This window comes from Natronosalvus halobius (assembly GCF_024138145.1).
Classification (GTDB): Archaea; Halobacteriota; Halobacteria; order Halobacteriales; family Natrialbaceae; genus Natronosalvus; species Natronosalvus halobius.
This window is the reverse complement of record NZ_CP099997.1, coordinates 1-111,090: the sequence shown is the minus strand read 5'-3', so window position 1 is coordinate 111,090 and position 111,090 is coordinate 1. Positions and strand designations below refer to the sequence as shown.

Here is a 111,090-nt window from a genome sequence, read left to right as displayed (position 1 = left end):
GGGTGCCGGCGCACCGATGGTCGACGACGACTCCTCGCTCGGGCAGTTCGAGAGCGAGTCGCCGGAAGTCGCGGCGTCGGAGTACATCGCCGAGAACTTCACTGTCGAAGGCGCCGAGAACACGACGACTGTCCAGGTGATCGTGCGTGGCAACGGCGAGAACGTCCTCTCCCGGGAGTCGCTGATCGACTCGCTTCGCTTCCAGCAGGCGCTTCGCGAGAACGAGTCGATCAACGCGACTCTTGCCGACGAAAACGCCATCACCGGCGTCGAGAACATCGCTGCGATCACTCACATTCGAAGCCAGGAGGCCGCCGAACTCGCCGAACGCGGCGCCGAACTCGAGAATCGAAGCCAGCAGCTCAACGAGACGACCGAACGTCTCAACGAGTCGCTGGTGACCGTCGTTGGCCTCGAGCGCGAGTACGCCGCCCTCAACGCCTCCTACGAAAACGGCGAGATCGACGAGGGAACGTACGAGGAGGAATCGGCCGCAATCGAAACCCAACTCGAGGAAACCACCGACGAAGCGACTGCGGACCTCGAGTCCGAGCAGGCAGCGACCTTCGAGGCAACGGTCAAGGACCTCCGTGCTGTCGTCAACCAGGAGGCCCAGCTCGAACGCCAGTACGAGGCTGACGAGATGGGCGACGAAGCCTACGAGACCCAGTCCGCCGAACTCGCCGAGCAACGCGAGGGACTGTTCGAGCAGGGCACTGCCGGCGTGCTCGCCGACGAGTGGGCGCAACTCGAGGAGGATAGCGAGGCGCTCCAGGCGGACCAGGAGGCCCTCCAGACCGCCGACCAGCCATCGCTCGAAGAACAGATCGAGGCCCTCGAGGGACTCGACGACGACGAGTACGAGGAGTTGATCGCGGACGTCCTGTCCGACGACGGCGAGGACACCACCGCGCTCGCGTTCATGCCCGCGGAGTACGAACCGGGCGACACGTTCGCCGAGGCGCGAATGCTATTCGTCACCCAGAAGTCCGAGGGTGGCGGCATGGCCGAGATGGGCGGTGGCGGCGGACCCGCGCTCGACGCCCAGCTCGACATGCAGACGCTCGCGAGCGAGCACGACGGGGGAGAGGAGTACCTCATCTTCGGTGCGGGCGTCATCACGGACGAGATCGATCGATCGATGGGCGACAGCCTGGCTATCGTCGGGCCGCTGGCGCTGCTGTTCGTCGTCGCGGCGCTGGCTATCGCCTATCGCGACCTGATCGACATCGCGCTGGGCGTCCTCGGCATACTGCTGGTACTGGTCTGGACGTTCGGCTTCATGGGCTGGGCCGATATCGCGTTCAACCAGATGTTCGTCGCCGTGCCCGTGTTGCTGATCGGGCTCTCGATCGACTACGCCATCCACGTCTTCATGCGCCACCGCGAGCAACGCGAAGAAGCGGGAACGACCGACGACGTCCGCGGGTCGATGCACATCGCGCTCGCCGGCGTCGGCGTCGCCCTCGTCTGGGTAACCGCGACGACGGTCATCGGGTTCCTCTCGAACCTCATCAGTCCCATCGCGCCCATCCGCGAGTTCGGCATCGTCAGTTCGTTCGGCATCGTCGCGGCGCTGGCCATCTTCGGCGTGCTCGTCCCCGCCGCGAAGGTCGAACTCGACGCTCTGCTCGAATCCCGCGGATTCGACCGGCGGAAACGGGCGTTCGGAACGGGGAGCGGTTGGTCCAGCGAGGCGCTCACCTTCGGCGCCACGGCCGCACGCAAGGCACCGCTCGTGATCCTCGTCGTAGCGCTCCTGTTGACCGCAGGTGGGGTATACGGCGCGAGCCAGGTCGACACCTCCTTCAGCGAGGAGGACTTCCTCGCGGAGAGTCCGCCCGCCTGGACCGAGAACCTGGGGCCGTTGAGTCCCGGCGAGTACACCGCCAAGTCCAACCTGGATTACGTTAACGACCACTTCCAGCGCCAGGACGTCCGCGCCCAGGTTCTCGTCGAGGGCGACGTGACCGACCCGGAGACGCTCGAGCGCCTGGACGCGGCCGAATCCGCTGCCGCCGCGAACGAGGACGTCGTCTACGTCCTGCCAAACGACGAGGCCGACGTCTCCGGTCCGCTGTCGACCATGCGCAAGGTGGCCGCCGAGAACGAGTCGTTCAACGAGACGTTTACCGCCGCCGGCGGGGGGCCCGACTCGGTGCCGACCGAGAACCTCGAAGGCGTCTACGACCACCTGCTCGAGGTCGAACCGTCGGCCGCCCAGTACGTCTACCGGACCGACGGTGGCGAGTACGAGGCAGTCCAGTTGTCTATCGCAGTCCGGGGGAACGCCGACCTCGCGGACGTCACCGCGGAAATGCGCGCCATCGCCAACGACATCGACGACGGCGGCACCGACTCTCGCTGGACGGCGACTGCCACCGGCGACCCGATCGTCAACTACGTCGTCGAGAACGACCTGATGCAGACCGTCCTGGAGAGCCTGCTGATCACGCTCGTCGCGGTCGTCGTCTTCCTCTCGGTCGCGTACTGGCTGACGGGGAAGGGTGCGACGCTGGGCGTCGTGACGCTGCTGCCGGTCGCGCTCGCGGTCAGCTGGATCCTCGGCTCGATGTACCTGCTGGGAATGTCGTTCAACGTCCTCACGGGGATGATCACCAGCCTCACGATCGGGTTGGGCATCGCCTACAGCATCCACGTCAGCTCCCGGTACATGCTCGAACTCGAGCGCCACGGGAACGTCTGGACGGCCATGGAAACCACCGTCACTGGCACCGGCGGCGCCCTGCTGGGCAGCGCCGCGACGACCGTCGGCGGCTTCGGCGTCCTCGCGTTCGCCATCCTGCCGGTCCTGCGCCAGTTCGGGATCATCACTGGGCTGACGATCATCTACGCGTTCCTCGCGAGCGTCATCGTCCTCCCGACGCTCCTGGTGCTCTGGACGCGCTACCTCGGTCCCGACCTGTCGAGCGCCGACTGGTCGACCGATCGGCCGACGCCGGCCAGCGATGGGGGCCACGAGGCCAGCGACGGCGGCCACGAGGCCAGCGACGCGACCGCCGGAGGTGACGACGAATGAGCGCGCCGACCGAGAACGACGCCATCGAGTCCTTCGAACGACTCGGACTGACGAGCTACGAAGCCCGGGTGTTCATCGCGCTCCAGCAACTCGGCTCGGGTACCGCTCGAGACGTCGCGAGCGTCGCCGACGTCCCTCGATCGCAGGTCTACAGCGTGGCCGAGAGCCTCGCGGACCGAGGTCTCCTCGAGATGCAACAATCCAGTCCCATCCGGTACCGACCGGTGAACCTCGAGGAGGCACGCTCGATCCTTCGCTCGCGCTTCGAGTCAGAACAGGAACGGGCCTTCGACTACGTCGAGCGTGTCCAGGAGGAACCCGGGGGCGGGGAAGAACAAGAGGACATCTGGACGGTTCGCGGCCGAGCGCGCATCGACGACCGCGTGGTCGACCTCTGCTCACGCGCCGAAGCGCGCATCATCTTCGGTGCTCGACTCCCACCCCTCGTCACCGACGAGATCGAGCAACTGCTCGAGAACGGTGCTGCCGACGGGCTCGAAGTGACGGCCGTGAGCGCCGCACCCGAAGTCCGGTCGCGGTTCGAACGACTCGAGGGCATCTCGGTGTTCGAGTCCCCGGAACATCGCCAGGCCGACGATCGGTCGGGACGGATCCTGATCGTCGACGACCAGACGATTCTACTCAGCGTCGTCGATGACGACGGGGGCGAAACCGCCATCTGGAGTGCCGACTCGCTGTTCGCCTCGGTGTTGATCCAGTTGATCGAGGCCAACAGCGAAGCGCGCGGACGGGCGGAGTAGACGATCGATCGCGATCGGTCGCCCAGTCCCGATCAGTCGATTGACCTCGATCAGGTCACTCGCTTCCCGAAACGACAGTCCGAAACACAATCCGTTTTACTATTCGAATCGAGCCTGTGATCGAATGGTCAGCATCGAAGCGCGGGTCGACGCCGGTTCGAAGCCGAACGAGGACCTCGCCTGGCACGGGGAGAACACGGTCGCAATCCTCGACGGGGCGACCGGGCTGGGTAACCAATCGGTCACCGACCGGGAGTCGGATGGTCGGTGGTACGTCGAGCGCCTCGCCGAGGAGTTGTCGAGTCAATTCGAACGGGATCGGGACCTCGAGACGGTCGCCGCCGAGGCGGTGGCGTCCGTTTCGGACGACTTCGAGAAACTGCGCAGAGCCGAGACCGTCGCGCAACACGAGCGCCCCTCAGCGGCCGGTGTCTGCTGTCGGTGGACCGAAGATAAACTCGAGTACTTCGTTCTCGGCGACTGTACGCTCATCGTCCGGAGTGAAGACGGCGTAGACGTCATCCGCGGAGAAGGGCCTCGCGAACTCGATCGACGCGTCATCGACACGATGGTCGACATCCGTAACGAGGCCGGTTCGATCCCGCACGACGCGCTCCTCGAGCGCGTTCGGCCCATGCTCGTCGAGCACCGGGCGCGACAGAATGAACCCGACGGCTACTGGACGTTCGGGCTTGACCCCGCTGCTACGTCGCGGGGTCGATCGGGAACGTACGACCTGGCGACGCTCCGCGACGCCCTCCTGTTCACCGACGGCTTCGAACCGCTCTGTGAACTGTACGACGCCTTCGAGGGCTGGAAACAGGTGCTCCGATACGTCGACGACAACGGACTCGAGAGGGCGATTCGGCTCCTCCGAGCGTTCGAGAACGCCGATCCGGGCTGTGAGGCGTTTCCTCGGCTCAAACCCTCGGACGACGTAGGCGTCGTCGCACTCTCGTTCTGATTAGTGGTCCCCGGCCGCGAGCACGACGTCTTTGATCAACTCGGCGGCGATCGGTATCGCCACTGCCTGAACGAGCGCGAACGAGAGGTCGTCGATCGTGCCGGTAGCCCAGAGGTACAGTCCGAGGAGGGGAACGACGGCGAGTCCGTAGATCCAGTTTCGGCCGATTAGGCCGGCCAGTCCGGGACGGTGGGCGTTCTCCCAGGCTCGATCGAAGTATCGCGACAGCAACCGGTAGACCGTCGTCTGGTCGCGTCCCCGGAGCAGAATCGAGGAAACGCCGCGTTCTCGCCCGAGTTCGCGGACGAACACGCGATATGTGCACTCCTGATCGTTTCGCGAGTGGACGAGCAACCCGAAGAAGTGGGCGTCCTCGCGTTCGCGTATCAACCGATAGGTGAGCGTTCCCGCGGACTCGGCGTGTTCGCGCTCCAGCCGTTCGATCGATCGAATGCCGGCTTCGATCTCCTCGCCGACCCGAGGTCTCTCGAGTTCTACACCGAGATCGGGATGCAACAGGGTGATTCGTACGTCGACGCCGTTCTCGAGGGCCTCGCTCAGCGATTCTTCGAGAAAACCCGGAATCGTCTCGAGGGAGAACGCGGCGAGACACAGTTCGGTAACGCCGGTGTACGCTTCCCAGTCCAGATCCCGCTTGAACGTCTCGGTTCCCCGCCGCGACGACGCCTGCGAGATGACGTCCGCCCGTCGCTCGACGCGCTCGTCGGCGAGGCGATGCTCGAGGTCGTCGGCGATGGCCTCGAGCGCCATCGCGCGCGCTTCGGTCCCGTTCTCGCGGATCCACTCGATCAACCGATCGACGAACTCGCCGTCCGCGATGGGTTCGAGGAACGGGCCGTCGGTTTCGTCCTCCGGATCGACGTCCGCGAAAAGCCCGCGCTCGACGAGGGAGTGAATCGCCGTCTCGATTTCCGAGGCGTCCGCGGCCAGGTCGTTTCGAAGTGTCTCCGGCAGGAGCGTCGGCCGGGTCCCGGGATACTCGAGAACTATCCATGTCAGGACGTTCGTCTCGAGCGCGGGTAACACCCCCTCGAAAACGTCGGCCAGTTCGCGGCGCAACGCTCGCTCGTCGGGCGCTCTGAGCATTACACGGCCTCCGCGATGGCGCGTTCGAGGTCGTCTCGCTGGGATTCGTCGAACCGACCGCGATGGTCTTCGTACACGGCTCGAACCCCTCGATCGAGGAAGTCGTCGATGCGCTCGAACTTCGCACACTGATCGTCCCACTCGAAGACCGTCTCCTCCTGTGGGCCCGCGGTCGTCGAGACATCGACCGTCGCGTACCGCGCCGATTCGAGCGCCCGGACGGTGATCTCCCAGTCGGCCAGCCACCCGCTGTCGGTCGGCAACGCGTCCGGAACGGCCTCCGCCCTGAAGCCAAAGGCCCCGGGCTGACAGTCGAAGGTCGGATCGAGGTCGGCCGTCGCATCGGGGCCGGCCGCTTCGAACGCACAGAGCGTCTCCAGGCGTTCGAACGGCAGCCTGTCGACCCGGTCTCCGTTCACCTCCATCCAAACCGACCGTGCACGTCGCTGGGGGATCACCACGTCAGCACCCGTCTCCTCGAGGCGATCGAAGATGCGAGCGAGCGCCGACGGCGGATACTGCCCGTCACCGTCAGTGACGAGACAGGGGTCGCCAAGCTCCGCTGCGAGTCGCATCGACGTCCGGCGGGCACGCCCGAAACCGAGTCGTGAGCGAGAGACGAGCGTCGAATCAGCGTACTCGGGGGCGGTCGGATCCTCGGGCGCGTCGAGAACGAGCACGAACCGTGCGTCGAGCACGTCTCCAACTCGTTTCGCCCAGGCCTCGTTCGGGCGCTCGTAGGCCATCGCCGCGACGACGCGTTCGTCAGTCATACTGTGAGACAGGCGCACTCGAGGTCATGAACGTTCTGGCCCTGGATGCCGCCGTCCGTGCTGTCAACCGCCTCGAGCTAGCTCGTCAGGCGTACTCGAGCGACGTCATGGATACCCTCCCCCTCCTCCACATCCACATCCACATCCACATCCTTCCTCATCCACATCCTTCCTCATCCGATTGATGGGTACCGCAGGCCACTCATTCGAGGCGATACCGCAACAACGCCGCGATGCCACCGAGGTTCGAGAGCTGTTCGCCCGGCGGGAACTCGCTCGAGAAGACCGTCACGTCGCCGCCTTTCTGCTCGGCCGTCCGGACGACGTCGTCGACGTTTACCGACCAGTCGCCCTCAGGACCACGTTCCTTGCGGAGCTTCTCGTCCAGGACGAGCAGTCGCTCGATGGCGCCGTACTCGGCGGCCTGGGCGACCGCCTCGGGACCGTAGGCTGCTTTCGCTCCCTCGGCAATTCGCTTCGTGAGTTCGTCGATGTAGGCCGCCTCCGACTCGATCCGGGTCTCCTCCTGGACGTCCGCCACGGCGCCGCGTTTGAGCACCTCGTGGACGCCGCGGTCGCCGACGCCCGCAGTGTCGACCATCGTTATTTGTTCGGCAACCTCGGGGTGATTGCGCTCGAGGTGCTTCAGCGCGTCCTGTTTCGTGAAGCCGGGCCCCGCGAGGATGATCGCGTCGACCTCGAGCCGTGAGAGGATGGTCCCGAGTTCGGCGAACAGTTCCGAGCGGTCGCGGGCGTACTCGCCCTTCCCGGTCGGACCGGTGATCGACGCCCGTTCCTCGGTCCCGTACTGGGCGACTGTGTGGACGTGGGCCTCGCCCTCCTCGACGGTCGCGATGGCGACGTCGGGGTTCTCCGTGGCCTCGGCGGCCTCCTCGAGTCGCTCGTTCTGGTCGGGCTTGAACCGCTTGTCGATCGAGAGTTCGTCGCGGGCCTCGACGTTCAGCGTGTGGTGAAAGCCCAGCTGGTCCTCCCGGGAGCAGGCGACGATCTCGCCGCCGACCCGGAGGCGGTTGGCGAACTTGTGGAACTCGACGTCGTCGATGGCGATGGCGACCCACATGTGTTCGCGCTCGCCACCCGTATCGCGCATCTGCTCGTCGTCCCGCTGGATGCGCCGGGTGGTGTCGCCGGCGACGCGGTCGCCCGGCTCGAGGACGTACTGGAGGTGCCAGAGGTCGTCGACGCTCTCGGGGACGACCGTCACCCGCTCGCGCCCGCCCTCGAGGGGCTCGCGACTCTTGATCTGCATACTCCGTGATGAACGCCGATGGGGTAAGTGACCTGCGGTCGGCCGCGGTCCGGTGTCGACGCTGTTCCGAGCGGTTCGAGTACGCGTTCTCGATAGCTGTCAACTGACTATCGAGGGTAGGACGACGATCCGTTCCTGGACGGTGAAAAACAGCGTCGGTGGGCCGCGAAACCGACGAACAGTAGTCGTCGCGATTAGAACGCGTCGCCCTCGAACGATGCGTCGGCGTGGAGACTGTCCTTCAGCGCGTCGTGAACCTTGCAGAGTTCGAACGCGCGGTCGAGAATCTTCTGGCCCGTCTCGTCGTCGACGTCCGCCTCGACGCGGATGTCGAAGGCCGTCGACTCGAGTTTGTCGTCGTCGTTCAGGTCACCGGAGACGTCGATCTCGATTTTCCCCAGTTCCTCGACGCCGCGCTGCTGACCGCCGACGCGCAGGGCGGGGACGTAACAGGAGCCGTAGGCCGCGAGCAGGCTCTCGAGCGTGTCTGGGGCCCCCTCGCCGGTAGCGTCGATGTCGACGCTGAAGTCGCGGACCTCGTTCGTCGCGGCGAATCCCTCCTCGGAGATGGTGGTGACTTCTTTCGTCATTGCACATCGACGAACGTGCTCGCCCGGGGTAAACGTTGTTTTCTCGATCGAGGGTCGGAGTCCGCTTCGAGGTACGATCGGTCGGCTCAGAGGTCGAACGTCTCGTCGCCCTCGAGAGCGACGACCTCCGCACTGCTCCCCGCCGCTTTCACCTCACGAGCGAAGTCGTCGGGGTCCTGCTCGATCGGCGGGAACGTATCGTAGTGCATTGGGAGGGCGTAATCGACATCGAGCCAGTCGGCCGCGATGGCGGCCTGCCACGGCCCCATCGTGAAGTGGTCACCGATGGGCAGCGCCGCAGCGTCGGGCTCGAGGTACGGGCCGATGACCTCCCGCATCTCGGTCATGAGGCCGGTGTCGCCGGCGTGGTAGAACGTCGTCGACTCCTCGTCTTCGACCTGGGTCGGCTTCGTGTCCGAAATGACGAATCCGGTGGGCATCCCGGCGTCGACGTCGTACTCGGTCATGATGCCGTTGGTGTGGTCGGCGCGATGCATCGTGACGAAGGCGTCGCCGCACTCGACGGTGCCGCCGATGTTCATGCCCATGCCGCCGACAGCATCCTCGAAGCCGAACTCGTCCTGGCAGTAGGAGACGAGTTCCGGAGTCGCCACGAGCGTCGCCTCCGAAAAGGCGCCGGCGTCGGCGATGTGATCGGCGTGACCGTGCGTGAGTAACACGTAGTCCGGTGTCTCGAGGTCGTCGGCCTCGATGTCCGTCTTCGGGTTGTCGAAGAACGGGTCGATCAGCAGGTCGGTACTGCCGACAGTGACGTGCCACGTCGAGTGGCCGTGCCAGGTGAGCTCCATTGCGGGTCGACCTACTCGCGTTGTCGGCATAAAGGTGGGCGCGAGCGCTGCCGGCTGGTTCCGCCCATCGACCGCGGATGCGTACGATCACCAATGTTTATGTGGCGATGTGCTCGATAGTCGGTGACCGCACTGCTGACACACCACGCGGTCAAAGCGATCAGGGAGATGGGGACTGCCGGTTCGCGCGAATCGGTATCGAAACACGGCAATACCGTGTCTTTTATCGACGCGACTGATCAGTCGACGGAGGAACGAGCCCGGACGTGGGTCAGACGAGTACCACACCGTCAATCATCAATCTTTACAGCGGTCGCCACGAGGGTACAGCGTATGCTCACCCTCTCGCTCGAGGACTTCATGATCGAACTTAAGGATGGCTCGTTGAAGAACGTCGGCCCGACGAACAAGTCCGCAACCGCGAAACTGTTCGACGTCTCCAGCGCGGAGGCCCGCGAGTTTGGTGACAAGCGTGTCAAACTCGTCTTCCAGGACGACGACGGGAACGAACTCCAGGCCGCGCTCTTCCCCGAGGACGCTCGCGCGATCGCAGACGACCTCGAGGCACTCGAGGCGGAATCGCCGGTCTTCGAGGAGTGATCACGCCCACGGCTATCGATTTCGGCGAGAAATTCGCGCCATCACGACCCGAGTGGATTTCGACAACCGTTTTAGGACGAACCTGCTTGTGAGAAGTAGATGGGTACCTGTATCATCTGTGGCAAACCCGTCGACGACCACGTGTGCGAGTTCCACGAGGAGGACGTCGCCTTCGAATTCGAAGGCACCTCCGCATCGGAACTCGTCACCTCCCGGTACTACCGGGGTTCGGTCGACGGCTACGCTGACTTCGGTCTCTTCGTCGACATCGGAGACCACGTCACGGGTTTGCTCCATCGAAGCGAGCTGGATCGTCGCCTCGAGAGTCTCGATCTCGAGCCCGGCGATCCGGTCTACGTACAAGTATTGGACGTCAGAGACAACGGCAACATCGACCTCGGGTGGTCGATCCGCCAGGACGACCGCGAGTTCCGCGGGAAGGTCATCCAGACCCCCGACGGCAACGTTCTGCCGGACGAGCGAGCCGACGACGGTGGCGAGTCCACTGACGAATCGAACGATACGCGGTCGAGCGGTACTGCCGACGTGTCGGCAGACGTCGCCACCGAGACGACGTCGAGCGCCGACGAGCAATCGACACCGGCATCTATCGCTGCATCGACCTCGACCTCGAACGACGACGCTGGTCACGGCTCGGATTCGACCTCGAGTTCGAGTTCGAGTTCGAGTTCGAATTCGGACTCAAGTTCAGACTCGACTTCGAGTTCGGGATCGAGCGCCAACGCGGCAACCGCAACCGAGGATGCGACGCCCTCGACCCCACTCAACCGGGCCACGATCGACACGATCGAGAACCAAGTCGGGTCCGTCGTCCGTCTCGAGGGCGAGATCACGGGCGTCCGCCAGACCAGCGGCCCGACGGTCTTCGAACTCAGCGACGAGACCGGCACCGTCGAGTGTGCCGCCTTCGAAGAGGCCGGCGTCCGCGCCTACCCCGCCGTCGAGATTGGCGACGTCGTCACTCTCGATGGCGAGGTCGAACGTCACTACGGGGACCTCCAGATCGAAACGGAGACCCTCGAGGTGCTCGAGGACGAGGACCGCGAGACCGTCACCGAGCGACTCGAGGACGCCATCGACCAGCAGGCGCGCCCGACCATCGTCGCCCCGCTCGTCGACGACCCGATCGTCGAGACGGTCGAGGACGAGATCGTCGACGCCGCGACGGCCATCCGCCGTGCGGTCGTCGAGGCACGCCCCATCGTCGTCCGCCACAGCGCGACCGCCGACGGCTACGTCGCCGGCGCCGCCCTCGAGCGTGCCATCCTGCCGCTAATCGAGGAGAAACACACCCGCGACGACGCCGTCTACCACTACGTCGAGCGCCGACCGCTCGACGGCCACGTCTACGACATGGACGCCGCCACGGGCGACGTGACCTCGATGCTCGAGGCTCGCGACCGCCACGGCGAGCAGTTGCCGCTGATGGTGCTCGTCGACGCCGGATCGACGACCGACTCGCTCGACGGCTACGAACTGCTCGACATCTACGGCGCCGACCGACTCGTGATCGACGGCGGTCGCGCGGACGCCGACGTCACCGACTCGGTTTCGGTCGCCGTTTCGCCGTCGCTGGCCGACGGTGACGCCGATGCCGATGCTGACCGCTCGGCGATCACCACGACCACACTCGCCGCGAACGTCGCCGCCCACGTCAACGACGATGTGCGCGCCGACCTGGAACACCTTCCCGCCGTGAGTTTCTGGGACGACGTCCCGAAATCCTACGCCGATCTGGCGGAAAACGCCGGCTACGACGCCGAGGCCTGCACCGAGCGACGGGAGGCCGTCGCCCTCGAGGCGTACTACCAGTCCTACAAGGACAAGCGCGAACTCGTCGCCGACTTGCTGTTCGACGGCGCCGGCGACGGCGATCTCGCGGCTCACGTCGCCGCCCAGTTCCGGGCCAAGCTCGAGACGGAACTCGAAACGGCCCGGGAGAACCTCGAAATTCGCGACGTCGACGGCCGTTCGGTCGCCGTGATCGACACCGCAGCGTTCATCCACCGCTTCGACTTCCCGACGACGACGCTGTTGCTCGACGAACTCCACCGACGGAGCGAGGAATCGGTCACCCTCGGCGTCGGCGAGGACGAACTCTACGTACGCTCGGACGACGACGTCGACGTCCGCGAACTCGGTTCGACACTCGAGACCACCGCCCCCGATGCTGGCATCACCGTCGTCGGCGGGCGCGACGGCTACATCGAGTTCCTCTCTGGCGAACGCGAGACCGTTCGCGAAGCGGCGCTCGAGGCGCTCGGCGAGTCGCTCGCGTAAGTCGGTTTTTCTCGTCTCGTCCGGCTCGAGCGGTACTGAATACGAAAAGGGGGTGTAGATTCTTGACTCGGTGAAATTCAGGTCGGGTTCAGGGCCACGTCTAACGAACGCCAACCCTCTTCCAAAACCGGAATCTGAATCGAGCAATAGCTTCGCTCTGGCCCAGCGACGGGGGAAGACTAGAGTCAAAAACACGTTGATACGAACTGACGATTGGAGATTCAATTAGACGAAGACGTAGCCGTCGAATCGAAAAAACAGTCTACGTGGTGTCCGTATAGAGGGGTGATCTGTCAGAAACGACACCTAGAACAGCAAACTTTTAGGGTCACGGCGATATCCGGAAGCAATGGTTTCGCCTGGACCACCACCGGAACGTACGATAGCGGACGTCCAGGAGTTCTTCAGTCGAACCGATCAGCCATCGACGCCAGTGTTCACCGAGGAAGTCGCCGAGTCGCTCGAGTGGCCCCCTCAAACCGTCCGTCACTGTCTGGAGGCCCTCGCTGAGCGGGGCGAAATTCAGACCAAACAGGGAGGCGACTCGAGTCGGATCTGGTGGAAGGCTGAGGAAAACGCTAACGACCCACACCAGGACGAAGCGCAGTTCAGCGCCCTCGTGAGTGCGGTCAAAGATTACGCGATTTTCATGCTCGATCCCGAGGGGTCGGTCGTCACCTGGAACGAGGGAGCCGAGCAGATCAAGGGGTATTCCGAAGCGGAGATCACTGGCGAACACTTCTCGACGTTCTATACCGAGGACGATATCGCCGACGAGGTTCCCGATCGAAATCTCGAAACTGCAGCGACAGCGGGTCGTGTCGAGGACGAGGGGTGGCGGGTCCGCAAGGACGGCTCGAGGTTCTGGGCAAACGTCACGATCACTGCCATTCGCGACAGCGAGGGCACCCTTCGAGGATTTACCAAGGTCACGCGTGACATGACCGAGCGTCGCGAGTACGAACAGCAGCTAGAAGAGCAAGCTGAACGGCTCGAACAGCAGCGAGACGACTTCAAGCGGGAACTCGACGACGTCTTCGAGCGAATTGACGACGCGTTCTACGCGCTCGACGACGAGTTCCAGTTCGAGTACGTAAACGAGCGCGCCGAGGCGTTTTTCGCTACGTCGGAACGAGAACTTCTCGGGCGAAAACCCTGGGAGGTGCTCGACGTCGACGAATCCGACTCGCTCTTCGAGAAGTTCGAGACGACGATGGTCACCCAGGAACCGATGAGCTTCGAGCGGTACTCCGACCCACTGGGAATCTGGGCGATGGTCCGCGTATACCCCTCTGAGTCCGGTCTCTCCGTGTACTTCCGGGATATCACTGAGCGGAAGGAGCGCGAAAGAGAACTCGAACTGACGCGCGAACTCCTGGAGAAGGCCGAACGCATCGCGGACGTCGGCGGCTGGGAGATCGACACCGACACTCGAGAGGTGTTCTGGACCGACCACCTCTTCGAGATTCTGGCGATACCTGATGGCGACGAACCACCGCTGGACGAAGCCCTCGACGTCTACCACGAGGAGGATCGATCGATAATCGAGCACGCCGTCGAGGAAGCTCTCGACTCCGGCGAGTCGTTCGACGTGGAGGTTCGGTTCAGAACACCCGATGGCGAGGTACGCTGGCTTCACGTCAAGGGCGACCCCGACGTCGATGACGGAGAAGTCGTCTTGCTCCGTGGCGCAGTCCAGGACATCACCGAGCGAAAAGAACGAGAGTGGGAACTCCAGCGCATCCGAGACCGGATGGAGTTCGCTCTCAATGCTACCGATTCGGTCGTCTGGGACTGGGACGTCGATGACGACGAAGCGTCGTTCTATCCCTCCGCAGAATCACTCTATGGGACGACAGTCGAAACGTGGGAGGAGTTCGTCGACGTAATTCACCCGGACGATCGACAACGAGCACAACAGGGTATCGAGAAGGCTCTCGAAACAGGTGAGCCAAAGCACGAGGAGATTCGAATTATTCGAAACGGAAACGTACGGTGGATCGAAGCGCCTGGATACCCCGTACAGGATGATGACGGTTCGACTAGGGTGGTCGGTGTGGCTCGTGACATTACTGAACGAAAGACGTACGATCGCAAACTTCAGGAGTCGAACGAGCGCCTCGAGCAGTTCGCGTACGCGGTTTCTCACGACCTCCAGGAGCCGTTACGGATGGTCTCGAGTTATCTCCAGTTGATCGAGAATCGATATGCCGACGAGCTCGACGAGGACGGTGAGGAATTCATCGAGTTCGCGGTGGATGGTGCTGACCGGATGCGGTCGATGATCCAGGACTTACTGGAGTACTCCCGTATCCAGACGGAGGGCGATGCGTTCGAACCGGTGGAACTGGATGGAATTCTCGAGGACGTGTTGGCCGATCTCCAGTTTCAGATCGAAGAACACGACGCCGACGTCACGATTGCCGATCTCCCGGAGGTCGAGGGTGATGCGAGCCAGCTTCACCAGTTATTCCAGAATTTGCTCGATAACGCTATCGAATACAGCGGTGACGAACCGCCACGCGTTCACGTCTCGGCCACACGAGACGGTGACGAGTGGGTCGTGTCGGTCTGTGACGAGGGGATCGGCATCGATCCGGAAGACCAGGATCGAATTTTCGAGGTATTCCAGCGACTCCACACGCAGGAAGAATACGCCGGTACGGGTATCGGACTCGCACTATGTAAGCGAATCGTCGAACGCCACGGCGGCGACATCTGGGTCGATTCGGCGTTGGGTGAGGGAGCGACATTTTCGTTGTCGATTCCAGTACCGGACACTACTGGTTAGGTGCGAGATAAAGCAGTGTAGGTCCAGCGAGGAGGGGCTAACCAGTAGAGTTCACCGAATCGTACGGACACGAACCCCCATCGAGAGAAACGGCTTTTTACAGCGAGGACGCAGGCGTGTACATGGACGAGGATCTGTGGGGGCGATTTCGAGCGAACGCGACCGGAATCGCGTCGACGCTCGTCACTGGTCTCTGGCTCGGGTTGCTGGTCGGGGATATCGGCGGCGACCTGTGGCTCGCCGTGCTCATCGTCGGGTACGTTGGGATCGTTCCCGCGGTGTCGATGCTGTTCGACGACGATGGGGGCGAAGCAGACGGATTGGACGAAGTGGACGAAGCTGTCGAAGCTGACGATGCGGGCTGGCCGAACGTCCCCGGCGAAACGGACGAAACTGGCACAACTGGCACATCTGGCACATCTGGCACATCTGGCACAACCGCCACACACGAACCCAACCAACGACTACCCGGATCTCGAGCCCCGTCGTCAGAAGACCGGGCCAACGCGCTCGCGATGCTCCGAACCAGGTACGCCGCCGGCGAGTTGACCGACGCGCAGTTCGAACACAAACTCGAGCGCTTGCTCGAGGTCGAGACACTCGAGGACGCCGAGGTCTGGGGGCGCGAACGCGACGAATCGACAGAGGAGGGGTCGGAACCGGGCGAACGGGAGCGATCGCTCGAGCGCGAGTAGTCGTTCGTCCGACGAAAATCAGCACCGAGGTCAGTCCTCGGCCTCGCCAGGCTCGCCCGACCGGTTCGCTCCCGTTTCGTATCGCCTCGAGTCGCCAGAATCGGTTGCTCGTTCGTCACGGGTGCGTTCGGGCGGTCGCTCGAGCGCGTCGGGGTCGGGCCAGGTGACCCCCTCGACGAAGGGAACCCCGATGCGTTCCGCGGCGCGGGCGATCATGTGTGAGCCCGTCGGAATCGTCAGGAACAGAAAGAGGATGCCGACGAGCGCGGTCAGTCCTTCGGCGCCGGGACCGAAGTGGACGAAGCCGGCGAGGAAGATCGAGGCGGTCCCGAGGGTCGTCGGCTTGCTCGTCGCGTGCATCCGGTTGTAGACGTTAGGCAGTCGCAGGAGGCCGATGGTGCCGACGGTCAGGAAGAACGCCCCGACGACGACCAGGCCGATCACGAGGGCCGTTCGGATCACTCGATCACCTCCCCCTCGGTGAGGAACTTCGCGACGGCGACGGTTGCGATGAAGCCGATGATCGCCAGGACGAGGCTCACGGTGATGAACAGCCCGCGGTCGGTCAGCAGAGCCACGAGGACGGCGATGGCCACGACGTTTGTCGCGATGGCGTCGAGTCCGATGACGCGATCCGGTTCCGTCGGGCCACGGATGACGCGATAGCTCGCGAGTACGCACAGGATACCCGCGAGCACCAGTGCCGCACGGACAGTCGTCTCGAGTACGGCCGGCGGAGCGCTCGGTTGTGTGGCCGAGAGTACTTCGAGGAGGGTGGGATCAATCATGGTTCTCGCCTCCATCTTCGTGTTCGTGTTCGTCTTCGCCTTCGTGTTCGATCCTGTCGGCAGCCTCGAGTTCTTCTGCCTTCTCCTCCGCCGGCAGTTGGTTCACCGTCGAGGTCTCGTCGGCGCGCTCGTCGGGCGGAACCGGCGTGCTCGCCCGGGTGCCACCGGAGACGACAATGTCTCGCGTGGGATCCTCGGGACTCGCTCGCTCGTCGAAGATCACGAGTGCGTACTCCTCCCACGTCCTGATCGTTCTGGCGATCGTCTCCGGGTCGCGGCCATCGACCGCGTGAATGTAGAGCGCGTTCGTCTCGCTGTCGTAGTCGAGCGTGACGGTTCCCGGCGTGATCGAGACGCTGTTGGCGATGGTCGTGATCGCGAGGTCGGTCTCGACGCGCAGGGGGAACAGGAACACCTCCGGTTCGATCGGCATCGAGGGCGAGAGGACACGTTTCGTCACGTCGACGTTGGCCAGCATGATCTCCCAGATGAAGATCGCGAGGTACGAGAGGGCAGACGGAATCGCACGAACGCTCCGCGGGACGTCGATCCATTCGCCGTAGAGTCGACGGAAGACGAACGCGACGGGGAACCCGACGGCGAGTCCCAGAAGCAGTTGTCCGAGGACGGCAGACGGCGTCAGGGTGACGCCGCGGACGAACACCCACAGGAGCGCGAAGACGACACCGGCGAGGGGCCAGGTTCTGGTCCGCATCAGTGGTCACCCCCGGATCCCGTCGAGACCTCGTCGGCCGGATCGACGGCCTCGACGTAGGCGTCGGCGTCCAGCGCGGCCTCGGCCCCGGCCTCGGCGAAGGCGTAGACAGGCTCGAAACCGACGCCAACGCCAACGATTGCGAGAGCGAGCGCGAGGAGGACGGCCGCCTGCACGTGATCGGCCACCGCCGTCTCGACCGCCGTGGACTGCGGTCCCCAGAAGCTCCGCGTCCACAGGCGCGTCGCGTACACGAGCGACAGCACCGACCCGGCGACGACCACGACCACGAGCGCGCTCGAGGCCGTTCGCGCGGCGACGTCGAAGACGAGGAACTTCCCGAAGAAGCCCGACAGCGGCGGGATGCCGACGAGCGCGAGCAATCCGACGAAGAACGGTACCGCGAGCGACGGACTGCGCCCGGCGAGGCCGCCCAGTTCGGCGAGGCGACTCGTCCCCGTCGCGGTCCTGACCGCCCCGACCGCGAGAAAGAGCAACCCCTTTGCCAGGGTGTGATTGAGTGCGTAGACGAGCGCGGCGACGATGCCGAATGTTCGGAGCCCCGGGACCACCGCCGCGATGGCGACGGGGAGCGCGATGAACCCAACCTGGCCGATGCTCGAGTACGCCAGCACCGACTCGATGGAGCGGCCGCCGATGGCACCGAGTCCGCCGACGAAGATGCTCGCGATGGCCATAGCAAACAGCGCCGCGCCGACGAAGACGAGCGGCGAGTCGCCGGCCATCTCGAAGCCCGTGAACGGCACCGCGAGGGAGACGTCGACCGGCGCGTCGCCGACGACGGTGAACGATAGCCGGATGATCGCGTAGATACCGACCTTCTTCGTCGCTCCGGCCAGCAGGGCGGCGATCTGTGGCGGCGCGGCCTGGTACGCCGACGGAATCCAGAACTGGAAGGGGACGAGTCCCGCCTTGATGGCGAAGACCGCGAGCAGGAGGCCGAACAGACCGACGACCGGTACGGGGTCGATGCCGTAGGCCGCCGGTTCCGCGAGGCGCCTCGAGAGGTCGGCCATATTGAGCGACCCCGCCGTCGCGTACAGGCCGCCGACGCCGAGCAGGAAGACGGCACTTGCGACGAGGTTGAGGCTGACGTACCAGAACGCGGCCCTGGTCTGGAGCGCGTTGCCGTCGTAAGCGACGAAGAGGTAGCTGGCCATGAGCATCACTTCGAACCAGACGAACAGGTTGAACAGGTCGCCCGTGAGGAAGGCGCCGGTCACGCCCACCATCAGGAAGTGAAAAAGCGGGAAGTAGTACCGGTGGCGGTCGAGATCGGGCAACACGCGAATCGAGGAGAGCAGCGAGGCCATCCCGATCACGGCGACCATCGTCAGCATGAACGCCGAGAGACCGTCGACGACCAGCGTAATTCCGAAAGGGGCGACCCAGCCGCCGACCTGGTAGGTCGCGATCCCTGGTGCGTCGGGCGCGAGCACGATGTACCAGTCGATCGCCGCGACGGCGAGCAGGTACGCGAGCGCGCCGAGAACGCTGACGCCGATCCGGCCGCGGTGCCAGCGCCCAGAGAGCAGGCTGGCGACGGCGGTCACGAGGGCGATCAAGAGCGGAGCGACGACGAGGGTAGAAGCCGCTTCGGCCCCGATCGCCGCCGGTATCTGCGTCCAGGACGCGATCACACTCATCGCCGATCACCTGCCTCGTCCGCTTCGGCCAACTCGGCCAGCGCGAGCGTCCCGTGTTCCTGGTAGACCCGGTACGAGAGGAACAGGGCGAACGCCGTCATCCCGAAGCCGATGACGATGGCCGTCAACACGAGCGCCTGGACCAGCGGGTCGGTGACGCCCGATGGGGGTTCGCCATGGCCCGCCAGGACGGGGACTGCGTCGGGGCCAGCAGGGAGTATATTCCCCATCGCCAGCAGGTAGACGTTCGCCGCCTGGCTGAGCAGCGACAGTCCCCAGACGACGCGCACGAGGTCCTGCTGAAGGAGTAGGTACGTTCCGATGGCACACAGCGCGCCGACGACGGTCGCGACGACGATGGCGGTCATTCGTCTCCCACCACCGAGAGGATCGTCAGGAGGCCCCCGAGTACCACACAGAGAACTCCGAAGTCGAACGCCAGCGCGCTGGCAATCTCGACGTGGTGATAGATCGGGACCCCCTCGAACTCGCGGAACGTCTGGCTGAGGAACGGATAGCCGAGAGCCATGGGGATCAGCGCGCTGAGGACGGCGATCGCTAGCCCGTACTCGAACAGCCGGCGGTAAGCGAGGACGACGCGATCCCGCGAGGGAGGCGCGCCGGATTCGACCTCCCGCCCGAGGACGCCACGCTCGAGGAAGTCCAGGTCGAACGCGAGGTAGATGACGACGAAGGCGGTGGCCGCGAGGACGCCGCCGATGAACCCGCCCCCGGGGAGGTTGTGTCCCTCGACGAACAGCGACGCGGCGACGACGAGGATGATGGGGACGACGACGCGGGCAGTGGTCCGCATGATCACGGTGGTCACCGGTCGTCACCTCTCGAGTTGTCCGTATCCGTATCCGTATCCACATCCGTATCCGTATCCACATCCGTATCCGTATCCGTTCCTGTATCGTCAGTTTCCGTGTCCGTATCTGCGCCCGTCTCTGTGTCGCCAGTTTCCTCGTCTGCGTCCGTATCTCCGTCCATCCCCGTCTCACCAGTCGTCGTGTAGAACCCCTGCGCATCGCCCCCGAGTCCACGCTCGAGTATGTCGACATCGTCCGGATAGTCGTCAGCCTCGAGGCGTGCTCGCTTCGCCCGATCACCCGTACGTTCGGTGTTCGAGCGCATCGTGATCAGCGTCGAAATCGAGATGGCCGCGAGCACGACCACGACGAGTTCGCCGAGGGTGTCGAACCCGCGGAAGTCGACGAGGGTGACGTTGACGATGTTCGTCCCGCCGCCCTCCGGAACGGCCCACGCGACGTACTGTCGGGCGACGTCGGTGGTCCCGTCCGGACGGGCACCGGTCGTCACGAGTACCGTGACGAAGGCGGTGACGCCGACGACCGCCGAGAGGCCGATGTCCCGGATCTCACCCAGCAGCGATCGCCCGGTCTCGACGTACTCGGGAACTTCCTCGATGACGAGCAAGAAGAGCACCAGGATCAACGTCTCGACGACCAGCTGGGTCAGCGCGAGGTCGGGCGCGCTCGCCAGGATGTAGAAAATCGCCAGCATGAACCCGAGGATCGAGAGCGTCAGCACCCCGGAGACGTGGCTGCTGGCGAGGGCAACGGCGACGCTCGCTAGCACTGCAACGAGCAGGATCAGGGCGACCTCGAGGCGGACGTCCGTCCCGAGTTCGAACGGCGTGATCGCGCCGGTCGCGACGAAGCCGCCCAGGACGAGCGCGCAGATGCCGAGGAGCGTCCAGGTCGCGTACGTCCGGAGGAGACCGTTGTGAACGGTCGCGTCGAGCCGATGGGCTAGGACCTCGAGACCGTCGACGGTGCTGTCGTACCACCGCGACGGGTTGACAGCGCGCGTTCGAGCGATGAGTTCGATTGCTCCGCGGTGGAGTCGGTCGACGAACGGGAACAGGCCGACACCGAGGGCGATCGTCACCGCGCTCATGCCGACGGGAAGGCTGAGGGACGTGGGAAGTCCGACGTGCATCTCGTGGGGATCGGTCGCCGTCGCGTCGAAGCCCGCCTGGACGATCGCCTGGACCGCGAGGTCGGGGTCGACGCTGACGACGACGGCGAGCAGCGTCAGAACGGCCGGCGATGCGAGCAGCGGGATCGCCGGTCGGCCCGCGTGCTCGGGTGTGGAGAGGCTATCACCGAAGAAAATCGACAGGAACCGCAGCGAGTAGAGGACGGTGATCACGCTCCCGAAGACGGCGACCGCCGGGTAGACCCACTCCAGGACGCCGACGTCGTGGTGGGTGCCGACCTCGAGGACCGCCTCGAAGAGTAGTTCTTTCGAGTAGAAGCCGTTGAACGGCGGGATGCCGGCCATCGAGAGGGCGACGATGGTCGTCATCCCGGCCGTGATCGGCAGATGCTGACGGAGCCCTCCGAGTTCCGAGAGGTGCCTGGTCCCCATCTGGTGGGCGACGATGCCGGCGATGAGGAAGAGGGCGGCCTTGAACAGCGCGTGGTTGAGCAGGTGGAAGACACCCGTCTCGGCGCCCAGGTACGACGGGACGCCGAAGCCGGCGATCATCAGGCCGAGGTGGCTGGCCGTCGAGTACGCGAGCAGTTCCTTGATGTCCGTCGACGCCAGCGCCAGGACCGCACAGACGACCATGGTCGTCAGGCCGAGGGTCACGAACAGAAGGAGCCACTCGGAGCCGACGAAGATCGGTCGAACCCGACCGACGAAGTAGACGCCCACCTTGACCATCGTCGCGGAGTGCAAGAACGCGGAGACGGGCGTCGGCGCGGCCATGGCGTTCGGTAGCCAGAAGTGCAGCGGGACCTGCGCGGACTTCGTGGCCGCGCCGACGGCGATCAGGCCAAGAGCCGGGAGGAACAGCCCCCGTTCGCGGAGGCCCGCCTCCATCGCGTCGGGGTTCTCGAGCATCGCCGCGAGGTCGAACGCGGCAGTCGAGCCGATGACGTCACCGGCGACCAGCGAGAGGAGGAGGAGGCCGACCAGCAAGAACAGGCCGCCGCCGGCGGTGACGATCATGGCCATGCGGGCGGCCCGCGTCGAGCCCGGGTCCGACGTGTAGTAGCCGATCAGGAGGAACGACCAGACGCTCGTGAGTTCCCAGAAGACGAATATCGCGATCAGGTCGGCCGCCAGGGCAACGCCGATAATCGAGCCCATGAACGCGAGCAACGCCCCGTAGTACCGGCCCAGCCCGTCCGATCCGTGCACGTACGCCGACGAGTACGAGAAGACGAGCACGCCGATGCCGCTCGCGAGGAGGGCGAACAGCAACCCCCAGCCGTCGACGGTGAATCGGAGTGCGATATCGAGGGTGGGTATCCAGGATAGTTCGACCGTTCCTGGATCGGTCGTCGCCGTCTCGTACTGGGTGGCGAGCAGACCGAACGAACAGAGGGCGACGAGCGCGCCGACGTAGCCAGTCCGCACGCCAAGGAAACGAACCAGTATCGGGGCGAAGCCAGCTGCCAGAAAGGGAAGAAAAACCGCCGCAAGAACGACCGGCAGGTCGGGTGACATCTGATACGCCGACGATAGGACGAGGTCGTCCTTAAACGATTACCTTTCGTGTGTTTGGCGCGTATGTTCGGCACGTGTGTTCGGCGCGTAGTTTCCGGATTTTCGGACTCGAGGTCGAGAGCGCCGATTCGGACCCGGTTCGCCGTTCTCGGGAGTCCGACACGCTTATTCACGAACGGGCACCAGTACCTACCAGTGAGTACCGAGACGCCCGACCCGACCGACACCGACGCGTTCGAGCGCGCCTGTGAGGCGCTCGTCGAGCGCCTGCTCGAGGGCGACATCGAACGCGAGGAGGTCGAGAAGGCCAAATTAGAGGTCTGTTCGGACCACTCCTCACCGAAGGTGCCGAAGAACTCCGAACTCCTCGACTTCGCCCCGAGCGAACGCCGCGAGGACCTCGAGGGCCTCCTCCAGCGCAAGCCCGTCCGCACCGCCTCGGGCGTCTCCCCCGTCGCGATCATGACCAGTCCCGAACGCTGCCCGCACGGGAAGTGCCTCTACTGTCCCGGCGGGCCGGACTCGGAGTTCTCGAGTTCCCAGAGTTACACCGGCCAGGAACCCGCCGCCGCCCGCGGCGTCCAGAACGACTACGACCCCTACGGCCAGGTGACCCTGCGCCTCGAGCAGTTGCGCGAGATCGGTCACCCCGTCGACAAGGTCGAACTCATCCTGATGGGCGGGACGATGACCGCCCGCAGCCACGACTACCAGGAGTGGTTCGTCAAGCGCGCCCTCGAAGCGATGAACGACTACGACGTCGAGAAGGATCCCGAACCTGCCGAGGACGAGAGCTTTGCACAGAACAGCGAGGACTACGAGTTCCGCTACCTCGAAGACGTGATCGCCGAGAACGAGACCAACGACGTCCGCAACATCGGGACGACCTTCGAGACCAAGCCCGACTGGTGTGACCCCGAACAGATCGACCGGATGCTCGATCTAGGCGGGACGAAGGTCGAGGTCGGTGTCCAGACTACTTTCGAGCGCATCAACCGCGAGATGCACCGCGGCCACGGCACAAAGGATTCCATCGACGCCAACCAACGGCTCCGGGACTCCGCGTTCAAGGTCGGCTTTCACATGATGCCGGGCCAGCCAGGGATGAGCAAAGAGATGTGCCTCGAGGACTTCCGCGAGCTGTTCGAGTCGACCCAGTGGCGCCCGGACTACCTCAAGATCTACCCGACGCTCGTGGTGCGCGGGACGGCGACCTACGACTGGTGGCACAACGACGAGTACGAACCGCTGACGAACGAGGAGGCCGCCGACCTGGTCGCGGAAATCAAGGACATGATCCCCCGGTACACCCGCCTCCAGCGCGTCCAGCGCGACATTCCGGCGGACTTCATCGACGCCGGGGTCTGGAAATCGAACCTCCGTCAACTCGCCCGCCAGCGGATGGACGAGCACGGCTGGACCTGCGACTGCATCCGCTGTCGCGAAGTCGGCATGAACGAGGCCGAACCCGAGAAGATCGACCTCGACGTCATGACCTACGAGGTCTGTGGCGGCACCGAGCACTTCATCTCGGTCGAAGACTTCGAACAGGACCTGCTGATCGGCTTTTGCCGGCTCCGGTTTCCGAACTCGCCCGTGAGGCCGGAACTCGAGAACGCGGCTCTCGTGCGCGAACTGCACGTCTACGGCAGCGAAGTGTCGGTGGGCGACGCGAGCGAGGGCGACCAGCACCAACACCAGGGGTACGGCCGCCGGTTGATGACCCGCGCCGAGGAACTGGCGGTCGACGCGGGCTACGACAAGATCAGCGTCATCTCGGGCATCGGCGCGCGGGAGTACTACCGGAACAAGCTGGGGTACCACCAGGACGGGCCGTACGTGAGCAAGCGGTTCTAGCTGGTCGATTGTACAGCGTTCAGCGCCCAGCGTTCACCGTTCAGTGTTCAGCGCCCAGCGTTCAGCGCTCGAACCTGAACTCGAGCGCGTGCCGCCCGATTCTCGCTCTCGGGCGCGTGCCGTACTGACATTTATTAGCGCTCGCCGTCGAATCCACGTATGGCAATTCTCGTCGCCTACGACGGCTCGGACCCCGCCCAGGAGGCGGTCGAACACGCAGTTCGCAAACACGCCGACGAGGAGATTATCCTCTTGCGTATCGTCGAACTCGCCGACGGCTTCACGGGCGCCGGCTACAACCTCCTCAAAGAACAGTTCGAAGCGGACGAGGAGGCGCCGGAGGTTTCCGAAGAACTCCGACTGTTGCTCGACGAGGAAGACGTCGAGTTCCGGATCGAGACCGCCGTCGGCGACCCCGCTCGAGAGATTGTCGAGTTCGCCGAAGGCAACGCCGTCGATCACATCGTCGTCGGCAGCCACGGTCGGCAGGGTGTCTCGCGTGTGCTGCTCGGGAGCGTGGCCGAGAAGGTTGTTCGTCGAGCCCCGATGCCGGTCACCGTCGTTCGGTAAGTCGGTGAATCGACGAAAATTGGGGCAGCAAGTAGATTGTACTGGTACTATTAATTCTATACCATTGTTCTGTCAGTCGGTAATCCGCCACAGAGGCGAATCGATCGTTCTGACGGGTTCGACGCACGACCATCCACCGTCCAGGGTGCAGTCAACGGGACTCCACACCAGTAAGTTACTGTTCGGTCTCCGACTCGAGCCAGCCTATGACTTCTTCAGCAGGAACGAACCCGTCCGCACGGCGGGCGACGGGGTCGCCGTCGGCGAAGAGGACTAACAGGGGTACGCTCCGAACGTCGAATCGCTCGATCAGCGGCGGGTCGTCCCGCGGATTGATCGTGGCGATGGCGACGTCGGTCGCTCGAGCGACGCCCCCGAGGACGGGGACCATCGCGTCGCACATCGAACACCCCGCCGTGTAGAACTCGACCAGCGCCCGGTCGTGGTCCGCGACGAACGCCTCCAGGTCGGCCTCGTTCTTGAGAGCGACAGGGCGCGCCGAGCGTTCAGCAGCCTGGTCGCTCGTCTCGGCCGTCTCGCCTACGTCGGCCGTCGTCGGGTCAGTCATACCCGGAATTAGGCTCGAGGCTACGTCTGTCTTGTGCCGTGAGCATCGGGCGTTCGTCGGTCGGCGCCGACTCGAGTCCGACCGTCTCGTCGCGGCGACTTTCAGGCACTTTAATAGGGGTCGCTGAGTCCCAACGCTGTATGGAACGCGTTGACGTTGCGATCGTCGGCGGTGGGCCCGCGGGAGCGTCGGCGGCCGAACGGGCCGCCGCTCACGGCGCCGAGACGGTCCTGTTCGAACAGGGCGTCCCTCGAGAGGATCGAGAGGGCCTCGGCCCGGACTCGACCGACGCCGCGGGGATGCTCGACTACTGGATCGACATCATGGACTTCGACTACGAGGAGATTCCCGACGAGGTGATCCTCCGGGAACTCGAGGGCACGGAGTTCGTCGGCCCCACGACGAAAATCCGCCTCGAGACGACGGGCATGGAGGCCCGATACCCCAAGTTCGGCTACACCTTCCACCGCGCGCGGATGGACGACTGGCTCCACGAACGTGCCGCTGACGCGGGGGCCGACATGCGCGTCGGGACGGGCGTCAAGAACCTCGAGAGCGACCTCTCGGGGGAGCCCGTTCACACCCTGACGCTCTCGAACGGCGACGAACTCGAGGCGAGCCACGTCGTCCTCGCCGACGGGCCACAGCGCCGGATCACGCTGAACGCGCTGGATCAATTTCTGGTGGGCAAGAGCGTCTCCGACCACCTCTCGCCCCCGACGGCGAACCACATCGCCTACCAGCAGTACCGCGAATTCCCCGAGGAGCTGTTCGCCGAGTTCGAAGACACCCTCAAGTTCTGGTGGGGCTACATGCCCGGCGAGACCGCCTACCCGTGGATCTTCCCCAACGACGGCACCGTCGCCCGCGTCGGCCTGACGATGCCCATCGGGATGGACCTCGAGGACGTCGCCCACCCCGAATCGTACAAGCTTCTGAAACCGAGCGACGACGGGATTCCGAACGGCGCGGAGTACATCCGCCGTCTGCTCGAGCAAGAGTACGGTGACGAGTACGATATCGAGGAAGACATCCCGATCGTCGAGGATCGCGGGAAGTCGAAGGGAACCGAAACGTATCCAATTTCGTCGACGCGGCCGATCGAGTCCCCCGTAGGTGCGAACATCGCCGTCGCGGGCGGCGCGATGGGGACGACCTCGGCCTTCCACGAAGGCGGCTACCACGTCGCTGTTCGCACGGGCAAGATCGCCGGGCGACTGGCGGCGACGGACGGCCTCGCACACTACAACGAGGTCTGGAAGCGAGCGATCGGCGACGAAATCCTCCGGAACGTCGCGTTCGCGGACATCGTCAGAGACTACGAACCGGACGACTGGGACTGGGCGTTCGACGTCATCAGCGGGATGCAGGGCTCGAGCAGCGGCGACGGCTCCATCCTGGACAAGAAGTTCACGGCTGGCGTCGGCGGTGCGAAGATCCTGATGGCCTACAGGAGACGAAAGCTCAAGTACCGTAACGGGAAGTACGTCCAGTTGCGCGAGGACGAGTACGTCTACTGATTTCGGGGACCGACGAGATCGGGGCCTCGAATACACGTGCAGACGGTGACAGCCGGCCGCGAACGTCGTGAGCCGAACGAGAGACACCACGCTTTTTCACCTCCGGGACCGTTGCCTCGACCAGTATGACCGTCGAACACGACGTGTTACCGTTCGTCGACAACCTGGTGTACGAGCCCGAACAGGTCCACGACCACGGCGTCGACCTCACGGTGGCCGCCGTCTACGAGGTCGCCGGACCCGGCCGCCTGGACTTCGGCGGCGACGAGCTCGAGGACGCCGACCTCGAGCCGATCGGTACGGAGCCGCGAAACCCGGACGACGAGTACGAGTGGTGGACCCTCGAGGGCGGCCAGTACGTCATCCAGTACAACGAGTTCCTGACGGGTGCCGAGGACGACGGACCGCTGGTCCTCCAGCCCCGCCACGAGCTGCTGGCTCGAGGGGGGTCCCACCCGACCGTCCACGTGTTCTCCCACCTCCCGTTGCTCCCACTCTCGGTCCCGGCGGGCGGCATCCGGATCAAGGAAAACGCACGGGTCTCGACGCTGTTGGCACCCGGTTCGGACGAGGATTCGCGGGCCGGTAGGACCGACGCTTCCGAACCGGTCGACGCTCGAGGGGACGTGGATCGCTAAAGAGCGAGCGTTACGATTCCGCCGTTCGAGCCGCCTCCACCAACGCCTCCACTCGCTCCCGTGAAACGGGATTCGTCGTCTCCCCACCTTCTTTCAGCGCTGTCCCGACGATCGCCCCGTCCGCGCCCACCGCAAAGGCGTCGTCGATCGACTTGGGTGTGACGCCGCTGCCGACGAACACCGGTATCGGTACGTCCCGGTCGACCGTCGACAGCGCCTCGGCCACCCGCTCGAGGTCCTCGAGCGACGTCGTCTGTCCGGTTCCAGCCCCAGAGATGATTAGCCCGTCAGCCCGTCCACGGACCGCCGTCTCGAGGGCGGTCTGTGCCAGCCCCGCCTCCCCGAGAGGCGTCGCGTGTTTGACGTCCACGTCCGCGAGGATGGCCACGTCGGCCTCGAGCCGGTCTCGGAGCCGAACCGTCTCGTGTGCTCGTCCCTCGACGATCCCCTGATCCGTCGTCGCGGCGCCGACGTGGACGTTGACCCGGACGAACGACGCCCCCGCCGCGGCGGCGACCGAGAGAGCGGCCTCGGCGTCGTTTCGCAGGATGTTGACGCCGACCGGGACGTCGACCGCGCTCGTGATCGTCGTCGCCAGCGCACTCATCTCGGCGACGGTGTGGTTCGGCACCTCGTCGGGGTAGAACGGCGAGTCGCCGAAGTTCTCGACGACGATGCCGTCGACGCCGCCGGCCTCGAGCGTGGCGGCGTCCTCGAGCGCGCGAGTGCGAATCGCCTCGCGGCTTCCCTCGTAGCCCGGCGATCCAGGGAGCGCCGGAAGGTGGATCATCCCGCAGATTGGACGTTCCGTTCCGAAGGCGTCGTGATGATTCCAGTCCATACGCGTGGTGCTCGGGCGAACCGTATTACTGTTGGGAGGCTCGGTTCGCGTCTCGCGTTCCACGCGCTCGCGAATCCTCGATTGCGGCAAGGACGTCGCCCGTCGGGTCGGTTTTCCGCCTCGAGTCCGTCTTGTCGCTCGATGACGAACCTGTTCTCGCCACTGCGGCTTCGCGACCTCGAGATTCCCAACCGCATCGCCGTCTCCCCGATGTGCCAGTACTCCTCGCCGAACGACGGCCTGGCGCGGGAGTGGCATCGCGTCCACCTCGGCAGTCGGGCCGTCGGCGGGGCGGGGCTGGTGATGGCCGAGGCGACAGCCGTCGAGGAACGTGGGCGCATCTCGACGCACGACCTGGGCATCTGGAGCGACGCCCACGCGGAGGCGCTCGAGCCAGTCACCGCGTTCCTGAAATCGCAGGGCTCGGTTCCCGCGATCCAGCTCGCCCACGCCGGCCACAAGGCCAGCAAGAATCAGCCCTGGGAGGGGAACGTCCCCGTCCCGCTCGCAGACGGCGGCTGGGAAGTCCTGTCGCCCTCGCCCGAGGCGTACCCGTTCGAAAACGAGCCCGAAGAAATGCGCCGGGCCACCACGGAGGACGTCGAGGCCGTGATCGACGCCTTCCGCGAGAGTGCGAAACGATCGCTCGCGGCCGGTTTCGAGGTCGTGGAGGTCCACGCCGCCCACGGTTACTTGCTCCACCAGTTCCTCTCGCCGGTGACGAACCGCCGCGAGGACGACTATGGCGGCAGTTTCGAGAACCGGACCCGGATCGTCCGGGAGGCGACCGCCGCGGTACGAGAGGTGTGGCCCGACGACCGTCCCGTACTCGTCCGCATCTCTGGCACCGACTGGCTCCCCGACCGGGACTCGTGGGACCTCGAGCAGTCGAAGCGCCTCGCCCGGGACCTGGTGGATCTCGGCGTCGACCTGATAGACGTCAGTTCCGGCGGAATCCATCCCGACCAGCAGGGCCCGTCAGGGCCGAACTACCAGGTTCCGCTCGCGGAGGGCATCGACAAGGCAGTCGGCGACGACGTCGCGGTGGGTACAGTCGGCGGCATCACGCAGGCCGAGCAGGCCGACGCCCTCGTACGAAACGAGCGCGCCGATCTGGTGCTCGTCGCTCGGGAGTTCCTGCGCGATCCGTACTTCCCGCTCCGATGGGCCGACGACCTGGGGCTCGAGGGACCTGAGTGGCCGGTTCAGTACCGGCGGGCCGTCGGCAAGTGAGGTCACCCTCTCCACCCCTCAATCGGTCGGCTGACCGACCTCGAGTCCCTCCCGTGAGCCCTCGGTGATCGGGAACCCGTCGTCGCCTCGCGGGGCGTGAACCCGCTGGGGGAAGGGAATCTCGATTCCCTCCCGTTCGAATCGTTCCGTCACCGCCTGGATGGCCGCCGTCTGGGCATCGAGCTGGCGACGCCTCGTCGGATCACCGATCCAGAGCTGGAGTTCGAGCACGATCGCCGAATCGCCGAACCGTCTGGCGACGACCTGCGGATCCGGGCTCGTTCGGATCTCCTCGAGGTCTTCGATGGCGTCGACGACGACCGCTCGCGCCCGCTCGAGGTCGGTATCGTAGTCGACACCGATCTCGACGTCGACGCGAAGCTGGTCGTTCTCGGAGTAGTTGATCAACTGGCTGTCAGTGATCTCGTCGTTCGGCACCAGGACGTGTTTCTCGGTGAACGTCTGTATTTTCGTGGTGAAGATGGTCACGTCGGTGACGATCCCAGTCGTGTCGTTGACCTCGATCCAGTCGCCGACGCGAAACGGTCGCGAGAAGAGCAGGATGAATCCGGCGAGCATCGCGGCGAGCGTTTGACGGGCGGTGAGCGCGACGATCGCGGTGACCGCGCCGGCCCCGATGAAGATGTTGGTGAGGTCCACGCCCCAGATGGTGAGGATGATCGAGGCGGTCCCGAGAACGATCGCGACGTCGGTAACGTGGTAGGCGACTTCGCGCTGGTGGGTCGTGATCGCGCCGGTCTCGCTGAGTTTGTCGATCGAACGGTTGACGAACCGGATCGCCAGGTACGCGACGGCCACTAGCGCCACGGTAACGAGTTGGTGGGCGGCCGTGAATCGATCGACCTGAATCGTCTCGAGCGTGTACGCCAGGACGTAGGTGACGTGCCAGACGACGCTGAGCGCGTAGACGGAGGCGGCGACGAGTACACCCATTGCCGCAACGGTCGTCGCTTCGGCGACCTGGACGCCGTAGCGGCGTCGAAGGGAAGGGTAGCCCAGTCGGGCGAGCCAGAACCCGAGAACGACCCCGAGTACGATGCCGACGGTCGCCAGCACCTGCGCCTCGAGCGTCGAGAGGTACGTCTCCTGGATGGAGGGAAGCGGCGCCGGGCGAAGTGCCTGGAGCGGGCGGACAGCGGCGACCACGACCATATGGACGGCGCCTATGGTTTCGACGGCATAAGGAGCGCGGCCGGCAGTCTCAACGTCGGCGGCGACAGTGATGGGACGACGGTCCGAGACCCGATCAGTCGTCGGTCCACTTGATCGAACAGCCTCGAGCGGGTTGCCACTCGAGGTCGACGGACTCGCCGGCGATGACGGACTCGATCGCCTCCCGGATGTAGAATCGACTGGGGTCGTCGTCGGGGTTCGGCGCGTCGTCGAGACGACCCTGGTAGACCAGCCTGAACTCGCCGTCGTCACGCTCGAAGAGGAACGGATCGGGCGTGCAGACCGCGCCGTAGGCGCCCGCGACGGCCTGGGTCCGATCCCGGAGGTAGGCGTCGTAGGCGATCGTTCCGTCCTCGACGAGTTCTTGCATTCGGTCGAAGGAGTCCTCGGGGTACTCCTCGGCGTCGTTTGGGTTGATCCCGACGACCGCCACGTCGTCGTACTCGGCGGCGAGGTCGTTGAGCAGGCCGATCTTCGCCTTCGCGTACGGGCAGTGGTTGCAGGTGAAGACGACCAGCAGAGCCTCTGCATCGGCGAAGGACTCGAGCGTGTACGTCTCGCCGTCGACGCCCTCGAGTTCGAACGTCGGCGCGGGGTCGCCGGCCTCGAGTTCGCTCTCGGATTCTTTCATGACCATAGGGGAGTGTGCAACCGTATCCTCCTTAAGCGCCCCGTTCCCGAGTTCAGATGTCGAAGAAGATAAGCAGACCAAACAGCGTCACGGCGATGCCTATCGCGCGAGTGACCGCGACCTTCCAGTCGGCCGGCTCTACGCTGGACCAGGAGCGTTTGCTCCCGATGGAGTCCATCTGCTCTTCGAACCGCGCGAGTTTGTAGGGCCAGAGTGCTCCGGCGAGCCCGATTGCGATGACGAGCGTTCCCAGTATCGGGTTGACCATACCCGACCGTTCAGGTTTGCCGTCATATATTTTCTGATAGCTGTAGAGTGAGAGGATCGAAACTGGGCTCGAGGGCCAATTCCGCGGCCTCGCGGCCGTAACGGTAGGCTCGAGGCCGATGATCTTGCAAGGGAGATGCATTTGCGCGTCCTGCTCGCAGTAACAGTGTACGGAGGCACCCATGGTACGCCAGATCACCGCCGACCGACTCGCCGACATGATCGACGGGGACGAGTCGTTCACGCTCATCGACACGCGCCCGGAGGACAGTTTCGAAGGGTGGCACATTCGGGGGGCGAAGAACGTCCCCTTTGGGCCGAACGACGACCTCACGGAGCAACAACGAAACCGCATCGGTAACAGCGACGACGCAGGATCCATCGTCGCGATCTGCGGGAAAGGGCTCACCTCGACGTCGTTCAGTTTCGAACTCGAGACCATCGGGTACGACGACGTCAGCGTCGTGAAAGGTGGGATGGAAGACTGGTCCACGGTCTACGAGGTCGTCCCCATCGACACCGAGAGCGAGCAACTCGTAATCGTCCAGCTACAGCGGCGGGCGAAGGGCTGTCTCGGATACGTCGTCGGCTCGAGTGCGTCGAGGAGCGCCGCCGTCGTCGATCCCACCCGCCAGACGGACCGGTTCAAGGTCGTCGCCGAGGAGGCCGGCCTCACGATCGAGCGCGTCCTGGACACGCACGTCCACGCCGACCACGTCTCGGGTGGTCGAACGCTCGCCGACGAACTCGGCGTCTCCTACCACCTCGGGGAACGCGCGAGCGAGCGGGACGTCGAGTACGACTACGAACCGCTCGCCGATGGGGAGACGATCGACGTGGGCGGCGTGGAAATCGAAGTGCTCCACACGCCGGGGCACACGACGGAGATGCTGAACTACCTCGTCGACGGTGAGGCTGTCCTGACGGGGGACACGCTATTCGTCGAATCCGTGGGGCGGACGGAACTCCAGTTCGGCGACGAGGACGCCGCCGACGGCGCCGAGTTGCTCTACGACTCCCTCCAGGAGACGCTCCTCGAACTCCCCGAGGACACGCGCGTCCTGCCCGGCCACGTCTCGGTCTCGGCTGACGGCGTCTACGAGGTGGGCTCGCCGGGGGACCTGATCGAGGCCCGACTCGGTACGCTTCGGGACGAACTGGAGCTCTTGGGCCTCGAGAAGGAGGAGTTCGTGAGCCGTCTCGTCGACAACACGCCCGAGAAGCCGGCGAACTACGAGCGCGTCATCGAGATCAACACCGGCCAGTCGACGCTCGAGGACGAGCACGAGGCGACCGAACTCGAAATGGGGCCGAACAACTGCGCGGCCTGAATGTCGGTTCGCGACCCCGCAGCGGGTCGAACGACTGCGACGACCGAACCGATCGTGTGAACGGAGTCGGCAGTAGGCGATTTACGGTCGTGCTCGTCGAACGACGACTACGATGAGCGTACTCACGGAACTCACGATCCCTGCCGACGAGTTCGTCCTCGCGGATACGTTGATGGCGTCGCCGGACATGCACATCGAGATCAAGCGCGTCGTGGGCGGGAAATCCACCGTTACGCCCTACCTCTGGGCCTCCGGCGAGGGGTTCGACGCCTTCGAGAGAGACCTCCGGGACGACGACATGGTCCGGGAGGTCCTCATGCTCGAAGAGCAAGACGAACGGTCGAACGAGGACGGCACGGAGGAACGATTTTATCGAGTGACCTGGGAGATGGACGTTCCAAATCTCATCACGGCCGTCTCGGACGCGAAAGCGACCGTGCTCGAGGCGGTGAGCAACGAAGCACACCGATGGGAGGTGAAGATCCTCTTTCCCGGCGAGCAATCCCTCTCTGACTTTCACGACTATTGCGTCGAACACGGCTTTTCGTTCGAACCGCAACGCGTGTACCGCCCCGAAAACCCGGAAGAACAGGCGGAGTACGGCGTCACGGCCGAACAGCAGGAAGCGCTCGAGGCAGCCTATCACGCCGGATACTTCGACGTCCCCCGCGATCAGACGCTGGCGGAACTCGCGACCGACCTCGACATCTCGCGAAACGCGCTGTCCGCCCGCCTCCGACGAGGCCAACGAAACCTCCTCGCCAACACGCTCGTGCGCGGGAAGTGAACGACCGCTCACGACTCCAGTCCAGGCGGCGAGATGGGACCCAATATAAACACCGTGCGTACTACCACAACAGACCTTTCCACTCGCTTCTCCAAGAACGAGTCGGCGAAGGGAGTGGTATCATGGACACTATCGAACGATCCACAGCACCCGCCGCGGGGTGCACGGGGGGCGGTGCGGGGAACAGTCTTGCAACTATCGTTGAAATCAGGAGCGCGTGTCTACGAGAATGACAATTGACCACCACCAGAATTCATCAGCTGTCAGCCATCGTGTCGTGAACGCGGTCGCCAGGAAGGAGGGGATCGATCCGATCGATCTGGAACCGCTGTACCACGCGATCGATCCGGAAAGCCTCGACAGGCTGTTCTCGGTCGAGGCAGCGGCCGACGACCGGGCAGCCGACGAACTCACGTTTACGTTCGCCGGCTATCGGGTAACCGTCTCCGCCGACGGATCGGTCGACGTGGCTACGATCAGCGAAGATGGCGGGCAACCGAGTTCGATCGACCGCTCGGCCACACCGTCAGGCGAACCGAACACCCCCGATTGAGCGAGCATCGGCTCGACTGCCGGTATGACGAGATCGATCGGATGTCCTGGACGCTATCGAATTTCCCGATGGACCGCGCATTCCGACGGGTGCTATTTGGCACCAGTCCCGACTCGTCGAGATGTCGCTCTCGAGGCGACAAACGTGAAGAGATCTGCCTGGGCGAGCCGACTACTGAGTGATCGACTATCCTTCGGCGGGAGCCGTCGCTTCGACCTGCTCGTACTTGTCCTCGAACTCCTGGATGAGCTGGCCCATCTTCGCGTACCAGTCGTTGAGCAGGCGCTGCATGTCGCCGGCGATCTTCGACGGGTCGGTCGGCGAGTAGACGTGATAGTAGCCGCCCTGGTCGTAGTTGACCTGTTCTTTCTGGATGAAGCCCGTCTGGAGCAAGCGCTGGACGGCCCGGTAGGCCGTCGATCGCTCGCGGTCGACTGTCGCCGCGATCTCGTCGACGGTCAGCGGTTCCTCGGCTTCCACCAGCGCCTCGAAACACGCCCTGTCGAGTTGTTTGAGGCCGTGAAAGCACTCGAGGAGGCCCTCACAGACCATGTCTTGCTGGAGTTGTTCGGCCATCGAGTCAGGCATCAGTATCGTGAATACGTAGCGGCCGAGCCGTTAAAAGATTTGTGCATAGATCGCACAATTCCGTATCGAACGCCTGGAGACTGCCAGTTTGCGTGAGCCGTTCCACCGAAAACGCCATCGATCGTCAGCACAGTGGCGTCCGGCACAGCCGCCAGGGGACGCCCTTCAGGTGGAAGCCGAGGGTGCCCTCGGTACCGATGACCGCCATCAGTAGTCCCCGAACGACGCCACAGTCACTCGTCGTCCGCCTCCGCCCACGTTGCCGGCAGTCGTGCGTAGACCAGCGCATTGCCGACGAGCGTCTCGAGCGCCGTGTACTCGTCGACGGCGTGGACGGTGTCGGTTCCGAGCGCGAACTCGACCGTCGGAATGCCGGCGTTTCGGAGTCGCTTGGCGTCTCCGCCGCCGGTCGCGCTTCGTCGATACACGCGATCGCCGGTGACGGTTTCGGCCGTCGACGCCACCGCCTCGACGAGCGGGCTCTCGAGCGGTTCGGCCGTGCCGACGCTCCAGGAGACGTCCGTAATCGCGATTCCGTTACATTCGGCGACGCACGCTCGGATTGCAGCGAGTACATCGGGCGTGTGGACGCCAGCGATCAACCGAACGTCGATGTCCGCCCGGGCCGACTGGGGAACGCTGTTTATCGCATCGCCGCCCTCGATCGTTCCGAGATTAATCGACGGGTACGCGAAGAGGTCGCGGGCTGTCTCGGGACCCATGGTCGGCCCGTAGTACGCAACCGATTCCTCGATAATCGGTTCCATCGTATCGTCGATATCCAGTTCGGACGTGCCGAAGCGCTCCCGCAGGGTCGTGATCGCCCCGTAGAGTCGGTCGACCGCGTTCACGCCGAGGGGCGGACGCGACCCGTGGGCCGCTCGGCCGGTCGCTTCGAGTGTCAGCCAGATGCTGCCGCGGTCGGCGACCGTCACCGAGTGACGCCCCTTCTCGCACGTCGGTTCGCCGATGACGCAGGCGTCGGCCTCGAGAAAACCGCCTTCGAGCAGGGCGGGAAGCCCGGCGTCGCCGCCGACCTCTTCGTCGCTGACGAAGGCGAAGACGAGATCGATCGGCGGCTCGGTGTCCGTCTCGAGCAGCGCCCGGAGCGCGAACGCCATCGCGGCGACGGCCCCCTTCATGTCGGTCGCCCCGCGGCCGTAGATGCGGTCGCCGACGCGCTCCCCGAGAGGGTCGTGCATCCACTCGTCGGCGTTGTAGGGCACCGTGTCGAGGTGCCCGTTGAACAGCAGCGTTCGCGTCGAATCCACACCCGGAACCCGCACCAGAAGGTTGGGTTTCGCCGGATCGACGGCGACCCGCTCGAGATCGAGCGGGAGCGACGACAGCGACGTCTCGAGCACATCGACGATCTCGCGCGTGTCGCCCGGTGGATTCGACGTGTCGATCGCGAGCAACTCGAGCGCGATGTCGACCAGTTCGTCACGGTGGTCGCGGACGTACGTCTCGGGCGTGAGCGAGGGCATCACTCGAGTTTCCCGCCGAGGACTTTCGCTGCGGTGAGGATCGGATCCCAGACTGGACTGAACGGCGGGGCGTACGCCAGGTCTGCGTTCTGGAGGTCGGTAACGGTCATCCCCGCCTCGAGCGCCGTCGCCACGGTGTCGATGCGCTTTGCGCCCTCGCGACCGACGACGCTGCCGCCGAGCAACGTTCCATCTTCGCGGTCAGCGACCAGCGTGACCGTGAGATCCGCACCGCCGGGGTAGTAGTGGGCGCGCGTCGCCGCCGTGATGGTGACCGAGACGGGATCGAAGCCGGCCTCGCAGGCTCGCTCCTCGTCCAGGAGTCCCGTCCTGGCTGCCCCGAGGTCGAAGGCTTTCACGATGGCAGTCCCTGCGATTCCGCCGACGGGCGTCGGCGAACCAGTGACGGTCTCGCCGATCGCTCGGCCGGCGCGGTTGGCCGTCAGTGCGAGGGGTACGTGATCCGGCTCGCCCGTGACGACGTGGCGCGCTTCGGCGCAGTCGCCCGCCGCGTAGACGTTCTCGACGTTCGTTCGGCCGTACTCGTCGACCGCGATGGCGCCCGTTTCACCGACCTCGACGCCGGCGTCGGCCGCGAGTTCGACGTTTGGGGCCACTCCGACGCCAACGATGGCGACGTCGGCCGGTTCGTCGGCGTCCTCGAGGTGGACGCGCTCGACGCGGTCGTCACCCGAAAAGCCCGAGACGGCGGTATCGAGGTTGAGGGTGACGCTCTGCTCACGGAGGTGGTCTCCGACGACGTCGGCGACCGCCTCGCCGAAGGGCTGGAGGACGTGGGGGAGCATTTCGTAGAGGTCGACGGCGAGGCCGTGGGCCGAGAGTGCCTCGGCCATCTCGATCCCGACGTAGCCCCCGCCGACGATGGCGGCCGTCTCGAGGTCGTGCTCGCGCACGTAGCGTTCGATCGCGTCGGCCTCGTCCATGTCGTGGATCGTGAACACGCCCTCGAGGCCGAGCCTGTCGAAGGGCGGTTCGATCGCCCGCGCACCGACTGCGACCAGGAGGTGACCGTAAGGTTGCTCGAACGTGTCTCCGTCGGCCTCGACCACGACGACCTCGCGCTCGGGGTCGATCTCGACCACCTCGTGACCCGTCCGGAGGTCGATGTCCCGTTCATCGCGGAACGTCTCGGCGGTCATTGCGACGAGGTCCTCGAGATCCTCGACGTCGCCTTTGACGTAGTAGGGCATCCCGCAGGCGGCGTACGAGACCCACTCGCCCTTCTCGAAGACGATCACGTCCCGCTCGGAATCCTCGCGTTTCGCCTTGCTGGCGGCGCTCATTCCGGCCGCGTCTCCACCGATCACGACGAAGGGATCGCTCATACGAAACACTTCGGGCGGAGTCGACTAAAGTATTTCTCGAATTATGCAATACTGTTTTACCTCCCGCGTCTTTGCCGTCAACAGGTGCGACAGCCGCGTCGACGCTGCACGTAGAGCAATCCCGCGAAGAGCGCGACGCTCACGGCGCCCAGCAGCGGTCGCAGCGGATCGACGTACGTCATCAACGCGGAGGAGCCAAAGAGCGCCAGGAGGACCACGTTACAGGTCGGACAGCCGAAGGCGAGGAATCCGCCGACGACCCCGCCGAACGCGGTTCGGTCGTTCGTCGAACCCCCGAGGGTCGCCCGCTGGTAGACGAACGCGCCGGCGAACACCGACGTCGCAACGAGAAACAGGTAGTCGAGGGGCGTCCGAGGGACCATTCGAACGTAGAGTGGGTTCGGGACGAGTCCAGTCACCGTACCGAACAGCAAAAAGACGCCGACGGCGACGCCGACGCTCGTGAGTGCGCGTTTTCGAGTGCTCGAGGAGGCAGTCGTGTCGGCTGTCGTGTCGTCGGGTCGAATGGAGTCCTGCATGTGTGAATCGATGTGCTATACGTCCTATTATTGTGCGTAAATCCCACTAAAGCACCACGATGATGCACCCGTCTCGCGAAAGGCTCGAGGCCCAACAGGAACGACGAACGTCGGACGAACCGCCCGGCAGGGACTCACGACCCCGCTAACCTCGACATCGAACACGTCCGCGGATCGCCTGTTCGGCCGAGGACGAACACCAGCAGGCTGATTCCGGCGAGTCGAAGGAGGTTGCCGTCGAACGGCAGGAGCGCCATCGCTCCGGCGAAGCCCAGGACGCCGAGGACGCCGGCTCCGCAGCTCGCACAGCCCGCGGCGAGCAGCCCCGGTGCGATCCCCACGACCGTTGACGCACTTCGGCGACGAGCGCGACGAACGAGAGCGACCCCGTTCGTCACCGCAACACCCGTCAAGAGGGCGTACAGCGTTAGCAGTCCGAGACCGAGCCAGCCAGAGCTGGCGTACGTCTCCTGTGTGAGCGTCGCGACGGCGAAGAACAGGTCGGCAGGTTCGCTGGTCAACACCTGAATCGAGAACTGCGGAAACGTGCTCAGTACCAGGACGACGTACGTGAACAGCGTCGTCGCGGTGGCGACGGCGAGGCGACCGTCCGAGGTCAGCGGGAACGATAGCGCCTCGCCCAGGTCGTCCAGCCACTCGCGCGTCCGTACCCGTATCCGACGATTCGTCATGCATTTCGAACCTGCTCGATTGCGTCCGCGAAGTTGTCGTACGGCTGCGCCCCGACGATTCTCCCGGCTGCGTCCGTCTCGCGATTGTAGACGACGAAGCCGGGCGTACCCTGAATGCCGGCCGACTGCCCCAGGTCGAGGTCGTCCTGGATCGGGCCTCGAACGGCCTCGGACCGTTCCTCGCGGCAGGCCTCGACGTCGGCCAACGGAACGTCCGCGGTCTCATCAGTGATCGTCGCGAACGCGTCCGCTGTCGCCCAGTCGGAACCCGATTCGGCATCCGACTGTCTCTCGAAGACGCGGTGGTGCCAGTTCCAGTAGGCTGCAGGCGTCTCGTCGGCGACTACGTCCCAGACGCACAGGCTCCACACCATCGCTTCCATGGAGTAGCTCCCGATGGTGGGGTACGGAAGGAGGACGAACCGCGCCGTGCCGGCGTCGATGTACTCCCGACCGAGCTTCGGCAGTGTCTCCGCCTCGAACCGCGCACAGAACGGACAGAGGTAGTCGGTCCAGTAGTAGACGTCGATGGGGGCGTTCAGGTCGCCGGCGATCGGTCGCCCTGCAAGCTCGGCGCCGAAGCCGGTCGTCTCGTCGCTCCGATTGGACATCTCAGGGACGTACGTCTCGTCGCTCGGGTTCGAGTCCGGGCGCGAGGCCAGGTACGTGACCCCGCCGCCGAACGCGAGCGTACCGCCGCCGGCGAGTAGCGCCCGCCGTCGCGTGATGTCCGTGTCGAGGGCCATCGAGTACGTCCTGGATTGGGTGGATCGATGGAAGGGCGTTTTGGTGAATTGCCGACTCAGAGAAACGGGCGTTCCAGGACGGTGCAAGACTCACCCCGGATAGAGCCAGATGCAGGAAGGGCGAAATCGTCGTTCGAAACCGCTCGTATTCTCGAGCTATCGCCACGCTACGCCTCGATTTGACCGCAGAACACGGGCACCGGCCGAGAGACGTCACAGCAGGCTGTCGAAAGAACTTTTCTCGCTGGCCCCACTACTTCACACGAATGACGCTCCCTATCGACCCTGCCGAGATCGACCCCGACGACATCGGCGCGAAACAGACCACCCTCGAGATGGACCACGAGGACGCCATCGAGCACGTGCGCGAGGTGTTCACCGACGCCGGCTTCGGCGTCCCCGTCGAGTTCTCCCCCTCGGAGTTGCTCAACGAGAAGGTCGACGCCGACCGGGATCCCTACTACGTCCTCGGAGCCTGCAACCCGGCCGTCGCGGACGAGGCGCTCGAGGTTTCGAACAACAAAATCGGCGCAATCTTCCCGTGTAACGTCGTCATCTGGGAGGAGTCGCCCGGCACCCAGCGCGTCTACCACGTGAGCATCATGCGCATCGCTCGACTCGTCGGGATGGCTCCGGACGACGACGCGATGGCCGACATCGTGGCCACAACTGGCGAACTGGTGGACGACGCCTTCGCGAACCTCTAATCCCATGGGACACCACACCTTCGACGCTTCGCGAGCGGACAAACTCGAGCGCGCCGAGCGCCGCTACCGATTCTGCTCGAGGGAGGAGTTGTGCTGGGCGGTTGACCCCGAAGAAACCGACACCGTGGCCGACCTCGGGAGCGGGACGGGCTTTTTCACCGACGACGTGGCCCCGCACGTCGAGACGGTGTACGCCGTCGACCTCCAGGAGGCGATGCACGATTACTACCGCGAGAAGGGCGTCCCCGAGAACGTCGACCTCGTGACGGCGAACGTGAGCGACCTCCCGTTCGAGGACGGGGACGTCGACGCCGCGTTCTCGACGATGACCTACCACGAGTTCGCGAGCGAGGCAGCCCTCCAGGAGATCCGACGCGTCCTGGCGCCGGGCGGGCGACTCGCCATCGTCGACTGGGGCGCGAGCGGCACCGGCCAGGACGGCCCGCCGACCGACGAGCGCTACAGCGCCAACGAGGCGACCGAGGCACTCGAGACGGCAGGTTTCGCCATCGAGCACGTGGGGGTCCGTCCGGAGACGTTCTTGCTGGTCGCGACGCTCGAGTAGCGTTCGTCCGAATCGTCTCACTCGAGTAGCGCTCATCCGTATCGCACGTTCGAGCGACGGTCAAACCCGTTTTCGCATCCGTCCCCGGACGAACGGACGCACCGGCGTCACACCGAGGTTCACCCGCTCGAGTTCGAGCACGTCGAAGGCACGGTCGGCCGCGAACAGCGACGCCGTCTGTCGGGTCAGGTGACAGCCACCGGCGGCCCGCTTCCATAGCGGTTCGACCAGCGACTGGACCTGCCCGCGCCAGCCGTCGTCTCGAACGTGCTCGAGAAATCGGAACTCGCCGCCAGGACGGAGGACGCGTTCGACTTCCTCGAGGGCGGCCTCGGCGCCCGGAATCGTACAGAAGACCAGCGAGGCGACGACGACGTCGAAGGACTCGTCCGGGTAGGGAAGCGCCTCGGCCCGAGCGTCGCGCAGGTCGACTGCGAGACCCAGATCGGCGGCCGTCGACGCGGCCTGGCGGCGCATGTGTGGGTCGGGTTCGATGGCGTGGAACGCCGCGTCTCCGTCGGGTACCCGGACGAGGTACGGAAAGAGAGCGCCCGTTCCCGCGCCGACGTCGAGCACCCGGCCCTCGAGGCCGTCGACCAGGTACTCGCGGTGGGGACGAAGCAGGGTTCGTTCGGCGAGTGCAGTCGCCGGATCGTAAATCGCCGCGAGCAGCGGGTGCGAGGAATCGTCCGTCGTCATAGGGTCCGGGTACGTGCCGAAGGGCTATCCGTGTTGGTGGTCCCGTCGCGGACACGACGGGCGACTAACCCAAAAATCACTACCTCCTCCGATTCGTTGAGCATCGTATGAACGTCTCCATCGTCGGCAGCGGCTACGTCGGCACGACGATCGCGGCCTGTCTCGCGGACCTCGGCCACGACGTCACGAACGTCGAGATCGACCAGGACACGGTCGACGCGATCAACGCCGGCGAGGCTCCCATCCACGAATCTGGTCTCGCGGAACGCATCGCCGAGCACGCGGGCGAGCGGCTGCGGGCAACCACCGACTACGGTGCCGTTCGCGACACCGACCTCACCTTTCTCTGCCTGCCGACGCCCCAGCACGACGACGGCAGCCTCGACCTGACGGCCATGCGCGCGGCCTCGGAGTCGCTCGGGGCCGCCCTCGCCGAGAAGGACGGCGACCACATCGTCGTCGTCAAGAGCACCGTCTTGCCGGGGACGACCGAGGACGTCGTCGGCCCGATCGTCAGCGAGGCGAGCGGGCGGGCCGTCGGCGAAGGCCTCGAGCTGGCGATGAACCCCGAGTTTCTTCGAATGGGCACCGCCGTCCAGGACTTCCTCGAGCCCGAGAAAGTCGTCGTCGGGGCGACCGACCCGGCGGCCGCCGACACCCTGTGGGAACTCTACGCTCCCATGCGCGAACGCGGGGCGGACTTCGTCGAAACCGGCGTCCGCGAGGCCGAGTTGATCAAGTACGCCAACAACGCCTTCCTCGCCTCGAAGGTCTCGCTGGTGAACGAACTCGGGAACGTCGCCAAGGCCTACGGCGTCGACGCCTACGAGGTGCTCGACGCCGTCGGACTCGACGACCGCATCTCCGAGCGGTTCATGCGCTCGGGGCTCGGCTGGGGCGGTTCGTGTTTCCCCAAAGACGTCAACGCCCTCCGAGCGGGCGCACGAGAGCAAGGCTACGATCCCGAACTCCTGGACGCCGTCGTCCGCGTTAACGACGGCCAGCCCCGCCGACTCGTCGACCTGCTCTCGAACCACGTCGACCTCGAGGGCGCCCGGATCGCCGTCCTCGGGCTGTCGTTCAAACCCGGGACCGACGACGTCCGGAAGTCCCGCGCGCTCGAGGTCATCGACGCCCTCCTGGAGCGCGGCGCGACCGTCGTCGGGTACGATCCAGTCGCCACCGAAAATCTGCGGTCTACCTACCCCGAGTACGCCGACCGCGACGGCCTCGAGTACGCCGCGAGCGCCGCGGAGGCCCTCGAGGGCGCCGACGGGGCGGTCGTCGCGACCGACTGGCCCGAGTTCGACGACCTCGCGGGGGCGCTCGAAGGGATGTCCAGGCGAGTACTCGTCGACGGGCGTCGAATCGACGTCTCCGAAGCGAAAGCGGATCTCGAGGTCTACGAGGGCCTCACCTGGTGAGTGGCGAGTCGTCAGGGAGGCCGTACTCCGTTCGAGAAGCCGAACACTCACCGAATACACCAGTACGTTTTTCCAATCCGGGCGTCGAGTGCATGCCAATGGACGAGCACGCAGGGATCGAATCCGCCGCTTCCGACGGCGACGCATCACCCGCAGACGAGAATGCTGACGCGGATGGCGACGCGAACGCGGCCCGGGACGACGCCAATGAGGAGTCTGACTCGCCGACCATCGACCACCCACTGCCGCCCGAACAGGTCTGTATTCTGCTCCCCACGCTCGAGGAGGCCGCGACGATCGGAGAGATCGTCGACCGCTTTCGCGAGCGTGGCTACGAGAACGTCCTCGTCGTCGACGGTGACTCGAACGACGGTACGCGTGACATTGCCCGAGAGCGCGGCGCCCGCGTACTGACCCAGTCGGGCTCCGGGAAGGGACAGGCCGTCCGCGAAGCCGTCGAGTACATCGACGCGCGCTACGTCCTCATGCTCGACGGCGACGGCACATACGATCCGGCCGACGCCGAGACGATGCTCGAGCCCCTGGCCCAGGGGTACGAACACGTGATCGGCAATCGGTTCGCCGACATGGACGACGACGCGATGAAGCGCCTCAACGGGTTCGGCAACCGGATGATCAACGGCGCGTTCGGGTTCATCCACGGGGCGCACTACGAGGACATCCTCTCGGGCTATCGCGCGTTCACCCGGGACTCGTTCGAGCGACTCCTGCTCGATTCCGACGGGTTCACCATCGAGACGGAACTCGCCGTCGAGTGCGTCCGCCACGGCGTCGAGACGGCCGTCGTCCCGGTGAGTTACCGGGCGCGACCCGACGAATCGGAGACGAACCTTCACCCCGTCTGGGACGGCGGGACGATCATCCTGACGCTGTACTCGCTGGCGAAGACGAACAACCCGCTGTTTTACTTCGGGAGCGTCGGCGCCGCGTCTGTCATTTCGGGAATCGCCCTCGCGGGCTACGTGCTCTGGCGCTGGATCCAGTTCAACACCGGCCACGAGATCCTCGCGCTCGTCTCCGCGGCCGCGATCTTGCTCGGCGTCCAGTTGCTCATGTTCGGGGTCCTCTCGGACATGATCGTCACCCTCCACCGCGAACAGCGTCGACGCCTCGAGCAGGTTCGCCTCGAGAGCCGCCGGGATCGAGACGATCGATAGAACTGATATCGGCAGCTCTCGAGGCGAGTGGAGACCTGACCAGGGACGTCGAACCGACACGAGCAGAAGGAGCGTCGAACGCACACGATCAGAAGGAGCATCAAGCCGACACGATCAGGACGACAGTCGAACCGAATCGATCAGAACGGGAGCAGCGTCCGGAACTGCCTGAGAAAGCCGCCCGAGTGATTCTTGCGATACTCCTCGAAGACGGGGTGTAAGGCGTTGAGCAACTCCTGTCGGCTCTCGAATCGCTCCCGGTCGACGTGCTCGAGCGCCGTCTCGAGTCCGACCGTATTCCCGTGAACGTCGTAGGGGATGTTGGCATCGCCGAGTGCGGCCGAGACGTCCGTTCTCGAGGCGGGAAACGAGAGATCGGCTCGTTTGAGGCGGGCGTCGACGGCGGCGATGCCGAATTCGATGCTCGTCGGCTCGTCGTCGGGGCCGTTCGTTGGTGGCCGGACTCCCATGAGGTGCCATAACACCTCAGGACCGAAAATGGCTACGCTCTCGAGACGGGTCGAGCACTCACGGACGGTCGTCTGCAGTGGGAATCTTTACGCCGATCCGTCACCCAGTTTCGACACGAGATGACCGAATACACGACGGTCTCGATCCCGAAGGATCTCGCGGCACGCGTCGAGGAGACCATCGAGGGCACGAGCTTTCAGAGTACGAGCGATCTCACCCGGTTTCTCCTGCGGAGCATCGTGATCCAGCACCAGAAGTCCGGTCAACTCACGGAGGCCGAGTTCGAGGAGATCGCCGAACAGCTCCGGGGGCTGGGCTACCTAGAGTGATCGAGCGCATCGCACTTCTCGTCGCGAATAATCCATTGCCCCAAACAGCTCACCTCGAGTGATCGAACACACCGAATCGCCTGAATGACCGATTGCACCGAACTGCCGGCTCCAGGTCGTCGCTCGAGGAATCCACAAAATGTGAGAAACAGCCGGACATCCTCGAGCTATCCGAATTTCCCGGTGATATAGTCCTCGACGCGCTGGCTCTCCGGGTTCTCGAAGAGTTTCGTCGTGTCGTCGAACTCCACGAGTTCCCCGCCGGTGAGGAACACGGCGGTCTTGTCCGAAATCCGGGCGGCCTGTTGCATATTGTGGGTGACGATCACGACGGTGTAGTCGTTCGCCAGTTCCTCGATCAGGTCTTCGATCTTCGAGGTCGCAACGGGGTCGAGCGCGCTCGCTGGCTCGTCCATCAGGATGACCTCCGGGTCGGTCGCGATGGCCCGGGCGATACAGAGGCGCTGTTGCTGGCCACCCGAGAGATCGAGTCCGCTCGAGTCTAGCTGATCCTCGACCTCCTCGAGCAGGGCCGCTCGCTCGAGGGCGGTCCGGACCTGCTCCTCGAGGTCGTCGTCCTTGTCCTGGACCCGGAGTCCGTAGGCGACGTTGTCGAAGATACTCTTCGGGAAGGGATTCGGTTGCTGGAAGATCATCCCGATCTTGCGGCGGAGCGCGACGGGGTCGACGTCGTCGTCGTAGACGTTCTTGCCGTGAAAGAACAGTTCGCCCTCGACGCGGGCGACGTCGATGAGGTCGTTCATGCGGTTGATCGACCGCAGGAATGTCGACTTGCCACAGCCCGAGGGTCCGATGAGCGCCGTCACCCGTCGTTCGGGGATGTCCATCGTGATGCCGTCGAGCGCCTGAGTGTCGCCGTAGAAGACGTCGAGGTCCCGGGACTGGATTACGGGCGACTCGACTCCGGGTGACCCCCGGGGGCTGGCGATTTCGGTCATCGAGGTCACGCCGGAGTCGCCTGTTGCGCCCCTGGAGAGTTCCCCGGATTCGGGTCGATTGGCGGTCATGCGCGGTAAGTCGCTAGTCACCCCTCGAACAGTTACCTGTTGTGGATGCGTAACGCACACTATCGAGAGCAGGGATCGCTCGAGACGGGAGAACACTCGAGACGGGAGAACGCTCGAGACGGGAGAACGCTCGAAACGGGAAACCCGGACGCGATCGTCGGCTGTGGCGAGCGAAGAGTCACTCTCGAGGTTGCCCAGTCGATCCCCGAAGACGTCAGGTCGTTCGTCCGGAAGTCGCCGCTACGATACTTGAGACGGCGTCTCTCGAACTCGTTCCTGCCCGGATTCGAAAATTTCCGCGTACCACTCCGCGGCCAGCGACTCGAGGTCGGCGCTCGCCGCCGTTGCAGAGTGTGACTCCCCCATCCCGCGCCAGGTGACCGACACCCGCGAGATCGGAACCAGCGCCAGGCCGCCCACGGTGACCGGCCCCTCGTTCGTCCGGACGATCCACTCCGTTCGCATCCAGGACGCCGACCGGGTGACCGACTCGACGCTCCCACCGGCGGCGACCCACTCCTCGACGAGCGATTCGGTCACGTGACGGACGCGGCGCTGGCCGAGCCAGTGAGCGGCGATACCGGTGGCGACCAGCAGGCCGAACGCGACGAGGGCAAACTCGAGGCCGCCCGCGGTGAGGTTTGCGGAGGCCGCGAGGCCGGAGGCTACGAGGACGAGGGCGACGACTCGCAGGTCGAAGGCGTTGGGGACGGTGCCGTCCCAGTCGGTTCCGTCTAAATCGGTGCGCGCAGCGGACTCGAGTGACATCTGACGGTCGCTTGTGAGCGAGTTTGGGTAGGTTCGGGGGTGGCCAGATGCACGCGTTAAGTGGGTTCGACGTCGAGTTAGGCCCCGGTCGCGAGGACGATCGAGGTGGTTCACAATCGAAGCCCCGCGTGACCGCGTCGTCCCGGCGAGGGCCTGCCCTCCCCCGGGTCACGGCGCCTCGCTTCGTACGCCGCGCTCGAGCGCCGTTCCCGGCCGTGTGTGGCGTGGCCGTGGCGATGCCGTGCCTGGCGGTGGCGGCCTCTCGAGCAGTAGCGACGATGAGCGACGGCGTACTCGAGCCGCGATTTGGCCCCGGGTGACATCGACGTTAGCGGAAATGTATGTACGCTCGGAACCTAGAGGTGGTATGAGCGACGACTTCGAAATCACCGCCGACCGACCCGACAGCCCGATTCAGACCACCGGGACCGACCACATCACGCTAATCGGCTCGAACACCGAGGACACCATTGCCTACTACCGAGACGTGCTGGGGATGCCCCTCGTCCTGAAACAGCCGAACCTGGACGACCCGACATCGACGCACCTCTTCTTCGACACCGGGGACGGCCGGGTCATCACGTTCTTCGTGAGCGACGACCGCCAGTCGAACCCGTCTCCCCTTCGCCATCAGATCGGTTCGGTCCACCACCTCGCGTTCAGCATCGACCCCGAGCGATTCGTCGACACCCGGGAGGCCCTCGAGGAGGCCGGCTACGGCTACAACGAGTTCGATCGGGGCATCTTCCACTCCCTCTATACCAGGGACAACAACGGCCTGACCATCGAACTCGCCACGGACAAGTTCTCGATTCCCGACGACCGCCGTGCCGAGGTGCTCGCGACGACCCAGCGGATCCGCGAGGAGGACGGCTCGGACTTCGCCGAGGAGCAACACATGGAGGCCGCCCTCGAGGAACTGGGAATCGATGTCGACAAACAGGAACTGCCGGACGCGCCGACGGGAGCGGGCGTCGATAACTGACGCTGGACTATCGACGGCCGCGATCAGGCATCAAGAGGGGGTTCCCTCGACCGAAAACATCGTGAATTCCTCACTCGAGATCAGTCGGTCCACGTAGGGTTCGCGCTCGATTCCCTCGAGAGCCGCCTCGGAGTGGTGGAGTTCGTCGTAGACCTCGAGTTCCCGCGCTTTATCGTAGGCGCTCACGGTGAAGTAGTAATCCGCACCGTGGTAGGCCTCCCGGTAGTTGCCGTCCTCGAACTCCTCGACCAGGACCGCCCCGCCGGCGCCGCCGTCGTAGTTGATCTCGCTCCCGGCCTCGGTGCCGTAGTGAGCGTCGCCGTAGCGGTTGATCCCGTAGCCGAAGCCGGCGTACAGGCGCTCGTCGGCCCGGGTCTCGAGGGCGGTGTCGTAGCCGAACTGCTGCTGTTCGGTGACGTGCTGGGTCGGCTGGTAGATCAGCGGTGACGTGAACAGCGTCACGAGCGTCAGGACGAGACAGGCCGCGACGAAGACGGCGGCGAGTGCGTTCGCACCCGGGGTCGTCAGCGGCCCGGCCAACCAACCGAAGAGGTGTGCGAGGGCGATTCCCGAGAGGATCGTCAGGACGACGTAGATGAAGCCAACCTGTCGGAACGCCATCGTCGGCGTCCCGAGAAAGTAGACCACGAACATGCCGCCGAGGGGCACCAGCGCGAGCGCGAAGTAGGTGACGTACGAGCGACCGTCGGGGTCCAGACTCGTTCGCCCGAGCCACGTCGCGAGGATGAACAGCGCTGCGATAGCCCCGAGCACGGCGGCGACCAGGAACATGATCGCGAACAGTTCGAGCAGGCTACCGCCCAGTTCCGTCAGCGACCCGCTTCGCTGACCGACGGTCGAGCCGGTCCCGATGTCACGGCTGAACAAACCGTAGACGAGCCCCGAGAAGGCACGTCGGAACCGCGCGTTCGCGGCTGCCCAGACCACGAACAGGACGCCGAGCATGACTGCCGGCGCGAACAGCGACGGGTGGTGCACCATCGGATGATCGTCATACCGGCGCTTCGCGAGGAACTGCACCCCGGCGAGCGCCCCGAGGAAGACGACCACGTTGATCATCTGCTGAGGGTGAACTAGCAGGAGTCCGATCCCGGCCAGGAACAGGCAGACGGTGAACGGCGAGATGCCGAGCGGGAGGCGTTCGAGGTCCGACCGACGGCTCACAAGCGCGACGGTCGCGAAGAGGGCTACGGGGACGACGAACAGCGCGTTGGAGTTCGTGTGCGGCCCCATGTGCGTCGCCACGTTGTTGATGGGGAGCACCATCCAGGAGGCGATGGCGGCGAACCCGGCGGCGGCGCCCGTTCCCGAGATGTCGCGTGCGATGAGGGGAACGAACACGACGAACGGGACGAACAGGAGGACGACGGCGATCAGGAGCGCCCGTTCCATCGAGACACCGCCGCCGAGGTGGAGGGTCGTCGCGACGGCGTGGAGCCCGGGGTAGAACAGTTCGTGTGGCTGCATCGTCCCCTGGACGAAGTCCCGGACCCACCCCAGGTGGGTGAGCGAGTCGCCCATCCCCTGGAAGTGGTAGTTACGGATCACCGGCAGGCTGACGATGCTCGTCACCGCGAGCCCGCCAAGGGCGATCCCGCCGGCCTGATACCACCCGCGGGTCCCAATGGTCACGCCAACCGCGACGGCGAGCGCGAGACCGAAGGCGACCCAGGTGAGCGTCGGCGTACCCGTGTAGATCGACGATTCGTACCCCGAGGGTGGGGACCGATGCGCGACGGCGATCGCGGTCGCCACGGCGAGAAAGCCGACCGTGAGGACGAGATCGAGCAGGGTTCGTCTCTGCGTCATCGACTCACCCGCGCGAGGCGACCGTCGACGATGGCTGGCGTGACAGTTCGCATTGGTGAAATGCCTCGAGAAGGGAGGGGTTTGTTATCCTCCGCCTACCCTATCGAAGCAGTCGCGCCACGGGTCGGCCCGGTGGATGACTGGCCAGCGCCCGCTTGCACCCGGCATCGTCCCTCCCCTCCTGCGCCAGGCGTGAGGCGACGCTCGAGACGATGGTGCACGCTAGTAGAGCGGGGGATGCGGGAGTTCAATTTGGCGGTCGAGACGACGATCGAAGGGGCGTCAGAGGCGGATACGAGCGCCTACCAGTCTCTAGGCGGTGATTTCTACGATGCCCAACGCGTCAACGATTGTGCCTGTTTTTACCGTCCTCGGTGGTGGTCACGAGACGACCGGTCGTCACCCTCGAGCCGAAACCGGTGGCGACCCCACTCTTCGACCATGGCATCGATACACATCGACACCCCGACGACGGATGGACGCACCCTTCGAACGACCGTTCGCCCCTCGAACGACCTCGCCCGGTTCTTCACTGGCGATCCGCTCGAGGTCACCTACGACGTCGACATCGAGTCGGTCCCCGACTCGCTGCTCGTCGTCCCGGCGCTGGCTCAGGTCTGTCCCGTCGCCTGGGCCGCGGGCGCGGACGTGTACGTCGATACCGTCGACGCGACGTTCGTCTCGGCGCTCGAGGACGTCCAGGCGGCCATGCTCGAGATGTACGACTTCCTCGAGGGTGGCGACCTCTACGCTCGCGAGGTCGTCGACACGCGTGTATCCAGCGACGACGGCGACGATGAGAACGCGGAGAGCGGCCTCCTCTTCACCGGCGGCGTCGACTCCACGTGCTCGTACGTCCGTCACCGCGAAGAGGAACCCACGCTGATCAGCATCCGCGGCTGGACGATTACGCCCGACAGTTCGGACGACGAGCAGTGGAACCACCTGGTCGACCGGGTGACCGACTTCGCCACCGACCGCAACCTCGAGACCGCCTTCGTCGAGGCCAACATGCTCTCCTTCCTCGACCACCCGATGTTGCTCGCCCACTACAAACGCTACGTCGACGGCGGCTGGTACAGCTCCGTCGGCCACGGCCTCGGCTTGCTGGGGCTCTGTGCCCCGCTGGCCGCCGCACGCGGGATGACGGACCTCTACATGGCCGCCACCCACTGGGAGGGGATCGACCTCGAGTGGGGCTCTCACCCCGACATCGACGACAACGTCCGCTGGGATGGCACCCGGTGTCACCACGACGCCTACGACCTGACCCGTCAGGAGCGCCTCGACGTGCTCGCCGCCTACGCCGAGAGCGACGCCCCTGACCTCGCCCTTCAGACCTGCAACGACCGGATGGACGGCAACTGCGGAGTCTGCGAGAAGTGCTACCGGACGGCCGTCGGCCTCCGACTGGCCGGCCTCGAACCGACCGAACACGGCTACCCGTTCACTGACGACCGGTACCACGACCTCCGACAGGGGCTCGAGGGCGGCCGCTGGATCCTCGGCCAGGACGAGCGCTACATGTGGGCAGACATCCGCGACCGGGTTCGAAAAACGGAGCCGAAAACGGCGGCCGAACGCGCCTTCTTCGCCTGGCTCGAGTCCGCCAGCCTCTCCGAGATCGTCGACAACTCGGGGTCGCCGCTGCGCCACCGCGTCCTTCGAGCGGGCGCCCGCAACGCGCCCGACCCGGTGTACACGACACTGTACCCCGCCTGGAGCGCGGCGAAGGCGAGCTACCAGCGCCTGCTCACCAGACGGTGACCGTGTCCAGGACGCATCCTGCGGATCGGATAATCGGGTGGGACCGGCCCACCGCGGCGCGTGCTGTCGAGCAGCCCGGGCGTAGCGAGGGTCGGTCATCCACGTCGCGCGAGGGGTGAAGAGCGCAGCGAAGCGAGCACCGCATTCGGCTGGAGAGGGCGAGGCTACTCGAGGGACTCTACCCTGGCATTCGGTGAAACCCCTGCTTCAGAAGCAGTGTGCGGGGAATACACTCTCACTGGTGCGACTCACTGTGTGCGAATTGAGTTCCGACGTGAGCATCGATAGAGCCCCCAACTTCATCCGGTGATCGTCGAGTTGTGCTGAATTCGGGGTGTGTCTCGATCACTCTGGTTGATACGGGTTCGTTGCGACGTCGAGTCGGTAGACGTCCTCTGCAGCGTCGAAATCGTCGTCGAACGCGTAGAGGTACCCGAGTCCCTCCGCTTGCATGTACGCGACGATCGCGGCATCAACGAACGAGAAGCACTCGTACTGCCGGAAGAGGGCTTTTGCCGCGGCAAATTCGTCCGCCGTCAGAGAATCGATGTGGAATTGCGTGTTCTCTTCCACCCGATCGAGGAAATCGACAGCGGCGTCGTGACCCGCGTGCGTCGTCAACCCGTTTAGCGTCTCCGCGAGGACGTAGTCGAGAATCACTGCCTCCGGGAGAGCAGCGGTGTCGATTTGCCTGAGGATAGGGAGGGCGGCGTCGTGTGCGCTGTCTTGGCGGTACGCCGCCGCAAAGAGAACGGTTGTATCGACGAGTGCACGCGGCATCTATCTCAGCTACTCGAGGTCGACGCCCCACGCGTCGTGTTGGTTCTCGGCTTCCGTTGCCTGATCGCCGTCGTAGCCGTCGAAGTCGCTGAACGTCCCGGTTCGCTGCTGGACGACCTGTACTCGGAGCGTTCCGTCGTCCTCGACGTGCCAGCGGAGTCTGTCGCCGTCGTCGATCTCGAGTTCCCGTCGGATACGAGCGGGGATATTCGCCTGATTCCCCGACACCTTGCTCTCGGAGTCGACACGCTCACTGCTCATGGGCGAGAATACGAGGCCGCTACTCATAAAGCATAGTGTGCTCCCACACTATCCCGGCAGAGTGACGAATACGTCCGTGGACCTCGTTTGGACCCTGAACCACACGCTTCGAGCCCTCGAAAGTACGTTCGACCTTTGGAACGCGGGTTACAGGACAGATTCTCGAGACTGACCGAACCAGGTTCTCCCCGAAAGCGGTCTCTCGAGGACGAACGAAAACGAGAGGTCGGTTATTCGTCGGTTGTCGAATCCGCGTCGACGGCCGCCTCGTCGATATCCGTCTCGTCAGCGACGTCTACGTCGTCAGCCTCCGTCTCGTCAGCATCCACCCCGAGTTCCGCCGGAATCACGTCGACGCTGGCGACCGCGTCGCTCGCCTCGACGTCCATCACCGTTACGCCCATCGTGTTCCGACCGACGGTCGAAATCTCGCTCGCCCGTGTACGCATGATCTGGCCACGCTCGCTCATCAGGACGAGTTCGTTGTCTTCCGTGACCGCCTTCACCGCCGTCACCGGGCCGTTTCGCTCGTTGGTCTTGATGTCGATCAATCCCTTCCCGTACCGCGACTGGGTCCGGTAGGCCGAGAGCAACGTCCGCTTGCCGTAGCCGTTCTCGGTCACCGTCAGTAACGCACGCTCGTCGCCCTCGTCGGTCGAGACCAGGCCGGCCACGGCGTCGCCGTCCTCGAGTTTGATTCCGTTGACCCCACGGGCGTTCCGACCCATGGACCGAACCTCGTCCTCGTCGAAGCGAATCGTCATCCCCTGTTCGGTCCCGATGACGAGATCCTTCGACCCGTCGGTCACGTCCACGTCGACGAGTTCGTCGCTCTCCTCGAGGCTGGCGGCGATGATGCCCGTCGAGAGGATGTTGTCGAACTCCTCGCCTGCCGTCCGTTTTACGTACCCGTGTTTGGTCACCATCGTCACGTACTCCTCCCCGTCGAAGGCGTCAGTGTCGACGATAGCCGTGATGTCCTCGCCCGGATCGAGGTCGAGGATATTGACGGCGGATTTCCCCCGCGCCGTCCGACTCATCTCTGGGATCTCGTATGTCTTGAGCCGGTAGACCTGGCCGTGATTGGTGAAACACAGCAGGTAGTCGTGGGTGTTCGCCCGGAAGACCGTCGTCACGCGGTCCTCGTCCTTGACGTCCGCACCGATGATTCCCTTGCCGCCCCGACCCTGGGCCTCGAAGTTCTCGATCGGCATCCGCTTGACGTAGTCGTCCTCGGTCATGACGACGAAGACGTCCTCCTGGGGGATCAGGTCCTCGTGGGTCACCGCCCCCATGTCCTCGATGATCGAGGTCCGCCGGTCGTCGGCGTACTCGTCTTTGATCTCGAGTAACTCCTCTTTGATGACCTCGTACAGCGCCGACTCGCTCCCGAGGATCGCCTCGAGGCGTTCGATTTCCGCCGTAACCTCCTCGTACTCGTCCTCGATTTCCGCCGACTCCATCGAGGTGAGGCTCCCGAGTTGCATCCGGACGATGTGCTCGGCCTGCGATTCGGAAAAGTCGAAGGTTTCCTCGAGCCCCGTTCGCGCCTCGTCGCGGTCCTCGGAGTCCTGGATGAGGTCGACCACGTCGTCGATGTTCTCGAGCGCCTTCAGACGGCCCTCGAGGATGTGCGCGCGGTCTTCCGCCTCCGCGAGGTCGTACTCGCTGCGCCGTCGGACGACCTCCTTTCGGTGGGAGATGTACTCCTGGAGCGTCTCCCTGAGCGTCAACACCTTCGGCTGGCCGTCGACCAGCGCGAGGTTGATGACGCCGAAGGTTCGCTCGAGGTGGTTCTCGAGCAGTCGGTTCTTGACGACGTCCGTGTTCGCACCACGCTTGAGTTCGATCACGATGCGAACGCCGTCGCGGTCGGACTCGTCGCGCAGGTCCGAGATGCCCTCGAGAGCGCCCTCGGTGACGTCCTCGGCGATGCGCTCGACCAGACGGGCCTTGTTCGCCTGGTAGGGCACTTCGGTGACGACGATGCGCTCGCGATCACGCTTCCACTCCTCGACCTCGAACTCGGCGCGAACGCGGATCCGCCCGCGGCCGGTCTTGTACGCCGAGTAAATTGCGTCACGGCCGACGATGTTGGCCCCCGTCGGGAAGTCCGGACCCTTGACGTGTTCCATCAGATCCTCGACGGTCGCGTCGGGGTTGTCGATGAGTTCGACCGTCGCGTCGATCACCTCTCCTAAATTGTGCGGCGGGATGTTCGTCGACATCCCGACGGCGATTCCCGACGAGCCGTTCACGAGGAGGTTCGGGAACGCCGCCGGGAGCACGTCCGGCTCCTGAAGGCGGTCGTCGTAGTTCGAGGAGAAGTCGACCGTGTCCCTGTCGATGTCCTCGAGCAACTCCTCGGCGATGGCGGCCATGCGGGCCTCCGTGTATCGCTGGGCGGCTGGCGGGTCGCCGTCCATCGAACCGAAGTTCCCCTGGCCGTCTACGAGCGGGTAGCGCATCGAGAAGTCCTGGGCCATCCGGACCAGGGTGTCGTAGATCGCCCGGTCGCCGTGGGGGTGGAAGTCACCCATCGTCTCCCCGACGATCGAGGAGGACTTGCGGTGACTCGAGCGACTCGAGACGCCCATCTCGTGCATCGCGTAGAGGATGCGCCGGTGGACGGGTTTGAGGCCGTCTTCGACCCGGGGGAGGGCGCGTCCGGCGATGACGCTCATCGCGTAGTCGATGTAGCTCTGCTCCATCTCGTCTTCGATGCGGACCGGTTCGACTGAGGCCGCGTCGATGTCGCTGGGGTCTGGCACTTCGGAACTCATCGCTCGAAGGACACCTCTGTTCGTCGTGGCTGGCTCATCGTCGATCGGAATGTGGCTGAATACATTGGTGGCGTTTGCTGACGTCTATATGTCGATCCACTCTGCCTCGGGGGCGTGGTCCTTGATGAACTGCTTTCGCGGCTCGACGGCATCGCCCATCAGTACCGAGAACATGCGATCGGCCGCCGCCGCGTCCTCGACCGCGATTTGCTTGAGGATGCGGTTGTCCGGATTCATCGTCGTACTCCAGAGCTGCTCGGGGTTCATTTCGCCGAGCCCCTTGAAGCGCTGGACCTGCGTCGGGTTGCCGTTGCACTTCTCCTCGACGATCTCGTCGCGCTCGGCGTCGGTCATCGCGTCGTAGGTCTCCCCACGGTACCGGATGCGGTACAGCGGCGGCTGGGTCGCGTAGACGTAGCCACCCTCGAGCAGCGGGCGCATGTGCCGGTAGAAGAACGTCAGCAGCAGGGTCCGGATGTGGGCCCCGTCGACGTCGGCGTCGGTCGCCATGATGATCTTCTTGTACCGGATGTTGTCGATGTCGAACTCTTCGCCGATCCCCGCGCCGATGGCGGTGATCATGTTCCGAATCTCTTCGTTCTCGAGGATGCGATCCAGTCGGTGCTTCTCGACGTTGAGGATCTTCCCCTTGATGGGGAGAACGGCCTGGAACTCCGGATTTCGGGCCTGTTTCGCGCTGCCGCCCGCGGAGTCACCCTCCGCGATGAACAGTTCGGCCTCGTCGGGATCTTTGGTCTGACAGTCCGCGAGTTTGCCGGGGAGAGACGTCGACTCGAGGGCGGATTTTCGTCGCGTGAGCTCCTCTGCCTTCTTCGCGGCCTTGCGGGCTTTCGCGGCCTCGACGGCCTTCATCACGATGGCCTGGGCGGTGTCTGGGTGTTCCTCGAAGTACGTCGACAGCCCGTCGTGCATCGCGCTCTCGACGATACCCCGCACCTCCGAGTTGCCGAGTTTCGTCTTCGTCTGCCCTTCGAACTGCGGATCGGGGTGTTTGATCGAGATGACTGCGGTGAGCCCCTCACGAATGTCGTCGCCGCGGAGGTTCTCCTCGAGGTCCGAGAGCAGGCCGTTTTCGCCCCCATAGTCGTTGACTACGCGGGTGAGGGCGGTCTTGAACCCAGTCAGGTGTGTCCCGCCCTCGCGCGTGTTGATGTTGTTGGCGAAAGCGTGGATCGAGCCCTGGAGCTCCTCGGTGGCCTGCATCGCCACCTCGACCTGGATGTTCTGGGCGTCGTCCTCGAAGTAGATAACGTCGTCGTGGAGGGAGGATCGCGTCTCGTTGAGGTACTCGACGAACTCGCGAATCCCACCTTCGTAGACGTACGTATCCTCGACTGGCTGCCCCTCGTCGTCCGTCTCGCGTTCGTCCCGAAGCGTGATCCGAACGCCGGAGTTCAGAAACGCGAGTTCGCGGAGCCGATTCGAGAGCGTCGAGAAGGAGAACTCGGTCGTCTCGAAGATGTCGCGGTCGGGCCAGAAGGTGATCTGGGTACCCGTCTCTTCGTCGGGTTCGAGGTCGCGAACCCGCTCCATGTCCCCCTGTGGCTCGCCGTTCTCGAACGCGTGGGAGAAGACACCGCCGTCGCGCTTGACGGTCACCTCGAAGCGTCCTGAGAGGGCGTTGACGACGGAGACGCCGACGCCGTGGAGACCCCCGGAGACCTGGTAGGACTTGTTATCGAACTTCCCACCGGCGTGGAGGACGGTGAGAATGACCTCGAGGGCCGGGCGGTCGTACTCCTCGTGGGTGTCGACGGGGATGCCACGGCCGTCGTCGGCGACGCTCACCGCACCGTCCTCGTGGATGGTCACGGTGATGTCGTCGCAGTGGCCGGCCAGCGCCTCGTCGATGGAGTTGTCCACGACCTCGTAGACGAGGTGGTGGAGTCCCCGCGTATCCGTCGAACCGATGTACATCGCCGGTCGCTTTTGGACCGCTTCCAGGCCCTCTAGGACCTGGATTTGTCCGGCGCCGTACTCGCTATCTTGAGACATACAAAACCTGATTGCGGGTAGTGGTCGGGGGGTAATAAAAGTCACGTACGCGCGCGAGCGCGCGGATTTCGGCCGACTGTCACGTATGCGACACACGAGTATTCACCTACGCCTCGAGTCGAGTACGACTCGTCGAACCGCTCGCCCCGGGTGCGCAGAAACAACCGCGAACGGAACGCACGAAGAGACCAGGCACCGGCCGCCTCGAGCCTCGATCACTTTCACTACGGTAACGCACACCTTTTACCCCCGCCGCTACAACAGAACGACGATGACGTCGCTACAGTCGACACTCGGCGACGAGCCGGGGATCGCCGAGGAACTCGCTGACAACCAGCGAGCGATCTCCATCGCCGAGTTCTTCGAAAAGAACAAGCACATGCTGGGCTTCGACAGCGGTGCTCGCGGGCTCGTCACGGCCGTCAAAGAGGCCGTCGACAACGCTCTCGACGCCGCCGAAGAGTCCAGCATTCTCCCCGATATCTACGTCGAGATCCAGGAAGCCGACGACTACTATCGCCTGATCGTCGAGGATAACGGACCGGGAATCACGAAAGAATCGCTCCCGAAGGTCTTCGGAAAACTCCTCTACGGCTCTCGGTTCCACGCTCGCGAACAGGCCCGTGGCCAGCAGGGGATCGGTATCTCCGCGGCAGTGCTCTACTCCCAGCTCACGAGCGGCAAACCCGCGAAGATCACCAGCCGAACCCAGGGGTCGAGCGAGGCCGAGTACTTCGAGTTGATCGTCGACACCGACGAGAACGAACCCGAGATCAGCGTCGCGGAGACGACGTCGTGGGACCGCCCCCACGGCACCCGAATCGAACTCGAGATGGAGGCCAACATGCGCGCTCGCGCCCAGCTCCACGACTACTTCAAGCACACCGCGGTCGTCAATCCCCACGCCCGCCTCGAGTTGCGCGAGCCCACGGCACACTTCAAATTCGAGCGTGCGACCGATCAGCTCCCCGAGGAGACCGAGGAGATCCGTCCCCACCCCCACGGGGTCGAACTGGGAACGGTGATCAAGATGCTCGCCGCAACCGACTCTCACTCCGTCTCGGGGTTCCTCCAGGAGGAGTTCACTCGCGTCGGCAAGAAGACGGCCAATTCGATCATCGACGAGTTCCGCGACCGCCACTACGGCCGCGAGATGGCCTGGAAACCGCCAGCGAGCCACGAGGCGGCGGACGTCGCCGCCGCCGTCGAAAACTCCACGGCAAACAAGGGAGCCAACGCGACGACTGACTTTGCCAACGGAATCGCGGACGCCGTCTCGAGTCGGGATCGAATCTCCCACCACGAACTGTCGACGGTCGTCGAGGAGGTCGCCGACGAGGTCGGTGACGAGTACGGCACGACGTTCGGGTCGACCGTTCGCGAGAAGGCGCTCGAATCGGCGTGGTCCGCGCTCGTCGGGCACGATGAGGTGGACGACCAGGACGGCGACGACGACCAGAACGGCGCAGACGCCACGACCCCGGAAGACGTCTCCCGCATCGTCGCCGACCTCTACGAACTCAGCGACGACGCCACGAGCACCCGGAAGGACGACGAGGTCGTCCACGCCTTCGCCGTCCGTCTGGCCGGCACGTTCGAGGACCTCGAGGACGACCGACACCGACTCACCAGGAAGGCTCTCGAGTCCGCCGTCGACCGAGCCGCGGACCTGACCGAGGAGTACGACGACGTGGCGTTCGGCGACACTGCCCGCGAAAACGTCGTCGAAGCGATATGGGACGTAATGGTGACCGTCCCGGACGACACGCCGCTCGTTCGCGAACTCGCGAGCGACCGGGACGCCGCCAGCGACCTCGTCGAGGGAATGCGCGCGACGAACATCATGGCCCCGCCGACACGGTGTCTCTCGCCGATCACGGCCGACCTGGTCGAAGCCGGATTGAAGAAGGAGTTCGACGCGGACTTCTACGCGGCGGCGACTCGCGACGCGGGCGTCTCCGGCGGCGACCCGTTCATCGTCGAGGCCGGCATCGCCTACGGTGGTGACCTCCCGGCCGAGGGAACCGCCGACGTCCTCCGGTTCGCGAACCGGGTGCCGCTCGTCTACCAGCGCGGTGCCTGTGCTACCACCGACGTCGTCAAGAGCATCGGCTGGCGCAACTACGGCCTCGACCAGCCCGGGGGCTCCGGGATACCGACCGGACCCGCCGTGATCATGGTCCACGTCGCCTCGACGAACGTCCCCTTCACGAGCGAGTCCAAAGACGCCATCGCGAACGTCCCCGAGATCGAAGACGAGATCGAACTCGCCATCCGGGAGGCCGCCCGCGAACTCAAGCGCTACCTCAACAAACGGCGCTCGATGCAAAAGCGCCGGAAGAAACAGAACGTCCTGGGCAAGATTCTCCCGGAGATGGCCGAGAAGGTCGCGGAGGTGACGGGGCGCAACCAGCCCAACATCGACGACGCCGTGGCGCGGATCATGAACAACGTCCTGGTCGAGCGTCACCTGGAGGGTGTTGACGGTGACGACGACGCCGGCGATGGCGACGGCGACGCATCGACGGTCAAACTCGTCGTCGAGAACCACTCGAGCACGAACGAGACCCTCGAGATAACCGACATCGTCTCCGCAGAACCGCGGAACCTCTCCGACGGCGCCTCGGCCGTCGAGATGGACGGCGAGTGGTTCGTCTCCTGGGAGGCGGACGTTCCCGGCGGCGAGGAGGCGACTCTCGAGTACGAAGTCTCGAGCGAGGCGACGTTCGACATCGACGTCAAAGGCGTCGACGCGGAAAAACTGACGATCACATCATGAGCACAGACGAATCACAGGCCAGAGAACAGTTGATCGACCTCGCCGCCCAGTTCTACGACCAGTTCGAACTGGGCGAAATTCCCCACATGGAGGTTCCGACCCGATCGAAGAGCAACATCGAACTCGACGAGGAGGCTAACGTCTGGGTGTACGGCGACCGAACATCGACCCGGAGTGCGAACTCCGTTCGCGGCGCCCGGAAGCTTCTCAAGGCCGTCTTCACCATCGAGTTCCTGGCAAATCAGCTCGAGGAGGATCGCTCCTCGACCCTGCGTGAACTGTACTACCTCTCGGAAAGTTGGGACAACGAGGAGGCCCAGTTCAACGACCAGGACGAGTCCAACGGCCTGGTCGAGGACCTAGAGATCGTCTCCGGGGTCACCCGCGAGGACTTCCACATGCGTCCGGAGGAGTCCGGCGCGAAGGTGATGGGGCCGCTGCACATCCGCGAGCAGACGAAGCGGGGCGACCGCGACATCCACTGCCAGCTCGACGTGGGGCAGGGCGGTTACCAGATCCCGAACAACCCCGACACGATCGAGTTCCTCGACCACGACGCCGAGTTCGTCCTCTGCGTGGAGACCGGTGGTATGCGCGACCGCCTCGTCGAGAACGGCTTCGACGAGGAGTACGACACCATCATCGTCCACCTCGGGGGCCAGCCCGCACGAGCCACGCGCCGACTGACGAAGCGCTTCCACGACGAACTCGGCCTCCCCGTGGTGGTGTTCACCGACGGCGACCCGTGGTCGTACCGCATCTTCGGCTCCGTCGCCTACGGCTCGATCAAGTCCGCCCACCTCTCTGAGTACCTGGCGACGCCCGAAGCGCAGTTCATCGGCATCCAGCCCGCCGACATCGTCGAGTACGACCTCCCGACCGATCCCCTCTCGGACTCGGACATCAACGCTCTCGAGAACGAACTCACCGATCCTCGCTTCCAGACCGACTACTGGAAGGAACAGATCGAACTGCAACTCGAAATCGGGAAGAAGGCCGAGCAGCAGGCCCTCGCCTCGCGCGGCCTGGACTTCGTGACGGACACGTACCTGCCGGAGCGACTCGAGGAGATGGGCGTCCTCTGATTGTCAGTTCGTTTTCACTTCTGCGTTCGACTCCGTTTCTTCGGCCGCCAGACCATTGTCTACGTCCACCTCGAGCGCGTCGCGGATCGAACCGGCGGAGGGATCAGCGTAGGCACAACGGTCGCAGTAGCAGTTCGAGCCCTCGTTCGTCGTGACGATCGGTACGCCGGCGACGATCAGTTCCTGTCGGTAGGTTCGTTCGACGCCATCGACGACCGGCTCGAGACAGCCCGTACAGCGTTTTTCGGGGGCGTGAACACTCCGCTCCTCGATCGACCTCGTCCGACCGTTCGTCGTGATCGGTTTTCGACGCTCGAGACGGCTCCTGGCTGGCGGCGAGACGACGACCCCGGCACCGAGAACGAGCGCGCCGACCAGGAACCCGCCGAGACTCGCGCTCGAGGCGACGATCCAGAGCCCGAGTGCGAGGAGGGAGAGCGATACGAGCGCTGAGAACCACCTCGAGCGTCGTTCCGGTTCGTTTCCCGCTCGGGCGGACGGACTCGCCCGCTCGCGAGTGGGCGAATCCGCCGACGGCGAATCGTCGGCGTGGAGCACTGTCCGCTCGGTTCGGTCGTAGTAACAGATCGCCGCGTAGATCACGTTCGCGAGTCCCATCGTCCACCAGACCGTGATCGCCGCGATCAGCAGGTGGGTTCGCGTGGAACCGAGGCTCCGTCGCACGAGGGTCGCACTGTCGTCCGTTCGGTCCTCGACTCGCCAGCCGTCTTCGACGTGTCGTCGGACGCGGCGGCGGAGTCGTGCTCGCTGGTCGGGGGTCGCAGTTGACCGCGGGACGGACGACCCCCGCGAGCGAACGGCCCACTGCAGCAGTTCGGTCACGGCTCCGCTCGAGGTCGTTCGATCCCGGCTGGAATCGCCGACGTCACCGTCGACGGCCGTCCCGCACTGGCCACAGAAGTTCGCTCGCCTGGAGAGCCGTTCCCCGCAGGATTCACAGAACCGACTCGAGGCTCGAGATCCGTCCATCACCGGTGAATAGGGGCCGCGCGACGTAATTATTGTGGAATATACATGTTGTGCTGACGGTCACGTGGATGGGACGATCACTCGTCCAGGACGACCGGGACGGCTCGTCTCGCCACATCGAGAACGAACGCGTCGGCGTCGGTCTCGAGCGCCTCGAACGTGTCGTAGTGGATCGGGAGGACGAGGTCGGGACGGATCGTCTCGGCGAGGTCGGCGACGTCGTGGCGATCCATCGTGAAACTCCCGCCGATCGGCGGGAGCAAGAGGTCGACGTCCAGTCGCTCGTGAACCGGGAGGACGTCGCTGTCGCCGGGCCAGAACGCACAGATGCCGTCGATCGTCACGCCGAAGCCACAGCCCTCGCCCTCGGGGTGGTAGGGCGTGCCGTCGTCGCGAGTGTAGGGACCGTCCGGCTCGTTGTACGCGGGCGTCGTGAAGAGGTCGAGCGGGCCGAGGACGAACGACTCGTCCTCCCGGACGCGTTCGACCTCGTAGGGGAGGACCTCGGGTTGTTCGTCGACGCGGTCTATTTCGTCGGCGTCGACGGCCTCGTGAACCACGACGATGGCGTCCTCGTGTGCGACACGCCGGATGCCGTCCGGGTCGTAGTGATGGTCGTGGCTGACAAGAACCAGGTCGCCATCTTTCGGTTCGACGTCGTCGAGGACGCCGTATCGGCCGGGATCGAGGTAGACGACGGTGCCGGTCTCGCCCTCGAGGCGAACGGTCGCGTAGCCGAACCAATCGATGCGAAGCGAGTCGAACGTGACGGTCATAGCGGCCTTTCGGCCAGCGGGTCGAAAAGGGTTGTCGCTGCGGTCGATACCGACGACCCGGTTCCGACGATTCGCTACGACCGGGGCAGCACCTGGTTCTCGAGGTCTTCGTACGTACCCGACTCGAGCACCCGCTCGACGTTCCCGGCAACGATGTCCGCCAGGCGGTCGTAGTACTTCGGCGTGTGCCCCGAGTTGTGCGGAGTGATCTGGACGTTTTCGAGCGTCCACAGTGGGTGATCTTCCGGCAGGGGTTCGGGGTCGGTCACGTCTAGCGAGGCCCCGCGGATGCCGTTACGCCGGAGTGCCGAGACGAGCGCGTCGGTCTCGACGACCGGCCCGCGAGCGACGTTGATCACCACTGCGTTCGGCGGGAGGGTGTCGAACGCCGCCGCGTCGACCAGTCCCCGGGTCTCGTCTGTGAGCGGACACGCCAACACGAGGTAGTCGGTTCGAGAGAGGGCCTCGTGGAAGTCGTCCGCGTCGAAGCCGTAGATTTCGTCCGCCGGGCCGCCCTTCTCCGGCGTGTAACGGACGCCCTGGACGTCGACGCCGAACGGTTCGAGTCGCGCACAGACGGATCGACCGATAGCGCCGAGACCGACGACCGTCACCGTCGAACCCTGGAGTTCGTTGGCCTGGTAGTGGCGCCACTCGCGGCGACGCTGCCGGCGGGACGCGACGTGGAACCGGCGGGTGAACCAGAGGATCGCCCCCAGGACGTGCTCGCCGATGTTGGGGCCGTGAACGCCCGACGCATTCGTCACCGTGACGCCCATCTCCTCGAGGGTCTCGAGGGGCAGATGACCGGTACCCGCGTAGGCACAGGCGAACAACTCCAGGTTCTCGGCGTGGCCCAGGAGGGACTCGTCGATCGTCATCCCCGTCGCAATATCGGCCCCTCGAATCGCCTCCCGTTCTTCGGCGGGCGTGCTGGCGACGGTGATCTCGACGTCCGCGTTCGAAACGCGCTCTCGAAGTGCGTTCGCGTACGCCGAGATTGGCGTTCCGTGCGTTCCCTTGCGGAGGACCAGTATCGAGAGGTCCTCGCCGCTCCGACTGCTGTCCGTCTCGGTCATATCGCTACCCTCACGTCGATTCCTCTTGAACCTGTGGTCGGCTCAGGCTGCCTCGATCACTCCCCCCTGAACGTCGGCGACTCCTTCTCCAGGAACCCACGCAAGCCCGCGGCGTAGTCGGCCGTCGACGCCAGGTCGGTAATTCGCTCCTGTTCCTCCGCGAGGTGGGCCTCGAGCCCGTCCGTCGAGGCAGCCGCGAACAGGCGCTTGATCTCCGCGTAGGCCTTCGTCGGACCGCTCGCGAGTTCCGAGGCGATGGCCTCGAGACGGTCGTCGAACCGCTCGGACGTGACGGCTTCGGTCGCCAGTCCCAGTTCGACGGCCTCCCCGGCGTCGATCGGCTCGTCCAGGAACGCGATTCGCTGGGCCGTCCGTCGACCGACGAGTCGCGGCAGGAGCCACGTTGCCCCGCCGTCGCCCGAGAGGCCGATCTTCGGGTAGGCGTACTCGAATCGGGCGTCTTCGGCGGCGAGGACGACGTCGCCCGCGAGGGAGAGTCCGAGTCCGCCACCGGCGACGACCCCGTTGACCCCGGTCACGACCGGCTTCGGCGCCGAGACGAGCATCGAGACGGTCTCGTGGAGGGGCGTCGCGATGGCCTCGAGGCGCTCGGCGTCCGTCTCGTCGCCCTCGAACGTCGAGAGGTCCGCACCCGTGTTGAATACGCCGCCGGTACCAGTGAGCACGAGACACCGGACCGCCTCGTCTTCCGCGGCCTGGGCCACCGTCCTGGCGAGCGTTCGGGCGACCGCCTCGTCCATCGCGTTGTGGCGCTCCGGTCTGTCGACGGTGATCGTCGCGGTTTCGTCGTCGCGCTCGAGACGAATGGCGTCCGTGTTCGTGTCAGTATCTGTCCCGGTCATACGCGTCTCGAGGTTCGAGATCGAGAAAAAGGTGGGTGATTGCCGAGGTGACGTGGACGATTCGCGGATTTCGGCAGTCGACAGCAATCGTCGTCGAGTCGTCACACTATACTATTTGTAGTGTTGTCGATCGAGCGATCACGCGTCGCTCTGCATGCCTGTTCGTCGCAGAAGCATGAGGATGAGATTTGAACCACCCCTGAGAACCTGCTCACTTCGTTCGCAGAACCCCAGTATAATTCAAATTCCAGCGTTCGCGCTTCGCTCCTCGCGTCCACTCGTCGCAGAAGCGGTGAGGATGGGATTTGAACCCATGAGGCTTGCGCCACCTGCTTTCAAGGCAGGCGCGTTGGGCCGCTCTGCCACCTCACCTCGAGTCCCCCTTTTCGACCGAATCAAAAAGCGTTGTCGGTCTCGAGGACCGAAAGCGTCCGTTCCGGCGCGACTCGCCCCGCCAGCCGACGGGCCCGGGCCTCCGCAGCCGTCCCGACGAGCCCCCGACGATCCGTCACCGTCGGCACCCGCGGCGCGAACCCGACCCCCAGGCCGGCGTCGTCCGCTCGAGTCGTCAGCGTCGACACCGCCGGCTCCGCGAAGGCGTCCGTGAAATCGATCGGTTCCGTGAACGCCGCCAGGTACACGTCCCCGCCCTGGGACGGGCCGAGGACGACCTCGTTACGGCGCAGCGACATCGCCACGCCGTCGATTTCCGTCCGTCCGACGAGCGGCGCCGTCGGCTCGAGTACCCCGACGCTCTGGACCTCCTCGCGCTCGAGGAGGTGGGTCACCGTGTTACCGACGCGAGCGGCTCGATTCGAGCCGACCTGGCGCTCGAATCGGACGGCTTCGGCGCCGTCAGCGACTTCGGCGTCTCCGTCGAGCCCCTCGAGGTCCCCAAGAGCCTCGAGCACCATCGCCCGAACGGCCGCCTCGGGGTCCTCGACGGCCACGTCGTCGGGCAGAGTCTCCTCGTCGCGGTAGTTGATCAGCAGATCGCCACCGCTCGAGGCGACGGCGTTCGCGACGTCGGCGACCATCGCCCGATAGTACTCCGGCCAATTCGCGGCTGCGAACGAGTCGTGCTCGAGCAGCGAGTCGGGAGCCAGCGCCTCGTGAGGCGGGTCGACGGGAACGACGACGATCATATACCCAAACGGGGACCGCCGCGGCCTTGAAGCCGTCGAAGCCTAGACCTATATACGGCTCTCGAGCGTCGTGTCGGCCATGCATCGCGTCGTCTCCGGTCTCGGGGTTCCGCTCGCGACCGCCGGTCTGGTCGTGGCCGCGCTCTGGACCGTCGTTGACACCTACGTCGTCAGGTCGTACACCGAGTACCTGCTCCTGACGGCTGGCGCCCTCGTCGTCGCCTTCGCGTTCGTCTTTGTACTGTTCGTCCTGGGCGCGCGGTCTGACCGCTGGCTCAGCAGTCCGTACTGGTAACGGCGAAAAAAGTTCTGCGTGGGGCGACGACTCACGCCACCTTTCGAGTTCGATCGTCCGACGGCGAGCGTTCCGCCATCGAGAGGATACCGAGCTGTTCCAGGGCATCCAGGCTGTCCGACTCCTCCCAGCGCTCGGCGATCATTCCGTCCTCGAGTCGCATGAAGACCATGTTCGATCCCCTGACTCGGTTCCCCGTGGGTTCGAACCCGGCGAACGGTCCCTCGTGAGTTCCCTCGAACGCGAACCGGACCGCGACCATGTCGTCTTCGGCGATCACGTCCTCGATCGTCACCGTCGCGTCGGGAAACGCCTCGTGGGCGGCCTCGACGTGGCGGACGAACCCCTCGAACCCCCTGGCCTCGTCGGGCGTGAGCGTCTCCTCCGATACCGGGTCGTGGTTGACGACGCGCTCCGAAATTAGCTCCTCGAGCAGGTCGGTTCGACCCTCGTTGAAGGCTTCCTCGTAGTACCGGCGGACGATTTCTTTGTTCTCTGCTGCCGTGCTCATAGCTAGCTCACCACATTATATAGGACTCGAGCGCGTATAACGTGCGTCTCAGGGTTTTCTACGGGTCCCGCCGTCGACCGATCAGGACGCTGTCGAGACGATTTTGATCACGTCCCCCTCCTCGAGTTCGTAGCTGTCGCTGATCTCTCTCGAACTGCGAGCGTCGACCGCGTGGAGGTAGCCGTCGCCGATGTCGGAGTGAACGGCGTACGCCAGGTCGACCGGCGTCGACCCATGTGGCAGGAGAAACGCGTCGGGGAGCACGTTCCCACTCCCGTCGGACCACTTCGCGGCGTCCTGGACGGGGTAGGCGGTGAGGTGCTCCAGCAATTCGTAGACCGCATAATCTAGCGCGCCCTGGACGCCGGTGCCGTCCCAGCGGGACATCGTGTCCTGGAGCCCTTCGAGGGCATCGCGCTGGGCGTCGCTGACGTCGCCGGTAATTTCGAAGTCGGCGTCGCCTGGGTCGTAGTCGATCAGCTCACCCTCGGCGGCGTTCCGGAGGGCTCGCTCGCCCTCGGCCGACGTCGGAATCACGGGTTTGTCGAGGTCGAGCAGTCGGTCGACGTTTTCCTCGGGCGCGACGTCGATCTTGTTCGCCGCGACGACGATCGGCTTGGTCCGCTGGCGGATCTCGGTTGCGAGCGCTTCACGGTCGTCGTCGGTCCACTGGATCGGGTCGGCGGGGTACTCGAGTTCGCGCAGAATACGGGCGATTTCGGTGGGCGAGGCACCGAAGCCCGACATCATGTCCCCCAGCACCTCGTCGAGGTCAAAATCGGGCGAGCGGGACTTGCGCTCGACGCTCTCCCAGTTGCGCTCGACGATTCCCGCGAGCCACATATCCATCTCTGTCTCGACGAAGTCGATGTCCTCGAGCGGGTCGTGGCTCCCGATGTCGACGGGTTCGCCCTTCTCGTCGGTCCCGCCGGAGGCGTCGATCACGTTGACGATCACGTCCGCGTTGGTGAGTTCGTCGAGGAACTGATTCCCGAGACCCTTCCCCTCGTGGGCGCCGGGCACGAGTCCCGCGACGTCCAGCAGTTCGATGGGGACGTAGCGCTTGCCGTCGTGGCAGTTCTCGTTCCCGCACCGTTCGTCGCGCTCGAGGCAGGGGCACTCGGTGCGGACGTAGCTGACCCCGCGGTTGGCGTCGATCGTGGTGAACGGGTAGTTCGCGACGTCGACATCGGCCATCGTCGCCGCAGTGTAGAACGTGGACTTGCCGGCGTTGGGCTTCCCGGCAAGCGCGATCGAGAGCATACCGTCCGTTACCGGGATCGGGAAAACTGTCTTTCGGTTCTCCGAGTTCGCTCGAGGCGTCCAGACGAGAGCGGTGCTACAGTTCGAGGGCCATCATTACTTCGTCGACGTACTCGCCCTCGAGCTTGTAGTGATCCTCGCGAATCGCTTCGACCTCCCAGCCGTGGCCCTCGAGGAAGGCAATGGCGTCCTCGTTGCTCGAGGGGACGCTGTTGTAGACTTTCTCGTAGGCATTGCTGCCGGCCCACTCGAGCCCACGCGAGAGGAGGTGTGAGCCGATCCCGTTCCCGCGGTACTCCTCGATGACGCCGACCGTGAGTTCGGCCGTGTGGCTCAGTTTCTCGAGTTCGGGCGCGTGGAGGTGGACCCAGCCGACGACCTCGTCGCCGACGGTCGCGACGAAGAACATCCTGGACTCCAGTTCGTTGTGCCGGAGCAGGGCGTTCTGGTGGTCGACCTCGTCGGCGACGCTCTCGGCGACGATGTAGGTTCGTTCCTCAGCGACCTGCCGAATCGCGCCGACTATTCCCGCGAGGTCGTCCTGGCGGGCCGGGCGGATGTGAAACTCGAGGTCATCGCTCTGGTACTCCTCTTCAGCTCCCGCGTCGATAGCTACCTGCAGGCGACCGTTCCGGTCCTCGAGTCGGCCGTCGCGTTTGAGGATGGCGACGTGATGTCGGAAGCCGCCGGGATCGATCCGGAGGCGCTCCTGGGCGTCGTCGGGGTCGACCGCCCCGTGGCGCTCGACGTACTCGTAGATTCGCTTTCGGTCCTCGTGTCCGAATTCGATCTCGTCAGCGAACTTCATGGCATGCTATAACGCACCAGTATACTTAACCGTTGTTCACGGTTATCGTGCCGCCGGGTTGGCGCCTACTTCAAGTCGCAAACTATCCACCCCGAACGGTTTCTCCCCCGACTCGAATCCTCGAGTGCGTGAGTTGGTCAGACCGACGGATTGATAACCCGTTCGTGAGAGACCGATACGAGCGCAAACGACGAATGAACGGAATCGATCTACTGGTTGCTGGAATCGCCCTCCCGATAACGGTACTGCTCGGCCTGGTCGCCCACGAGTGGGCCCACGCCCTGGTACTTCGACTCGCCGGCATCGACTACGACGTCGTGTACTTCCCCGACCGACGCGACGGCGTCCTCGCCGCCCTGGCGAGCTGTCCCTGGGCGGCCGTTCACCCGCGGCCGACCGGGGACGAACCCCCCTGGCAGCTTCGGACCGCAGCGATGATCCCCTTCGTACTCGCGGTGCCCGCGCTGGTCCTCGCAACCGCGTTCCCGAGTTCGCATCCGGCCGTCGCCGCCGTCCTCGTCGGCTGGCTGGCGTGTTCGATCCCCTCCCCGCAGGACTTCTCCGTGGCCTTCTACGCCCACCGCGTGCTCGAGGAGACGGCTGAGTCGACGACGGTCGTCACGCGATCGTAGTAACGGACAGGGAGCGAACCACTTCTCTGTTAGTTGTACGTTCCTGTCGGTCGTAAACCCGATAGTGGTGCGTGGGTCGACCTCCTGACTCTACTATAGTGATTTCACGGTCGGAATCCACGCCAGAGAACACCAGTTCGACTCGCCAGGTACGCCGTCGCATACACCACACTCGTGGGAGGTGCGACGACGAACAGACCCAGGAACACTGCCGACGTGAGTGCGTTCCCGACGGCAGTCACGAAACTGGAGTGTCCACCCGACCGTGCGAGAATCGGCAAGAGGCCACCGAACGAAACACCGAGAAGTATCCCGCCTGTCGCGAGCACTGGTGAAGCGGGAACGGCGAGAACAGCAGACGAATCGACGGAACTGACCATCGTACCCAGATACGCGAGGAATATGAACAGGACAATTGCAGTGGCGAGTTGAACGATCAGGGACTCACGTGTCGACTCCGTCGACGCACGTATCGCTTCAGGGGAACGACGGGCGAACGAATAGAGTACCATACCGAGAGCCACAGCCAGTGTTCCGAGAACGACTTCGCCAACGCCCCCGAAACGCCAGCCGAGAGCCCCCATACCTGTGCCGAGTACGACCAGGACGATGGTGAATACACGAAATCGCCGTTCAGCCTTCATATTATTCGAATGCGCACGCGAAGTAAACTAAAACACGCCGATTCGGGCGGTGGCACCCTTACCGCTCCGGAACCCGCGTCAACAACTGCGCCGTGTCGAAGACGTTTCGCGTCTCGAGCAACACTTCTGCGGCTTCGCGAACGGTGAACTCGGCCTCGAGTTCGACGCCGTGACAGCGAGCGTATAGCTCGAGCCAGCCGTTCATCGACGTCCGCAGGGCGGTCAACTCCGGTTCCGAAAACGGGACCATTCGACCACCCGTTCGCGCCTCGACGTAGAGCCAGATCGCCTGTCCGGCCCCGTCTCGAAGGTACTGCCGTCCGTCTGCGACCGTGGCAGCCGCCGGATCGAACGCCTCGCGGTCGCGTTCGGCCCGGCGCTCGAGGGCGGCGATCCGGGGACCGTACCGACTCATTTAGCTACCCCTGCCGGAACTCGACGCCCTTCCCGCCGCGGGGGTGTTCCCACTCGGTGTCGGCGACGATGGCACACGTGCCACACTCGACGCAGGGCTGGGTGTCGAGGCTGACGACCGTCTCCTCGCCGCCGTTTGTCTTGACGGTCTCCGAGCGGTAACAGCCGCCGCCGAAGTCCTCGGCGCTGACCGGGCAGGCGTAGACGGCGGCGCCGCTCGCCTCCACTGAGTTGTCGCGCAGTCGGATGTGCGGATTGCCGACGTCCGTGTCGTAGGTCAGGTCGCCGATGCGCTCTTCCAGCGTCGGCGGTTCGACCTCGTTGTCCCAGTGGATCGTCCGCCCCTGCTTTTCCCCGATGATCGACGGCAAGGTGGTGTAGCCCGTCTCCGTGTCGGGGAGCATCCCGACGAGCGTCGGGGAGTTGTAGGCCTTCTCGAGTAGCCGATTCGAGAGTCGATTCCCGACGGCGGCAGAGCCGACCGGCGAACCCAGGACGCCCTCGATTGCCCGCGTAACCAGGCCGTGTTCGCCGACGGGGCTCGTCATCTCGTAGCGCCGCGGGCGGAGTTTGCCCATCGTGCCCGACTGTTCGAGCATCGTCGTGTACCGTCGCCCGGCCGCTTCGGCGTCGGCGTTTCCGCGGGTGACCGCGTGGGCGTCGGCCGCGAGCGCACCTGCAGTGACTGCGTGGTTCATCCCCTTGATGATCGGCCCCTGGGCCTGCATCTGCCCGCCAGCGTCACCGACGAGCACGAGCCGGTCGCTGTAGGGTTCGCGGTGGGCGACCTTCTTCGAGTCGGGGACGAGTTTCGCGCCGTACTCGAGTTCGACGTACTCCTCGTCGAGCCACTGGGCGAGCAGCGGGTGGGTAAGCAGGGCGTCGAGCAGTTCGTGTGGCTCGGCCTGCTCGGCGACGAGGCTGTCCAGGTGGAAGACGGTCCCGATCGAGAGGGTATCCTCGTTAGTGTAGAGGAAGCCGCCGCCGCGGACGTCGTCGAAGAGGTCGCCCGAGAAGAGGTGAGCGACGCCCTCGCCCTCCTCGATGTCGAAGCGGTCGTTGATGACCTCGGGATCCATCTCGACGACGGCCTTGACGCCCTGGAACCACTCGTCGGGCTCCTCCCAGTCCATCAGGCCTGCGTCGCGCGCAAGTTCGGAGTTGGCGCCGTCGGCGGCGACGATGAAGTCGGCCGTGATCGGGTCGAGTTCGTCGCAGGTGACGCCCACGATCTCGCCGTTCTCCCGCAGGAGGCCGTTGACGCGCACGCCGGTCAACAACCCGCCGCCGTTCTCGCTCGTCAGTTCGTGGACCCGGTCCTCGAGCCAGCCGTCCATGTGTCGGCGGAGAACGGCGTCGCACCACTCGGTGTCGTGCTCGTGAAGGTCCGTCAGATCGTAGGACTTGACCTTCCGGCCGGCGATGTTGTGGATCTCGTAGTCGGTGATCGGCCGTTCGGACGCTTCCTCCCGGAAGTTCGGGAAGAAGTCGTCGATCGTGTACGGCGCGGACTCCTCGGCGTAGATGAGGCCGCCGGAGACGTTCTTCGAGCCGGCCTCGACTCCCCGCTCCAGGACGAGCGTCTCGATGCCGTGCTGCGCCAGTCGCGCCGCCGCCGCGGCCCCACCGGGGCCACAGCCGACGACGATGGCCTCGTAGTGTTCGTACTCGCCGCCTTCGCTGGCGCTCATTCCGCTTCACCTCCGTCGGCCGCGGCCTCCATCGGTAACTCCCCGGACTTCACCGCCTCGGTGAGCCGCGGCAGTACGTCGAAGAGGTCGCCTTCGATGAAGTAGTCGCTGAAGTCCCTGATCGTCGCCTCCGGATCGGTGTTGATGGCGACGATGGTGTCCGACTCGTCCATGCCGACCTTGTGCTGGACTGCTCCAGACACGCCGGCGGCGATGTAAAGCGGCGGTGCGACGATCTGCCCCGTCTCGCCGATCTGGCGCTCTTCCTTCGAGTACTGCTCGACGTGGCCCTCGAACTGGTAGGACGAGGTGACGATGCCCCTGGTGATCCCCAGGGCGGCGTCCTCGAAAGCGTCGGCCAGTTCGAGGCCGAGTTCCATCCCGAGGGTCGGGTCGTCGCTGATACCGCGCCCGAGACAGACGACGACGTCGTGTCCCGTGAGGTCGACGCCGCCCTCGAGGGTGTCGTGTTCGGTGATCTCGACGCTGAACCACTCGTCCTCGAGGTCCATCTCGTGTTCGACGACGAGTCCCTCACGGTCGTAATCGGGCTCGGGGACGTCGAAGGTCCCCGGAATCACGGAGGCCCCCTGCGGGTGGAAGTCCCGATCCGGGTTGTCCAGGCAGAGGATCGTCGAGTACTCGAAGCCCGAGAAGTCCGGGCGCTTCATGTGGAGCACGCGCTCGAACGTCTTCTTGACGCCGGGTTCGCCGGTCTTGACCGGGTTCGAGATCTTCTCCGGTTCGATGAAGAGGTCCGAACAGTCCGACGCTAGCCCGGAGTCGAGTTCGCCCTGGACGAGTGCCGAGAGGTCCCGGCCGTTGTTCGTCGCCGGGTAGAGGGCGTATCGCGGTTCGTCGTAATCACGCCAGTCGGTGCTCTCCTCGCTTCCCTGACCACGGGCCATGTGTGCCGTGATCCGGGTGAACGGCGTGTGCAGGAATCGTTCGAGGCGGTCGTCCTCGTGGTAGACGGCGACGTCGGCCCCGTAGGCGATGGCCTCCTCGGCCAGGCCCTGGCAATCGTCGCCCATGAGGAAGGCGACGACGTCCTCTTCCTCGTACTCCTCGGCGTAGTCGTCCATTAGCTCGCGGGCCTTCCCGAGCATCTCCTTCGAGACGTCGAGCAGTTCGCCCTGCTGGGTCTCACAGAACACCCACATGTCGCGGTAGGTGCCGCCCTGGAGCGCGCGGATGTGCTTCTTGTCTCGAGTCGGGTGAGAGAGTCCGTCGTCTTCTTTCTCCTCGGCTTCCGCTTCATCCGATTCCTCCTCGGCTTCCGCTTCATCCGATTCGTCCCCGGCTTCCGCTTCGTCCGCTTCCTCCTCGACATTCGCTTCTTCCACGGCTTCAGTCGTCTCGTCCGACTCGGACTCGGTCTCTACTTCCTCCCCTTCGGCGTCCTCGCCGACGTCCTTCCGCGTCTCCTCGTACTCACCCTCGGTCTCGTCGTCGGTTTCGGTCCCGGCGTCCTCGCCGAGCACCTCGAGCCGTCGCTCGATTACCTCGCGGGCCGTCTTCCGGTTCTGCCCGGTCTGTTCGGCCTCGAGGACCGACTGAACGGTCTCGAGGTCGTCGACCGCGTCCAGCTCGTCGCGCAATTCCCCTACCGTGTACTCGTCAGGATCCAGTGTCATGATCAGTCACCCGTCGCAAACGGCTGCAGTTCCTCGACAACCTGTCCCATCCCGTCGTCGTCGCCCGGATCGACCATCGTGGCCTCCCGCTCGGAGGGGGCCTTCGGTATCGGGTCGACCGAGGAGACGATGGTGGGCGACCCGTCCAGGCCGATGTAGTCCGGATCGAGGTTGAGATCCTGGTGGTTCCACGTCCTCAGTTGCTCCTCGTGGTCGACCACCCGCTCCTGGGTCTCGGCGCGGAGTCGCTTGTGCTCGAGGCGGTGAGCCGCCTTTCGGTAGGTCGGTTCGAACTCCGGATCGGCGATGACGACACACGGCAGGGGCGCCTCGACCGTCTCGATCTCGTCGACGTCGCCCTCGACGAGACGCTTCGCTCGCAGCATTCCCTCGTCGGGGTCGATGTCCAGCGCCAGGACGTGGGTGACGATCGGCCAGTCGAGACACCAGGTGGTCTGCGGGCCGGTGTGGCCCGTCTCCCCGTCGGCCGTCTTGAAACCCGCGAACACCAGGTCGACGTCCGCGATCTCCTCCTGGTACTTCTCGACCCCCGCCGAGAGCGTGATCGCGGTCGCCCAGGTGTCCGACGCCGCGAGTTCGCGATCCGAGAGCAGGATGCTGTCGTCGGCGTAGACTGATCCCATCGCCTCCTCCAGGACGCTCGCGTAACTCGGTGGCCCCATACTCATCCCCGTAACGTGTCCGCCGTGGCGGACCTTGGTCTGCAGGGCGGCCTGGAGCGCGAAGTAGTCGTTCGGGTTCATCACCGTCGGCGTCTTCCCCCGCTCTAAGTGACCGTCCTCGTCGAAGGAGACGGCCCCCTCCGAGAAGTCCGGGACGCCCTTCGTCAGTACTATCGATCGCATAATCGCCCCCGCGGACGTGGTATGGTTGTTCGTATCATGCCTAGTACGTTCCATCACAACAGGTGTTATTAAGAATGGTGGTGAAATCCGCTGACGTAGCGGTTTTTTTCGACCGACGAATCGATTTTTCCGACACCCGCGGCGATAGCATACGGTCGACGCGTCACATTATAGTCATCAGAACGATAGTTGCGAGCCGCCGACGTCGCTCGAGCGCGCTACTCGAGATCGCGCTCCGTCGTCCTCATCGTGATTTCGCCGCTGGCCCGGATCGAGCCGTCGACCTCCGCACCGGGGCCGAGTTCGAGGTCCGAGCAGGAGACGTCGCCCAGCACGCGAACGTCGGAGCCGAGCGCGACGGCACCGTCTCGAGTCGTTACGTCGCCGTGGATACGGGTTCCTTCGCCAACCGCGATGTCGCCTCGAGCGCGCAGGCTACCGAAGACGTTGCCGTCGGTACCAACGGAAATCGTTTCCGCGCGGACGTTCCCGTGGAGTCGGCAGTCGTCGCCGATCCTGGCCGGCGTCGAGACCCGCCAGGCGTCGTCGCTGACGGTCGCGTTCCGCGGGATGACGAGCGGTTCCGTCTCGGGTTCGGCGTCGTCGTCGACGACCTCGGAGATGAGCTGCTGGGCGGCGTCTTCCTCGCCAATCAGGAGGAGGTGTTTGAGGTACATGAACAGGAAGATGATCGTCGGCATCGGGTTGCGGATGACGATCCAGCCGTTAGCCTCGAATCCCTCCTCAATGTCGACGTCGTCGCCGATATCGAGGTCCCCTGCGACCTTGAGTTCGCCGCCGACGTGGACGCGTTCGCCGAGGTAGGCGTCCTCACCGACGAGGACGTTGTCGGCCACCTCACACCACATGTCGAGTCGACAGTCCCCCTCGGCCTCGATCGATCCACCGAACTTGGCGCCCTCGCCGGCGAGGACGTTTCGCCCGCGAACGCCGAACCCGACCGTCGACCGGCCGCCGACGAGTACGTCGCCGCCGGTTACGAGGTCGTGCTCCTCGGCTTCCGTCCCCGTCGGCACGACGAGTTCGTCGAGCGGATCGCTACTGAACGCCACACTCTGAGCCAATGTCACCCCCGGGTAATAAACCCCGCGCGAACGTCTGACGGACGGCAGACGGGGCCTCGGACGCCGAACGCTGGCAATGTCGAGAGCACGGACGCTCCGCGGTTCACGACGGACGCCCCGTAGTTCGCATCTTTTTTGCTCGCGCATCGCTTCGATGGCGGTATGACCACGCTCGCGTTCGACGATGCTGGCGTCGACGTCGTCTACGAAGGAACTGAGTTTCGCCTCGAACGCGCCCTCATCGAGGAAGCCGTCGGGAAACCCTACCCCGAGGTGACCGACCACGAGGTGCTGCAGATGGTGGCCGAACAGCCGAATCTCCAGGGCGAACCGCGGCGCATCGCCGACATCATTTGAACCCAGTCAATGTGAGGCGTTCGACCGCATCTCGATCCGTCAGTGCGAGATGTTCGACCGCATCTCGATCCGTCAGTGCGAGATGTTCGACCGCATCTCGATCCGTCAGTGCAAGGTGTTCGACCGCATCTCGAGTGCCGACCTGGCCTCCTCCAGGAGCCGCGGCAGATTGCCGTCACCGAACCGATCCACGTGCGACTCCCGGAAGACGGATGCCGAGGACTCGAACCGGTCAGGAGTGAAAAATCGAAATGCTTCCATTGGATTGCTGTAACGTTCACTCGACGAGTGTTACAGCAATGGAATTAATACCTGTGGAGTGAACGTCATCTGTGATGGGGTGCCGCTCTCGAGGAGTTCTGCTGTGGAGTCTCCTCACTCTCGTCGTCCTCCTCGCAGGTTGCAGTGCATTCGGCGGCGCGGACGACCCCACCCGTGATCCATACGGCGTCGATGAGCCTGTGTCACCCGAGACCGAGGTGCTTCCTGGGGTCACCGAGGCACCCGTCACGGATGCAGAGGCGTTACTCGAGGCACACGACGCGTACGTATCGAACCGATCGTATCGCATCGATCGAACCTCCAGATTGATCCCACAGTCGAACGAGACACCCGTCCGGACGAGTTCGGTTACAATTCTCGCCGACGCCGAAGGGGAACTATCGCTCCGCCACACCTTCGATGCACCCGCCCAGGATGGAAACGAGACCGTCGTGAGAGAGGCGTGGGCAAGCGAGGACGAGGACGGCGTCTTCATCCGGAACGAGCGGTGGCACGAACAGCAATACGAGTATACACCGCGCTCCACACACGACTTCACAGCGGTCGATTCGATCGAAACGGGTCTCACCGCAATGGACGAGTTTACGGTGACGACGACACACGAAAACGGGGTGACGCGGTACGTTCTCGAGTCGGATACAGCGCCGTACAGCTACGATAACGGTTCGCTTCGACTGGTCGTTCACGAAGCAGGCTACGTCGAGTCCTACCGGTTCGAGTACGATCGGGGAGATGGCGATCAACGGGAGACCGTCGTCACTCAGGTTACGGTCGATCGGGTCGGTGATCCAGATATCGACGTTACCCAACCGGAGTGGGTACCCGAAGCCAGAGCGGAAGTCGGTGGAGAAGCCAACAGTACCGACAGTGTGTGACGGTAGCGTGTTTGGCCACTCAAGTATTCGATGAGAAAATTGCCTTTAGATGCGGTCGAGAAGAGCGAGAAGAGATCCCGGATACGGCACCAGAGAAGAGACAGTCCAACGATTTGAGCAATCTGGACTGGTGTAACCGGATCAGTCCGCCGTCGGCTCGAGCGCGACGAACTCGAGGTCGTGCTCCTCGAGGAGCCGCCTGGCCCGGTCAGTCACCGAGGGCGCGACGAGGATACCCCGTAACTCGGCCTCGGTGTGGAGGTCGCGAGAGAGGGCGTCGACGTACCGGCGAAGCTGTCCGACGGCGTCCGGGCCGACGCGTCGCCGCTTGAGTTCGACGACCACCGTACGACCCGTGTCGTCCTCCCCGTAGATGTCCACGGCCCCGGCGGGCGTCTCGCGCTCGGTCGCCAGCGGTGTGAACCCGGGCTCGAGCAGAGCGGGGTCCTCGAGAATACGATCCCGGAGGTCGGCCTCGGTACCGACGACGGCGACCGAGTCGGGGTCGGACATCGCGAACGTCGATACCTGGAGGACGTCCTGGACGGTGACGACGAGTTCTTCCGCGGGCGTCGAGCGCGTGCTGTGGAGGACGAGCGCGTCCGCATCGTCTGCGACCTGGACGGCGTGCTCACACCCCGGCGGCTGCCAGTTGACCGGCTGCTGTCCCTCCGCCGTGTGGACCAGCGCGGCGCCGTCGGGCTTGAGCATGACGTGACGGTCGCCAGCCTCGAGTCGGCTGGCCGCCCTTCCCTCGTAGTCGACCGTACAGCGTCCGAAAACGGTCACGAGCGCACCGTCCTGGAGGCCGCGATGGACGGTGTCCCGAGCGGTAGCGAGGGAGGGAGACGCGAGGCTGGTGACGGGAGAACGGGGTCGTGTCACGGAGTGGGGGTCGCTGTCGGTCGTCATGGGGAAATCGGTGGCTCGGACAGGTGCTTTCGGCGGGGAGAGCGCACGTGTTGACGCAGAACTCGAACGAGTAAAAACCGCCCGGAACGGGGCTCCGTCACGCGATAGCCAAGCCTTATTGGCGGCCAGACCGGGAAGCTAATGCACGATGGATGCTGCCCCTAACCGCCGACGAGTCCTCCAGGCGACCGGCGTAGCCGGTCTCGCCTCGCTGGCTGGTTGCAGTCAGCTTCGGTCCCAGGACGACTCGCCGGCGGACGGCAACGAGACGAACGACACCGGCGACTCGAACGACACCGAGTACTCGAACAAGGAGCCGACGATCGATCCCGAAGACGGTATCGCCGCGGTCGTCGAACCGGACGAGGAGGGGCAGGCTGAACTCGCCGCCCTCCAGCAAGAACTCGGGACGCAGATCCAGGACGACGAGATCAGCCAGGAGGAAGCCCAGGCCCAGTTGCAACAACGACAGCTAGAACTCACGATCGAAGCCGTCACCGAGTTCGAATCGTACGTCGCAGACGCCGACGGCCTCTCCGTCGCCGGCAGCATCGGCGAGTACGGGTTGCTCCTGCTCGAGGGGGACGACGGCCCGCTCGTCGCCACGCTCGAGGACGACGCCGTGAGCGCGCTCTTGCCTGGCGGTCGGTTCGCGGAAGTGCAGAGCCAGCTGGCACAGCAAGGGCAACAGGGTCAGCAGGGTCAACAGGACCAGCAGGAAAACTCGTCCTAATTGCGTACTGAACGCGTCTATCGTCGTAGACCGACCGTAACGACACGTACCTACCGAACGCTGAACGGACTCTCACGCTCCACCCACGGCCAGCCCGGTAGTCGCTCCTGGAAGCCGGCCGCGAGCGCCGCCTCGAGGTCGTCGACGCCCGCATTTTCGTCGCTGCCGTGGTGGTGGACGTCCGCGTAGTGAAACGTGGCCTCCCCGAGCGTCCGGAGCGGTTGCGGTCCGGCGATCGCGCCCGCGAGTTCTCGCCCGACGATTTCGTCGACGACGAATCCCGGGTAGTCGCCCTCGACGTCGAGTTCCCTGAGTATGGCGATCATGCCGGCGACGTTGACCGCGAGGTCGCCGTCGGCGAAGACGTCGTCGACTGCGTCGAGGTACTGCGCCTCGGTGACCGGGTCGACGTCGGTGTCGAAGAGGTCGCTAAACTCGTCTCGAACGGCGTTGATGAGCGAGACGATGATCCCCGCGCGGTCTCGTACCCAGTCGCGCTCGGCGACGACGCGCTCGGGCGTCAGCGTCAGCGTGTCCATGCCGGCCCTACGGACTCGAGCGTCGTGGGTGTTCGGGCGGGTCGAGTCAACGGTTCGAACCGCCCGGGTTGCGAAGACTTTTATACTACGCGCCGGATAGGCTCCGATAAGCGGGTTCTTCCTGGAATCTTCCCGCACGAACCAGGCTAACCGACCTGGGAGCGTGTTCGTCACAGCACGACACCGGACACTCGAGACGATGATCCGACACGACGGACCATTCGTCCCCGAACCGGAATCGACGTGGGCAGTTCACCCGGCGGCTTCGAACCGACTTCGTCGATTCGCGTGGGTAGACAGCGAACGACCGGTCACCCGCATCTGGTTCCGTGTCCTCGCCGTGACGGCACTCACCCGGCGACGAGTTCACGCAAGCCACCTCTGGCGACTATGAGTACTGTAGAGCAGCAACTCGACGATTTGAAAGCAGAGATCACGAGCGAGTTACCGAACGACATCTCGGTCTCCTCGGTGAAATACGAAGGCCCCGAACTGGTGGTCTACACGCGCGACCCGAAGAAGTTCGCCCGCCAGGGCGACCTCGTGCGAAAACTCGCGAGCAAGCTTCGCAAGCGCATCACGATCCGACCAGACCCGGACGTCCTCTCCCCGCCCGACACCGCTCGAGCGAAGATCATGGACGTGATCCCGGAGGAGGCGGGCGTGACGGACCTGGACTTCCACGCCGACACGGGCGAGGTGGTCATCGAAGCCGGCAAGCCCGGCATGGTGATCGGTCGCCACGGCTCGACGCTTCGGGAAATCACGAAACAGGTCGGCTGGACGCCCGAAGTCGTCCGCACGCCGCCGATCGAATCCTCGACCGTCTCGAACGTTCGCAACTTCCTCAAACAGGAACGAAGCGACCGCCGAGACATCTTAGAGCGCGTCGGTCGACAGATCCACCGCGAGGAGATGTCCGACGACGACTGGGTTCGCATCACGACCCTCGGGTGCTGTCGAGAGGTCGGACGCGCCTCGTTCATCCTCTCGACGCCCGAAACCCGGATTCTGATCGACTGCGGCGACAAACCCGGTGCCGAAGGCGAGGTGCCGTACCTCCACGTCCCCGAAGCGCTCGGCGCGGGCGCTCAGACGATCGACGCCGTAGTGCTCACTCACGCCCACCTCGACCACTCCGCACTGCTGCCGCTCCTGTTCAAGTACGGCTACGACGGCCCGGTCTACTGTACGGAACCGAGCCGCGACCTCATGGGACTGCTCCAGCTCGACTACCTCGATGTCGCCGCCAAAGAGGGACGAACGCCGCCCTACGAGAGCGAGATGGTTCGAGAGACGATCAAACACACCATCCCGCTCGAGTACGGCGACGTCACCGACATCGCCCCGGACGTCAAACTCACCTTCCACAACGCGGGCCACATTCTCGGCTCCGCCGTCTCGCACTTCCACATCGGCGATGGCCTCTACAACGTCGCGTTCTCCGGCGACATCCACTACAAGGACACGCGCCTGTTCAACGGCGCGACCAACGACTTCCCGCGCGTGGAGACGCTCGTCCTGGAGTCGACCTACGGCGGACGAAACGACTACCAGACCGACCAGGCCGACTCCGAGGAGAAACTCAAGAAGGTCATCAGGGAGACGGCCGAACGCGGCGGTAAGGTGCTCATCCCGGCGTTCGCCGTCGGCCGCTCCCAGGAGATCATGCTCGTCATCGAGGAGGCCATGCGCGAGGGCGACATTCCCTCGATGCCAGTCCACTTAGACGGGATGATCTGGGAGGCGACGGCGATCCACACCACCTATCCGGAGTACCTGCGCGACGACCTCCGGAATCGGATCTTCCACGAGGACGAGAACCCGTTCCTCGCCGACGAGTTCAATCACATCGACCGGGGTGAAGATGAGCGACAGGAGGTCGCCGACGGCGACCCCTGTATCATCCTCTCGACGTCCGGGATGGTCACGGGCGGCCCGATCATGTCCTGGCTCTCGCACATCGGTCCCGATCCGAACTCGACGCTCGTCTTCGTCGGCTACCAGGCCCAGGGAACGCTCGGCCGACGCATCCAGAACGGCTGGGACGAGATTCCGACGAGCGAGGTCGGGAGCGTGGGCCGGAACGGCAACGGCAACGGCCGCGGCACGCTCAAACTCAACATGAACGTCGACACCGTCGACGGCTTCTCCGGACACGCCGACCGCGCCGGCCTCGAGGACTTCGTCCGAACGATGAACCCCCGGCCAGAGAAGGTGCTCTGCGTCCACGGCGACGAACGCTCCGTCCAGGACCTCTCCTCGGCGCTCTACCACGAGTTCAACATGCGGACGTTCGCGCCGAAGAACCTCGAGACGTTCCGGTTCCTCTAATCGGTCGTCGCGCGTTCGACCACTGCGATACCACTGTATGGCGGACGGAACTGCTCTCCGTCGATGAGAAACGACTAGGACGGAACGCTCGCGTTCTCGAGAGACTATCAGGGCGAAGACTGTACGCAAAACCCGTTTCCTTCGGGATCGCGCATGACCGTCCAAGTTTCGGCGTAGGGGCCGGTCGTCTCCGTTTTCGTCTCGACGACGGTTGCCCCGAGCGCCGTCAACCGCTCGACCTCAGCCTCGCGGTCGTCGGCGGCGAGATCGAGGTGGATAGGAATGTGGTCCGGTGACGAGCGCGGCATTTTCTTGAAGAAAAGCCGGGGCCCGTGACCCGCCGGATCGACAGCCGCAGCGGCCGCATTACGATCACCACCTTCGGCCTCGATCGCCTCTCGAAGACCTGGCGGGGGTTCCTGCAGTTCGTAGTCAACTGCTTCTGCCCAGAACTCAGACAGAGCACCGGGATCTGCGCATGCGAACGTTACGTTGCCAATCGAAGCCATAAACGTGAGACGACACTCGCCACCAAAACTATTGCCCGCCTGCCATCGATCGTCGTTTGGTTCGGTCGATAGGATATGGCGATGGAGCTGGCTCCCCCGATGGACACCTGCTTTGGTTCCCGAGGTCGCTTAGACGACGGTTAACTCGCATCACCGGGTTCTCGGAGGGACCTAGAAGTACGTCGCCGGCGGTGACCGGCCCGGTAGCAGATACGCCAGATAACCGCGAGCGTAGGTCAGAAAGAGGCGCCCGTATCCCACTCGCTCCTGTCGGCGGGCGGAGGTTTTGACCGCACACTCCCGGTCGTAGACCACCTCGCCTTCTCGACGGAGGCGCAGGGAGAGGTCCGTGTCCTCGAGAAACGGGAGCGATTCGTCGAAGCCGCCCACCCGTTCGAACGCCGTCCGGCGCACGCTACAGTTAGGCCCCGGTTGCTGTACGAATCCAAGCGGCCAGCTCACTCGATACCACCAGTCCGAGAGGAGCCGAAAGCAGACGCGGTGGCGAAGGCCGAGCTCGAGCGGCTCGAGCGGTCCGCCGACGCCCACCACGGCGGACTCTCGGTAGTGACGGCGGTGATCGCGCACCCACGTCGCCGGAACGACGGTGTCGGCGTCGGTGAAACAGAGCACGTCGCCGGTCGTTCGTCTCGCGCCGCGGTTTCGTGCCCGGGCCGGCCCTGGGGCCGTCTTCTCGGGTCCATCTCCGGTCTCGTCGGATCGACTCCCGGACTCGTCACAAAGCACGTCGTCGACGACGGCGTGCTCGCGAGCGACGGCAATCGTCTCCGCCCCGCTCGCGACGACGATCACCTCGAGGTCGCCGTCGAAACGCTGGGCCGACAGCGAGTCGAGCGTCGCCTCGAGTCGGGATCCTTCGGCTTTCGCCGGCACGACGACCGAGACGCTGACCATGCGCCGGACTGTCGTCTCGAGGACAAAAATTGAGATGATTCGCCCTTCGAGACGGCGGTCACCGGTTCGGAACGACGAAGCGGACTGTCGGCGGTCGTTGCCACCGTCACAACCCCCTTTTCCGCTCGTTTCGTAGGGCCAGCAATGCCGAGCGTGACCGTCAGCGCGGGCGCCCGCCTGCACTTCGGCTTCCAGAACCTCTCGCTGGCCCGAGAACGCCTCTACGGCGGCATCGGAGTCGGCCTCGAGGAGCCGCGCGTGACGGTCACCGCCGAACCCGCGGACGCCGTCCGCGTCCAGGACCCGCTCGCCGAGCAGTACGCCCGGCGAGCAGTCGAGCGGTTACCCGTTCCCGGAGTTTACCTCGCCCTCCAGGAGCGACTCCCGCGCCACGTCGGGCTGGGGAGCGGGACGCAACTCGCCCTCGCCGTCCTGGCAGCGACGGCGAGGGCCTACGACCTCGACCCCTCAATTCGCGACCTGGCGCCGGCGCTCGGACGGGCCGGCCGGAGCGGGATCGGCGTCGCGACGTTCGAGGACGGCGGGTTCGTCGTCGACGCGGGCCACCCGACGGGCCGGTTCACCACCGAGCCGCCGGCCGAGGGCGACTGGACGGTCCCGCCCGTCGTCGCCAGACACGACCTTCCCGACTCCTGGCGGTTTCTGGTCGTCGTCCCGGACGTCGAACCCGGCCGTTGCGGCGAGGCCGAGGACGCCAGCCTCCGGTCAGTCATCGAACACGCCGACCCGGGAATCGCCGACGACATCGCCGGCGTCCTCACGCGAAAATTGCTCCCGGCGGCCGCGGAAGGCCGACTCGAGGCCTTCGGCGAGGCGATATCGACCATCGGTCACAAGAACGGTGCCTGGTACGCCGACGTCCAGGGCGGCGTCTTTCGCCCGCCTGCAGGCGAACTCGTCGACGCGCTGGCCTCGAGCCCAGTCGTCACCGGCGTCGGGCAATCGTCCTGGGGGCCGACCGTCTACGGCGTCACCGACGACCGATACGCCGACGAGGCCGTCGCTGCGGCGAGGGACGCACTCGAGGGAGCAGGCGTCGAGGGACGAGTCCTCGTCTCGCGGGCGGCGACCGAAGGCGCGACTCGAGAGCGATAAAGATAGAGCGCTCAGTTCCCGTTGTCCGACAGGTAGAGCGTTCGGTCGATGATGCTGACGGCACCCTGTCCCCAGCGCTGGATTGCCGCGCCGTCGGCGTCCGGCACGTCGATGACGATGCGCTGACCGTCGATCGTCACGTCACCGTCCGGCGTCGACTCCTGGTCCGCGAAGCTCTGGAGCTGGTAGGTGAGCAGGCGCTTCGTCGACCCCGTGATGGACACCGTTTCGGGGTCGAACGTGTAGGTCAACACGGCCCCGTCCTCGTTCTCCTCGGCGGATACCTCGAAACCGTGGCTGCTCAGCGAGAGGTCCGGTTTCTCCTCGTTGAGTGTCTCGAGTGCGCGGTCGACCGGGATCTCCTCGATGTCGTCATCGACAGGGTCGACGTGACCGGCGGGGTCGAACGGATCGAATGCGGCGGCCGTGTCGTCCGGTGTGTCCGAATCGTCCGTGTCGTCCGCGCCGTCTGTTTTGTCCAATTCGTCCAGTTCGTCCAGTTCGTCCAATTCGTCCGGGACGTCCGGGTCGTCCGGGTCGCCCGGGTCGTCGCCCACGACCTCGACACCCCCGTCGTCGCTCGCCTCGTCCAGGTCGCTCGATTCTCGAGGAGTGGGCGTTTCGAGGGACGAGTCTCGTCCAGTCTGGACCGCGGCGTCGGCATCTGTGGCGTTGGAATCTGTAGCGTCGTCACCTGCAGCATCGGTATCCGTGGCCTCCTCGTCACCGTCTCGCCGTTCGTTCTCGGCCTCGGCATCGCCGGTGACCGCTTCCGAGAAGGTGAACTCGCCTCCATCGGCGTTGGATGACGCCTCGGGTCCGACCCCGTCGGAGCCATCCGTCGTCGGTTGTCGAACGGCTTCGGGAGAGTCGGGACTGTTCGCTGGCGGGGCGGCGTAGACGGTGGGTTCGTCGTCGGTCGCTGTCTCGGCGTCGTCGTCTTCGTCCGTTACCCTCTGCTCGTCGCCGTCGCCTGAACGTGAGTCGTCATCCTCGCTGTCCGAACCCAAATCGTCACCATCGTCGCCCGAACCCGAACCTTCGACGTCCGGTTCCGGGGCGCTCTCGAGTTCACCGGCGATCTCGGGATACGTCGCGTCGGTGATCACGTCCCGATCGAGCGAGGTAGCGTACCACGCCGTTCGATCCGGGGACGTGATGAATCTACCGCGGTTGCGCGCGACCAGCGCGTCGTCGGGTGCTGAGTCCTCGGCGTCGTCGAGTTCGTCTTCATCGTCTTCATCGTCTTCGCCGTCGCCGTCGCTCGCGGTATCCTCCTGCTCGTCAGCCCCGCGTTCCGGTTCGGCCGACCCGGCACCGTCGTCGTTCGACTCGCCTGGATCATCACCCTCCGGCTCGGTCGGCTGGGTTGTCGCTTCGTCGATCGTCGCGGAGTCAGCCGCTCGTGCCTGTTCGTCCTCGGACGTCGGTTCCACCCGTTCGGCCTGGCCCTCGGATGTGGGCTGGGGCTGTGCGTGCGCCTGGCCCGCCTGTCCCTGGTGTGGCGCCTGCTGACCCTGCTGGGGTTGTTGGGACTGCTGAGGTTGCTGGGTCTGACCCTGCGGGCCCGAACTGATCGTCCCACTGCTCAGGTGCAGTTGGGTTCCGCCACTGGAACCGTGTGAGAACCCCTCGAGGTTGTGCCCGACGTCGGTCAACCCGTCGTCGAGCGTATCCTCGAGTTTGTCGACTTTGTCACCGACGCTTCGGAGGGCGAGCGAGAGGTCCCAGAGGACGACGACCCCGAAAAACAACAGCGCCAGAAAGACCGTTACAGCGACACCGGCCAGAAATTGCACGTCCATCTCGACCATACTAGTAACTACATTCGAAATCTCCTGGTCGTACCTTAGTAGTTCGGACCGTTTCAGCGGTCGACTCACCGCTCGATACGCACGGTTCGTCGGGTTCGGGGCAGGCGTGACTCGAAAACGTATTCCACTCGCCCCCGAAAGACCCGGTATGCTCACGTTCGTCGGACTCGGCCTCTACGACGAGCGGTCGATCACCGTCGAGGGTCAGGACGCCCTCCGGAACGCCGACCGCGCCTACGCCGAGTTCTACACCAGCCAGCTCGTCGGGACCACCGTCGAGTCGCTCGAAGACCACCACGACATCGACGTCGAGGTCCGCGACCGGGCGGGGGTCGAACAACATCCGGACGACATCCTCGAGGCCGCCGAAACCGAGGACGTCGTCTTCCTCACAGCCGGCGACACCATGATCTCGACCACGCACGTCGACCTCCGACTGCGGGCCCACGAACGCGGCATCGAGACTCGCGTGATCCACGGCATTACCGCTCAAACGGCAACCAGTTCGCTCACCGGACTCCAGAACTACCGGTTCGGAAAGGCGACGACTCTCCCGTTCCCCTACGCCCACGGCGCCGATGGGTTGCCGGCCAGCGTCACCGAGACCATCGAGGCGAACCACGAGGCGAACCTGCACACCGTGGTTTACCTGGACATCAAGGCCGAACGCGGCGAGTACATGACCGCCGATGTCGCCGCCGAGTTGCTCGCTGACGCGTACCCCGACCTGGTGGGCGTCGTGGTCGCTCGAGCCGGCAGTCCCGACCCCCTGATCGAGGCGGGGACGATGACCGACCTCGCCGGACGGGAGTTTGGCGACCCGCTCCACCTGCTCGTGATCCCCGGCGAACTGCACCTGCTCGAGGCCGACGCTCTCTGTGAACTGGCGGGGGCGGACCGGGACGACCTCGAGATCGCCTGACGGTCGTTGATGACGGACTCCAGTCCCTCCAACGACGGCCCACCGCTCGGCCTCGAACGAGGGACCGTCTCCCTCGTTTCACACCACCCGGGATGGCTCGACGCGGCCGCGGCCGAGCTCGAGTGCCTCCAGGAGGCGTTCGAACGGAACGGGGTTGGTGACCAGATTCTCGGATACGAGCACGTCGGCTCGACGGCCGTCCCCGGACTCGCCGCGAAGCCGATCCTGGATCTGCTCGTCCTGGTCGCGGACCTCGAGGCCGTTTCCGAGCTGCAACCGGCGCTCGAGCGCCTCGGATACGAACGTCGAGCGAACGACGGGGTTCCGGAGCGCGCCTTCTTCGCGAAGGGGCCGAAAACCGACCGAACGCACTACCTGTCGGTCGCGCCGTGGGGAAGCGACTGTCACCGCGAGCAGGTGGTCTTTCGGGACTTTCTGCAGGCGACCCCATCCGCGGCCGAGGCATACGAGACGCTCAAGCGACGGCTCGTGGAGCGTCATTCGGATGATCGGGCGGCATACACCGACCGAAAGGAACCACTCGTCGGGGAGATTCTCGAGCGGGGGGCCTCCTCGGGGTACGACGTCGGCGAGCGACCCTGACCGAACCAGTCTCGCTCGCAAAAAATCGAAACGCGCTACAGTCGATCGATAACTGCCGCCGTCACCTCGTCCGTCGAGGCGTCGCCACCGAGGTCACCCGTCCGCGGGCCGTCATCGAGCACGCCTTCGACGGCCTCCTGGACGGCCGCGCCCTCGTCTTCGTGGCCGAGGTACTCGAGCAGCATCGCCGCCGAGAGGATGGCGGCGGCGGGGTTGGCGACGCCCTGGCCGGCGATGTCGGGAGCGGTGCCGTGGACCGGTTCGAAGAGCGCTCGGTCGGGTCCGACGTTCGCGCTCGGGAGTAAGCCGAGACCGCCGACGAGGCCCGCCGCGAGGTCCGAGAGCACGTCGCCCGCGAGGTTGGGACAGACCACGACGTCGAACTGCGCCGGGTCGAGACAGACGTGAGTGGCGAAGGCGTCCATCAGCACCTCCTGTGTCTCCACGCCCTCCGCGTCGGCCACGCCGACGACCGCGTCGCGAAACCGGCCGTCCGTCTCGCGCATCACGTTGGCCTTGTGAACGACTGCAAACTCGTCGAGGCCACGGTCGTCGACGAACTCGCAGGCGTACTCGGCGAGCCGTCGCGAGCCCGAGTCGGTCACTACGCGCGTCAGCGTCGAGAGGTCGTCGCTCAGCCGGGTTTCGTGGCCCGCGTAGACCCCCTCGGTGTTCTCCCGGAGAAAGACGAGGTCCGTCTCGGGCCGAACCGCGTCGACGCCAGGGTACGCCCTGGCGGGCCGAACGTTGACGAACGAGTCGACGGCCTCGCGCAGTGGAAGAATCACGTCCGCAGCGGTCTCGCCCGCCGCGCCGAAGAGCGTCACGTCACTCGAGGCGACGAGATCGTAGGTCTCCTGCGGAAGCGCCTCGCCAGTCTCCGCCTTCACGGCGTCGCCCGCCGCCGCCTCGCGAAACGAAAAGTCGACGTCTATCGCTTCGAGTACCTCGAGCGCGGCCGGCGTCACTTCCTGGCCGATGCCGTCTCCTGGAACGACGGCGATGTCGTGGGTCATGCTCGCGCTCGTCGTGGAAGCCCAAAGAGGGTATCGAAAGCGGTATATTTGCCAGTCCTGGTCGTCGACGAGCGGTCGTATATCAATATATCGTACAGTCTCGAGAATCCGAATAGCCAGAAAGGTTATCATACTCGCATTCGAGTGTCTGCTTCATGGTGGTGCTTGGACGGAACCAGATCGCGTACAGTACACTGAATACACTCGGGAAGCGAGAATTTTCTTACAGCGGACTGGTGCTTCTGAACGTACTCTTCCTGTACCTCTTCGGATGGCTCGCCGTCGTTCCGGTGCTGTTTACCCTCGGGTTCTTGCTCCACGCACGAACCCTGTGACGGAGCTGAACAGGACCTCGTGGTACCGTCGAACCCCCAGTAACCTGGTACCGCGGTTACCTTGAGGCACCCGTTGTCCAGAAAACGGAAACGTGACGACTGAATCGCTTCGAGCGTTCGCTCTCAACGAGTTCGGCGCCGTCGGAGCAGCGAAGTCGTCACGGATTCGCCGAGTCTACTGGTAGCAGGCTGGGACGATCTGCGGCAGCGCTGGATCGAACTTTCTCGAAGGGACTCGAGCGGTTCGACACACGTCGAGTGGTTCGATGGGTCCCCACGACAAGACGGTAAGACCCGAGGTCGACCCCGGCGATACGGACTACGACACGGGCCCGTCTCGCTCCCGAGGCCGAGCAAGATTCACGCCAACTGAGTGGTCAGCCGTGGCCTCGTCAGGATCCACTGGGCTCGCTTCGTCACGGCACGATTCGAAGAGGTCGACTGCCCACTCGTAGACGGCCTCGTCCTCAGTGACGAACCCTCCTTTGACGACTCCCTGTTCGTCAGTGAGGTCGATTCCCACCGCGCCGTCGACGATACCGACTGAAATCGGGATGTCTTCGAAGACAGACACGTGGACATCTGTCTCATCGAGCATCTCACGCAACTGCTTTGCGGAGGTCGGATGAGTTCGGATGGCGTCGAGGACGTCCGGCGTGATTACCATTTCGAGGTGGGTGTCCCCGTGGACGGTCGACTCCCAGTCGTTTTCGATGAACTCCGGGGCGACCGTGCGTGTAACGCCCCGAATCCGGTCGCCAGAGCGGCGAAATTCGAGTATCCGTCGAATGATGGCGGTCGCGTCACTCTCCTCGAGAACGATGAGTTCGGCATCGCGAAGGCGCTGGACGTCGAACGTCAGAAGGTCGGACGGCATCCACTGCAGGGGTTCACGCAGCCGATGTTCGGCCTCCATCTCGCCCACCAGGCGCGTGAATTCGTCACACACCCATTCACCAGTCGGTGTCGCCGTGGACTCCTGGCCCGAGCGTGCGATCCAGTTGCGCTCTTCGAGCTCCCGAAGAATGCGCGCGGTCGTCACCCGCGATGCACCGATCCGATCACGTATCTCGTCGTGACTGTGCGGAGCCTCGACGAGGAGCCGTAAGACTGCCACGCGGTTCTCCGAGTTCGCGAGAAACGCAACGTCCTCGAGTGCAGTGGCCATGTCTATTGGTAACTCGAATCGTGGTATTAACCTATGGGGCGAGATGGTGGTGGGGTGGTGGTAGTGGTGGGATAGCCATATCTTGGGCTTCCGATCGTTGGCCAAGTGCTTCGAGATCGTCTGATCAAGTCGATTTGATTCACGGCCGACGAGGCCGTCATCTCACCATCCGTTCGTCGTCCACACCGTGATCATCGAAGACACCGTGATCGACGTAACCCCCGGAACGTCATGCTGGTGCGAATCGACGGATGAGAATGCACCCCACACGAAGGCGGTCCTCGGGCCGCATCGAGTGAGAAACGTGAGAACCGGGCGGTCGAACGCAATCGACAATCCAGCCGACAACACCTACGACGACCAATCATGACACTCGACGAAGAACGACTGAACCAGCACGTACAGACAGCGATAACCGACTTCGGAGCGACAGCACATGCGCCGCTCGTCGTCATCGGCGACAAACTCGGCCTGTACGATACGCTCGCCGAAGCGGGCCCACTTACGTCAGCCGAACTGGCCGAGAAAACGGATACCGCGGAACGGTACGTCCGCGAGTGGCTCCCCTCGCAGGCCGCTGGAGGGTACGTCACCTACGATTCGGAGACGGATCGCTACACCCTCACCCCCGAGCAGGCCGCGGTGCTCGCCGACGAAACCAGCCCGGCGTTCATGGTCGGTAACTTCCAGGTCGCTCTGTCGGCGGCCAGGATCGAATCACAACTCGTCGAGGCGTTCCGCACGGGCGAGGGCGTAGGCTGGCACGAACACGACGCGGACCTGTTCCACGCAATCGAGTACTCCTGGCGACCACAGTACGCGGCGAACCTGGTCGACAACTGGATTCCCGCGCTCGAGGGGGTGGACACGACGCTCCAGGACGGTGGGCGCATCGCCGACGTGGGCTGTGGCCACGGCGCCTCGACCATCCTGATGGCGGAGGCGTACCCGGAGTCGACGTTCGTCGGCATCGACCCGCACGAACCCTCGATAGCGGCGGCCCGGGAGCGAGCAGCCGAAGCCGGTGTCGCCGACCGTGTGAGCTTCGAGGTGGCGACGGCCAAGTCGTACGACGGCGCGAGTTACGACTTCGTGGCCACGTTCGACGCCTTCCACGACATGGGAGATCCGGTGGGGGCGGCCGCGCACGTCCGGGAAACGCTCGCCGACGACGGCACGTGGATGATCGTCGAGCTGTTCGCCAACGACCGCGTGGCGGACAACCTCAACCCGATGGGACGGGCAGCCTACTCGATCTCGACGCTGATCTGTACGCCGTGTGCACTCGATCAGGAGGCCGAGCGCGTGCTAGGCGCTCAGGCTGGCGAGACTGGTATTCAGGAAGCCGTCGCCGACGGCGGCTTCACCCGGTTCCGCCGGGCGGCCGAGACGCCCCTGAATCTCGTGTTCGAAGCCAAGCCGTAAGGCGAAACGAGCGAGCGATAGGGGCCGGTGCAGGCGAAATGAAATGCTGTTTGTCCCGAATCGCTCGAGAATTGGGGCATAACCGAACTCGAGTATCGAGTAGCACACTCAGACGATGCTGAGTAGACGGAACACATTCCGTCTCGAAGGAGACGAGCACCGATACGCATCATACAATGCCATGTGTAAACATACCATGGATGCTGCCCTCGAAGAGATCGACTTTCTCGCCAGATCCACCCACAGAGTTGGTGTCCTGGAGGGGCTGACCGATGGCGCCCGCGAACGGCGCGATCTCGCCGCCGCGACGGGAGCCTCTACACCGACGATGAGTCGGATTCTCGCCGACTTCGAAGACCGTCGATGGATCGCCCGGGATGGGCCGACCTATTGCCTGACGTCGCTCGGCGAGTTCGTCGCAGAGCGGTTCCTCGAGCTCCGCGAAGCGATGGAAATCGAACACAAGCTCCGCGACGTCTGGCAGTGGCTCCCCCGGGAGATGGAGGGGTTCTCCGTCGACCTCTTCACCGATGCGGTGGTCTCGTACCCCGGCCCTGGGTACCCGTACGAGCCGATCGAACGTCTCACCCACCTCATCGAGGGGACCACTCGAATGCGGGGGTTCGACAGTATCGTGTTCAAGTCGATCAACAACGAGGCGGTGTGCCAGGCCGTCCTCGACGGGATGGAGCTCGAGTACGTGTACTCCCCGACGGCGCTCGAGCAGACCCTCGCCTGGAATCCCGAACGGGTGATGGAAGCCGCATCGTGTGACCACTGCACCGTTCTCGTCCACGACGACCTCCCTGACCGGTCCCGGTGCGGGCTCGGCGTCGTCGACGACCGCGCCGGCATCTGCTGTCACGACGCGGAGACTGGCGCGCTGACGGCCATAATCGATACGGATGCACTGGCGGCTCGAGAGTGGGCCATCTCCACCTTCGAGCGCGTCCGCGACGAGGCGAGGCCAGTCGAGTCGCAAGCGTTCGAGACGCTCGTCTCGTCGGACCGCCAACGGTAGAGTGCGTCCACGAGTTGAGGAGACGTAGGAGACGCTCGGCGACTACCGATACGGCCAAAGATCACGGAATCGGACGACCACGGTGATCCACTGTATTGACCATAGCTATCGCAAACCCAACCGGTTCTTCACGGGGTGAAATATTTCACCGGATATGTAGATGTATCCAGCGAACGCACTGGAATTCGAGGAATCATGCCCGAACAAGCAGAGATCCAGGACGAATGGACCAAAATCGCGCCGGAGTACGACGAGTACGTAACTCCGTCGAACGTGGCCATCGCGGAACAGGCCCTCGAGCGGGTGGGGCTCCAGCCGGGAATGCGAGTGCTGGACGTCGCGGCCGGCAGTGGCGCGTTGAGCATCCCCACGGCTCGCGCGGGGGCACAGGTGCTGGCGACGGACATCTCCCCCGCCATGGTCGAGCACCTCGAGGCACGTGCGCGTGACGAGGGGCTCACCACCCTGGAGGCCCGCGTCATGGACGGGCAAGCACTCGAACTCGAGGAGAACACCTTCGACGTCGCCGGCTCACAGTTCGGCGTCATGCTGTTTCCCGACCTCCCACGGGGACTGGACGAACTGACGCGCGTTACCAGACCCGGTGGCCGCGTCCTCCTGGTCACGATGGGGCCGCCCGCCGAAATCGAGTTCCTACAGTTCTTCCTCGGTGCCGTGAAAGCCGCCGTCCCAGGTTTCGCGGGCCTTCCGTCAGACCCGCCGCCGTTACCGTTCCAGGTGGCGGATCCCGAGAAGTTGCACGAGAAACTGTCCGACGCCGGCCTCACGAAGATTCGCGTGGAGACGACGAATCATCGGCTGGCGTTCCACTCCGGCGCGCAGCTGTGGGACTGGGTGACCGCCAGCAATCCGATCGGGGCGGGGTTAGTCGCCGACCTGACGGCGGAGCAGCAGGATGCGGCCCGAACGGTGCTGGACGACAAACTGAGCGAGCGTTCCGACGGGAGCGGTCCAGCCGTGTTGAACAACACCGTCAACATCGGTATCGGAACGAAGTGAGCCGATCTGAGGAAAGGATTGAGAAGCGGACCTACACTCGTTTCCCGTCTTCGACGTACGAGAGTGCCTCGGCGGTCTCGTCGACGGCCTCGGCGTTTGCCTTCATCAGGGCCGTGGTATCCCAGACGCCCTCGACGAGGGCCTTTCGCTGGGCGTCGTCGACGCGTACGTCGACCGCCTTCCCGCCGTACGTGACGGTCTCGTCGGCCACGTCGACGTCGATCTCGCCGTCGGGATTCGCTTCGACCCACGCCTGTAGCTCCTCGACGACCTCGGTGTCGGCCTCGAGGGTGGGCATGCCGAGCGCGAGACAGTTCCCCGCGAAGATCTCGGCGAAGCTCTCGCCGATGAAGGCGTCGATGCCCCAGCGCATGAGCGCCTGGGGGGCGTGCTCGCGCGAGGAGCCACAGCCGAAGTTGGCGTTGACGACCATCACCGAGGCGTCGCGGTTCTGTGGCTCGTTCAGTGGATGGTCCTTCTCGTTGTCGTCGTCGTCGAACCGCTGATCGAAGAAGGCGAACTCGCCCAGGCCGTCGAACGTGACGACCTTCATGAAGCGAGCCGGGATGATCTGGTCGGTGTCGATGTCGTTGCCGCGAACGGCGACGCCCGTTCCCGATACCGAATCGACGCTCGGAATCTCGAGTTCGTTCTGGTTACTCATTCACCGTCACCTCCTTGATCGCCCGCACGTCAGTCACTTCTCCGTTGATCGCCGCCGCAACGACCATCCGGGGGTTCATCAGTACTGTGCGGCCGTCCTTGCTCCCCTGGCGGCCGACGAAGTTCCGGTTCGAGGAGGAGGCGCAGGCCTCGTCGCCCTCGAGCTGGTCTTCGTTCATGCCGAGACACATCGAACAGCCGGCACCGCGCCAGTCGAAGCCGGCATCGGTGAAGATTTCGTCCAGGCCCTCCTCTTCGGCAGCCTGCTTGACCTGCTGGCTACCGGGGACGACCATCGCACGGACGTCGGGGTCGACTGTCCGGCCCTTCACGAGCCGAGCGGCCCGCCGGAGGTCCGGCAGGCGCGCGTTGGTACACGAACCCAGGAAGGCCACGTCGATGGGGTAGCCCTCCATCGTGTCGCCCGGTTCGACCCGCATGTGCTCCTGGGCGCGGCGAGCCGTCTCGACCTTGTCCGCGGGGAGGTCCTCGGGTTCGGGAATCGGCTCGGTGACGCCGACGCCCTGTCCTGGTGTCGTGCCCCAGGTGACGACCGGTTCGAGTTCGCTTCCGTCGATCGTCACGACGTCGTCGTACTCGGCGTCGTCGTCCGATCGGATCGATTCCCAGTACGCCTTGCGCTCCTCGAAGGCCTCGCCCTCGGGGACGCGCTTGCGACCCTCGAGCCACTCGTAGGTGGTCTCGTCGGGGTTGACGTAGCCCGCGCGGGCGCCACCCTCGATCGACATGTTACAGATCGACATTCGCCCCTCCATGTCGAGGTTCTCGATGGCCTCGCCGGCGTATTCGTAGACGTAGCCGACGCCGCCTTCGGTTCCGAGTCGTCGGATGATCTCCAGGATGACGTCTTTGGCTTCGACGCCCTCGGCGAGTTCGCCGGTGACCTCGATCTTGCGGACTTTCTGTTTCTCCATCGCTACGGTTCCTGTGGCGAGGACGTCCCGGATCTGGCTCGTACCAATGCCGAACGCGAGCGCGCCGAAGGCGCCGTGGGTCGAGGTGTGGCTGTCGCCGCAGACGATGGTCGTCCCGGGCTGGGTCAGCCCCTGCTCCGGGCCGATGACGTGGACGATCCCCTGTTCGCCCGTATCGGGGTGAGAGAACTCGATACCCGACTCGCGAACGTTCTCCTCGAGTTCGGCCATCATCTCCTCGGCCGCCGTGTCGGCGTACGGGCGCTCCTTGCTCGATGTCGGCACGATGTGATCGACCGTCGCGTGGGTCAGGTCCGGGTAGGCGACCTCGAGGTCACGCTCACGGAGCATCCCGAACGCTTGCGGGCTCGTCACCTCGTGAATGAGGTGGAGGCCGACGAACAGCTGGTCCTGGCCGGTGGGCAGGCGGGTGACCGCGTGGCGGTCCCAGACCTTGTCGTAGAGCGTTCCCTCGCTCATTCGTCGGCTCCGACCTCGCTCCCGCCGCGCTCGAACACCGCGTTCGCGTCGTCGGCGTCGCGCGGCGGCGTGTGACTCACGTCTTTCATGCGGTCTTCCCTGCCCCCGTCTGCGGGGTCGCTCGAGACTCGGTCATCCCGTTCGTCCACCCGATCATCGGGAACCGCGTTCGCCTCCCCGCCGTCGGCGGCCACGATCGGCCCGCGGCTGAACAGGTGGCCGGTCGACTCGCCCGTGTAGGGATTGGTGTGGCTGACGTCGTCCATCGTTCGTCGGTCTTGATTCCGTTTCACGTCGTTCGATTTCGCTGGGGTCGTGGAGTCGGTGGTTCGTGTCATGGTTCTCTCCTCTCAGTCGTCCGCCGGCACCTCCGCCGGTTCGTTCTCGCTCGAGTCGTCCTCCCACTCGAAGAGGTCGCGCAGGGGCGCGCCGATCGATTCGATCTCGTGTTCCTCGTCGTGGCGCTTCAACTGGGTGTAGGAGGGGCGTCCGGCCTGGTTCTCGTTGATCCACTCGCGGGCGAACGCACCGCTTTGAACCTCCTCGAGTACTTCCTCCATGTTCTCGCGCACGGAGTCGTCGACGATGCGGTCGCCGCGGGTCAGGCCGCCGTACTCCGCCGTGTCGCTCACGGAGTACCACATGCCGCCGATCCCGTCTTCGTACATCAGGTCGACGATCAGTTTGAGTTCGTTCAGGCACTCGAAGTAGGCCATCTCGGGGGCGTAACCCGCGTCGATCAGTGTCTCGAAGCCGTGTTTGACCAGCGAGGTAACGCCGCCACAGAGGACGGCCTGCTCGCCGAAGAGGTCCGACTCGACCTCCTCGCGGAACGTCGTCTCGACGACGCCCGCGCGGGTGGCGCCGATGCCCTGGGCGTAGGCCAGGGCCTCCTCCTTGGCGTCGCCTGTGTAGTCCTGGTAGACCGCGATCAGCGCCGGCGTGCCGCCACCGTTCTCGTAGTCGCGGCGCACGATGTGACCCGGGCCCTTCGGGGCGGCCATCGTGACGTCCACGTACTCGGGTGGCTGAATCTGATTGTAGTGAATGTTGAACCCGTGGGCGAACATGACCGTGTTCCCCTCCTCGAGGCCGTCCTCGACGGCTTCGAAGACCGCGGGCTGGATAGTGTCGGGGACGAGGAACATGATCACGTCGGCTTCCGCGGTGGCGTCGTCGGGCGTCGTCACCCGCAGGCCGTCGTCCTCGGCTTGCGCCCAGGAACTCGAATCCTCGCGGAGGCCGACCACGACGTCGAACCCGCTGTCGTGCAGGTTCAGTGCGTGGGCGTGGCCCTGGCTGCCGTAGCCGAGGACGGCTACTGTCTTATCCTCGAGGGAGCTGGAATCGGCGTCCTCGCCGTAGTAGATGTTCGTCGTAAACGTGTCGTCTGCATCTGCGTCTGCGTCTGCGTCGGTGTGAGTGTGAGTGTCGTCAGTCATCGTCTGCTGGAACGGTGTGTCGCTGGTCGGCTGGCTGTGCTTTCGTCTGCTCGGCGGCCGTATCGTCGGTCCCGCGAGCCATCGCGGTCGTTCCCGTGCGGGAAATCTCGCGGATGCCAAACTGGCTGAACGAGTCGATGGCCGCGTCGATCTTCTGGCGCGAACCGGTGATCTCGATCGTCGCCGTCTCCGGGCTGGCGTCGACGGTCTTCCCGCCGTACATCTCCGCGACGGCGGCGACCCGGTCCGGTCGCGTCGCGTTCACCTTCACGAGCGCCAGTTCGCGACGCATCGCGTCGGGCTCGAGTTCGCGAACCGCGATCACCGGAATCAGCTTCCGGAGCTGTTTTTTCGCCTGTTCGATGCCGGGATCGGGCTCCTCGACGACGATCGTCATGCGTGCGTGGGCCTCGTCCTCCGTGGGGCCGACGGTGAGGCTCTCGATGTTGAACTGTCGCCTCGAAAACAGCCCCGAGACGTCCGAGAGCACGCCGGGTTCGTGTTCGACGAGCGCCGAGATGACGGTCCGTCGCGGCGGGCGCGCAGCCTCGACTTCCGGATCGACCCGGATGCCGAGTTCGTTGCGCTTGCCCGCCGGGGCCGGCCGTTCGCCGGGAGCGGGGCCCTCGAGTCCGCGTCGGTCAGTCACGCGGACCACCTCGAGGCCGGCCTCGAGCGTCGCGCGTCGTCGAATCGCGTTCGCGTCCCGGCCGTAGCTGGTCGCGTTCGCGTCCTGGTCATAGCTGGTCCTCCGACAGCGCGAACCGTCCGTTGTCGCCGCCGCTCGGCACCATCGGGTAAACGTTCGCCCGTGGGTCGATGTGGGCGTCGATCACCGAGGGGCCGTCGTAGGCCAGCGCGGCCTCGACCGTGTCGGCGACCTCGTCGTAGTCGTCGATGCGGAATCCTTTCGCGCCGAAAGCCTCCGCCAGGGTGTCGAACTCGGGACACCAGTTGTACTCCGAGGCGGCGTGGCGACCCTCGAAGAAGGCGTCCTGCCACTGGCGAACCATGCCGATGTACTCGTTGTTGAGCACGACGACGGTGATGTTCAGGTTCTCACGGACGGCCACGGCCAGTTCCTGGATCGTCATCAGGAACGACCCGTCGCCCTCGAAGCAGACGACCTCCTGGTCGTCCTCGGCGGCGAGTCTCGCACCGACGGCCGCGGGTAGGCCGTAGCCCATCGTCCCGAGCCCGTGGCTCGAGACCCAGGTCCGGGGTTCGGTGAACGTCCAGTACTGGCAAGCCCACATCTGGTGTTGCCCGACGCCCGTGGTCACGATCGCCCGGTCGCTCGTGGCCTCGTCGAGCGCTTCGACGACGAACGGCGGCTGGACCGGTTCGTCCTCGGGCGTCCGGTAGGCCATCGAGTATTCCGACTTCCACTGCTGGCACTGGGCGCGCCACTTGGTGGCTCGCGGAGATTCCGTGACCTCGTCGGCCAACTGCTCGATCACCGTTTCCGCGTCGCCGACGAGCGGGTACTCCGCGTGGATGTTCTTGCTGATCTCGGCTGGATCGATGTCGACGTGAATGACCTCCGCGTCGGGCGCGAAGTGCTCGATGCCGCCGGTCAGCCGGTCGTCGAACCGGGTGCCGACGCCGATCAAGGTGTCGCAATGGGTGATCGCCATGTTGGCGTACCCCGTCCCGTGCATCCCGGCCATCTCCATCGCGAGCTCGTGATCCTCGGGGAACGCGCCGAGGCCGGGCATCGTCGTCACGACCGGAATCTCGTGTTCGACCGCGAACGCCCGCACGGCCTCGGTGGCGCTGCCCTTGATGACGCCGCCGCCCAGCAGCAAGACCGGCTTCGTGGACTGCTCGATGCGCCGCGCGGCAAGTCGGACCGTCTCGGGGTCGGCGTGCTCTTGCACCTCGTACGTGTCCGGCGTCCGTGGCTGGCCCGGCTCGGTCGAGGTGTCGCCCAGGGTCACGTCCTTCGGCAGATCGACTAGCGTCGGGCCGGGTCGGCCCGCGCCCGCGAGCGCGAATGCCTCGCCGACGTCGTCGCCGACGCGATCGGGGTCGCTCGAGAACGTGTTGGCCTTCGTGATCGGTTTCGTGACGCCCGTGGTATCGGTCTCCTGGAAGGCGTCGTTGCCGACCATCCTGGTCGGCACCTGGCCCGTCAGCGCGATCATCGGATCCGAGTCCATGTCGGCGTCGGCGATGCCCGTCACCAGGTTCGTCGCGCCGGGTCCGGAGGTCGCGAAGCAGACGCCCGGATCGCCCGAGACGATGCCGTAGGCGTCGGCGGCGTGGGAGGCGCCCTGCTCGTGAGCCATCGTCACGTGGCGGATCTCGGAGTCGTAGAGTGCGTCGTAGACGGGCATGATCGCCCCGCCCTGGACGCCGAAGACGTACTCGGCGCCCGCGGTCTCGAGCGCGCGGATGACGGATTCGGCGCCCGTCGTGACCGGCTTTGTCGATGCGTCGGTGTTCGAACTCGGTTCGGTCGAGACGTCGGCGGCGGCTTCGGGGTTGCGCTCGCGTTCGCGTTCGCGCTCAGTTTCCGCCGCGCTGGAGTCCGCTTCGGTCCGCGGTGTCACCGGTGTCGCGCGTTCGCTCATCGATACCCTCCTGCCGCCGGATGGCGGCGATTTCGTGTGTGCTGTCGTGTCATCGTTCGGGGTCGCTGGGGACTGTGGGTGCTGCGTCGCTGGTCGCTAGGAAATCGGTGCAACGTCGGGACAGAGAGGGTGAAGTGAGGGGCTAGGCGGCCCCTACAATAATGAGCGTCGCGACCGCGCCGCTGTCGGCACCGCGAGCCGATCTGGAAGCGCGGGTCGTCATTACTACACTGGTAGACGCCTCGAGGCATATAACCGTTGCCCGAGTGGCAAACGTTGCTCGCGTTCGAGTCAACGGACGAGGGGCGACCACCACTCGAGGCGACGTCGGCACGCGCGGCGCTCGAGCGGCTGACTGATCCATCCGATCGAACGTCGATCCGCGACAGCCGACGCTGGCCGGCCGAAGCAACCGAAGGGTGCATCGTTACGCCTGCACCTCCTCTCGCTCCCGCTCGGGGAGCCGAGCGACGCCTTCCGCTTCGGCGAATCGCTCGAGGTCGGAGACCGTGACGCGACGTTTTTCGGCGCCGTAGTCCTTGACGCGACGGGTCACGGCCCGTACCTCGGTCTCGGTCGGGTCGAAGCCCGTCTCGACCAGCCGTTCGCGAACCGAGTGGGTTCCCGTGTGTTTCCCCAGGACGAGTCGGCGCCGGGCGCCGACCATCTCCGGGGTCATGACGCCGGGTTCGAACGTGTCGGCGTTCTCGATGACGCCGGCGGCGTGGATGCCGCTCTCGTGGGAGAACGCGTTCGCGCCCACGACCGGCTTGTTCGAGGGGACCGGGACGCCGCTTCGATCGGCGACGACCTGGGAGAGTTCGGTGATCCGCGTCGTGTCGATGCCCGTGTCCGCCTGGTAGACCGACTCGACGGCCATCACGAACTCTTCGTAAGCGGCGTTGCCGGCACGCTCGCCGATCGAGTTGACCGAGACCTGCGCCTGGTCGGCGCCGGCTTCGATCCCTGCCAGCGCGTTCGCCGTTGCCAGCCCGAAGTCGTCGTGAGTGTGGACGTCGATGCGCGCGTCGGTATGGTCGGTCACCGTCTGGATCAGATCGTAGAAGCGTCGCGGGGTCGCGACCCCGCACGTGTCGGGGACGTTGATCCAGTCGGTTCCCGCCTCCGTGACGGCCTCGATGACCTCGAGCAGGAACGGCTCGTCGGTCCGGGTGGCGTCCATCGGCGAGAACATGCAAATTGCGCCCGCCTCGGTGACGCGCTCGACGGCGTCGATCGCGCGCTCGACGACAGCTTCTCGGCTCGAGTGCATCGAGTCCTCGATCTGCACGTCGCTCGTGGAGACGAAGACGTGGACCATCTCGACGCCGGAGTCCAGCGCCGCTTCGATGTCGCCTTCGACGACGCGGGCCAGTCCACAGGTCGTGGTCTGCGTCGACGACGCGATGTCGCTGACGGCTTCGAACTCGGCCTCGGAGTTGACGGGGAAGCCTGCTTCGATGACGTGGGTTTCCATTTCGTCCAGAACCCGTGCGATCTCGCGTTTGTCGTCGTACGAGAACGAGGTTCCTGGGGACTGTTCGCCATCGCGCAGGGTCGTGTCGAAAACGCGTGCAGTTGCGATTTCGTCAGTAGAATCTAACGTGCCCTGGAAGAACTCGACCGCCCTGAGGGGTCTCAGAGCTGGTGTCGTTTGGTGTCGACATGTACCCAACCCCAGGCCCGAGGGAGTATATAAACCTGGCGCTGAAACAGACGCTGGCAGTTTTTACACGCCGATGTACGATCGTGCAAGTCCGAAAAACCGCACGACGTAAACGACCTATATCGAACGGGTAGACCTTATACGCCACCCAATGATACTATGCCAGTTCCGGTCACGGTACGACGTAGCATTGTAAATTCCGCTCGATTTGTTGAGGACGTAACGATGCGATTCGTCACGCGCGGTGGGAGTTGGTCGTTCGTCCACCTGGGAAATCATCTCGTCCACTCGAGTGAGAATTGTCGTCCACTCGAGTGAGAATTGTCGTCCACTTCGAGGAGTGTCCTCGTCCAGCCAGGTGAGCGCCGACGTCGACCGTATCGCGGGAGCGCTCCGAGTGCTGCTCAGAGCAATCTCGAGGGAATCTCCAGTCGCGATACTGATCGTTTCGAAAAGAACGCGCGCCTGGATCGTCGCTGTCGTACCGAGAACTGGAACCGAACCGTCCGGTCGTCTCACTCGAGAACGTTCAGCACTTCGTCGGCGTGTCCCTCGGGGGTGACGCCCTCGAACACCGCCTCGATGGTGCCGTCCGGGCCAACCACGAACGTGTTCCGGAAGACGCCGTCGAACGTATTCCCGAACATCTGCTTCTCGCCGTAGGAATCGTACGCGGTCGACACGGAGCCGTCCTCGTCGGAGAGGAGATCGAACTCGAGGTCATAGTCCGCCGCGAAGTCCTCGAGGTCGGAGACGGGGTCGTCGCTGATCCCGACGACGGCCGCGTTCTCGGTCTCGAGCGTCGGGCGCGCGTCGCGGAACTCACAGGCCTCGACCGTACAGCCCTCGGTGTTCGCCCGGGGGTAGAAGTACACGACCAGGTACTGGCCCTCGAAGTCGTCCAGGCGAACCGTTTCGCCGTGCTGGTTCGGCAGTGCAAAGTCGGGTGCGTCGTCGCCAGCCTCGAGCATGTCCGGTGATTCGTCTCGCGGGTTGTAGTGTTGTCGGTCCGCTACTTGTACCATTTGTACCTCGAGTCACTCCAGCGGTTCGGCCGCCTCGCGCTCGACCAGCGGCGTCGCGTTCTGCTCGGGCAGCGTGACGACGTCGTCGGTCGCGAGGGTGTACTCGCGGTCGTCGATCCCAAGGATCGAGCCGACATCGCGAGTGATGCGGACGGTGACGCGGTCGATGTCGGGTGCCAAATCGCTCGAGTCTTCGCCTCCCGTCGTCTCGGCGTCGGATTCGGCATCGCCAGCGTCCTCGCGGTTCGCAGGCGGTTCGTCCGGCGGCGGTGGCGGGACGTCGTCAGTGTCTCCCACTCTCGGTCCACTCGCCGCCCCTGCCTCGGCGGCTTCGGCGGCATCCACGTCGTCGCTCGCGGGCAGGTCACCACCCATGGCGTCGGCGGCGCTGACCGAGCCCTCCGACGACGGGTCGACCGCCGACTCGTCGGTCGCGGAACCGGCCACGTCGGCCAGCGCGTCGCCGGGGTCGGCTGACGGGTCGGGCACGGTCGACTCGCTCGAGGCCGTCGTCTCCGCGACCGCGTCCTCGGCCTCGGCCTCGTTCCCATCGAGAACGTCGAGCACACGCTGTTTGTTGCCCTGGATGCGGTCGACGAGATCGGTGAACAGGTCCGACTCCTCCGCGGTCAGTCCCTCGTCGTTGGCGGGCATCCCGGCCGCAGCGAGGCTCGCCTGCTTGACGAGTTTGCCCATCCGGCGCTCGTAGACGGCCTCGACGACGTCCTTCGCCGTCTCGATCTCGTCCGTCAGACGTCCGACCTCGGGCGAGGAGAAGGGATCGTCGGCGGCCTCGGCGACGCGCTCGCGCTCGGCCTCGAGGTTCGCGATGTACTCGCCGACTTCTTTGTAAAATGACGGACGCAGGTGCTGGAGGCTGTCCTTCTGGCGCTCTTTGCTCTGCACCGTGCGTAACTCGTCTAGATTCATTCTTGGTTCATTCTTTCTCCTTTTCGGCGCGACCACGCGCCATGAGAAACATGGCGACGTACTCCGGTAGTGACTGGTCACCCTCCTGGACTGTAAAGATATCGCCCCCCAGTTCGACATCGCCGCCGCGGGTGACGTCGACGACGATCTCGTGGCCCCTGAACGTCTCGGGGACGGCGTCGACCAGCGGGTCGAAGTCGGCCAGGTCGTCCCTGTCGATTCGTTGCGTCTCGAGCGCGCTGCCGCCGTGGAGGCTCCCCGGAAGTCGGATGAGCCGGTTCGTGTCGGTCGTGACCGGTTCGTCGATCGGCGCGTTGTCGGCCTCGACGGCCCGTCCAGCGAAGCGCTCGGCGAGCTGGGAGACCGCGGTGTGGACCGTCACGTTCCCCGCCTCGAGTTCCGCACGGTTGTTCCGGGCGGCGTTGAGTGTCGCCTGCGCCTTCCCCTCGCCGATGCCGTCGAACGACTGTAGCTTCTCGAGGGCGGCCTCCTCCTCGAGGTCGAGCAGGTCGTCGACGTAGGCCATGAACCGCTGGTGGGTGCGTCGGCCCCAGCCACCGTCGATCGAGAGGTGGCGACGCTGGGTCGGCGTCTTTCGGCCCAATCCGGCGACGGTCTCGGTCTCGATCAGCGCGTCGTACTCGAGGCCGATCCCGCGGACGTAGTCGACGATCTCGCGGCGGTGGTCGCTCTCCAGCCGTTGAACGCACTCGTCGCGGACGTGAACGTGGTAGCCCCGGCCGCCCGAGAAGACGACCTCCAGGTCTTCGAAGGCAAAGTCATCCTCCAGGAAGTCGAGCAGGCGAAACAGGGCGTCCTTGCACTTTTCGAGCATCTCCGCGTACGAATCCTCGCCGAGGGTTACGCTCGGCAGGTGGTCGGCGTCCAGGTCGAAGACCAGGTCGGAGGAGCGCCAGTCCTTCGCGCTCATCGAGTTCGCGCCGGGGTCGCGGTAGCGCCCGACCGAGTAGTAGACGTGCTGGGGGCGCTTACGCTCGAGGAAGTCCTCGAGCGAGCCGAGTTCGAGGAGCGAGCGGTGGCGAACCATCGTGGTCTTGGGGCCCTCCGTCCAGGGGATGTAGCCCCACTCGCGTTCGTTCGCCTCCGGGGGGAGGGTGATCTCCGTCCGTCGGTAGTGGTCCCGAAATCGCCCCCGAAGATAGGCCCGCGTGCGCTCCTCCATGCGTCCCCGGTAGTCGGCGGTACTGGCATATAGGCGTTTCCGAATGGCCGTCGCTGGAGCAAGTCGGGGCAGGCGAGAGAAGCCGATCGCTACCGGCGGATCAGTTCCGAGATTCGATCCGACAGTCCGGCACTCGAACCGAGTTTGAGGTAGTAGGCGTCGCCGCCGTCCTCGTAGTAGTTGTCGATGCGGCGCTTGATCTCGAAGCCGAGGTGTTCGTAGAACTGGAGGGCGTTTTCGTTGGTCGTGCGGGCGTGGCAGGTGATCGAGCGGTGGTCCTCGGCAACCTGGGCGACGAGTCGTTTGCCGATACCCTTGCCGCGACAGTCGGGTGAGACGGCCAGAAAGAGGATGTAGCCGTCGCGTCGAACGGCAGCGAACCCGACGAGGTCCGTTCCGTTGCGGACGTAACAGTGGACCGTCGAGCGCCGGTAGGCATCGACGAAGAAGTTGCGTCGCTGTTTGAGCACCCCTTCGTCCCGGCTAATCACTTCTTTGAGGTCCCAGGCCGAGTCGACGAACTCGTCGTTGCCGGGCTCGACGACGCGACTGTCGATGTTGACGCTCACTAACCAACCGTACCACCGTCGCCAATATAATTCCACCGGCGGCTGGATCGACAACTCTCGTCGAAACGGGCCGGTAGCCCGCCAAGTAGACGTTCTGACCGGTCGAAAGACCCCGTTCGAGACCCGTCGAGGAACGGCTGACTGGGGTCGACTCGCGCGGAATCGATGCACATAGCACACTGGCGACGGAACGAGCCCGCATGAGCTACGAACTCCGCGCACACACCGCGGACGTCGCCGTCGCCGCTCGCGGCGACACCCTCGAGACGACCGTCGCCGCCGTGGCCGACGGTCTAGCGGCGGCCTCGTGTGACGAGATTCCCGGTGGCGACGCGGACAAGGCGAGTAGCGATGTGGACAGCGACTCGAGTGGCGACTCCGGCGAGAGCGACGACCGGTTCACACTCGAGGTGCGCGCCGAGAGCCGCGAAGCCCTCCTCTTCGAGTACCTGGACGAACTCATCTACCTGCGAGACGTCCGCCTCGAGTTGCCGGTCGACAACCGCGTTCGGACGCTCGAGCGGGTCGACGAGGATACGGGAGACGAGAGCGAGGGCGCAGGCACGGGCGACGAGGGTGCAATCGAGGAACCAGCCAGCCGGGACCGACACACCGACGACCGGTGGCGGCTCGCGGCCGACGCCCGCGGGGTTCCGCTCACGGAAATCGACGCCAGGGAGGTCAAAGCCGTCACCTACTCGGAGATGCGCCTCGACGCCGTCGACGACGGCTGGGAGGCGTACGTCGTCTTCGACGTCTGAGCGGGGTCGATGTTCAGCAAGGGTCCAGGTTCACGTTCAGGTCCAAATTCAGGTTCAGGTCCAGGTCCGGGCCCGGGTCCGGGTCCGTCGCAGACGCAGGCGCAACTCGAGCACTTTTGCCTGTCGACTGGATAAGTGACGTATGAACGACGCTCGTCGATCCCGGCGAGGAAAAGCCCGTTCCAGCGTCCTGGACGGACTGCTGTCGCTGGCACTGACGCTGACGCTGTTGCTGTCGCTAGCGCTGGCAACCATCCTCTCGAGGCCTGTCAGCGCCCACGAAGAGTACGTCGTCGACGAGGAGCACGACGTCTCAGCCCTCGAATTTCTCGTTGACGGACTCACCGACCCCGTCGTCGTCGGTCCGCTGGCCCTCGGCGCGCTCGTCGTCACCCTCGCGATGGTCGCCTATCTGCGCGTGAACCCGGTGCCCAACGACGTCGCCGCCTTCCGGACGGCCATGCGGGAGTACACCGAGTTCGTCCCCTGGTTGCTCCGGATCTCGTTCGGCATTCCGCTGGTCGGAGCGGGCTTCGCCGGCTACTTCATCAGCCCGTCTGTCGCAGTCGACGCCCGTCTGCTCCAGGTGGCCCTCGGCTTCCTGCTCCTGTTCGGCCTCGCCACCCGCCTCGTCGCCCTCGTGACCCTGGCGGCGTACCTCGTCGGGCTGGTCGTCTGGCCGACGCTCCTCTTGCAATTCGAGTTCGTCGGCGGCCTGCTGGCCATCGCCCTCGTCGGCAGCGGCCGACCAAGCGCCGATCACGTCCTCCAGCGAGTCGCCGGCGGCCCGGGAACCGAGTACGGCCGAATCGACCGGGTTCACGACGTGGCCCAGGTGTTCCAGTCGCGAATCGACCCCTACGTGGTGTACGCCCCGACGATCGCCCGCGTCGGCCTCGGGCTGACGTTCATCACCCTCGGCGTCGGCCAGAAACTCCTGCGCCCCGGCATTGCCCTGGCCGTCGTCGACCGGTACGACCTGACGAGCGTCGTCCCCGTTCCGGCCGAACTGTGGGTGTTCGGGGCCGGGTTCACCGAGGCGGCTCTCGGCCTCGCGCTCGTCGTCGGCCTGTTCACGCGCGCCAGCGCCGCCGTCGCCATCGCCATGTTCTCGCTGACGTTGTTCGCCCTGCCCGACGACCCCGTGCTGGCACACGTCTCGCTGTTCGGGATGGCCTCGCTGTTGCTCATCACCGGCGCGGGCCCCTACGCCGTCGACAATCGCCTCCAGGCCGTCGAAAGCAAACTCGAGGACGCGGTCACGTCGACGGCGGGCTGACCGTCGCTCGTCGAACCGGGTACGGTTCCGACTCTCCCCGCAACGGTAACAAAGGTCTTTCAGCGACGGCGCCCCATCCTCGAGTATGACCACCACGTTCGACGCCGATGGCATCGTGCTCGAGCAGGTTCGCGAACACGTCTGGGAGCTCCCACAGGAAGACGGGATGCGTGTCCCCGCACGCGTACTCGCCAGCGAATCGCTACTCGAGGAGATCAGCGAGGACAGGACGCTCGAGCAATTGCGCAACGCGACGCACCTGCCGGGGATCACGAACTACGCCATCTGCATGCCCGACGGCCACCAGGGGTACGGCTTTCCGGTCGGTGGCGTTGGTGCGATGGACGCCGAGAACGGCTGTATCTCGCCCGGAGCGGTCGGCTACGACATCAACTGCGGCGTCCGGATGATGAAGACCAACCTGAGCTACGACGACGTCGCCGGGCACGAACGCGAACTCGTCGACGCCCTATTCGAGGCCGTCCCCTCCGGCCTCGGCGGCGGCGGCGTCGTCGAGACCGGCGTCGACACCGTCGAGCAGATCCTCGAGCGCGGCGTGGACTGGGCGCTCGAGGCCGGCTACGCGGTCCAGGACGATCTCCTTCACTGCGAGGACGAGGGCGTCCGGGCGGGCGCCGACGCGTCGATGGTGAGCCAGAAGGCGAAGGATCGCGGGAAGAACCAGGTCGGCTCCCTGGGTTCTGGTAATCACTTCCTCGAGGTCCAGCGGGTGACTGACGTGTACGACGACGGCGTGGCGGAGGCGTTCGGCCTCGAGCGCGATCAGATCGTCGTGCTCATCCACTGTGGCTCCCGCGGGCTGGGCCACCAGACCTGCAACGACTATCTGCGGAAGATCGAGCGCCAGCACGGTGGCCTCCTCAATCAACTCCCCGACAAGGAACTCGCCGCCGCCCCCGCTGGGTCGCAACTGGCCGAGGAGTACTACGCGGCGATGAACGCCGCGATCAATTACGCCTGGGTCAACCGTCAGCTGATCATGCACCGGACCCGCGAGGTGTTCGCGGACGTGTTCGACCGCCCCTGGGAGTCGATGGAGATGGACCTCCTCTACGACGTGGCTCACAACATCGCGAAGAAGGAGGTCCACGAGGTCGACGGCGAAGATCGGGAACTGTACGTTCACCGGAAAGGTGCGACGCGGGCGTTCCCGGCGGGTCACCCCGACGTCCCCGCAGCCTATCGCGACGTCGGCCAGCCGGTGATCATCCCCGGGAGCATGGGCGCCGGCAGCTACGTCCTTCGCGGGGGCGAAAATTCACTCGACCTCACGTTCGGCTCGACGGCCCACGGCGCCGGCCGACTGATGAGTCGCACCCAGGCCAAAAACGAGTACTGGGGCGAGGACGTCCGCGAGGACCTCGAGTCGGGCCAGGGGATCTACGTCAAGGCCCAGTCGGGGGCGACGGTGGCCGAAGAGGCCCCGGGCGTCTACAAGGACGTCGACGAGGTCGTGCGCGTCTCGGACGAACTCGGGATCGGCGACAGGGTCGCCCGGACGTTCCCGGTGTGTAACATCAAGGGGTGATCGTCGTCCGATCCGGCAGCCCCGGGGTTCGTCAGTTGATTCGGAACGGGCTGTCGTCCTCGCCGTCTTCGTCGCTGCCACTCTCGTCTCCGTCTCCGCCCGCGTCACCGTCGACGTACGGCTTTCTCGCCGTGATCGTCACCTCTGCCTCGGGAGCGTCCTCGTCCACCCACGGGCTGTCGTAACTCGAGAGTTCGAGGCCGGTGACCTCCCAACCGGCGTCTTCGATCAGGTCGACGAGTTCGCGCTGGTCGTCGAGCATGTCTCGGTCCATAGGCGCCGTACCACATCGAGCACGGTAGCCGTTGGGTTTCGTGTGTCGGGGTCGGGTTCGGCGAGAGGGTGAACGTGAACGGCGTCCGGCTGGTAACGAGCGACAAGCAACGGTTATCGAGCGGCAGCCAGCCAACTACTCGATCGTCGTCCCCGCTCCTTCCCCGTGGAAGAACGCCGGCAGCGACTCGAGGCCGAAGATCGAGGCACGGCTCTCGAGGGCGAGCAGTGCCTGCACCTTCGTAGCCATGCCGCCGGTGACGTCCGTCGACTCGCTGGCCCCGAGGACGGCCTCGACGTCGGCGTAGTCCTCGATGCGCTCGATCACGTCCTCCGCGTCGTCGAGCACCCCGGGAACCGTCGAGCACAGGCCCACGCGCTCGGCCTCGAGGGCCGTCGCGAGTTCGACGACCAGTTCGTCGCCGCTGACGATGGTGGCTCCCTCACCCCGATGGCTCACGACGTCGCCGTGCAGGACGGGGACGAACCCCTCCGCAAGCATCGTCTCGACCTGCGCCGTAGGGAGGTCGAGTCGGCCCTCGGCGTCCCGCGATGCGACCGAAAAGGGGTGAACCGGAACCGCGGGGACGTCACGCTCGAGCAATCGCTGGAGGACGAATCCGTCGAGCGTCTTCATCGCGCCGTGGATCGCGTGGACGGCGCCTACGTCGTGCGTACCGTCGGTCGTGCTCACGCCGTGCTCGCTGGCGTGGACGTGGCCGAAGCTCCCGCCGCCGTGGACGATGACGAGGTCGTCGACGTCGCCCGTCTCGAGCGCCGTCGCGACGGCGTCGGCGGCCGTCTCGAGGGAGTCGGCGTCGAGCGTCTCGTCGCGATCCTTGTCCGTGACGACGCTGCCGCCGAGTTTGACGACGGTCGTTTCGGTTTCGGTTCCGGTACCAGAGCTGGTCATGTGAGTCGCTTCACCCCCTCTTCGGCCAGTTCGGCCCGAAACGCGTCCTCACAGCCGGGGGTAAAGCGCAGGGCCGTCTCCGTCTCCGGCGTCGGATCGAGCGCGACGATACAGCCGCCCCCGCCCGCGCCGGTGAGCTTCGCCCCGTAGGCGCCCGCGTCGCGAGCGGCCCACACCATCGTCTCGAGGTCCCGCGCGGAGACGCCGAGTGCCGAGAGCAGGCCGTGATTGAAGTTCATCAGTCGACCGACTTCCTCGAGGTCGCCCGCCTGGAGAGCCGACTCACCCCTGCGGACGACGTCGCCGATTGCCTCGACGGTGTCGGCGGCGAAGTCGTACTCCTCCCGGAGGGCACGGACGCCGGCGACCAGTTCGCCTGTCTCGCCAGCGCCGCCGTCGAAGCCGATGACGAAGGGCAACTCCGGGGCGTCGATCGATCGGCAGTCGTCGCCCTCGACGCGGACGGCGCCACCGGTCGCCGAGCAGAAGGTGTCAGCGCGAGAGGCCTGCCCCTCCTGGACCGCGTGCTCGGTCCGGTAGGCTCGCTCGGCCAGTTCGTCGGTCTCGAGGGTGAGCCCGAGTTCCCGCGCCGCGGCGTCGATGGCGGCGACCACGACCGCGGCGGAGGAGCCGAGGCCTGCCCCGAGCGGAATCTCGCTCTCGATGGTGACGTCGAAGCCGACGTCGTCCTCGCCGGTGACGTCGTGAACCTGCTCGATGGCGCCGTCGACGTAGCCCATCGCGGCGCTGATGAGTGGTTCGGGGACGTTCACGTCGTGGCGGCCGTCGTGCTGGCCGCCGTACTCGACGGTGAAGCCGTCGATACTGAGGTCGTCCGCCTGTACTCTGAGCCGGTCGTCGGATCGCTGTTCGACGGTGACCCGCGCCCGTCGCTCGATGGCACAGGGAACCGCCGGCTCGCCGTAGACGACCGCGTGCTCCCCAAACAGATAGACCTTCCCGGGAGCGCTCGAGACTGTCATGTGGGGGCGTTCGGACGACGACGGTTAATAGCTATCTTCTCGCCGTCGCTGTTCGCGACCGGAGAGTG

The 111,090-nt window shown here is 65.0% G+C and carries 110 protein-coding genes and 1 tRNA gene (1 of these 111 only partly in view); 42 read left to right on the top strand and 69 right to left on the bottom strand.

All coding sequences use genetic code 11. The annotated features are described in order from the left end of the window. From NGM15_RS00550 to NGM15_RS00540, 3 genes are all read left to right on the top strand, one after another. Positions 1-3,040, top strand: the 3' portion of a protein-coding gene (locus NGM15_RS00550) for an MMPL family transporter (RefSeq protein WP_253433882.1). The gene continues 86 nt to the left of window position 1, outside the view; only the last 3,040 of its 3,126 coding nucleotides appear in the window; the start codon falls outside the window, past its left edge; it ends in the stop codon at positions 3,038-3,040. Continuing rightward, complete coding sequence (locus NGM15_RS00545) at positions 3,037-3,801, top strand: TrmB family transcriptional regulator (protein WP_253433879.1); 765 nt, start codon at positions 3,037-3,039, stop codon at positions 3,799-3,801. Before NGM15_RS00550 ends, NGM15_RS00545 begins: the two co-directional genes overlap by 4 nt. Positions 3,802-3,925: 124 nt before the next feature. Then, positions 3,926-4,765 carry a protein phosphatase 2C domain-containing protein gene (locus tag NGM15_RS00540; protein WP_253433876.1) on the top strand — a complete coding sequence of 280 codons (840 nt, stop codon included), beginning with the start codon at positions 3,926-3,928 and terminating at the stop codon, positions 4,763-4,765. Here the strand turns inward: NGM15_RS00540 and NGM15_RS00535 are convergent, their stop codons facing one another. Continuing rightward, positions 4,766-5,872, bottom strand: coding sequence for a hypothetical protein (locus NGM15_RS00535; protein ID WP_253433874.1), 1,107 nt, complete (start codon positions 5,870-5,872; stop codon positions 4,766-4,768). Further along, positions 5,872-6,645 carry a glycosyltransferase family 2 protein gene (locus tag NGM15_RS00530; RefSeq protein ID WP_253433871.1) on the bottom strand — a complete coding sequence of 258 codons (774 nt, stop codon included), beginning with the start codon at positions 6,643-6,645 and terminating at the stop codon, positions 5,872-5,874. The genes NGM15_RS00535 and NGM15_RS00530 overlap by 1 nt, the downstream gene beginning before the upstream one ends. A 26-nt stretch (positions 6,646-6,671) precedes the next feature. Here NGM15_RS00530 and NGM15_RS00525 point away from each other — a divergent pair, with 26 nt between their 5' ends. After that, positions 6,672-6,830, top strand: coding sequence for a hypothetical protein (locus NGM15_RS00525; protein WP_253433868.1), 159 nt, complete (start codon positions 6,672-6,674; stop codon positions 6,828-6,830). A gap of 17 nt (positions 6,831-6,847) precedes the next feature. On the opposite strand, the gene NGM15_RS00520 is transcribed toward NGM15_RS00525, so the two are convergent. From NGM15_RS00520 to NGM15_RS00510, 3 genes are all read right to left on the bottom strand, one after another. Next, on the bottom strand, positions 6,848-7,915 hold the full coding sequence (locus tag NGM15_RS00520; RefSeq protein WP_253433866.1) for an mRNA surveillance protein pelota: 1,068 nt from the start codon (positions 7,913-7,915) through the stop codon (positions 6,848-6,850). A gap of 194 nt (positions 7,916-8,109) precedes the next feature. Beyond that, positions 8,110-8,505: an OsmC family protein gene (locus tag NGM15_RS00515; RefSeq protein ID WP_253433863.1), complete on the bottom strand. Its 396-nt coding sequence runs from the start codon at positions 8,503-8,505 to the stop codon at positions 8,110-8,112. 86 nt (positions 8,506-8,591) lie between these two features. After that, a complete protein-coding gene (locus NGM15_RS00510; RefSeq protein WP_253433861.1) occupies positions 8,592-9,314 on the bottom strand; it encodes a metal-dependent hydrolase in 723 nt (240 codons plus the stop codon). A 333-nt stretch (positions 9,315-9,647) separates the two neighbouring features. Between NGM15_RS00510 and NGM15_RS00505 the strand changes: the two genes are divergently transcribed. The 4 genes from NGM15_RS00505 to NGM15_RS00490 all read left to right on the top strand — a co-directional run bounded on the left by NGM15_RS00505 (position 9,648) and on the right by NGM15_RS00490 (position 15,701). After that, positions 9,648-9,914: a hypothetical protein gene (locus NGM15_RS00505; RefSeq protein ID WP_253433859.1), complete on the top strand. Its 267-nt coding sequence runs from the start codon at positions 9,648-9,650 to the stop codon at positions 9,912-9,914. A gap of 99 nt (positions 9,915-10,013) precedes the next feature. Next, entirely contained in the window at positions 10,014-12,215 is a 2,202-nt protein-coding gene (locus tag NGM15_RS00500; RefSeq protein WP_253433856.1) for a DHH family phosphoesterase, read from the top strand. Positions 12,216-12,564: 349 nt separating this feature from the next. Further along, positions 12,565-15,006, top strand: coding sequence for a PAS domain-containing sensor histidine kinase (locus tag NGM15_RS00495; RefSeq protein ID WP_253433854.1), 2,442 nt, complete (start codon positions 12,565-12,567; stop codon positions 15,004-15,006). A 122-nt stretch (positions 15,007-15,128) separates the two neighbouring features. After that, the gene (locus NGM15_RS00490) at positions 15,129-15,701 is read left to right on the top strand and encodes an SHOCT domain-containing protein (RefSeq protein WP_253433851.1); all 573 of its coding nucleotides are present in this window, start codon (positions 15,129-15,131) and stop codon (positions 15,699-15,701) included. Between the two features lie 30 nt (positions 15,702-15,731). On the opposite strand, the gene mnhG is transcribed toward NGM15_RS00490, so the two are convergent. The 7 genes from mnhG to mbhE are packed head-to-tail and all read right to left on the bottom strand — an operon-like array spanning position 15,732 to position 22,357. Further along, positions 15,732-16,163 carry a monovalent cation/H(+) antiporter subunit G gene (gene mnhG / locus NGM15_RS00485; RefSeq protein WP_253433849.1) on the bottom strand — a complete coding sequence of 144 codons (432 nt, stop codon included), beginning with the start codon at positions 16,161-16,163 and terminating at the stop codon, positions 15,732-15,734. Then, the gene (locus tag NGM15_RS00480) at positions 16,160-16,489 is read right to left on the bottom strand and encodes an MrpF/PhaF family protein (protein ID WP_253433847.1); all 330 of its coding nucleotides are present in this window, start codon (positions 16,487-16,489) and stop codon (positions 16,160-16,162) included. The genes mnhG and NGM15_RS00480 overlap by 4 nt, the downstream gene beginning before the upstream one ends. Then, on the bottom strand, positions 16,482-17,204 hold the full coding sequence (locus NGM15_RS00475; RefSeq protein WP_253433844.1) for a Na+/H+ antiporter subunit E: 723 nt from the start codon (positions 17,202-17,204) through the stop codon (positions 16,482-16,484). Before NGM15_RS00475 ends, NGM15_RS00480 begins: the two co-directional genes overlap by 8 nt. Next, positions 17,204-18,871: a complex I subunit 5 family protein gene (locus NGM15_RS00470; RefSeq protein WP_253433841.1), complete on the bottom strand. Its 1,668-nt coding sequence runs from the start codon at positions 18,869-18,871 to the stop codon at positions 17,204-17,206. The genes NGM15_RS00475 and NGM15_RS00470 overlap by 1 nt, the downstream gene beginning before the upstream one ends. Beyond that, positions 18,868-19,239, bottom strand: coding sequence for a sodium:proton antiporter (locus tag NGM15_RS00465; RefSeq protein ID WP_253433838.1), 372 nt, complete (start codon positions 19,237-19,239; stop codon positions 18,868-18,870). Before NGM15_RS00465 ends, NGM15_RS00470 begins: the two co-directional genes overlap by 4 nt. Next, on the bottom strand, positions 19,236-19,700 hold the full coding sequence (locus tag NGM15_RS00460) for an MnhB domain-containing protein (RefSeq protein ID WP_253433836.1): 465 nt from the start codon (positions 19,698-19,700) through the stop codon (positions 19,236-19,238). The genes NGM15_RS00465 and NGM15_RS00460 overlap by 4 nt, the downstream gene beginning before the upstream one ends. Continuing rightward, positions 19,697-22,357: a hydrogen gas-evolving membrane-bound hydrogenase subunit E gene (gene mbhE / locus NGM15_RS00455; protein ID WP_253433833.1), complete on the bottom strand. Its 2,661-nt coding sequence runs from the start codon at positions 22,355-22,357 to the stop codon at positions 19,697-19,699. The genes NGM15_RS00460 and mbhE overlap by 4 nt, the downstream gene beginning before the upstream one ends. A gap of 195 nt (positions 22,358-22,552) precedes the next feature. Between mbhE and NGM15_RS00450 the strand changes: the two genes are divergently transcribed. Then, complete coding sequence (locus tag NGM15_RS00450; RefSeq protein ID WP_253433830.1) at positions 22,553-24,214, top strand: tRNA uridine(34) 5-carboxymethylaminomethyl modification radical SAM/GNAT enzyme Elp3; 1,662 nt, start codon at positions 22,553-22,555, stop codon at positions 24,212-24,214. Positions 24,215-24,373: 159 nt separating this feature from the next. Next, complete coding sequence (locus NGM15_RS00445; protein ID WP_253433828.1) at positions 24,374-24,784, top strand: universal stress protein; 411 nt, start codon at positions 24,374-24,376, stop codon at positions 24,782-24,784. 175 nt (positions 24,785-24,959) lie between these two features. On the opposite strand, the gene NGM15_RS00440 is transcribed toward NGM15_RS00445, so the two are convergent. After that, entirely contained in the window at positions 24,960-25,352 is a 393-nt protein-coding gene (locus NGM15_RS00440) for a thioredoxin family protein (RefSeq protein ID WP_253433825.1), read from the bottom strand. A gap of 140 nt (positions 25,353-25,492) precedes the next feature. On the opposite strand from NGM15_RS00440, the gene NGM15_RS00435 reads away from it, so the two are divergent. Next, on the top strand, positions 25,493-26,872 hold the full coding sequence (locus NGM15_RS00435; RefSeq protein WP_253433822.1) for an NAD(P)/FAD-dependent oxidoreductase: 1,380 nt from the start codon (positions 25,493-25,495) through the stop codon (positions 26,870-26,872). A 125-nt stretch (positions 26,873-26,997) separates the two neighbouring features. Beyond that, entirely contained in the window at positions 26,998-27,510 is a 513-nt protein-coding gene (locus tag NGM15_RS00430) for a dCTP deaminase/dUTPase family protein (RefSeq protein ID WP_253433819.1), read from the top strand. Between the two features lie 10 nt (positions 27,511-27,520). On the opposite strand, the gene NGM15_RS00425 is transcribed toward NGM15_RS00430, so the two are convergent. Next, positions 27,521-28,351, bottom strand: a complete 831-nt coding sequence (locus NGM15_RS00425; RefSeq protein ID WP_253433816.1) for a BtpA/SgcQ family protein — start codon at positions 28,349-28,351, stop codon at positions 27,521-27,523. 141 nt (positions 28,352-28,492) lie between these two features. On the opposite strand from NGM15_RS00425, the gene NGM15_RS00420 reads away from it, so the two are divergent. Next, positions 28,493-29,584 carry an NADH:flavin oxidoreductase/NADH oxidase gene (locus tag NGM15_RS00420; protein WP_253433813.1) on the top strand — a complete coding sequence of 364 codons (1,092 nt, stop codon included), beginning with the start codon at positions 28,493-28,495 and terminating at the stop codon, positions 29,582-29,584. An 18-nt stretch (positions 29,585-29,602) separates the two neighbouring features. Here the strand turns inward: NGM15_RS00420 and NGM15_RS00415 are convergent, their stop codons facing one another. The 3 genes from NGM15_RS00415 to NGM15_RS00405 form a co-directional block, all read right to left on the bottom strand. After that, positions 29,603-30,757 carry a mechanosensitive ion channel family protein gene (locus NGM15_RS00415; RefSeq protein ID WP_253433810.1) on the bottom strand — a complete coding sequence of 385 codons (1,155 nt, stop codon included), beginning with the start codon at positions 30,755-30,757 and terminating at the stop codon, positions 29,603-29,605. 94 nt (positions 30,758-30,851) lie between these two features. Beyond that, positions 30,852-31,415 (bottom strand): thioredoxin family protein, encoded by a 564-nt coding sequence (locus NGM15_RS00410; RefSeq protein WP_253433807.1) that lies wholly within the window; start codon positions 31,413-31,415, stop codon positions 30,852-30,854. A gap of 46 nt (positions 31,416-31,461) precedes the next feature. Next, a complete protein-coding gene (locus NGM15_RS00405; protein ID WP_253433804.1) occupies positions 31,462-31,677 on the bottom strand; it encodes a DUF6199 family natural product biosynthesis protein in 216 nt (71 codons plus the stop codon). Between the two features lie 181 nt (positions 31,678-31,858). Here NGM15_RS00405 and NGM15_RS00400 point away from each other — a divergent pair, with 181 nt between their 5' ends. The 3 genes from NGM15_RS00400 to ddfA all read left to right on the top strand — a co-directional run bounded on the left by NGM15_RS00400 (position 31,859) and on the right by ddfA (position 34,347). Continuing rightward, positions 31,859-33,007, top strand: a complete 1,149-nt coding sequence (locus NGM15_RS00400; protein WP_253433801.1) for an MBL fold metallo-hydrolase — start codon at positions 31,859-31,861, stop codon at positions 33,005-33,007. A gap of 112 nt (positions 33,008-33,119) precedes the next feature. After that, positions 33,120-33,794, top strand: coding sequence for a helix-turn-helix domain-containing protein (locus tag NGM15_RS00395; protein WP_253433797.1), 675 nt, complete (start codon positions 33,120-33,122; stop codon positions 33,792-33,794). 229 nt (positions 33,795-34,023) lie between these two features. Continuing rightward, positions 34,024-34,347: a DdfA family disk-determining factor gene (gene ddfA / locus NGM15_RS00390; protein ID WP_253433795.1), complete on the top strand. Its 324-nt coding sequence runs from the start codon at positions 34,024-34,026 to the stop codon at positions 34,345-34,347. Positions 34,348-34,533: 186 nt separating this feature from the next. Here ddfA and NGM15_RS00385 read toward each other — a convergent pair whose 3' ends face one another. The 6 genes from NGM15_RS00385 to NGM15_RS00360 form a co-directional block, all read right to left on the bottom strand. Continuing rightward, the gene (locus NGM15_RS00385; RefSeq protein ID WP_253433792.1) at positions 34,534-34,935 is read right to left on the bottom strand and encodes a helix-turn-helix domain-containing protein; all 402 of its coding nucleotides are present in this window, start codon (positions 34,933-34,935) and stop codon (positions 34,534-34,536) included. 233 nt (positions 34,936-35,168) lie between these two features. After that, positions 35,169-36,422 carry a M20 family metallopeptidase gene (locus tag NGM15_RS00380; RefSeq protein WP_253433789.1) on the bottom strand — a complete coding sequence of 418 codons (1,254 nt, stop codon included), beginning with the start codon at positions 36,420-36,422 and terminating at the stop codon, positions 35,169-35,171. Then, positions 36,422-37,768, bottom strand: a complete 1,347-nt coding sequence (locus tag NGM15_RS00375; protein ID WP_253433787.1) for an FAD-dependent oxidoreductase — start codon at positions 37,766-37,768, stop codon at positions 36,422-36,424. Before NGM15_RS00375 ends, NGM15_RS00380 begins: the two co-directional genes overlap by 1 nt. 77 nt (positions 37,769-37,845) lie before the next feature. After that, positions 37,846-38,307, bottom strand: coding sequence for a hypothetical protein (locus NGM15_RS00370; protein ID WP_253433785.1), 462 nt, complete (start codon positions 38,305-38,307; stop codon positions 37,846-37,848). 134 nt (positions 38,308-38,441) lie between these two features. Beyond that, complete coding sequence (locus NGM15_RS00365) at positions 38,442-38,999, bottom strand: hypothetical protein (RefSeq protein WP_253433782.1); 558 nt, start codon at positions 38,997-38,999, stop codon at positions 38,442-38,444. Then, positions 38,996-39,745: a DsbA family protein gene (locus NGM15_RS00360; protein WP_253433779.1), complete on the bottom strand. Its 750-nt coding sequence runs from the start codon at positions 39,743-39,745 to the stop codon at positions 38,996-38,998. The genes NGM15_RS00365 and NGM15_RS00360 overlap by 4 nt, the downstream gene beginning before the upstream one ends. A gap of 266 nt (positions 39,746-40,011) precedes the next feature. Between NGM15_RS00360 and NGM15_RS00355 the strand changes: the two genes are divergently transcribed. Both NGM15_RS00355 and NGM15_RS00350 read left to right on the top strand, forming a co-directional pair. Next, positions 40,012-40,452, top strand: coding sequence for a DUF302 domain-containing protein (locus tag NGM15_RS00355; RefSeq protein ID WP_253433778.1), 441 nt, complete (start codon positions 40,012-40,014; stop codon positions 40,450-40,452). A 4-nt stretch (positions 40,453-40,456) separates the two neighbouring features. Further along, a complete protein-coding gene (locus NGM15_RS00350) occupies positions 40,457-41,017 on the top strand; it encodes a class I SAM-dependent methyltransferase (RefSeq protein WP_253433776.1) in 561 nt (186 codons plus the stop codon). A 60-nt stretch (positions 41,018-41,077) separates the two neighbouring features. Here NGM15_RS00350 and NGM15_RS00345 read toward each other — a convergent pair whose 3' ends face one another. After that, positions 41,078-41,716 (bottom strand): class I SAM-dependent methyltransferase, encoded by a 639-nt coding sequence (locus tag NGM15_RS00345; RefSeq protein ID WP_253433775.1) that lies wholly within the window; start codon positions 41,714-41,716, stop codon positions 41,078-41,080. Between the two features lie 107 nt (positions 41,717-41,823). On the opposite strand from NGM15_RS00345, the gene aglM reads away from it, so the two are divergent. Next, entirely contained in the window at positions 41,824-43,140 is a 1,317-nt protein-coding gene (gene aglM, locus NGM15_RS00340; protein WP_253433773.1) for a UDP-glucose 6-dehydrogenase AglM, read from the top strand. Between the two features lie 98 nt (positions 43,141-43,238). Continuing rightward, complete coding sequence (aglJ, locus tag NGM15_RS00335) at positions 43,239-44,318, top strand: S-layer glycoprotein N-glycosyltransferase AglJ (protein WP_253433771.1); 1,080 nt, start codon at positions 43,239-43,241, stop codon at positions 44,316-44,318. Positions 44,319-44,458: 140 nt separating this feature from the next. Here the strand turns inward: aglJ and NGM15_RS00330 are convergent, their stop codons facing one another. Continuing rightward, positions 44,459-44,788 (bottom strand): DUF5789 family protein, encoded by a 330-nt coding sequence (locus NGM15_RS00330; RefSeq protein WP_253433769.1) that lies wholly within the window; start codon positions 44,786-44,788, stop codon positions 44,459-44,461. A 120-nt stretch (positions 44,789-44,908) separates the two neighbouring features. Between NGM15_RS00330 and NGM15_RS00325 the strand changes: the two genes are divergently transcribed. Beyond that, the gene (locus NGM15_RS00325) at positions 44,909-45,118 is read left to right on the top strand and encodes a ribbon-helix-helix domain-containing protein (RefSeq protein WP_253433767.1); all 210 of its coding nucleotides are present in this window, start codon (positions 44,909-44,911) and stop codon (positions 45,116-45,118) included. 167 nt (positions 45,119-45,285) lie between these two features. Here NGM15_RS00325 and pstB read toward each other — a convergent pair whose 3' ends face one another. Together pstB and NGM15_RS00315 are read right to left on the bottom strand one after the other, a co-directional pair. Continuing rightward, a complete protein-coding gene (pstB, locus tag NGM15_RS00320) occupies positions 45,286-46,146 on the bottom strand; it encodes a phosphate ABC transporter ATP-binding protein PstB (RefSeq protein WP_253433766.1) in 861 nt (286 codons plus the stop codon). Between the two features lie 240 nt (positions 46,147-46,386). Continuing rightward, on the bottom strand, positions 46,387-46,914 hold the full coding sequence (locus tag NGM15_RS00315; protein ID WP_253433764.1) for a hypothetical protein: 528 nt from the start codon (positions 46,912-46,914) through the stop codon (positions 46,387-46,389). A gap of 367 nt (positions 46,915-47,281) precedes the next feature. Between NGM15_RS00315 and NGM15_RS00310 the strand changes: the two genes are divergently transcribed. Then, positions 47,282-47,899, top strand: a complete 618-nt coding sequence (locus tag NGM15_RS00310; RefSeq protein WP_253433761.1) for a VOC family protein — start codon at positions 47,282-47,284, stop codon at positions 47,897-47,899. A 30-nt stretch (positions 47,900-47,929) separates the two neighbouring features. On the opposite strand, the gene NGM15_RS00305 is transcribed toward NGM15_RS00310, so the two are convergent. Further along, positions 47,930-49,729: a DUF6541 family protein gene (locus NGM15_RS00305; protein ID WP_253433758.1), complete on the bottom strand. Its 1,800-nt coding sequence runs from the start codon at positions 49,727-49,729 to the stop codon at positions 47,930-47,932. Between the two features lie 441 nt (positions 49,730-50,170). Here NGM15_RS00305 and NGM15_RS00300 point away from each other — a divergent pair, with 441 nt between their 5' ends. Next, complete coding sequence (locus NGM15_RS00300; protein WP_253433755.1) at positions 50,171-51,496, top strand: hypothetical protein; 1,326 nt, start codon at positions 50,171-50,173, stop codon at positions 51,494-51,496. 345 nt (positions 51,497-51,841) lie between these two features. Here NGM15_RS00300 and NGM15_RS00295 read toward each other — a convergent pair whose 3' ends face one another. From NGM15_RS00295 to gyrB, 4 genes are all read right to left on the bottom strand, one after another. Further along, on the bottom strand, positions 51,842-52,276 hold the full coding sequence (locus NGM15_RS00295) for a type II toxin-antitoxin system VapC family toxin (RefSeq protein ID WP_253433752.1): 435 nt from the start codon (positions 52,274-52,276) through the stop codon (positions 51,842-51,844). 9 nt (positions 52,277-52,285) lie between these two features. Next, positions 52,286-52,537, bottom strand: a complete 252-nt coding sequence (locus NGM15_RS00290; protein WP_253433749.1) for an AbrB/MazE/SpoVT family DNA-binding domain-containing protein — start codon at positions 52,535-52,537, stop codon at positions 52,286-52,288. Between the two features lie 230 nt (positions 52,538-52,767). Then, positions 52,768-55,320 (bottom strand): DNA gyrase subunit A, encoded by a 2,553-nt coding sequence (gene gyrA, locus NGM15_RS00285; RefSeq protein WP_253433746.1) that lies wholly within the window; start codon positions 55,318-55,320, stop codon positions 52,768-52,770. Positions 55,321-55,404: 84 nt separating this feature from the next. Beyond that, positions 55,405-57,336: a DNA topoisomerase (ATP-hydrolyzing) subunit B gene (gyrB, locus tag NGM15_RS00280; protein WP_253433743.1), complete on the bottom strand. Its 1,932-nt coding sequence runs from the start codon at positions 57,334-57,336 to the stop codon at positions 55,405-55,407. A gap of 271 nt (positions 57,337-57,607) precedes the next feature. Here gyrB and NGM15_RS00275 point away from each other — a divergent pair, with 271 nt between their 5' ends. Continuing rightward, positions 57,608-60,115, top strand: coding sequence for a DNA topoisomerase VI subunit B (locus tag NGM15_RS00275; protein ID WP_253433740.1), 2,508 nt, complete (start codon positions 57,608-57,610; stop codon positions 60,113-60,115). Continuing rightward, complete coding sequence (locus NGM15_RS00270; protein WP_253433736.1) at positions 60,112-61,200, top strand: DNA topoisomerase IV subunit A; 1,089 nt, start codon at positions 60,112-60,114, stop codon at positions 61,198-61,200. Before NGM15_RS00275 ends, NGM15_RS00270 begins: the two co-directional genes overlap by 4 nt. A gap of 3 nt (positions 61,201-61,203) precedes the next feature. On the opposite strand, the gene NGM15_RS00265 is transcribed toward NGM15_RS00270, so the two are convergent. The 6 genes from NGM15_RS00265 to NGM15_RS00240 all read right to left on the bottom strand — a co-directional run bounded on the left by NGM15_RS00265 (position 61,204) and on the right by NGM15_RS00240 (position 66,053). Next, positions 61,204-62,190 (bottom strand): zinc ribbon domain-containing protein, encoded by a 987-nt coding sequence (locus NGM15_RS00265; RefSeq protein WP_253433733.1) that lies wholly within the window; start codon positions 62,188-62,190, stop codon positions 61,204-61,206. 77 nt (positions 62,191-62,267) lie between these two features. Beyond that, positions 62,268-62,966 carry an MBL fold metallo-hydrolase gene (locus tag NGM15_RS00260; protein WP_253433730.1) on the bottom strand — a complete coding sequence of 233 codons (699 nt, stop codon included), beginning with the start codon at positions 62,964-62,966 and terminating at the stop codon, positions 62,268-62,270. Positions 62,967-63,040: 74 nt separating this feature from the next. Then, positions 63,041-64,045 carry a D-2-hydroxyacid dehydrogenase gene (locus tag NGM15_RS00255; RefSeq protein ID WP_253433727.1) on the bottom strand — a complete coding sequence of 335 codons (1,005 nt, stop codon included), beginning with the start codon at positions 64,043-64,045 and terminating at the stop codon, positions 63,041-63,043. 56 nt (positions 64,046-64,101) lie between these two features. Then, positions 64,102-64,908, bottom strand: a complete 807-nt coding sequence (locus NGM15_RS00250) for an enoyl-CoA hydratase/isomerase family protein (protein ID WP_253433724.1) — start codon at positions 64,906-64,908, stop codon at positions 64,102-64,104. 290 nt (positions 64,909-65,198) lie between these two features. Next, a tRNA-Ser gene (locus NGM15_RS00245) sits at positions 65,199-65,280 on the bottom strand. Positions 65,281-65,303: 23 nt separating this feature from the next. Beyond that, positions 65,304-66,053 (bottom strand): hypothetical protein, encoded by a 750-nt coding sequence (locus NGM15_RS00240; protein WP_253433722.1) that lies wholly within the window; start codon positions 66,051-66,053, stop codon positions 65,304-65,306. A 79-nt stretch (positions 66,054-66,132) separates the two neighbouring features. On the opposite strand from NGM15_RS00240, the gene NGM15_RS00235 reads away from it, so the two are divergent. Next, a complete protein-coding gene (locus NGM15_RS00235; protein WP_253433719.1) occupies positions 66,133-66,348 on the top strand; it encodes a hypothetical protein in 216 nt (71 codons plus the stop codon). A gap of 31 nt (positions 66,349-66,379) precedes the next feature. Here the strand turns inward: NGM15_RS00235 and NGM15_RS00230 are convergent, their stop codons facing one another. From NGM15_RS00230 to NGM15_RS00220, 3 genes are all read right to left on the bottom strand, one after another. Then, positions 66,380-66,859, bottom strand: a complete 480-nt coding sequence (locus NGM15_RS00230; RefSeq protein ID WP_253433717.1) for an ester cyclase — start codon at positions 66,857-66,859, stop codon at positions 66,380-66,382. An 81-nt stretch (positions 66,860-66,940) separates the two neighbouring features. Beyond that, on the bottom strand, positions 66,941-68,122 hold the full coding sequence (locus NGM15_RS00225) for a redox-regulated ATPase YchF (RefSeq protein WP_253433714.1): 1,182 nt from the start codon (positions 68,120-68,122) through the stop codon (positions 66,941-66,943). A 76-nt stretch (positions 68,123-68,198) separates the two neighbouring features. Continuing rightward, on the bottom strand, positions 68,199-68,930 hold the full coding sequence (locus NGM15_RS00220; protein WP_253433711.1) for a GNAT family N-acetyltransferase: 732 nt from the start codon (positions 68,928-68,930) through the stop codon (positions 68,199-68,201). Between the two features lie 194 nt (positions 68,931-69,124). Here NGM15_RS00220 and NGM15_RS00215 point away from each other — a divergent pair, with 194 nt between their 5' ends. Continuing rightward, a complete protein-coding gene (locus NGM15_RS00215; RefSeq protein WP_253433708.1) occupies positions 69,125-69,562 on the top strand; it encodes a hypothetical protein in 438 nt (145 codons plus the stop codon). Between the two features lie 104 nt (positions 69,563-69,666). Here the strand turns inward: NGM15_RS00215 and NGM15_RS18980 are convergent, their stop codons facing one another. The 6 genes from NGM15_RS18980 to NGM15_RS00190 form a co-directional block, all read right to left on the bottom strand. Further along, complete coding sequence (locus tag NGM15_RS18980; RefSeq protein ID WP_484549589.1) at positions 69,667-70,074, bottom strand: DUF8100 family protein; 408 nt, start codon at positions 70,072-70,074, stop codon at positions 69,667-69,669. 190 nt (positions 70,075-70,264) lie between these two features. After that, entirely contained in the window at positions 70,265-70,621 is a 357-nt protein-coding gene (locus NGM15_RS00210; RefSeq protein ID WP_253433705.1) for a DUF8055 family protein, read from the bottom strand. A gap of 4 nt (positions 70,622-70,625) precedes the next feature. Next, positions 70,626-72,311, bottom strand: coding sequence for an NAD(P)-binding protein (locus NGM15_RS00205; protein WP_253433702.1), 1,686 nt, complete (start codon positions 72,309-72,311; stop codon positions 70,626-70,628). Next, the gene (locus NGM15_RS00200) at positions 72,308-73,948 is read right to left on the bottom strand and encodes an electron transfer flavoprotein subunit alpha/FixB family protein (protein WP_253433699.1); all 1,641 of its coding nucleotides are present in this window, start codon (positions 73,946-73,948) and stop codon (positions 72,308-72,310) included. The genes NGM15_RS00205 and NGM15_RS00200 overlap by 4 nt, the downstream gene beginning before the upstream one ends. 2 nt (positions 73,949-73,950) lie before the next feature. After that, entirely contained in the window at positions 73,951-74,814 is an 864-nt protein-coding gene (locus NGM15_RS00195; protein ID WP_253433696.1) for an electron transfer flavoprotein subunit beta/FixA family protein, read from the bottom strand. A gap of 218 nt (positions 74,815-75,032) precedes the next feature. Continuing rightward, complete coding sequence (locus NGM15_RS00190) at positions 75,033-75,887, bottom strand: polymer-forming cytoskeletal protein (RefSeq protein ID WP_253433694.1); 855 nt, start codon at positions 75,885-75,887, stop codon at positions 75,033-75,035. Positions 75,888-76,061: 174 nt separating this feature from the next. Between NGM15_RS00190 and NGM15_RS00185 the strand changes: the two genes are divergently transcribed. Continuing rightward, the gene (locus NGM15_RS00185; RefSeq protein WP_253433691.1) at positions 76,062-76,256 is read left to right on the top strand and encodes a DUF5800 family protein; all 195 of its coding nucleotides are present in this window, start codon (positions 76,062-76,064) and stop codon (positions 76,254-76,256) included. A 105-nt stretch (positions 76,257-76,361) separates the two neighbouring features. On the opposite strand, the gene NGM15_RS00180 is transcribed toward NGM15_RS00185, so the two are convergent. Next, a complete protein-coding gene (locus tag NGM15_RS00180; protein ID WP_253433688.1) occupies positions 76,362-76,517 on the bottom strand; it encodes a hypothetical protein in 156 nt (51 codons plus the stop codon). Positions 76,518-76,717: 200 nt separating this feature from the next. Between NGM15_RS00180 and NGM15_RS00175 the strand changes: the two genes are divergently transcribed. Further along, complete coding sequence (locus NGM15_RS00175; RefSeq protein ID WP_253433685.1) at positions 76,718-77,413, top strand: hypothetical protein; 696 nt, start codon at positions 76,718-76,720, stop codon at positions 77,411-77,413. 141 nt (positions 77,414-77,554) lie between these two features. Here the strand turns inward: NGM15_RS00175 and nucS are convergent, their stop codons facing one another. Next, positions 77,555-78,325 (bottom strand): endonuclease NucS, encoded by a 771-nt coding sequence (gene nucS / locus NGM15_RS00170; protein ID WP_253433682.1) that lies wholly within the window; start codon positions 78,323-78,325, stop codon positions 77,555-77,557. Positions 78,326-78,473: 148 nt separating this feature from the next. On the opposite strand from nucS, the gene NGM15_RS00165 reads away from it, so the two are divergent. Continuing rightward, entirely contained in the window at positions 78,474-79,058 is a 585-nt protein-coding gene (locus NGM15_RS00165) for a hypothetical protein (RefSeq protein ID WP_253433679.1), read from the top strand. Between the two features lie 50 nt (positions 79,059-79,108). On the opposite strand, the gene NGM15_RS00160 is transcribed toward NGM15_RS00165, so the two are convergent. Next, complete coding sequence (locus NGM15_RS00160) at positions 79,109-79,588, bottom strand: DUF7984 family protein (protein ID WP_253438190.1); 480 nt, start codon at positions 79,586-79,588, stop codon at positions 79,109-79,111. A gap of 399 nt (positions 79,589-79,987) precedes the next feature. On the opposite strand from NGM15_RS00160, the gene NGM15_RS00155 reads away from it, so the two are divergent. Then, the gene (locus NGM15_RS00155) at positions 79,988-81,931 is read left to right on the top strand and encodes a beta-CASP ribonuclease aCPSF1 (RefSeq protein ID WP_253433676.1); all 1,944 of its coding nucleotides are present in this window, start codon (positions 79,988-79,990) and stop codon (positions 81,929-81,931) included. A 107-nt stretch (positions 81,932-82,038) separates the two neighbouring features. Here NGM15_RS00155 and NGM15_RS00150 read toward each other — a convergent pair whose 3' ends face one another. After that, positions 82,039-82,440, bottom strand: coding sequence for a VOC family protein (locus NGM15_RS00150; RefSeq protein WP_253433674.1), 402 nt, complete (start codon positions 82,438-82,440; stop codon positions 82,039-82,041). Between the two features lie 171 nt (positions 82,441-82,611). Beyond that, positions 82,612-83,355: a glycosyltransferase gene (locus NGM15_RS00145; protein WP_253433671.1), complete on the bottom strand. Its 744-nt coding sequence runs from the start codon at positions 83,353-83,355 to the stop codon at positions 82,612-82,614. A gap of 144 nt (positions 83,356-83,499) precedes the next feature. Here NGM15_RS00145 and NGM15_RS00140 point away from each other — a divergent pair, with 144 nt between their 5' ends. Next, positions 83,500-84,471 (top strand): beta-ribofuranosylaminobenzene 5'-phosphate synthase family protein, encoded by a 972-nt coding sequence (locus NGM15_RS00140; RefSeq protein ID WP_253433668.1) that lies wholly within the window; start codon positions 83,500-83,502, stop codon positions 84,469-84,471. An 11-nt stretch (positions 84,472-84,482) separates the two neighbouring features. Here NGM15_RS00140 and NGM15_RS00135 read toward each other — a convergent pair whose 3' ends face one another. Continuing rightward, positions 84,483-86,285, bottom strand: a complete 1,803-nt coding sequence (locus tag NGM15_RS00135; protein WP_253433665.1) for a hypothetical protein — start codon at positions 86,283-86,285, stop codon at positions 84,483-84,485. Between the two features lie 148 nt (positions 86,286-86,433). Here NGM15_RS00135 and dph5 point away from each other — a divergent pair, with 148 nt between their 5' ends. Together dph5 and NGM15_RS00125 are read left to right on the top strand one after the other, a co-directional pair. Then, entirely contained in the window at positions 86,434-87,207 is a 774-nt protein-coding gene (dph5, locus tag NGM15_RS00130; protein ID WP_253433662.1) for a diphthine synthase, read from the top strand. 9 nt (positions 87,208-87,216) lie between these two features. Beyond that, positions 87,217-87,810 (top strand): GrpB family protein, encoded by a 594-nt coding sequence (locus tag NGM15_RS00125; protein WP_253433659.1) that lies wholly within the window; start codon positions 87,217-87,219, stop codon positions 87,808-87,810. A gap of 35 nt (positions 87,811-87,845) precedes the next feature. On the opposite strand, the gene NGM15_RS00120 is transcribed toward NGM15_RS00125, so the two are convergent. Beyond that, the gene (locus tag NGM15_RS00120) at positions 87,846-88,826 is read right to left on the bottom strand and encodes an isocitrate/isopropylmalate dehydrogenase family protein (protein WP_253433656.1); all 981 of its coding nucleotides are present in this window, start codon (positions 88,824-88,826) and stop codon (positions 87,846-87,848) included. Positions 88,827-88,981: 155 nt separating this feature from the next. Here NGM15_RS00120 and NGM15_RS00115 point away from each other — a divergent pair, with 155 nt between their 5' ends. Then, a complete protein-coding gene (locus tag NGM15_RS00115; RefSeq protein ID WP_253433653.1) occupies positions 88,982-89,161 on the top strand; it encodes a hypothetical protein in 180 nt (59 codons plus the stop codon). A 319-nt stretch (positions 89,162-89,480) separates the two neighbouring features. Here the strand turns inward: NGM15_RS00115 and NGM15_RS00110 are convergent, their stop codons facing one another. Then, positions 89,481-90,329 (bottom strand): helix-turn-helix transcriptional regulator, encoded by an 849-nt coding sequence (locus tag NGM15_RS00110; protein WP_253433651.1) that lies wholly within the window; start codon positions 90,327-90,329, stop codon positions 89,481-89,483. 366 nt (positions 90,330-90,695) lie between these two features. Between NGM15_RS00110 and NGM15_RS00105 the strand changes: the two genes are divergently transcribed. From NGM15_RS00105 to NGM15_RS00095, 3 genes are all read left to right on the top strand, one after another. Continuing rightward, positions 90,696-91,754, top strand: coding sequence for a class I SAM-dependent methyltransferase (locus tag NGM15_RS00105; protein WP_253433648.1), 1,059 nt, complete (start codon positions 90,696-90,698; stop codon positions 91,752-91,754). Positions 91,755-91,950: 196 nt separating this feature from the next. After that, the gene (locus tag NGM15_RS00100; RefSeq protein ID WP_253433645.1) at positions 91,951-92,775 is read left to right on the top strand and encodes a helix-turn-helix transcriptional regulator; all 825 of its coding nucleotides are present in this window, start codon (positions 91,951-91,953) and stop codon (positions 92,773-92,775) included. 195 nt (positions 92,776-92,970) lie between these two features. Next, the gene (locus tag NGM15_RS00095) at positions 92,971-93,795 is read left to right on the top strand and encodes a class I SAM-dependent methyltransferase (RefSeq protein WP_253433643.1); all 825 of its coding nucleotides are present in this window, start codon (positions 92,971-92,973) and stop codon (positions 93,793-93,795) included. Positions 93,796-93,826: 31 nt separating this feature from the next. Here the strand turns inward: NGM15_RS00095 and leuD are convergent, their stop codons facing one another. The 6 genes from leuD to ilvB all read right to left on the bottom strand — a co-directional run bounded on the left by leuD (position 93,827) and on the right by ilvB (position 99,891). Then, positions 93,827-94,459 (bottom strand): 3-isopropylmalate dehydratase small subunit, encoded by a 633-nt coding sequence (gene leuD / locus NGM15_RS00090; protein WP_253433640.1) that lies wholly within the window; start codon positions 94,457-94,459, stop codon positions 93,827-93,829. Next, a complete protein-coding gene (gene leuC, locus NGM15_RS00085; RefSeq protein WP_253433637.1) occupies positions 94,452-95,873 on the bottom strand; it encodes a 3-isopropylmalate dehydratase large subunit in 1,422 nt (473 codons plus the stop codon). Before leuC ends, leuD begins: the two co-directional genes overlap by 8 nt. Beyond that, positions 95,870-96,211 (bottom strand): DUF7989 family protein, encoded by a 342-nt coding sequence (locus NGM15_RS00080; RefSeq protein ID WP_425494455.1) that lies wholly within the window; start codon positions 96,209-96,211, stop codon positions 95,870-95,872. The genes leuC and NGM15_RS00080 overlap by 4 nt, the downstream gene beginning before the upstream one ends. Before the next feature lie 12 nt (positions 96,212-96,223). Beyond that, positions 96,224-97,315, bottom strand: a complete 1,092-nt coding sequence (ilvC, locus tag NGM15_RS00075; RefSeq protein WP_253433635.1) for a ketol-acid reductoisomerase — start codon at positions 97,313-97,315, stop codon at positions 96,224-96,226. Beyond that, a complete protein-coding gene (gene ilvN / locus NGM15_RS00070) occupies positions 97,308-97,964 on the bottom strand; it encodes an acetolactate synthase small subunit (protein WP_253433631.1) in 657 nt (218 codons plus the stop codon). Before ilvN ends, ilvC begins: the two co-directional genes overlap by 8 nt. A gap of 88 nt (positions 97,965-98,052) precedes the next feature. Next, positions 98,053-99,891: a biosynthetic-type acetolactate synthase large subunit gene (gene ilvB / locus NGM15_RS00065; protein WP_253433628.1), complete on the bottom strand. Its 1,839-nt coding sequence runs from the start codon at positions 99,889-99,891 to the stop codon at positions 98,053-98,055. A 161-nt stretch (positions 99,892-100,052) separates the two neighbouring features. On the opposite strand from ilvB, the gene NGM15_RS00060 reads away from it, so the two are divergent. Next, positions 100,053-100,250 carry a hypothetical protein gene (locus tag NGM15_RS00060; protein ID WP_253433626.1) on the top strand — a complete coding sequence of 66 codons (198 nt, stop codon included), beginning with the start codon at positions 100,053-100,055 and terminating at the stop codon, positions 100,248-100,250. 68 nt (positions 100,251-100,318) lie between these two features. On the opposite strand, the gene NGM15_RS00055 is transcribed toward NGM15_RS00060, so the two are convergent. The 5 genes from NGM15_RS00055 to NGM15_RS00035 all read right to left on the bottom strand — a co-directional run bounded on the left by NGM15_RS00055 (position 100,319) and on the right by NGM15_RS00035 (position 105,264). After that, entirely contained in the window at positions 100,319-101,572 is a 1,254-nt protein-coding gene (locus NGM15_RS00055) for a LeuA family protein (RefSeq protein WP_425494488.1), read from the bottom strand. A 500-nt stretch (positions 101,573-102,072) separates the two neighbouring features. After that, positions 102,073-102,528: a thioredoxin-dependent thiol peroxidase gene (gene bcp, locus NGM15_RS00050; RefSeq protein WP_253438185.1), complete on the bottom strand. Its 456-nt coding sequence runs from the start codon at positions 102,526-102,528 to the stop codon at positions 102,073-102,075. A gap of 66 nt (positions 102,529-102,594) precedes the next feature. Beyond that, positions 102,595-103,512 carry a hypothetical protein gene (locus tag NGM15_RS00045; protein WP_253433622.1) on the bottom strand — a complete coding sequence of 306 codons (918 nt, stop codon included), beginning with the start codon at positions 103,510-103,512 and terminating at the stop codon, positions 102,595-102,597. Between the two features lie 7 nt (positions 103,513-103,519). Continuing rightward, positions 103,520-104,695 carry a DNA primase small subunit PriS gene (priS, locus tag NGM15_RS00040; RefSeq protein WP_253433619.1) on the bottom strand — a complete coding sequence of 392 codons (1,176 nt, stop codon included), beginning with the start codon at positions 104,693-104,695 and terminating at the stop codon, positions 103,520-103,522. Between the two features lie 89 nt (positions 104,696-104,784). Then, a complete protein-coding gene (locus NGM15_RS00035) occupies positions 104,785-105,264 on the bottom strand; it encodes a GNAT family N-acetyltransferase (RefSeq protein ID WP_253433616.1) in 480 nt (159 codons plus the stop codon). 200 nt (positions 105,265-105,464) lie between these two features. Here NGM15_RS00035 and NGM15_RS00030 point away from each other — a divergent pair, with 200 nt between their 5' ends. The 3 genes from NGM15_RS00030 to NGM15_RS00020 all read left to right on the top strand — a co-directional run bounded on the left by NGM15_RS00030 (position 105,465) and on the right by NGM15_RS00020 (position 108,853). Beyond that, complete coding sequence (locus NGM15_RS00030; RefSeq protein WP_253433613.1) at positions 105,465-106,025, top strand: archease; 561 nt, start codon at positions 105,465-105,467, stop codon at positions 106,023-106,025. 142 nt (positions 106,026-106,167) lie between these two features. Beyond that, the gene (locus NGM15_RS00025; RefSeq protein ID WP_253433612.1) at positions 106,168-107,304 is read left to right on the top strand and encodes a DoxX family protein; all 1,137 of its coding nucleotides are present in this window, start codon (positions 106,168-106,170) and stop codon (positions 107,302-107,304) included. 85 nt (positions 107,305-107,389) lie between these two features. Further along, positions 107,390-108,853, top strand: coding sequence for an RtcB family protein (locus tag NGM15_RS00020; protein ID WP_253433609.1), 1,464 nt, complete (start codon positions 107,390-107,392; stop codon positions 108,851-108,853). Between the two features lie 31 nt (positions 108,854-108,884). On the opposite strand, the gene NGM15_RS00015 is transcribed toward NGM15_RS00020, so the two are convergent. The 3 genes from NGM15_RS00015 to mvk all read right to left on the bottom strand — a co-directional run bounded on the left by NGM15_RS00015 (position 108,885) and on the right by mvk (position 111,022). Next, the gene (locus NGM15_RS00015; protein ID WP_253433607.1) at positions 108,885-109,127 is read right to left on the bottom strand and encodes a hypothetical protein; all 243 of its coding nucleotides are present in this window, start codon (positions 109,125-109,127) and stop codon (positions 108,885-108,887) included. A 135-nt stretch (positions 109,128-109,262) separates the two neighbouring features. After that, the gene (locus NGM15_RS00010) at positions 109,263-110,039 is read right to left on the bottom strand and encodes an isopentenyl phosphate kinase (protein ID WP_253433604.1); all 777 of its coding nucleotides are present in this window, start codon (positions 110,037-110,039) and stop codon (positions 109,263-109,265) included. Further along, positions 110,036-111,022, bottom strand: a complete 987-nt coding sequence (mvk, locus tag NGM15_RS00005) for a mevalonate kinase (RefSeq protein WP_253433601.1) — start codon at positions 111,020-111,022, stop codon at positions 110,036-110,038. The genes NGM15_RS00010 and mvk overlap by 4 nt, the downstream gene beginning before the upstream one ends. Positions 111,023-111,090 lie beyond the last annotated feature (68 nt).

What these genes read in the sequence shown, in the direction of transcription:
- NGM15_RS00295 (WP_253433752.1), bottom strand. Translation starts at nt 52,276, where the DNA reads ATGCCGCGTGCACTCGTCGATACAACCGTTCTCTTTGCGGCGGCGTAC.
- NGM15_RS00135 (WP_253433665.1), bottom strand. Translation starts at nt 86,285, where the DNA reads ATGGTCGAGATGGACGTGCAATTTCTGGCCGGTGTCGCTGTAACGGTC.
- NGM15_RS00350 (WP_253433776.1), top strand. Translation starts at nt 40,457, where the DNA reads ATGGGACACCACACCTTCGACGCTTCGCGAGCGGACAAACTCGAGCGC.
- NGM15_RS00240 (WP_253433722.1), bottom strand. Translation starts at nt 66,053, where the DNA reads ATGATCGTCGTCGTTCCCGTCGACCCGCCTCACGAGGCGCTGGCTCCC.
- NGM15_RS00510 (WP_253433861.1), bottom strand. Translation starts at nt 9,314, where the DNA reads ATGGAGCTCACCTGGCACGGCCACTCGACGTGGCACGTCACTGTCGGC.
- NGM15_RS00470 (WP_253433841.1), bottom strand. Translation starts at nt 18,871, where the DNA reads ATGAGTGTGATCGCGTCCTGGACGCAGATACCGGCGGCGATCGGGGCC.
- ilvC (WP_253433635.1), bottom strand. Translation starts at nt 97,315, where the DNA reads ATGACTGACGACACTCACACTCACACCGACGCAGACGCAGACGCAGAT.
- NGM15_RS00500 (WP_253433856.1), top strand. Translation starts at nt 10,014, where the DNA reads ATGGGTACCTGTATCATCTGTGGCAAACCCGTCGACGACCACGTGTGC.
- NGM15_RS00045 (WP_253433622.1), bottom strand. Translation starts at nt 103,512, where the DNA reads ATGAATCTAGACGAGTTACGCACGGTGCAGAGCAAAGAGCGCCAGAAG.
- NGM15_RS00255 (WP_253433727.1), bottom strand. Translation starts at nt 64,045, where the DNA reads ATGACCGAGACGGACAGCAGTCGGAGCGGCGAGGACCTCTCGATACTG.
- NGM15_RS00225 (WP_253433714.1), bottom strand. Translation starts at nt 68,122, where the DNA reads ATGCTCTCGATCGCGCTTGCCGGGAAGCCCAACGCCGGCAAGTCCACG.
- NGM15_RS00080 (WP_425494455.1), bottom strand. Translation starts at nt 96,211, where the DNA reads ATGACACGAACCACCGACTCCACGACCCCAGCGAAATCGAACGACGTG.
- NGM15_RS00395 (WP_253433797.1), top strand. Translation starts at nt 33,120, where the DNA reads ATGAGCGTACTCACGGAACTCACGATCCCTGCCGACGAGTTCGTCCTC.
- NGM15_RS00140 (WP_253433668.1), top strand. Translation starts at nt 83,500, where the DNA reads ATGCCGAGCGTGACCGTCAGCGCGGGCGCCCGCCTGCACTTCGGCTTC.
- aglM (WP_253433773.1), top strand. Translation starts at nt 41,824, where the DNA reads ATGAACGTCTCCATCGTCGGCAGCGGCTACGTCGGCACGACGATCGCG.
- NGM15_RS00345 (WP_253433775.1), bottom strand. Translation starts at nt 41,716, where the DNA reads ATGACGACGGACGATTCCTCGCACCCGCTGCTCGCGGCGATTTACGAT.
- NGM15_RS00185 (WP_253433691.1), top strand. Translation starts at nt 76,062, where the DNA reads ATGACCACGCTCGCGTTCGACGATGCTGGCGTCGACGTCGTCTACGAA.
- NGM15_RS00110 (WP_253433651.1), bottom strand. Translation starts at nt 90,329, where the DNA reads ATGGCCACTGCACTCGAGGACGTTGCGTTTCTCGCGAACTCGGAGAAC.
- NGM15_RS00120 (WP_253433656.1), bottom strand. Translation starts at nt 88,826, where the DNA reads ATGACCCACGACATCGCCGTCGTTCCAGGAGACGGCATCGGCCAGGAA.
- aglJ (WP_253433771.1), top strand. Translation starts at nt 43,239, where the DNA reads ATGGACGAGCACGCAGGGATCGAATCCGCCGCTTCCGACGGCGACGCA.
- NGM15_RS00505 (WP_253433859.1), top strand. Translation starts at nt 9,648, where the DNA reads ATGCTCACCCTCTCGCTCGAGGACTTCATGATCGAACTTAAGGATGGC.
- priS (WP_253433619.1), bottom strand. Translation starts at nt 104,695, where the DNA reads ATGGAGGAGCGCACGCGGGCCTATCTTCGGGGGCGATTTCGGGACCAC.
- ilvB (WP_253433628.1), bottom strand. Translation starts at nt 99,891, where the DNA reads ATGAGCGAACGCGCGACACCGGTGACACCGCGGACCGAAGCGGACTCC.
- NGM15_RS00215 (WP_253433708.1), top strand. Translation starts at nt 69,125, where the DNA reads ATGAACGGAATCGATCTACTGGTTGCTGGAATCGCCCTCCCGATAACG.
- NGM15_RS00180 (WP_253433688.1), bottom strand. Translation starts at nt 76,517, where the DNA reads ATGGAAGCATTTCGATTTTTCACTCCTGACCGGTTCGAGTCCTCGGCA.
- NGM15_RS00545 (WP_253433879.1), top strand. Translation starts at nt 3,037, where the DNA reads ATGAGCGCGCCGACCGAGAACGACGCCATCGAGTCCTTCGAACGACTC.
- NGM15_RS00150 (WP_253433674.1), bottom strand. Translation starts at nt 82,440, where the DNA reads ATGGCTTCGATTGGCAACGTAACGTTCGCATGCGCAGATCCCGGTGCT.
- NGM15_RS00195 (WP_253433696.1), bottom strand. Translation starts at nt 74,814, where the DNA reads ATGCGATCGATAGTACTGACGAAGGGCGTCCCGGACTTCTCGGAGGGG.
- NGM15_RS00410 (WP_253433807.1), bottom strand. Translation starts at nt 31,415, where the DNA reads ATGGTCATGAAAGAATCCGAGAGCGAACTCGAGGCCGGCGACCCCGCG.
- NGM15_RS00145 (WP_253433671.1), bottom strand. Translation starts at nt 83,355, where the DNA reads ATGGTCAGCGTCTCGGTCGTCGTGCCGGCGAAAGCCGAAGGATCCCGA.
- dph5 (WP_253433662.1), top strand. Translation starts at nt 86,434, where the DNA reads ATGCTCACGTTCGTCGGACTCGGCCTCTACGACGAGCGGTCGATCACC.
- NGM15_RS00260 (WP_253433730.1), bottom strand. Translation starts at nt 62,966, where the DNA reads ATGACCGTCACGTTCGACTCGCTTCGCATCGATTGGTTCGGCTACGCG.
- NGM15_RS00355 (WP_253433778.1), top strand. Translation starts at nt 40,012, where the DNA reads ATGACGCTCCCTATCGACCCTGCCGAGATCGACCCCGACGACATCGGC.
- NGM15_RS00515 (WP_253433863.1), bottom strand. Translation starts at nt 8,505, where the DNA reads ATGACGAAAGAAGTCACCACCATCTCCGAGGAGGGATTCGCCGCGACG.
- gyrB (WP_253433743.1), bottom strand. Translation starts at nt 57,336, where the DNA reads ATGTCTCAAGATAGCGAGTACGGCGCCGGACAAATCCAGGTCCTAGAG.
- NGM15_RS00305 (WP_253433758.1), bottom strand. Translation starts at nt 49,729, where the DNA reads ATGACGCAGAGACGAACCCTGCTCGATCTCGTCCTCACGGTCGGCTTT.
- leuD (WP_253433640.1), bottom strand. Translation starts at nt 94,459, where the DNA reads ATGAGTAACCAGAACGAACTCGAGATTCCGAGCGTCGATTCGGTATCG.
- NGM15_RS00030 (WP_253433613.1), top strand. Translation starts at nt 105,465, where the DNA reads ATGAGCTACGAACTCCGCGCACACACCGCGGACGTCGCCGTCGCCGCT.
- NGM15_RS00060 (WP_253433626.1), top strand. Translation starts at nt 100,053, where the DNA reads ATGAGCGTCGCGACCGCGCCGCTGTCGGCACCGCGAGCCGATCTGGAA.
- NGM15_RS00220 (WP_253433711.1), bottom strand. Translation starts at nt 68,930, where the DNA reads ATGAAGTTCGCTGACGAGATCGAATTCGGACACGAGGACCGAAAGCGA.
- nucS (WP_253433682.1), bottom strand. Translation starts at nt 78,325, where the DNA reads ATGACGACCGACAGCGACCCCCACTCCGTGACACGACCCCGTTCTCCC.
- NGM15_RS00315 (WP_253433764.1), bottom strand. Translation starts at nt 46,914, where the DNA reads ATGTCACTCGAGTCCGCTGCGCGCACCGATTTAGACGGAACCGACTGG.
- NGM15_RS00210 (WP_253433705.1), bottom strand. Translation starts at nt 70,621, where the DNA reads ATGAGTCGGTACGGTCCCCGGATCGCCGCCCTCGAGCGCCGGGCCGAA.
- NGM15_RS00430 (WP_253433819.1), top strand. Translation starts at nt 26,998, where the DNA reads ATGACCGTCGAACACGACGTGTTACCGTTCGTCGACAACCTGGTGTAC.
- NGM15_RS00205 (WP_253433702.1), bottom strand. Translation starts at nt 72,311, where the DNA reads ATGAGCGCCAGCGAAGGCGGCGAGTACGAACACTACGAGGCCATCGTC.
- NGM15_RS00540 (WP_253433876.1), top strand. Translation starts at nt 3,926, where the DNA reads ATGGTCAGCATCGAAGCGCGGGTCGACGCCGGTTCGAAGCCGAACGAG.
- gyrA (WP_253433746.1), bottom strand. Translation starts at nt 55,320, where the DNA reads ATGAGTTCCGAAGTGCCAGACCCCAGCGACATCGACGCGGCCTCAGTC.
- NGM15_RS00010 (WP_253433604.1), bottom strand. Translation starts at nt 110,039, where the DNA reads ATGACCAGCTCTGGTACCGGAACCGAAACCGAAACGACCGTCGTCAAA.
- NGM15_RS00275 (WP_253433740.1), top strand. Translation starts at nt 57,608, where the DNA reads ATGACGTCGCTACAGTCGACACTCGGCGACGAGCCGGGGATCGCCGAG.
- NGM15_RS00475 (WP_253433844.1), bottom strand. Translation starts at nt 17,204, where the DNA reads ATGCGGACCAGAACCTGGCCCCTCGCCGGTGTCGTCTTCGCGCTCCTG.
- bcp (WP_253438185.1), bottom strand. Translation starts at nt 102,528, where the DNA reads ATGCTCGAGGCTGGCGACGACGCACCCGACTTTGCACTGCCGAACCAG.
- NGM15_RS00290 (WP_253433749.1), bottom strand. Translation starts at nt 52,537, where the DNA reads ATGAGCAGTGAGCGTGTCGACTCCGAGAGCAAGGTGTCGGGGAATCAG.
- NGM15_RS00490 (WP_253433851.1), top strand. Translation starts at nt 15,129, where the DNA reads ATGGACGAGGATCTGTGGGGGCGATTTCGAGCGAACGCGACCGGAATC.
- NGM15_RS00380 (WP_253433789.1), bottom strand. Translation starts at nt 36,422, where the DNA reads ATGCCCTCGCTCACGCCCGAGACGTACGTCCGCGACCACCGTGACGAA.
- NGM15_RS00095 (WP_253433643.1), top strand. Translation starts at nt 92,971, where the DNA reads ATGCCCGAACAAGCAGAGATCCAGGACGAATGGACCAAAATCGCGCCG.
- NGM15_RS00125 (WP_253433659.1), top strand. Translation starts at nt 87,217, where the DNA reads ATGACGGACTCCAGTCCCTCCAACGACGGCCCACCGCTCGGCCTCGAA.
- NGM15_RS00440 (WP_253433825.1), bottom strand. Translation starts at nt 25,352, where the DNA reads ATGACTGACCCGACGACGGCCGACGTAGGCGAGACGGCCGAGACGAGC.
- NGM15_RS00200 (WP_253433699.1), bottom strand. Translation starts at nt 73,948, where the DNA reads ATGACACTGGATCCTGACGAGTACACGGTAGGGGAATTGCGCGACGAG.
- NGM15_RS00015 (WP_253433607.1), bottom strand. Translation starts at nt 109,127, where the DNA reads ATGGACCGAGACATGCTCGACGACCAGCGCGAACTCGTCGACCTGATC.
- NGM15_RS00370 (WP_253433785.1), bottom strand. Translation starts at nt 38,307, where the DNA reads ATGCAGGACTCCATTCGACCCGACGACACGACAGCCGACACGACTGCC.
- ddfA (WP_253433795.1), top strand. Translation starts at nt 34,024, where the DNA reads ATGACAATTGACCACCACCAGAATTCATCAGCTGTCAGCCATCGTGTC.
- NGM15_RS00435 (WP_253433822.1), top strand. Translation starts at nt 25,493, where the DNA reads ATGGAACGCGTTGACGTTGCGATCGTCGGCGGTGGGCCCGCGGGAGCG.
- NGM15_RS00375 (WP_253433787.1), bottom strand. Translation starts at nt 37,768, where the DNA reads ATGAGCGATCCCTTCGTCGTGATCGGTGGAGACGCGGCCGGAATGAGC.
- NGM15_RS00265 (WP_253433733.1), bottom strand. Translation starts at nt 62,190, where the DNA reads ATGGACGGATCTCGAGCCTCGAGTCGGTTCTGTGAATCCTGCGGGGAA.
- NGM15_RS00100 (WP_253433645.1), top strand. Translation starts at nt 91,951, where the DNA reads ATGGATGCTGCCCTCGAAGAGATCGACTTTCTCGCCAGATCCACCCAC.
- NGM15_RS00520 (WP_253433866.1), bottom strand. Translation starts at nt 7,915, where the DNA reads ATGCAGATCAAGAGTCGCGAGCCCCTCGAGGGCGGGCGCGAGCGGGTG.
- NGM15_RS00105 (WP_253433648.1), top strand. Translation starts at nt 90,696, where the DNA reads ATGACACTCGACGAAGAACGACTGAACCAGCACGTACAGACAGCGATA.
- NGM15_RS00300 (WP_253433755.1), top strand. Translation starts at nt 50,171, where the DNA reads ATGGCATCGATACACATCGACACCCCGACGACGGATGGACGCACCCTT.
- NGM15_RS00405 (WP_253433804.1), bottom strand. Translation starts at nt 31,677, where the DNA reads ATGGTCAACCCGATACTGGGAACGCTCGTCATCGCAATCGGGCTCGCC.
- NGM15_RS00530 (WP_253433871.1), bottom strand. Translation starts at nt 6,645, where the DNA reads ATGACTGACGAACGCGTCGTCGCGGCGATGGCCTACGAGCGCCCGAAC.
- NGM15_RS00360 (WP_253433779.1), bottom strand. Translation starts at nt 39,745, where the DNA reads ATGGCCCTCGACACGGACATCACGCGACGGCGGGCGCTACTCGCCGGC.
- NGM15_RS00535 (WP_253433874.1), bottom strand. Translation starts at nt 5,872, where the DNA reads ATGCTCAGAGCGCCCGACGAGCGAGCGTTGCGCCGCGAACTGGCCGAC.
- NGM15_RS00525 (WP_253433868.1), top strand. Translation starts at nt 6,672, where the DNA reads ATGAACGTTCTGGCCCTGGATGCCGCCGTCCGTGCTGTCAACCGCCTC.
- NGM15_RS00230 (WP_253433717.1), bottom strand. Translation starts at nt 66,859, where the DNA reads ATGAGCACGGCAGCAGAGAACAAAGAAATCGTCCGCCGGTACTACGAG.
- NGM15_RS00385 (WP_253433792.1), bottom strand. Translation starts at nt 34,935, where the DNA reads ATGCCTGACTCGATGGCCGAACAACTCCAGCAAGACATGGTCTGTGAG.
- NGM15_RS00330 (WP_253433769.1), bottom strand. Translation starts at nt 44,788, where the DNA reads ATGGGAGTCCGGCCACCAACGAACGGCCCCGACGACGAGCCGACGAGC.
- NGM15_RS00400 (WP_253433801.1), top strand. Translation starts at nt 31,859, where the DNA reads ATGGTACGCCAGATCACCGCCGACCGACTCGCCGACATGATCGACGGG.
- NGM15_RS00115 (WP_253433653.1), top strand. Translation starts at nt 88,982, where the DNA reads ATGGTGGTGCTTGGACGGAACCAGATCGCGTACAGTACACTGAATACA.
- NGM15_RS00270 (WP_253433736.1), top strand. Translation starts at nt 60,112, where the DNA reads ATGAGCACAGACGAATCACAGGCCAGAGAACAGTTGATCGACCTCGCC.
- NGM15_RS00020 (WP_253433609.1), top strand. Translation starts at nt 107,390, where the DNA reads ATGACCACCACGTTCGACGCCGATGGCATCGTGCTCGAGCAGGTTCGC.
- NGM15_RS00425 (WP_253433816.1), bottom strand. Translation starts at nt 28,351, where the DNA reads ATGGACTGGAATCATCACGACGCCTTCGGAACGGAACGTCCAATCTGC.
- NGM15_RS00025 (WP_253433612.1), top strand. Translation starts at nt 106,168, where the DNA reads ATGAACGACGCTCGTCGATCCCGGCGAGGAAAAGCCCGTTCCAGCGTC.
- NGM15_RS00445 (WP_253433828.1), top strand. Translation starts at nt 24,374, where the DNA reads ATGGCAATTCTCGTCGCCTACGACGGCTCGGACCCCGCCCAGGAGGCG.
- mvk (WP_253433601.1), bottom strand. Translation starts at nt 111,022, where the DNA reads ATGACAGTCTCGAGCGCTCCCGGGAAGGTCTATCTGTTTGGGGAGCAC.
- NGM15_RS18980 (WP_484549589.1), bottom strand. Translation starts at nt 70,074, where the DNA reads ATGGTACTCTATTCGTTCGCCCGTCGTTCCCCTGAAGCGATACGTGCG.
- NGM15_RS00415 (WP_253433810.1), bottom strand. Translation starts at nt 30,757, where the DNA reads ATGGTCGTGGTCGCCGCTGTCCGCCCGCTCCAGGCACTTCGCCCGGCG.
- NGM15_RS00310 (WP_253433761.1), top strand. Translation starts at nt 47,282, where the DNA reads ATGAGCGACGACTTCGAAATCACCGCCGACCGACCCGACAGCCCGATT.
- NGM15_RS00165 (WP_253433679.1), top strand. Translation starts at nt 78,474, where the DNA reads ATGGATGCTGCCCCTAACCGCCGACGAGTCCTCCAGGCGACCGGCGTA.
- NGM15_RS00365 (WP_253433782.1), bottom strand. Translation starts at nt 38,999, where the DNA reads ATGACGAATCGTCGGATACGGGTACGGACGCGCGAGTGGCTGGACGAC.
- NGM15_RS00155 (WP_253433676.1), top strand. Translation starts at nt 79,988, where the DNA reads ATGAGTACTGTAGAGCAGCAACTCGACGATTTGAAAGCAGAGATCACG.
- NGM15_RS00480 (WP_253433847.1), bottom strand. Translation starts at nt 16,489, where the DNA reads ATGATTGATCCCACCCTCCTCGAAGTACTCTCGGCCACACAACCGAGC.
- leuC (WP_253433637.1), bottom strand. Translation starts at nt 95,873, where the DNA reads ATGAGCGAGGGAACGCTCTACGACAAGGTCTGGGACCGCCACGCGGTC.
- NGM15_RS00235 (WP_253433719.1), top strand. Translation starts at nt 66,133, where the DNA reads ATGCATCGCGTCGTCTCCGGTCTCGGGGTTCCGCTCGCGACCGCCGGT.
- NGM15_RS00325 (WP_253433767.1), top strand. Translation starts at nt 44,909, where the DNA reads ATGACCGAATACACGACGGTCTCGATCCCGAAGGATCTCGCGGCACGC.
- NGM15_RS00250 (WP_253433724.1), bottom strand. Translation starts at nt 64,908, where the DNA reads ATGACCGGGACAGATACTGACACGAACACGGACGCCATTCGTCTCGAG.
- NGM15_RS00465 (WP_253433838.1), bottom strand. Translation starts at nt 19,239, where the DNA reads ATGACCGCCATCGTCGTCGCGACCGTCGTCGGCGCGCTGTGTGCCATC.
- pstB (WP_253433766.1), bottom strand. Translation starts at nt 46,146, where the DNA reads ATGACCGCCAATCGACCCGAATCCGGGGAACTCTCCAGGGGCGCAACA.
- NGM15_RS00495 (WP_253433854.1), top strand. Translation starts at nt 12,565, where the DNA reads ATGGTTTCGCCTGGACCACCACCGGAACGTACGATAGCGGACGTCCAG.
- mbhE (WP_253433833.1), bottom strand. Translation starts at nt 22,357, where the DNA reads ATGTCACCCGACCTGCCGGTCGTTCTTGCGGCGGTTTTTCTTCCCTTT.
- NGM15_RS00420 (WP_253433813.1), top strand. Translation starts at nt 28,493, where the DNA reads ATGACGAACCTGTTCTCGCCACTGCGGCTTCGCGACCTCGAGATTCCC.